Source organism: Allobosea sp. NPDC003192, from assembly GCF_050275675.1.
Lineage (GTDB): Bacteria > Pseudomonadota > Alphaproteobacteria > Rhizobiales > Beijerinckiaceae > Allobosea.
Genome location: NZ_JBNNPK010000001.1, coordinates 278,676 through 394,018 on the forward strand (window position 1 = coordinate 278,676; position 115,343 = coordinate 394,018).

The 115,343-nt window shown below is 66.3% G+C and carries 100 protein-coding genes (1 of these 100 only partly in view); 45 read left to right on the forward strand and 55 right to left on the reverse strand.

Features of this window, described 5'->3' with window-relative positions; all coding sequences use genetic code 11:
* Positions 1-193 precede the first annotated feature (193 nt).
* Entirely contained in the window at positions 194-3,661 is a 3,468-nt protein-coding gene (gene dnaE, locus ACQKLX_RS01325; protein WP_427358779.1) for a DNA polymerase III subunit alpha, read from the reverse strand.
* Positions 3,662-4,131: 470 nt separating this feature from the next.
* Here dnaE and ACQKLX_RS01330 point away from each other — a divergent pair, with 470 nt between their 5' ends.
* Positions 4,132-5,043 (forward strand): DMT family transporter, encoded by a 912-nt coding sequence (locus ACQKLX_RS01330; protein ID WP_427358781.1) that lies wholly within the window; start codon positions 4,132-4,134, stop codon positions 5,041-5,043.
* Between the two features lie 131 nt (positions 5,044-5,174).
* Here ACQKLX_RS01330 and ACQKLX_RS01335 read toward each other — a convergent pair whose 3' ends face one another.
* Together ACQKLX_RS01335 and ACQKLX_RS01340 are read right to left on the reverse strand one after the other, a co-directional pair.
* Positions 5,175-5,954 (reverse strand): hypothetical protein, encoded by a 780-nt coding sequence (locus ACQKLX_RS01335; RefSeq protein ID WP_427358783.1) that lies wholly within the window; start codon positions 5,952-5,954, stop codon positions 5,175-5,177.
* 1 nt (position 5,955) lies between these two features.
* Entirely contained in the window at positions 5,956-6,456 is a 501-nt protein-coding gene (locus tag ACQKLX_RS01340) for a PAAR domain-containing protein (protein WP_427358785.1), read from the reverse strand.
* Between the two features lie 190 nt (positions 6,457-6,646).
* Here ACQKLX_RS01340 and tssK point away from each other — a divergent pair, with 190 nt between their 5' ends.
* The 6 genes from tssK to ACQKLX_RS01370 are packed head-to-tail and all read left to right on the forward strand — an operon-like array spanning position 6,647 to position 16,645.
* On the forward strand, positions 6,647-7,984 hold the full coding sequence (gene tssK, locus ACQKLX_RS01345; RefSeq protein WP_427358787.1) for a type VI secretion system baseplate subunit TssK: 1,338 nt from the start codon (positions 6,647-6,649) through the stop codon (positions 7,982-7,984).
* Positions 7,981-9,501 (forward strand): type IVB secretion system protein IcmH/DotU, encoded by a 1,521-nt coding sequence (gene icmH, locus ACQKLX_RS01350; protein WP_427358789.1) that lies wholly within the window; start codon positions 7,981-7,983, stop codon positions 9,499-9,501. The genes tssK and icmH overlap by 4 nt, the downstream gene beginning before the upstream one ends.
* Before the next feature lie 31 nt (positions 9,502-9,532).
* The gene (tssM, locus tag ACQKLX_RS01355) at positions 9,533-13,195 is read left to right on the forward strand and encodes a type VI secretion system membrane subunit TssM (RefSeq protein ID WP_427358791.1); all 3,663 of its coding nucleotides are present in this window, start codon (positions 9,533-9,535) and stop codon (positions 13,193-13,195) included.
* 14 nt (positions 13,196-13,209) lie between these two features.
* The gene (gene tagF, locus ACQKLX_RS01360) at positions 13,210-13,902 is read left to right on the forward strand and encodes a type VI secretion system-associated protein TagF (protein ID WP_427358793.1); all 693 of its coding nucleotides are present in this window, start codon (positions 13,210-13,212) and stop codon (positions 13,900-13,902) included.
* Complete coding sequence (locus ACQKLX_RS01365) at positions 13,899-14,696, forward strand: PP2C family protein-serine/threonine phosphatase (RefSeq protein ID WP_427358795.1); 798 nt, start codon at positions 13,899-13,901, stop codon at positions 14,694-14,696. The genes tagF and ACQKLX_RS01365 overlap by 4 nt, the downstream gene beginning before the upstream one ends.
* Positions 14,693-16,645: a serine/threonine-protein kinase gene (locus ACQKLX_RS01370; RefSeq protein WP_427358797.1), complete on the forward strand. Its 1,953-nt coding sequence runs from the start codon at positions 14,693-14,695 to the stop codon at positions 16,643-16,645. Before ACQKLX_RS01365 ends, ACQKLX_RS01370 begins: the two co-directional genes overlap by 4 nt.
* 131 nt (positions 16,646-16,776) lie before the next feature.
* On the opposite strand, the gene ACQKLX_RS01375 is transcribed toward ACQKLX_RS01370, so the two are convergent.
* The 5 genes from ACQKLX_RS01375 to ACQKLX_RS01395 form a co-directional block, all read right to left on the reverse strand.
* Positions 16,777-17,055, reverse strand: a complete 279-nt coding sequence (locus ACQKLX_RS01375) for a hypothetical protein (protein ID WP_427358799.1) — start codon at positions 17,053-17,055, stop codon at positions 16,777-16,779.
* A 114-nt stretch (positions 17,056-17,169) separates the two neighbouring features.
* Positions 17,170-18,696 carry a transglycosylase SLT domain-containing protein gene (locus ACQKLX_RS01380; RefSeq protein ID WP_427358801.1) on the reverse strand — a complete coding sequence of 509 codons (1,527 nt, stop codon included), beginning with the start codon at positions 18,694-18,696 and terminating at the stop codon, positions 17,170-17,172.
* A gap of 121 nt (positions 18,697-18,817) precedes the next feature.
* A complete protein-coding gene (locus tag ACQKLX_RS01385; protein WP_427358803.1) occupies positions 18,818-20,377 on the reverse strand; it encodes a methyltransferase domain-containing protein in 1,560 nt (519 codons plus the stop codon).
* A gap of 50 nt (positions 20,378-20,427) precedes the next feature.
* A complete protein-coding gene (locus ACQKLX_RS01390; RefSeq protein ID WP_427358805.1) occupies positions 20,428-21,612 on the reverse strand; it encodes an OmpA family protein in 1,185 nt (394 codons plus the stop codon).
* A 74-nt stretch (positions 21,613-21,686) separates the two neighbouring features.
* Positions 21,687-23,201 (reverse strand): caspase family protein, encoded by a 1,515-nt coding sequence (locus ACQKLX_RS01395; protein ID WP_427358807.1) that lies wholly within the window; start codon positions 23,199-23,201, stop codon positions 21,687-21,689.
* Positions 23,202-23,343: 142 nt separating this feature from the next.
* On the opposite strand from ACQKLX_RS01395, the gene ACQKLX_RS01400 reads away from it, so the two are divergent.
* The 4 genes from ACQKLX_RS01400 (at position 23,344) to ACQKLX_RS01415 (ending at position 29,246) form a co-directional block, all read left to right on the forward strand.
* A complete protein-coding gene (locus ACQKLX_RS01400) occupies positions 23,344-24,600 on the forward strand; it encodes a DUF4399 domain-containing protein (protein WP_427358809.1) in 1,257 nt (418 codons plus the stop codon).
* Complete coding sequence (locus ACQKLX_RS01405) at positions 24,597-25,067, forward strand: DUF4399 domain-containing protein (protein ID WP_427358811.1); 471 nt, start codon at positions 24,597-24,599, stop codon at positions 25,065-25,067. The genes ACQKLX_RS01400 and ACQKLX_RS01405 overlap by 4 nt, the downstream gene beginning before the upstream one ends.
* A gap of 59 nt (positions 25,068-25,126) precedes the next feature.
* Entirely contained in the window at positions 25,127-26,884 is a 1,758-nt protein-coding gene (locus ACQKLX_RS01410) for an SUMF1/EgtB/PvdO family nonheme iron enzyme (protein WP_427358813.1), read from the forward strand.
* 190 nt (positions 26,885-27,074) lie between these two features.
* Positions 27,075-29,246 carry a caspase family protein gene (locus ACQKLX_RS01415; RefSeq protein WP_427358815.1) on the forward strand — a complete coding sequence of 724 codons (2,172 nt, stop codon included), beginning with the start codon at positions 27,075-27,077 and terminating at the stop codon, positions 29,244-29,246.
* A gap of 76 nt (positions 29,247-29,322) precedes the next feature.
* Here the strand turns inward: ACQKLX_RS01415 and ACQKLX_RS01420 are convergent, their stop codons facing one another.
* From ACQKLX_RS01420 to ACQKLX_RS01450, 7 genes are all read right to left on the reverse strand, one after another.
* Positions 29,323-29,661 carry an SUF system Fe-S cluster assembly protein gene (locus ACQKLX_RS01420; RefSeq protein ID WP_427359262.1) on the reverse strand — a complete coding sequence of 113 codons (339 nt, stop codon included), beginning with the start codon at positions 29,659-29,661 and terminating at the stop codon, positions 29,323-29,325.
* Positions 29,662-29,739: 78 nt separating this feature from the next.
* Positions 29,740-30,978, reverse strand: coding sequence for a cysteine desulfurase (locus ACQKLX_RS01425; protein ID WP_427358817.1), 1,239 nt, complete (start codon positions 30,976-30,978; stop codon positions 29,740-29,742).
* Position 30,979: 1 nt separating this feature from the next.
* Entirely contained in the window at positions 30,980-31,189 is a 210-nt protein-coding gene (locus ACQKLX_RS01430) for a tautomerase family protein (protein ID WP_427358819.1), read from the reverse strand.
* On the reverse strand, positions 31,189-32,538 hold the full coding sequence (gene sufD, locus ACQKLX_RS01435; protein ID WP_427358821.1) for a Fe-S cluster assembly protein SufD: 1,350 nt from the start codon (positions 32,536-32,538) through the stop codon (positions 31,189-31,191). Before sufD ends, ACQKLX_RS01430 begins: the two co-directional genes overlap by 1 nt.
* A complete protein-coding gene (gene sufC / locus ACQKLX_RS01440) occupies positions 32,538-33,290 on the reverse strand; it encodes a Fe-S cluster assembly ATPase SufC (protein ID WP_427358823.1) in 753 nt (250 codons plus the stop codon). The genes sufD and sufC overlap by 1 nt, the downstream gene beginning before the upstream one ends.
* Positions 33,291-33,403: 113 nt before the next feature.
* A complete protein-coding gene (gene sufB / locus ACQKLX_RS01445) occupies positions 33,404-34,876 on the reverse strand; it encodes a Fe-S cluster assembly protein SufB (protein WP_427358825.1) in 1,473 nt (490 codons plus the stop codon).
* A gap of 61 nt (positions 34,877-34,937) precedes the next feature.
* Positions 34,938-36,143, reverse strand: coding sequence for a cysteine desulfurase family protein (locus ACQKLX_RS01450; RefSeq protein ID WP_427358827.1), 1,206 nt, complete (start codon positions 36,141-36,143; stop codon positions 34,938-34,940).
* 292 nt (positions 36,144-36,435) lie between these two features.
* On the opposite strand from ACQKLX_RS01450, the gene ACQKLX_RS01455 reads away from it, so the two are divergent.
* A complete protein-coding gene (locus ACQKLX_RS01455) occupies positions 36,436-37,107 on the forward strand; it encodes an alpha/beta hydrolase (protein ID WP_137880940.1) in 672 nt (223 codons plus the stop codon).
* Positions 37,108-37,180: 73 nt separating this feature from the next.
* A complete protein-coding gene (tyrS, locus tag ACQKLX_RS01460) occupies positions 37,181-38,431 on the forward strand; it encodes a tyrosine--tRNA ligase (RefSeq protein WP_427358830.1) in 1,251 nt (416 codons plus the stop codon).
* Between the two features lie 66 nt (positions 38,432-38,497).
* On the opposite strand, the gene ACQKLX_RS01465 is transcribed toward tyrS, so the two are convergent.
* Entirely contained in the window at positions 38,498-41,977 is a 3,480-nt protein-coding gene (locus tag ACQKLX_RS01465; RefSeq protein WP_427358832.1) for a hypothetical protein, read from the reverse strand.
* Positions 41,978-42,197: 220 nt separating this feature from the next.
* On the opposite strand from ACQKLX_RS01465, the gene ACQKLX_RS01470 reads away from it, so the two are divergent.
* Entirely contained in the window at positions 42,198-42,662 is a 465-nt protein-coding gene (locus tag ACQKLX_RS01470) for a peroxiredoxin (protein ID WP_427358834.1), read from the forward strand.
* A gap of 235 nt (positions 42,663-42,897) precedes the next feature.
* The gene (locus tag ACQKLX_RS01475; protein ID WP_427358836.1) at positions 42,898-44,175 is read left to right on the forward strand and encodes a M23 family metallopeptidase; all 1,278 of its coding nucleotides are present in this window, start codon (positions 42,898-42,900) and stop codon (positions 44,173-44,175) included.
* A gap of 88 nt (positions 44,176-44,263) precedes the next feature.
* On the opposite strand, the gene ACQKLX_RS01480 is transcribed toward ACQKLX_RS01475, so the two are convergent.
* From ACQKLX_RS01480 to ACQKLX_RS01500, 5 genes are all read right to left on the reverse strand, one after another.
* On the reverse strand, positions 44,264-45,373 hold the full coding sequence (locus tag ACQKLX_RS01480; protein WP_427358838.1) for an SGNH/GDSL hydrolase family protein: 1,110 nt from the start codon (positions 45,371-45,373) through the stop codon (positions 44,264-44,266).
* Positions 45,370-46,498 (reverse strand): peptide chain release factor 2 gene (gene prfB / locus ACQKLX_RS01485; protein WP_427358840.1). Its coding sequence is split into 2 segments (ribosomal slippage): positions 45,370-46,428 and positions 46,430-46,498, totalling 1,128 coding nucleotides; the frame shifts between segments, so codons are not numbered across the junction. Before prfB ends, ACQKLX_RS01480 begins: the two co-directional genes overlap by 4 nt.
* Before the next feature lie 100 nt (positions 46,499-46,598).
* On the reverse strand, positions 46,599-46,826 hold the full coding sequence (locus ACQKLX_RS01490) for a hypothetical protein (RefSeq protein ID WP_427358842.1): 228 nt from the start codon (positions 46,824-46,826) through the stop codon (positions 46,599-46,601).
* A 23-nt stretch (positions 46,827-46,849) separates the two neighbouring features.
* Positions 46,850-49,297 (reverse strand): penicillin-binding protein 1A, encoded by a 2,448-nt coding sequence (locus ACQKLX_RS01495; protein WP_427358843.1) that lies wholly within the window; start codon positions 49,295-49,297, stop codon positions 46,850-46,852.
* Positions 49,298-49,452: 155 nt separating this feature from the next.
* On the reverse strand, positions 49,453-50,640 hold the full coding sequence (locus tag ACQKLX_RS01500) for an N-acetylmuramoyl-L-alanine amidase (RefSeq protein ID WP_427358845.1): 1,188 nt from the start codon (positions 50,638-50,640) through the stop codon (positions 49,453-49,455).
* 718 nt (positions 50,641-51,358) lie between these two features.
* Between ACQKLX_RS01500 and ACQKLX_RS01505 the strand changes: the two genes are divergently transcribed.
* Both ACQKLX_RS01505 and ACQKLX_RS01510 read left to right on the forward strand, forming a co-directional pair.
* The gene (locus tag ACQKLX_RS01505) at positions 51,359-54,115 is read left to right on the forward strand and encodes an Rne/Rng family ribonuclease (RefSeq protein WP_427358847.1); all 2,757 of its coding nucleotides are present in this window, start codon (positions 51,359-51,361) and stop codon (positions 54,113-54,115) included.
* Between the two features lie 54 nt (positions 54,116-54,169).
* Positions 54,170-54,535 (forward strand): hypothetical protein, encoded by a 366-nt coding sequence (locus tag ACQKLX_RS01510; RefSeq protein WP_427358849.1) that lies wholly within the window; start codon positions 54,170-54,172, stop codon positions 54,533-54,535.
* Between the two features lie 14 nt (positions 54,536-54,549).
* Here ACQKLX_RS01510 and ACQKLX_RS01515 read toward each other — a convergent pair whose 3' ends face one another.
* From ACQKLX_RS01515 to ACQKLX_RS01540, 6 genes are all read right to left on the reverse strand, one after another.
* Positions 54,550-54,837: a hypothetical protein gene (locus ACQKLX_RS01515; protein ID WP_427358851.1), complete on the reverse strand. Its 288-nt coding sequence runs from the start codon at positions 54,835-54,837 to the stop codon at positions 54,550-54,552.
* Positions 54,838-54,860: 23 nt separating this feature from the next.
* Positions 54,861-57,119 carry a mechanosensitive ion channel family protein gene (locus ACQKLX_RS01520; RefSeq protein WP_427358853.1) on the reverse strand — a complete coding sequence of 753 codons (2,259 nt, stop codon included), beginning with the start codon at positions 57,117-57,119 and terminating at the stop codon, positions 54,861-54,863.
* Positions 57,120-57,178: 59 nt separating this feature from the next.
* Positions 57,179-58,369 carry a pyridoxal phosphate-dependent aminotransferase gene (locus ACQKLX_RS01525; protein ID WP_427358855.1) on the reverse strand — a complete coding sequence of 397 codons (1,191 nt, stop codon included), beginning with the start codon at positions 58,367-58,369 and terminating at the stop codon, positions 57,179-57,181.
* Between the two features lie 64 nt (positions 58,370-58,433).
* Positions 58,434-59,000, reverse strand: a complete 567-nt coding sequence (locus tag ACQKLX_RS01530; protein ID WP_427358857.1) for an ImmA/IrrE family metallo-endopeptidase — start codon at positions 58,998-59,000, stop codon at positions 58,434-58,436.
* Between the two features lie 61 nt (positions 59,001-59,061).
* Positions 59,062-60,024 carry a Gfo/Idh/MocA family protein gene (locus tag ACQKLX_RS01535; protein WP_427358859.1) on the reverse strand — a complete coding sequence of 321 codons (963 nt, stop codon included), beginning with the start codon at positions 60,022-60,024 and terminating at the stop codon, positions 59,062-59,064.
* Positions 60,025-60,083: 59 nt separating this feature from the next.
* Complete coding sequence (locus ACQKLX_RS01540; RefSeq protein WP_427358861.1) at positions 60,084-61,295, reverse strand: GGDEF domain-containing protein; 1,212 nt, start codon at positions 61,293-61,295, stop codon at positions 60,084-60,086.
* Positions 61,296-61,470: 175 nt separating this feature from the next.
* On the opposite strand from ACQKLX_RS01540, the gene ACQKLX_RS01545 reads away from it, so the two are divergent.
* Complete coding sequence (locus ACQKLX_RS01545) at positions 61,471-62,391, forward strand: MerR family transcriptional regulator (protein WP_427358863.1); 921 nt, start codon at positions 61,471-61,473, stop codon at positions 62,389-62,391.
* Between the two features lie 5 nt (positions 62,392-62,396).
* Here the strand turns inward: ACQKLX_RS01545 and ACQKLX_RS01550 are convergent, their stop codons facing one another.
* Together ACQKLX_RS01550 and ACQKLX_RS01555 are read right to left on the reverse strand one after the other, a co-directional pair.
* Positions 62,397-62,864 (reverse strand): DUF2214 domain-containing protein, encoded by a 468-nt coding sequence (locus tag ACQKLX_RS01550; protein ID WP_427358865.1) that lies wholly within the window; start codon positions 62,862-62,864, stop codon positions 62,397-62,399.
* Between the two features lie 6 nt (positions 62,865-62,870).
* Entirely contained in the window at positions 62,871-63,260 is a 390-nt protein-coding gene (locus ACQKLX_RS01555; protein WP_427358867.1) for a DUF6152 family protein, read from the reverse strand.
* A 160-nt stretch (positions 63,261-63,420) separates the two neighbouring features.
* Here ACQKLX_RS01555 and ACQKLX_RS01560 point away from each other — a divergent pair, with 160 nt between their 5' ends.
* Positions 63,421-64,089 carry a TenA family protein gene (locus tag ACQKLX_RS01560; RefSeq protein ID WP_427358869.1) on the forward strand — a complete coding sequence of 223 codons (669 nt, stop codon included), beginning with the start codon at positions 63,421-63,423 and terminating at the stop codon, positions 64,087-64,089.
* A gap of 4 nt (positions 64,090-64,093) precedes the next feature.
* On the opposite strand, the gene ACQKLX_RS01565 is transcribed toward ACQKLX_RS01560, so the two are convergent.
* From ACQKLX_RS01565 to ACQKLX_RS01580, 4 genes are all read right to left on the reverse strand, one after another.
* Entirely contained in the window at positions 64,094-65,209 is a 1,116-nt protein-coding gene (locus ACQKLX_RS01565; RefSeq protein WP_427358871.1) for a helix-turn-helix transcriptional regulator, read from the reverse strand.
* 170 nt (positions 65,210-65,379) lie between these two features.
* Positions 65,380-66,300, reverse strand: coding sequence for a CobW family GTP-binding protein (locus tag ACQKLX_RS01570; RefSeq protein ID WP_427358873.1), 921 nt, complete (start codon positions 66,298-66,300; stop codon positions 65,380-65,382).
* A 5-nt stretch (positions 66,301-66,305) separates the two neighbouring features.
* On the reverse strand, positions 66,306-67,799 hold the full coding sequence (locus ACQKLX_RS01575; RefSeq protein ID WP_427358875.1) for an amidohydrolase family protein: 1,494 nt from the start codon (positions 67,797-67,799) through the stop codon (positions 66,306-66,308).
* A gap of 254 nt (positions 67,800-68,053) precedes the next feature.
* A complete protein-coding gene (locus tag ACQKLX_RS01580; protein ID WP_427358877.1) occupies positions 68,054-68,338 on the reverse strand; it encodes a hypothetical protein in 285 nt (94 codons plus the stop codon).
* A gap of 206 nt (positions 68,339-68,544) precedes the next feature.
* Here ACQKLX_RS01580 and ACQKLX_RS01585 point away from each other — a divergent pair, with 206 nt between their 5' ends.
* Positions 68,545-70,719: a response regulator gene (locus ACQKLX_RS01585; protein WP_427358879.1), complete on the forward strand. Its 2,175-nt coding sequence runs from the start codon at positions 68,545-68,547 to the stop codon at positions 70,717-70,719.
* Here the strand turns inward: ACQKLX_RS01585 and ACQKLX_RS01590 are convergent.
* Entirely contained in the window at positions 70,680-71,459 is a 780-nt protein-coding gene (locus ACQKLX_RS01590) for a response regulator transcription factor (RefSeq protein WP_427358881.1), read from the reverse strand. The two genes, ACQKLX_RS01585 and ACQKLX_RS01590, sit on opposite strands and share 40 nt — an antisense overlap.
* A 117-nt stretch (positions 71,460-71,576) precedes the next feature.
* On the opposite strand from ACQKLX_RS01590, the gene ACQKLX_RS01595 reads away from it, so the two are divergent.
* The 12 genes from ACQKLX_RS01595 to ACQKLX_RS01650 all read left to right on the forward strand — a co-directional run bounded on the left by ACQKLX_RS01595 (position 71,577) and on the right by ACQKLX_RS01650 (position 84,998).
* The gene (locus ACQKLX_RS01595; protein WP_427358883.1) at positions 71,577-72,638 is read left to right on the forward strand and encodes an ABC transporter substrate-binding protein; all 1,062 of its coding nucleotides are present in this window, start codon (positions 71,577-71,579) and stop codon (positions 72,636-72,638) included.
* Positions 72,635-73,549 (forward strand): ABC transporter permease, encoded by a 915-nt coding sequence (locus tag ACQKLX_RS01600; RefSeq protein ID WP_427358885.1) that lies wholly within the window; start codon positions 72,635-72,637, stop codon positions 73,547-73,549. The genes ACQKLX_RS01595 and ACQKLX_RS01600 overlap by 4 nt, the downstream gene beginning before the upstream one ends.
* A 17-nt stretch (positions 73,550-73,566) precedes the next feature.
* Positions 73,567-74,376: an ABC transporter permease gene (locus ACQKLX_RS01605; protein WP_427358887.1), complete on the forward strand. Its 810-nt coding sequence runs from the start codon at positions 73,567-73,569 to the stop codon at positions 74,374-74,376.
* A gap of 10 nt (positions 74,377-74,386) precedes the next feature.
* A complete protein-coding gene (locus ACQKLX_RS01610; protein WP_427358888.1) occupies positions 74,387-75,451 on the forward strand; it encodes an ABC transporter ATP-binding protein in 1,065 nt (354 codons plus the stop codon).
* Positions 75,452-75,552: 101 nt separating this feature from the next.
* Complete coding sequence (locus tag ACQKLX_RS01615; RefSeq protein ID WP_427358890.1) at positions 75,553-78,942, forward strand: molybdopterin-dependent oxidoreductase; 3,390 nt, start codon at positions 75,553-75,555, stop codon at positions 78,940-78,942.
* Positions 78,943-79,276: 334 nt separating this feature from the next.
* Positions 79,277-80,425: an ABC transporter substrate-binding protein gene (locus tag ACQKLX_RS01620; RefSeq protein ID WP_427358892.1), complete on the forward strand. Its 1,149-nt coding sequence runs from the start codon at positions 79,277-79,279 to the stop codon at positions 80,423-80,425.
* Positions 80,426-80,468: 43 nt separating this feature from the next.
* On the forward strand, positions 80,469-81,329 hold the full coding sequence (locus ACQKLX_RS01625) for a branched-chain amino acid ABC transporter permease (RefSeq protein ID WP_427358894.1): 861 nt from the start codon (positions 80,469-80,471) through the stop codon (positions 81,327-81,329).
* Positions 81,326-82,306, forward strand: coding sequence for a branched-chain amino acid ABC transporter permease (locus ACQKLX_RS01630; protein WP_427358895.1), 981 nt, complete (start codon positions 81,326-81,328; stop codon positions 82,304-82,306). The genes ACQKLX_RS01625 and ACQKLX_RS01630 overlap by 4 nt, the downstream gene beginning before the upstream one ends.
* Positions 82,306-83,028 (forward strand): ABC transporter ATP-binding protein, encoded by a 723-nt coding sequence (locus tag ACQKLX_RS01635; RefSeq protein WP_427358896.1) that lies wholly within the window; start codon positions 82,306-82,308, stop codon positions 83,026-83,028. The genes ACQKLX_RS01630 and ACQKLX_RS01635 overlap by 1 nt, the downstream gene beginning before the upstream one ends.
* A gap of 10 nt (positions 83,029-83,038) precedes the next feature.
* Positions 83,039-83,758 (forward strand): ABC transporter ATP-binding protein, encoded by a 720-nt coding sequence (locus ACQKLX_RS01640; RefSeq protein WP_427358898.1) that lies wholly within the window; start codon positions 83,039-83,041, stop codon positions 83,756-83,758.
* Between the two features lie 43 nt (positions 83,759-83,801).
* Positions 83,802-84,197: a carboxymuconolactone decarboxylase family protein gene (locus ACQKLX_RS01645; RefSeq protein ID WP_427358900.1), complete on the forward strand. Its 396-nt coding sequence runs from the start codon at positions 83,802-83,804 to the stop codon at positions 84,195-84,197.
* 9 nt (positions 84,198-84,206) lie between these two features.
* On the forward strand, positions 84,207-84,998 hold the full coding sequence (locus ACQKLX_RS01650; RefSeq protein WP_427358902.1) for an N-acyl homoserine lactonase family protein: 792 nt from the start codon (positions 84,207-84,209) through the stop codon (positions 84,996-84,998).
* Positions 84,999-85,004: 6 nt separating this feature from the next.
* On the opposite strand, the gene ACQKLX_RS01655 is transcribed toward ACQKLX_RS01650, so the two are convergent.
* From ACQKLX_RS01655 to ACQKLX_RS01665, 3 genes are all read right to left on the reverse strand, one after another.
* The gene (locus tag ACQKLX_RS01655) at positions 85,005-86,216 is read right to left on the reverse strand and encodes an alpha/beta fold hydrolase (protein ID WP_427358904.1); all 1,212 of its coding nucleotides are present in this window, start codon (positions 86,214-86,216) and stop codon (positions 85,005-85,007) included.
* Complete coding sequence (locus ACQKLX_RS01660; protein ID WP_427358906.1) at positions 86,213-87,130, reverse strand: NAD(P)-dependent oxidoreductase; 918 nt, start codon at positions 87,128-87,130, stop codon at positions 86,213-86,215. Before ACQKLX_RS01660 ends, ACQKLX_RS01655 begins: the two co-directional genes overlap by 4 nt.
* Positions 87,131-87,226: 96 nt before the next feature.
* Positions 87,227-87,913: a GntR family transcriptional regulator gene (locus ACQKLX_RS01665; RefSeq protein ID WP_427358907.1), complete on the reverse strand. Its 687-nt coding sequence runs from the start codon at positions 87,911-87,913 to the stop codon at positions 87,227-87,229.
* A gap of 85 nt (positions 87,914-87,998) precedes the next feature.
* Between ACQKLX_RS01665 and ACQKLX_RS01670 the strand changes: the two genes are divergently transcribed.
* The gene (locus ACQKLX_RS01670; protein WP_427358908.1) at positions 87,999-89,030 is read left to right on the forward strand and encodes a Bug family tripartite tricarboxylate transporter substrate binding protein; all 1,032 of its coding nucleotides are present in this window, start codon (positions 87,999-88,001) and stop codon (positions 89,028-89,030) included.
* A 635-nt stretch (positions 89,031-89,665) separates the two neighbouring features.
* On the opposite strand, the gene ACQKLX_RS01675 is transcribed toward ACQKLX_RS01670, so the two are convergent.
* The 14 genes from ACQKLX_RS01675 to ACQKLX_RS01740 all read right to left on the reverse strand — a co-directional run bounded on the left by ACQKLX_RS01675 (position 89,666) and on the right by ACQKLX_RS01740 (position 101,893).
* Complete coding sequence (locus tag ACQKLX_RS01675; RefSeq protein ID WP_427358910.1) at positions 89,666-90,919, reverse strand: MFS transporter; 1,254 nt, start codon at positions 90,917-90,919, stop codon at positions 89,666-89,668.
* Positions 90,916-92,310: an FAD-dependent oxidoreductase gene (locus tag ACQKLX_RS01680; RefSeq protein ID WP_427358911.1), complete on the reverse strand. Its 1,395-nt coding sequence runs from the start codon at positions 92,308-92,310 to the stop codon at positions 90,916-90,918. The genes ACQKLX_RS01675 and ACQKLX_RS01680 overlap by 4 nt, the downstream gene beginning before the upstream one ends.
* A gap of 58 nt (positions 92,311-92,368) precedes the next feature.
* A complete protein-coding gene (locus ACQKLX_RS01685) occupies positions 92,369-92,683 on the reverse strand; it encodes an ArsR/SmtB family transcription factor (RefSeq protein ID WP_427358913.1) in 315 nt (104 codons plus the stop codon).
* Between the two features lie 58 nt (positions 92,684-92,741).
* The gene (arsB, locus tag ACQKLX_RS01690) at positions 92,742-93,794 is read right to left on the reverse strand and encodes an ACR3 family arsenite efflux transporter (protein WP_427358914.1); all 1,053 of its coding nucleotides are present in this window, start codon (positions 93,792-93,794) and stop codon (positions 92,742-92,744) included.
* Positions 93,795-93,801: 7 nt separating this feature from the next.
* Positions 93,802-94,326, reverse strand: a complete 525-nt coding sequence (locus ACQKLX_RS01695) for an arsenate reductase ArsC (RefSeq protein WP_427358915.1) — start codon at positions 94,324-94,326, stop codon at positions 93,802-93,804.
* Positions 94,319-94,675: an ArsR/SmtB family transcription factor gene (locus tag ACQKLX_RS01700; RefSeq protein WP_427358917.1), complete on the reverse strand. Its 357-nt coding sequence runs from the start codon at positions 94,673-94,675 to the stop codon at positions 94,319-94,321. Before ACQKLX_RS01700 ends, ACQKLX_RS01695 begins: the two co-directional genes overlap by 8 nt.
* 228 nt (positions 94,676-94,903) lie before the next feature.
* Positions 94,904-95,890, reverse strand: a complete 987-nt coding sequence (locus ACQKLX_RS01705) for an aldo/keto reductase (protein ID WP_427358919.1) — start codon at positions 95,888-95,890, stop codon at positions 94,904-94,906.
* A 29-nt stretch (positions 95,891-95,919) separates the two neighbouring features.
* Entirely contained in the window at positions 95,920-97,449 is a 1,530-nt protein-coding gene (locus ACQKLX_RS01710; protein ID WP_427358921.1) for an acyl CoA:acetate/3-ketoacid CoA transferase, read from the reverse strand.
* Positions 97,449-97,916, reverse strand: a complete 468-nt coding sequence (locus tag ACQKLX_RS01715; protein ID WP_427358923.1) for a MaoC family dehydratase — start codon at positions 97,914-97,916, stop codon at positions 97,449-97,451. Before ACQKLX_RS01715 ends, ACQKLX_RS01710 begins: the two co-directional genes overlap by 1 nt.
* A gap of 55 nt (positions 97,917-97,971) precedes the next feature.
* A complete protein-coding gene (locus ACQKLX_RS01720) occupies positions 97,972-98,742 on the reverse strand; it encodes an amino acid ABC transporter ATP-binding protein (RefSeq protein ID WP_427358924.1) in 771 nt (256 codons plus the stop codon).
* Between the two features lie 50 nt (positions 98,743-98,792).
* The gene (locus ACQKLX_RS01725; RefSeq protein ID WP_427358926.1) at positions 98,793-99,638 is read right to left on the reverse strand and encodes a transporter substrate-binding domain-containing protein; all 846 of its coding nucleotides are present in this window, start codon (positions 99,636-99,638) and stop codon (positions 98,793-98,795) included.
* Between the two features lie 37 nt (positions 99,639-99,675).
* On the reverse strand, positions 99,676-100,326 hold the full coding sequence (locus ACQKLX_RS01730) for an amino acid ABC transporter permease (RefSeq protein ID WP_427358927.1): 651 nt from the start codon (positions 100,324-100,326) through the stop codon (positions 99,676-99,678).
* Between the two features lie 7 nt (positions 100,327-100,333).
* On the reverse strand, positions 100,334-101,002 hold the full coding sequence (locus ACQKLX_RS01735) for an amino acid ABC transporter permease (protein WP_427358929.1): 669 nt from the start codon (positions 101,000-101,002) through the stop codon (positions 100,334-100,336).
* 42 nt (positions 101,003-101,044) lie between these two features.
* Positions 101,045-101,893, reverse strand: a complete 849-nt coding sequence (locus ACQKLX_RS01740; RefSeq protein WP_427358930.1) for a shikimate dehydrogenase family protein — start codon at positions 101,891-101,893, stop codon at positions 101,045-101,047.
* Positions 101,894-102,010: 117 nt separating this feature from the next.
* Between ACQKLX_RS01740 and ACQKLX_RS01745 the strand changes: the two genes are divergently transcribed.
* Positions 102,011-102,784 carry an IclR family transcriptional regulator gene (locus tag ACQKLX_RS01745; RefSeq protein WP_427358932.1) on the forward strand — a complete coding sequence of 258 codons (774 nt, stop codon included), beginning with the start codon at positions 102,011-102,013 and terminating at the stop codon, positions 102,782-102,784.
* Position 102,785: 1 nt separating this feature from the next.
* The gene (locus ACQKLX_RS01750) at positions 102,786-103,559 is read left to right on the forward strand and encodes an IclR family transcriptional regulator (RefSeq protein ID WP_427358934.1); all 774 of its coding nucleotides are present in this window, start codon (positions 102,786-102,788) and stop codon (positions 103,557-103,559) included.
* A gap of 128 nt (positions 103,560-103,687) precedes the next feature.
* Here ACQKLX_RS01750 and hpaI read toward each other — a convergent pair whose 3' ends face one another.
* From hpaI to ACQKLX_RS01765, 3 genes are read right to left on the reverse strand one after another with little or no spacing between them, the layout of a single operon-like run.
* Positions 103,688-104,455: a 4-hydroxy-2-oxoheptanedioate aldolase gene (gene hpaI, locus ACQKLX_RS01755; protein ID WP_427358936.1), complete on the reverse strand. Its 768-nt coding sequence runs from the start codon at positions 104,453-104,455 to the stop codon at positions 103,688-103,690.
* Positions 104,456-104,464: 9 nt separating this feature from the next.
* Positions 104,465-105,247: a 2-oxo-hept-4-ene-1,7-dioate hydratase gene (hpaH, locus tag ACQKLX_RS01760; RefSeq protein WP_427358938.1), complete on the reverse strand. Its 783-nt coding sequence runs from the start codon at positions 105,245-105,247 to the stop codon at positions 104,465-104,467.
* Between the two features lie 31 nt (positions 105,248-105,278).
* Positions 105,279-106,172 carry a dioxygenase family protein gene (locus ACQKLX_RS01765; protein WP_427358940.1) on the reverse strand — a complete coding sequence of 298 codons (894 nt, stop codon included), beginning with the start codon at positions 106,170-106,172 and terminating at the stop codon, positions 105,279-105,281.
* A 287-nt stretch (positions 106,173-106,459) separates the two neighbouring features.
* Here ACQKLX_RS01765 and ACQKLX_RS01770 point away from each other — a divergent pair, with 287 nt between their 5' ends.
* From ACQKLX_RS01770 to ACQKLX_RS01810, 9 genes are all read left to right on the forward strand, one after another.
* Positions 106,460-107,176, forward strand: a complete 717-nt coding sequence (locus ACQKLX_RS01770; RefSeq protein WP_427359264.1) for a GntR family transcriptional regulator — start codon at positions 106,460-106,462, stop codon at positions 107,174-107,176.
* Positions 107,173-107,991 (forward strand): TIM barrel protein, encoded by an 819-nt coding sequence (locus tag ACQKLX_RS01775; RefSeq protein ID WP_427358942.1) that lies wholly within the window; start codon positions 107,173-107,175, stop codon positions 107,989-107,991. Before ACQKLX_RS01770 ends, ACQKLX_RS01775 begins: the two co-directional genes overlap by 4 nt.
* A gap of 75 nt (positions 107,992-108,066) precedes the next feature.
* Entirely contained in the window at positions 108,067-108,735 is a 669-nt protein-coding gene (locus tag ACQKLX_RS01780; RefSeq protein WP_427358944.1) for an amino acid ABC transporter permease, read from the forward strand.
* Between the two features lie 7 nt (positions 108,736-108,742).
* Complete coding sequence (locus ACQKLX_RS01785) at positions 108,743-109,384, forward strand: amino acid ABC transporter permease (RefSeq protein WP_427358946.1); 642 nt, start codon at positions 108,743-108,745, stop codon at positions 109,382-109,384.
* Between the two features lie 56 nt (positions 109,385-109,440).
* On the forward strand, positions 109,441-110,268 hold the full coding sequence (locus tag ACQKLX_RS01790) for a transporter substrate-binding domain-containing protein (RefSeq protein ID WP_427359265.1): 828 nt from the start codon (positions 109,441-109,443) through the stop codon (positions 110,266-110,268).
* Between the two features lie 71 nt (positions 110,269-110,339).
* On the forward strand, positions 110,340-111,071 hold the full coding sequence (locus tag ACQKLX_RS01795) for an amino acid ABC transporter ATP-binding protein (protein ID WP_427359267.1): 732 nt from the start codon (positions 110,340-110,342) through the stop codon (positions 111,069-111,071).
* 23 nt (positions 111,072-111,094) lie between these two features.
* On the forward strand, positions 111,095-111,544 hold the full coding sequence (aroQ, locus tag ACQKLX_RS01800; protein ID WP_091837231.1) for a type II 3-dehydroquinate dehydratase: 450 nt from the start codon (positions 111,095-111,097) through the stop codon (positions 111,542-111,544).
* Between the two features lie 11 nt (positions 111,545-111,555).
* The gene (locus ACQKLX_RS01805) at positions 111,556-112,611 is read left to right on the forward strand and encodes a Gfo/Idh/MocA family protein (RefSeq protein ID WP_427358948.1); all 1,056 of its coding nucleotides are present in this window, start codon (positions 111,556-111,558) and stop codon (positions 112,609-112,611) included.
* Positions 112,608-113,438: a shikimate dehydrogenase family protein gene (locus ACQKLX_RS01810; protein ID WP_427358950.1), complete on the forward strand. Its 831-nt coding sequence runs from the start codon at positions 112,608-112,610 to the stop codon at positions 113,436-113,438. Before ACQKLX_RS01805 ends, ACQKLX_RS01810 begins: the two co-directional genes overlap by 4 nt.
* Positions 113,439-113,704: 266 nt before the next feature.
* Here the strand turns inward: ACQKLX_RS01810 and ACQKLX_RS01815 are convergent, their stop codons facing one another.
* Positions 113,705-114,331 carry a tyrosine-type recombinase/integrase gene (locus ACQKLX_RS01815; protein ID WP_427358952.1) on the reverse strand — a complete coding sequence of 209 codons (627 nt, stop codon included), beginning with the start codon at positions 114,329-114,331 and terminating at the stop codon, positions 113,705-113,707.
* Between the two features lie 372 nt (positions 114,332-114,703).
* Between ACQKLX_RS01815 and ACQKLX_RS01820 the strand changes: the two genes are divergently transcribed.
* On the forward strand, positions 114,704-115,343 hold the 5' portion of the coding sequence (locus tag ACQKLX_RS01820; protein ID WP_427358953.1) for a DUF1028 domain-containing protein. 62 nt of this gene lie beyond the right edge of the window; 640 of the gene's 702 nt are visible here — the first part of the coding sequence; its start codon is at positions 114,704-114,706; its stop codon lies beyond the right edge, outside the window.

The following is a 115,343-nucleotide window of genomic DNA, read 5'->3' on the forward strand; positions in this document are numbered from 1 at the left end:
GTGCATCTGACGCCGCGGCCCCTTGCGGTGCAAGTTCGGGGAATTCTGTCCCCCCTCAACCCTCATCCTGAGGAGCCTCGAAGCGGCGTCTCGAAGGATGCTCCAGCCAGTTCCGGAGCCTCCTGGACCATCCTTCGAGACGCGAGCTGTGCTCGCTCCCCAGGATGAAGGCTGAGAAGAGGGGCGAGGCCGGTCAGCGCAGCTCGACCTCCATGACCCCGGGCGCTGTACGCAACGCATTGGCCAGCTGCTGGCTGACTGGATAACGCCCGGGCAGTTCGATCTCGACCAGCTGAGCGCCGTCGTCGAGAAGCATCATCAGCGAGATCTTGCCGTCGGCGCGCACGCCATCGCGCGGCTTGACACGCTCGGCGATCGAGTTGAGCGCCTTGTCGTCACGCAGGTGGATCAAGAGATCCTGCTTCTGCCGGCCGGCGAGATCGTCGAGCCGCTCGACATCCTCGATACGCGGGCGAACCTCCTCACCGTCGAGCACGGCCGAAAGCCTGACCACCAGCGCCGCGCCCGGCTCGAGCAGGTCGCGATAGCGCTGCAGCCCTTCCGAGAACAGGATCGCCTCGAACTGCCCGGTCGGATCGGAGAGCTGCACGATGCCCATCTTGTTGCCGGATTTGGTCCGCCGCTCCGACCTGTCGATGACAGAGGCCGCGACCTTGGCGATCGAAGTGCCTTTCGATCTGACGGCGCGGGCGAAGTCGGCATAACTTTGAACCTTCAACCGCTTCAGCACATGCTCGTAATCGTCGAGCGGGTGGCCGGACAAGAAGAAGCCGACTGCTTCGTGCTCGCGCTGCAAACGCTCGGCCGGGGCCCAGGGCTCGAAGGGCGGGATGCGGAAGGCTTCAGCGTTCCCGCCACTGCCGAGCATGTCGAGCTGCCCGGCCGCGGCCTCGTCGCGAATGCGGTTCGACAGCGCCAGCATGCCGTCGACGGCCGCCATCGCCTTGGCCCGTTCGGGCTCGATTTCATCGAGTGTGCCGGCCGAGATCAGCGCTTCGATCGTGCGACGGTTGACCAGGCGCGTATCGATCCGGCGGGCGAAATCGGCGAGGTCGCGAAATGGTCCTTCCTTGGCACGCGCCGCCACGATCGATTCCACCGCCGCCCGGCCGACGCCCTTGATCGCGCCGAGCGCATAGCGGATCGCCCCCTCGGCGACATCGAAATCGACGCCGGAGCGGTTGATCGAGGGCCGCTCGACCTTGATGCCGAGCCGTTCCGCGTCACGGCGGAACTCCGAGAGCTTGTCGGTGTTGCCGATGTCGAGTGTCATCGACGCCGCAAGGAACTCGACCGGGTAGTTGGCCTTGAGATAGGCGGTCTGGAAGGCGACAACGGCATAGGCCGCCGCATGGCTCTTGTTGAAGCCGTAGTCGGCGAACTTGGCCAAGAGGTCGAAGATCTCGGAGGCCAGGTCCTTCTTCAGCCCGGCCTCGATCGCGCCCTTCACGAAACGGTCGCGCTGGGCGTCCATCTCGGCCTTGATCTTCTTGCCCATGGCGCGGCGCAAGAGGTCGGCTTCGCCGAGCGAATAGCCGGACAGCGCCTGCGCCACCTGCATCACCTGTTCCTGGTAGACGATGATGCCGTGCGTCTCCGACAGGAACGGCTCCATGCCGGGATGCAGATAGGTCGGCTCCTCCAGCCCGAGCTTGCGACGGCAATAGGTCGGGATGTTGTCCATCGGGCCGGGGCGGTAGAGCGCCACCAGTGCGATCAGGTCCTCGATCCGGTCGGCCTTCATCTCGACCAGCGCCTTGCGCATGCCGACCGATTCCACCTGGAACACGCCGACCGTCTCGCCGCGCGCCAGCATCTCGTAGGTCTTCGGGTCGTCGAAGGGCAGCTGCGCCAGGTCGACCGTGATGCCGCGCTGGGCGATCAGCTGTACCGCGATGGTCAGCGTCGTCAGCGTCTTCAGGCCAAGGAAGTCGAACTTCACCAGCCCGGCCTGCTCGACCCATTTCATGTTGAACTGGGTGACGCGCATGCCGGTGCGCGGATCGACCGAGAGCGCGACGAGCTGTTCGAGCGGCCGGTCGCCGATCACCACACCCGCCGCGTGGGTCGAGGCGTGACGGTGCAGGCCTTCGAGCTTCTGGGCGATCTCGAGCAGCCGCCCGACCACTGGCTCCTCGGCCGCAGCCTCCTGCAGCTTCGGCTCGCCGGCAATCGCTTCCGGCAGCGTGATCGGCTTGGCCGGGTTCTGCGGCACCAGCTTGGTCAGCTTGTCGACCTGGCCGTAGGGCATCTCCAGAACGCGGCCGACGTCGCGCAGCACGCCGCGCGCCTGCAAGGTGCCGAAGGTGATGATCTGGGCGACGCGCTCCTCGCCATAGCGATGCTTGACGTACTCGATCACCTCTTCACGCCGGTACTGGCAGAAGTCGATGTCGAAGTCCGGCATCGAGACGCGATCCGGGTTGAGGAAGCGCTCGAACAGCAGGCCGAAGCGCAGCGGGTCGACGTCGGTGATCGTCAAGGCATAGGCGACGAGCGAGCCGGCGCCCGAGCCGCGGCCCGGCCCGACCGGGATGTCGTGATCCTTGGCCCATTTGATGAAGTCGGCAACGATGAGGAAATAGCCCGGAAATTTCATCCGGGTGATGATCGAGAGCTCGAAGGCGAGGCGCTTCTCATAATCCTCGACGGAGAAGCCCGCGGCCGGGCCATGCTTGGCCAACCGCGCCTCGAGACCCGCCTTCGCCTGGCTCTCCAGCTCGTCGGCCTCGTCGCGCCCCTCCTCGCCGAAGCGCGGCAGGATCGGCTTGCGCGTGCCGACGCGCCAGGAGCAGCGCCGGGCGATCTCGACGGTGGAGGCCAGCGCCTCTGGCAGGTCGGCGAAGCGCCGCTTCATTTCCGCACGGCTGGCGAAGAAATGCGCCGGTGACACCCGCCGGCGCTCGCCGTCCGAGAGCAAGCGCCCTGCCGCTACGGCGAGCAGCGCGTCATGCGCCTCGAAATCGGCCGGTTTGCCGAAGAAGGGCTCGTTGGTCGCGACGATCGGCAGGTCGTTGTCATAGGCGAGCCGGAGCAAACCGGCCTCGACCGCCGGCTCGTCCTCTCGCTCATGGCGCTGGATCTCGACATAGAGCCGGTCACCGAAGATCGTTTGCAGGCGCTTCAACCGCGCCTCGGCCTGCGCCGGCTGACCGGCACGCAAGGCCAGATCGAGCGGGCCGCCCGCACCACCCGTCAGCGCGATCACATCGCTATTGTAGGCAGAGAGGTGCTCGATGCTTGCGACGGGGCTGCCCGCGCCGGCGGCGAGGCAAGCTTCCGTCACCAGCTTCATCAGGTTGCCGTAGCCGGCTTCACTGGTCGCCAGCAGGACGAGATGCGGCGTCACGCTCTGGACCGGCTTGCGCCCGCCGGTGTCCTCATCGGCGAAATCGACTGAGAGCTGCACCCCGGCGATCGGCTGGACGCCGGAGCCGGCCAGCTTCTCGGAGAATTCGAGCGCGCCGAACAGGTTGTTGGTGTCGGTCAGCGCCATGGCCGGCTGGCCGTCGCCGGCGGCGAGCTTGGCGAGCGTGCCGACCTGGATCGCGCCTTCGAGCAGCGAATAGCTCGAATGGACATGCAGATGGACGAAGCCGACCTCGTCCTGAACCTGTGTATCGTCTTTGCGGTCGGTCATCGCACCCTCCGGCGCGCTCCCGGTCAGCTCGTGGGGCCGAGCGGAAGGACCTGCGCCGATTCTCGATTCCGGAGCATGCTCCAAGCCGGTTATTGCGCGCCACTCCTCCCCGGTCGAGCCGATCCATTTGCGAGGCTGTGGACACGTCCGCGCATGGCGGTCGGGTCCGGTCCCGGGGAGCCGCTCAGACGTGCGGCCCCGAAGCGAGAGCGGCCCAGACCCAGATCATTCCGACGAAGAGCGCCAGCGCGAGGAACTCCATGGCGCCGGCCATCAGCTTGCGAGCAACGAGCATGTCCGATCTCCAATGTTCTCTATATGTCCAATTTAATTCCCTCTTTGTTCACGTCAATATCGCTAGGTCAGCGGGCATCGGGAGATATGGCACGCAGTTAACGCGGATTTACCGAGGCTGCAAAAGCGTTAACGGCGACGCTGCCGGCGCGGCGGAATCAGCTAGGGTCGCCGGCATGACCGCCTCCCCCGATCAGACGCATCGCAAGCGACGAGACGAGACACTCGGCGTCCTGCTCATGGCAGCCGCGATGCTGATCATCCCGACCTCCGACGCCATCGCCAAATATCTCAGCGGGGCTCATTCGCCGGCCTTCCTCAGCTGGGTGCGCTATGTAGCGGCGCTCGGCTTCATTCTCCCGGTCACCTTGCTCTGGCGTGGACAGCAGCCCGCGGCCCCGCTCGCATCGCCACGCCGCTACTGGCTGTCGCAGATCCTGCGCACCGCGTTCCTCGTCACAGCGATGACGCTCTATTTCGTGGCGATCACGCGCATTCCGCTGGCCGATGCGCTCGGCGCCTATTTCATCGCCCCGATCGCAGCGACCCTGCTCGCCGCGATCGCGCTGCACGAGCGGCTCGATCGGCGGAAGCTGGTGGCTGTCGCCCTCGGTTTCGTCGGCGCCATCCTCGTCGTGCGCCCGGGTACGCAGACCAGTGCCGACACGCTGATCGCGCTGGCTTCGGGTATCTGCATGGCCTGCTATCTGGTGCTGACCCGCGCCACCGCCCAGGACAGATCGCCGGTAGCAACGCTGACGATCCAGCTCATCCTCGGCATCCTGATGCTGATGCCCTTCGCCGTGCTGCAATGGACGACGCCGACTCGCGAGGGGCTCCTGCTGATCCTGCTGATGGGTCTCGTCTCGACGCTCAGTAATCTGATGACGATCAGCGCCTTCCGGCTGGCGCCGGTCGCGAGGCTCTCGCCCCTGGTCTATCTCGAACTGATCGGCGCGACCGCGCTCGGCTTCGCCTTGTTCGGCGACCTGCCCTCGCTGGCAACCTGGGCCGGGATCGCGGTCATCGTCGCAGCCGGGCTGATCGTCGCGACGGCGAGGCCGGTGGCGCGGCGCAAGCCGTCCTGAGCCGCCCTAGAGCAGGATGCGAAAAAGCGGGAACCGGTTTTTCGCAAGAATCCTGCTCTAACTCTTTGATGAGAGACGGATTCAGATTTCAGATGGAATCGCAAAGCGGTTCCATCTGAAATCATCCGGCTCTAGTTCACCATCGCGTTCAACGCCGCGACGACGGCGCGCGGCTCGATCTCGGTCGGCATCTCGTCGAAGGCGGCGCGGTAATAGTCGAGCATGCTGAGCTGCTCGAAATTGTTCCAGGTATCCTCGTCGTTCATCGCCTCGCTGCGCTCCTCCAGATTGAGGATCATGCCATAGTCCTCGAGGCTCGTGCCGTAGACCAATGGTGGCGGCAGGGGCTCGGACCGCAGCTCATGTTCGGCCGCCGCTATCGCCGCCAGCGCACCCGGCACCCAGACGCGATGATAGGCGTTGGAGACGTCGCGTTCGGCTTCGCCCGCGCTGGTCAGCACCGCGCGGCAGGCGGCGGCGAAGGTATCGATCATGCCGTTGCGCTCGGCCACCCGGTCGGCCGCGTTGTAGTTGGCGTGGATCGGGTCGACATAGGCGAACTCGTTCTGCAGAAGCCGCGCCGGCTCGCCCTGCAGGAAGAGCCAGGGATAGGTGTTGTCGATCAGGATCTGCCCAGGCAGCAGATGCGCCGCCTGGTTTTCGCCCGAGGCGCTGAAGAACTGCTGCTCGGCACCTTTGCAGGTCACGCTCGGATTGGGCGTCAGCGGCAGGCCCGGCCGGTCCGGCATCCGGATCGCCGCCATGTAAACCAACACCTTGGCGACACGGGTATTGCGCGAGCGCCCGTGCCAGAGCGCCTTCTCGGTATCGGAGGAGAAGCGCTGGACCCGCAGCAGGCGAAAGCGCTCCTCGGCCGCAACGGCCCGGTCGGGTGAACGACGACGCCCCATCTCAGCCGCCGATGATGACCGTGAATTCACCCACGGCGATCTTGTTCGGCGGTCCCACCGCCTCGATGATCGTGTCACCTACGCGGCAAGCCGGGAGGTTGTTGATCAGCACGGTCTGTGAGCCGTCGATCACCACGCCAGGGCCGTGCGGCGGGATCGGCAGCGGTGTCGCGCAGATATGGATGTCGGCGCCACCAGCGGCGCCCGTGATCGTCGAGCCCATGGTGCTGGCGGCCGTCGCCTTCACGGTTTCTTCCGCAGCCTTGGCCGCCGGAGCGCCGGGCGTTCCAGCGGCCGCCAGCGTCGCCGCCTCCGCGACCTGGATCGCCGCGTCGGAGATCGCCTTGGCTGCCTGGATCGCCGCTGCGGCGCCGGCCGGGACACCGCGCCAGGCGAGTTTGCCTCCGATGAACACAGTAGGGCTTCCGGGACCCGGCTGCAGGACGCCGGGCAGAGGATGGACCACGGGATCGAAAATGCGTGCGGCGGGACCCTTAGGCATCGGACACCTTCATGGAGCGCTCGGCAGGGAGCTTGGCTCCGGCCGGCCGGGCAAGTCAACGAATCCGCTCGCCCCGGCAAAAACCACCTTGTGGCAGACAGAGGCGGTCTTGCCCTCCCCCATACGAATGGTGACGCTCGGGAACGAGCCGTATATTGTTCTGCCCAGGCCTTGAGATAGCGAGAACCGGATGTCGTGGTATAGTAAGGTCGTCTGGTCCGAAGGCTTGTTCCTGCGGCCGCATCACCTGCAGCAGAACGATCGCTATCTCGAGAATCTGCTGGAGAATCGCGTCCGGCACGTCACGCCTTATCCGTGGGGGTTCTCGGTGCTCGAGATCGACCGCGACCTGGCGCAGCAGAGCCGCATCGGGCTCCGGCGCGCCGTCGGCGTAATGCCGGACGGCACCCCTTTCGCCATGCCGGACAACTCGCCCTTGCCGCCGGCGATCGAGGTGCCGGAGAACGCCGCCGGCCAGATCGCCTGGCTGTCGTTGCCGCTCGCCGCGTCGAACACCCGCGAGGTCGAGGACAGCCTCAGCGGCTCGGCCAGCCGCTTCTACCCGTCGACCGAGATGCTGATCGATTCGACCGCCTCGCTGCGTGTCGACGAGGAGATCGACATCGCCCATCCGCGCTTCGGCCTGGAACTGCGCAAGACCGGCAAGCCGGGCTATGTCGGCCTCGCGCTCGGGCGCGTGCTCGAAGTGCGTGACCGCGCCATCCTGTTCGACGAGAAATTCGCCCCGCCCGTGCTGCTCTGCTCGGCCCATCCGGTCGTCGACGGCTGGATGGACCGCGTCATCGGCTGGATCGACAACAAGCTGGAGGAACTCGCCCGCTACGCCGCCGACCCGACCGCCGGCGGCGGCCTGCAGAGCGCCGACTATTTCATCCTGCAGATGCTGAACCGGCACATCCCGGTGCTGAAGCACATGCGCGGCTCACGCTTCGTCCATCCCGAGCGCCTGTTCATCACCTTGCTGGCCATCGCCGGCGAACTCGCCACTTTCACCACCGCCGAACGCCGCGCCCGCGACTACCCGGCCTATGATCATGACGACCTGGAGGGCTGCTTCACCCCGGTGGTGCGCGACATCCAGGACTTCCTCTCGGCCCAGCTCGGTCGCCGCGCCATCCGGCTCGAAATCGTCGAGCGGGCGCAGAATGCCTTCATGTCGACGATCCGCGACCGCGCTTTGATGCGCAATGCGACGCTCGTTCTGGAAGTGGCGGCGCGCCGCCCGCTGACCGAGATCCAGTCGCAGTTCCCGCATCTATTCAAGATCGGCCCCAACACCAAGATGAACGAGATCGTCCATGCCCATCTGCCGGGCATCAACCTCGTCCACCTGCCGACGCCGCCGCCCCAGATCCGGGCGCTGACCGACCACGTCTATTTCTACCTCGACCGCACCTCGCCGCTCTGGCCGGAATTCAGCTCGGCGAGCTCTATCGGCATGCATTTCTCCGGTGACTGGCCCGATCTCGAAATGGAGCTCTGGGCCGTGCTCGAGGGCAGGCGATGAGCAACGACGGTTCCGATCCGTTCGGCCGCTCCGACCGGACCTTCATCCGGCCGAACCCGGCCGGACGGCGCGTGCCGCCGCCCTCGCGCCCGGCCGATGCACCGGGCTATCCGCCGCAGGGGCAACCCTACCCGCCCCCGAACGCGCCCTATCCGCCTTCTCCGCCTGCCGGCTATCCGCCACAGAGCTCGCCCTATGCTCCCTCGGGCGCGCCGCAATATCCGCATGCGGCGCCCTCGCCCGGCGTGCCCGGCGGCGAGGAGTGGATGTCGCAGCCGCAGCCGCGGCAGAGCGCGCCGCCGCCTCCGCCACAAGGCTATGTGCCGCAGGCTTTGCCCAAGCGCGAGCAGATGCTCACGCCGAACACCAACCCGCTGCTCAAGGCGGCCGGCCCGCTATTGCTCCTGCTCGGGCGCCTGCGCGCCAATCTCAGCAGCGCGCCGGCGACGCAGATGATCGGCCAGGTCGGCGAGACGATCGAGGCCTTCGACCATGAGGTGCGCGCGGCCGGCTTCACCGCTGAGCAGACGCGCACCGCCAAGTATATCATCTGCGCCTTTGCCGATGATATCGTCCAGAACATCCCGGGCGAGGACCGGCATGTCTGGACGCAATACAGCATGCTCTCGCGCTTCTTTGGCGAGCGCATCGGCGGCGTGCGCTTCTTCGAGGAGCTGGAGCGCGCCAGGAAAGATCCATCGGTCAATTACGACCTGCTCGAGCTGATGCATGTCTGCCTGGCGCTCGGCTTCGAGGGCGTGCACCGCACCTCGGCCGGCGGCGCCGCGAACCTGCAGATGATCCAGCGCAATCTGTTCGAGACGCTGCGGCGGGTAAAGCAGCCCGATCCGGAATTGTCGCCGCGCTGGCAAGGCCAGGCTCTGACCGCGCGGCTCGCCGGCTTCAAGATTCCGGTCTGGTCGGTCGCGGCCGTCGCCTCGGTCGCCGTGCTCGGCCTCTATTTCATCTTCCGCGCCTTGCTCGGAGGCAATGCCGAAGCCTCGGCCAGCGCGCTGCTCTCGGTGCACCCCAAGGGCGATATCGAGATCATCCGCAAGGTCGCGGCCCGGCCGCCACCGCCTCTACCGCCCCCGGCACAGCCACCCAAGGTCTGCGGCACGGTGCAGCCGCCGATCACCTGCGAGGTGACGCCGAACCTGATCATCGTGCGCCTGATGGGCATCACTTTGTTCGATCCCGGCCAGGCGGTCGTGCGCAACGAGTTCCGCCCGCTGATCGAGCGCATCTCGACCGTGCTCAACGAGGAAGGCGGCACGATCAAGGTCGTCGGCCATTCGGACTCCGACCCGATCCGATCCGCCCGTTTCCCCAACAACCTCGAATTGTCGAAGGCGCGTGCCGTGGCGGTCGGCGACCTCCTCAAGGCCAGGCTGAAGCAGCCGACACGCATCAGCACCGACGGCAAGGGGTCCGACGTGCCGATCGACACCAACGCAACTTTAGCCGGCAAGGCGAAGAACCGACGCGTCGAGATTCTGATTCAGCGCAACGGCTAGGACAGGCGACGATGCAGGAGACGGGTAGACGATGAATCTCGCGACGTGGCTCAGGATCGCAGCCATTCTGGTCGGCGCATTGGCGCTGACGCTGTTGATCTGGTTCGGCGGCCCCTTCGTGGCGTTCGGCGAGGTACGCCCGTTCGAATCGTTCTGGGTCAGGCTGCCGATCGCGCTCGTCCTGATGCTCGGCGCGCTGGGCTGGATCGCCTGGATCGTGATCAAGCGGCGCAAGGCCGTCGCCGCGCTCTCCGAGGCAATGGCCAAGGAAGAAGCCCAGACCGGCGACGGCGCGGCGCTCTCGGCCGCCATGCGCGATGCGCTGGCGACGCTGCGGCGCACCCGCGGCAAGGATGGCGGCGACTATCTCTACGACCTGCCCTGGTACGTGATCATCGGCCCGCCTGGCGCCGGCAAGACCACGGCACTGATCAACTCCGGCCTCAAATTCCCCCTCGCCCGCGGCGGCCAGGTGCCGGCCGCGGTCGCCGGCGCCGGCGGCACCCGCTATTGCGACTGGTGGTTCGCCGAGGACGCGGTGCTGATCGACACCGCTGGCCGCTACACCACGCAGGACACCGATACCCGTGCCGAGCGGACGAGCTGGCTCTCCTTCCTCGATCTGCTCAAGGCGAACCGCCCGCGCCAGCCGATCAACGGCGTCATCGTCGCGATCAGCATCGAGGACCTGCTGACCTCCTCGCAGGAGGAGGTCATCGCCCATGCCGATGCGATCCGCGCCCGCCTGCTCGAGCTCAACGAGCGGCTCAAGGTCGATTTCCCGGTCTATGCGGTCTTCACCAAGGCCGACCTGATCGCCGGCTTCAACGAGTTCTTCGCCGCACTCTCCGAGCCGCAGCGGCGCATGGTCTGGGGCCACACCTTCCAGACCGTCGACAAGACCCGCAACATGATCGGCGACGTGCCGCCCGAGTTCGACGCGCTGATCGAGCGGCTGAACGAGCGCCTCTCCGACCGCCTGCAGGACGAGCACAACCCGACCTCACGCGCCAAGCTCTTCGGCCTGCCGAGCCAGATGGCCACGCTGAAGCCGGTGATCATCGACTTCCTCGGCCGCGTCTTCGAGCCGACGCGGTATCAGTCGAGCGCGACCCTGCGCGGCTTCTACTTCACCTCCGGCACCCAGGAGGGCACGCCGATCGACCAGCTGATCGGTGCACTCTCGCGCAACTTCGGTAGTGCCCACGCCGATTCCGGCTCCTATTCCGGCCGCGGCAAGAGCTTCTTCCTGACCGATCTGATCCAGAAGGTGATCATCGGCGAATCCGGCTGGGTCTCGACCGACCTGCGCGCCGCGCGCCGCTCGACACTGCTGCGCATTGCCGGCTTCAGCGCGGTCGCGCTGATCTCGCTGGCGCTCGGCGGCATGTGGTGGACGAGCTACGCCCGCAACAGCGACCTGATCAACCAGACCAATTACGGCCTCGCCGATTATCGCTCCAGCGCCGCTCCGGTGCTGCAGGAGACCACACTCTCCGACCGCAATTTCAGTCGCATCCTGCCGCTGCTGCACAAGCTGCGCCACATGCCGGCGGGCTATGCCGACAAGGACGAGCCGACGCCGGTCGCCGCCACCTTCGGCCTCAGCCAGCGCGAGCGCCTGCAATCGGCGACGCAGGAGAGCTATCATCAGGCGCTGGAGCGGCTTCTGCGCTCGCGCATCATCTTCCGGCTCGAGGAACAGCTCGAAGCCAACGTCAACAATCCCGGCTTCATCTACGAGGCGCTCAAGGTCTATCTGATGGTCGGCGGCCGTGCGCCGCTCGACCGCGACCTCGTACTCGCCTGGATGCGGCAGGACTGGGCCGAGAACCTCTTCCCCGGCGCCGCCAACGCCAAGGGCCGCGAGGCACTGGAGGAGCACCTCATCGCGCTGCTCGATCTCGACGACGGAGCTGAGCCAGTGGTCAAGCTCAACCAGCCGCTGATCGAGAGCAGCCAGCGCACCTTGCGCCGGCTGAGCATCGCCGAGCGCGCCTATGAACTGCTGCGTACGCAAGGACGCAACGCCAGCCGCGACTGGGTCGCGGCGGTCCGCGGCGGCTCGGATGCGCGGCTGGTCTTCGAAGGCGTCTCGGGCGAGGATCTCGACTCGATCCGGGTCCCGTATTTCTACACCTATGACGGCTTCCAGGCCGCCTTCGTCGACCGGCTCGGCGATATCGGCGAGCGCATCGAGAAGGAGCGCTGGGTCCTCGGCGACAATGCCGACCAGGCGGCGATCACCTCGCAATATGCCAGCCTGTTCCAGGACCTGCTCAAGCTCTATGCGCGCGACTTCACCGCTTCCTGGCAGAAAGCGCTGCGCCGGCTGAAGCTCAGGCCCCTCAACGCCGACAAGCCGAAATACATCGCGCTGTCGGCTATCGCCGCGCCGACTTCGCCCTTCAAGCAATTGCTCGAGTCGATCCGCGACGAGACGCAGCTGACAAAGGAGCGTGCGGCGAAACGGCCGGCGGCGGCGCAAGCCGCCGAGAAGATGGCTGGCCAGGTCGCGGACCATGCCGCCAAGACCCTTGAGCAGCGCGCCAATTATTCGCTCAGCCGCCTCGGCACCAGCCTGCCGCTGAGCGCACCCGGCGTCGACCGCGTGCTCTCCGGCGGTGGCGGCGGCGAGGCGCTCGGCGCCAATATCGAGGCGCAGTTCAAGGCCTTCCACGTCCTGGTCGAAGGCGATGGCGGCAAGCGGCCGGTCGACCAGGCCCTGCAGATCTTCGCCGAGATCAACCAGAACCTGGCAATGGCCGCGACCACGCCGGCTCAGGCCGCCGCCGCCAATGCGGCGCTGGTGCCGCTGATCGCCTCGCTGCGCGGCAACTCCTCGCGCTATCCGGCGCCGTTCGACGCGATGATCGTCGCCGCGGTCAACGATTTCGAGGGCGACGCCACCGGCGCGACCGTCTCGCTGCTGCGTCAGGCGCTGGCCAGCGAGGTCACCGGCCGATGCTCCAGCCTGCTCGCCAACCGCTACCCCTTCGCCAAGGGCAGCACGAGCGAGATCGGCCTCGCCGACTTCGCCCAGCTCTTCGCGCCAGGAACCGGCGCGATGGACAAGTTCATGAAGGAGCGGCTCGACCCCTATATCGACAAGTCCGGCCAGAACTGGAGCTGGCGTCAGGACAGCCGGGTCGCCCGCGCGCTCTCGCCGACGACGCTGCGCGAATTCCAGCGCGCCAGCGACATCCGCGAAGCGTTCTTCCCGACCGGCGGCAACCTGCCGAACTTCCAGATGGTGGTGGTGCCGACCACCCTCTCCTCCGACGCGTCCGGCGCCAAGCTCGAGATCAACGGCTTCACCGTGGCGAGCCAGCAGGGCGTCAACACACCGACCCCGGTGATGTGGCCGGGCGGCGGCCTCGCCAAGACCTCGATCACGCTGACGATCGGCGGCGGCGCAGCCAGCAACAATGCCGGCGGCATCTTCGGCGGCGGCTTCTTCTCCAACAGCCCGACGCCGGCGGCACCGACCGAGGTGAAGATGTTCGACCGCACCGGCGTCTGGTCCTTCTTCCGCCTGCTCGATGCCGGCTCGGTGCTGCGCCAGGGCGACAATGTCGTCTTCACCCTCGCCGCCGGCGGCCGCCAGGTCGGCTACCAGTTCGGCGTCGGCTCGCTGAAGAACCCGCTGGTCTTGCCGGCGTTGCGCGAAATCCGTTGTCCAGCGGGGATTTGAGCATGAGTTGTGGGTTGTTCGGGAAGCTTCCGGGCAAGCGGGACTTCATCGCGTTGAACGCGCCCACGACCTTCCTGTCGGTCTACGAGCGCTGGCTCCAGGGCGGACTCACCGCCAGCCGGCTCGAACTCGGCGCCGGTTGGCAGGACGCCTTCCTCAACGCGCCGATCTGGCGTTTCTGGTTCGGCAGCGCCTTTTGCGGCACGACGGTCGCCGGCGCCTTCATGCCCTCCGTCGACGGGATCGGCCGCTATTTTCCGCTGACGGTTTTCGCCCTCGCCGGCCCCGGCGCCGCAATCCCGCCGCCCGAGCTCGACCCGCAGGACGCCTGGTTCGCGCAGGCGGAGGACTTCCTGCTGCGCGCGCTCGAACCCGAGGCGAGCTACGAGGCCGTGGCGCACGCGCTCGGCGGACTCGCCATGCCCAATGACGACCTCAAGGCGCCACCGCCCGCCGACATGGTCCGGCTTTCCGACGGCACCATCGTCAGTGCGCTCGATTCCGCCACCTTCCCGGCCCGGCTCTCGGCGCTGCGCGTCGAGGACCATACCCGCGCCTATGCCCATGCCAGCTATCTCTGGACGATCGGCGGCGACGATTTCGAGCCGCTCGCTCTGGTCGGACAGGGCCTGCCCAGCCCCTATCTCTTCACCGGCCTCCTGACCGGCCGCTTCGACGCCTTCCTCGGCGCGGGATCCGCAGCATGAACGAGCACCGCGCCGGCTCCCCCTTTGAGACTGGCGCAGTCAGCCATGCCGGGCGCGTGCGCAGCCATAACGAGGATAATCTGGTCACCCGGCCTGAATTCGGGCTGTGGGCCGTCGCCGACGGCATGGGCGGCCACCAGAACGGCGCCATGGCGAGCGCGACCGTGGCGACGAGCCTCGCCGCCATCGGCGCGGCCGGCTCCGCAGCAGAACTGCTCGACCGGCTCGAGCGCGGCGTGGTCGAGGCCAATGCGGAACTGCGCCGCAAGATCCGCGAGAACGACGGCGCCACCATGGGTGCGACGCTGGCCGTGCTGCTCGCCCATGGCCGCCATTTCGCCTGTGTCTGGTGCGGCGACAGCCGCATCTATCTCGTCCGCCACGGCTATATCACCCAGGTCTCGCGCGACCACACCGAGGCGCAGGATATGATCGAGCGAGGCCTTTTGACCGTCGAGGAAGCACGGACCTGGCCGCGACGGCACGTCATCACCCGCGCCATCGGCGTGCACGATCGGCCCGAGCTCGAGATCGACCATGGCGAGCTCGAGAACGACGACGTCTTCGTGCTCTGCTCGGACGGGCTCACCGACCATGTCCGCGACGAGGAGATCCTGCGCGCAGCCATCTCCGGCAGCGCCCAGGCAGCCTGCGACGCCCTGCTGGCGCTGACGCTGGAACGCGGAGCAACCGACAATGTCACCGTGATCGTGGTGCGCTATCATCACGACGGCGGAAGCGAAAAGACGCGCTGGGTACCGAACATGCGCCAGCGCAGGAGCGATGCGCCATGAGCGATTCCGACCGCACCGTCTTCATGCCGCGCACGGGCCTGGCGCCCGGCGTGCGGCTGAACGGCATCTACGAGATCGAGCGCCTGATCGCGACCGGCGGCATGGGCGAGGTCTACCAAGGCCGGGCCATACAGACCGGCGACGCCGTCGCGATCAAGATCGTCCGCTCCGACATGGCCCAGGACGCCAATGTCATCACCCTTTTCCGCAACGAAGCGTCGGCGCTGCACAACCTCTACAACGAGGCGATCGTCCGCTACTACGTCTTCACCGTCGACCCGGCGACACAGGCGACCTATCTCGCCATGGAGTTCGTCGACGGTCAGTCGCTCTCCGACCGCCTGAAAGATGGCCCGTTGTCCCTGGAGGAGGTCGACCTGCTGCGCCGGCGGATCGCGTCGGGCCTGCAGGCCGCCCATATGCTCGGCATCACCCATCGCGACGTCTCACCGGACAACATCATCCTGCCGGGCGGCCAGGTCACCCGCGCCAAGATCATCGACTTCGGCATCGCCAAATCGAAGCTGGCCGAGAAGACGGTGATCGGCTCCGGCTTCGCCGGCAAATACAACTACGTTTCGCCCGAGCAGCTCGGCCTCTACGGCGCGGAGGTCACCGGCAAGTCGGACATCTACAGCCTCGGCCTCGTGCTCGCCGAAGCGCTCGGCGGCCGCCCGCTCGACATGGGCGGCACGCAGATGCAGATCCTCGAGAAGCGTCGGCGTGTTCCCGATCTCGCGTCGATCGACAAGCGCATCCGCCCGTTATTGGCGCGCATGCTCGCGCCCGATCCGAAGGACCGCCCGTCCGATATGGCCGAGGTGGCTGCCTGGCAGGCCAAGGGCAGCGCAAGCTCAAGCGGCAGCAGTGTTGGGCGTCGCTTTCCCTGGGCATTGGTCGCCGGGGTCGCCGTGCTGGCTCTCTTGGCCGGTGGTGGTTTCTTCGCCTGGCAAATGCTCGGCAGCGCAACGCCGGTCCAGCAGGCAACGAACAGCCCCCCACCCGCCTTGACCGACGATCGCCCGCTGCCTCCCTCGGGTACGGGATCGAGCAGCCCGCCGCCCGAGCTCACACCCGCAAGCCCGCCACCGGCCAATCCGGCGCCCTCACCGCAGCCTGCGAGCCAGAACGAGCCGCCGCCGTCCCTGCAGCCTCCTCCGACACCTGGTCCGACCTCACCGCCGCAGCCGCCCGTGTCTGCCCCGCCGGAGCTGAACCCGACTCCGACGCCGCCGACCAGCCCGACATCGACGACCGGGCCGAAGCCGACGCCGACAATGCCAGTACCGCCCCCCTCCTCCGCTCCGGAGCCCGAGCCGCGGACTGCCGCAGAGCGGACGGCTCGCTATGTCGCGGACTATGACGGCGGCGCCTGCTTCTTCCTGTGGCCGACGACGATCGCCGACAAGCGCACCACGGTCGAAGGCTTCGGCAGCACGGCCGAGCCCTTCGTCAGCTTCGACGCCGCCTTCAAGAAGGCCCAAGGTTACGAGGCACAGATCAGCCTGCGCACGGTGACCGCGGCGCAATGCCCGATGGTCGACTTCTTGCGCCAGCTCGGCCGCGGCATCGACCGCAGCCCGGTCATGCAGATCGGCGCCTTCACCATGCGCAGCGGCGACACGCTGTCAGGCTCGATCGAGAGCGATCCGGGCAAGAACCTCGACATTCTGCTGATCGGCGATGACGGGCTGGTCTACAACCTCGCCAACTACACCCGCCGCGAGGGCGGCAAGGCGAGCTTCAGCCTGAAGCTGGAATCGACCGCCGCTTCAGGCGCTCCGGTCAGGCCGCAGACCGTACTCGCCCTGGTGAGCCCGGCGCCATTGCCGACGCTGTCGGGCCCCAATCCGGCTCCCGCCGGCGATGTCTTTCCGGGCCTGCACCAGGACATCGCCCGCGCCGGCGGCAAGGTCGGCGTCGGGATCAAGTATTTCAGGATCGAGTGATTGCCGGACGCGTCATTCTCGATTCTCGGGCGGAGCGAAGCGCAGACCCGAGAATCTCGTGACGAGAAAGCTTCCCGAGGCCACCTCCGGCCAGAGATGCTCGGGTCGAGCCCGAGCATGACGCGCTTGCGTCAATCCTCGCGGTAGAGTTCACCCCACTCGTCCTGCCAGAGCCCGTCGGCGTCCAGAACGACGATCGGCGCCTTGATCTCGTTGGCGAGTCGGACCGCAGAGCGGAACCCCTCGACCGGATCGAGCTCGTCGCTGACGAAGTCATTGGTGAGATGCCCGGCGGCCAGATCCGCCGGGCAGGCGATGCTGGAGAACGTCTTGCCGTCGCGCTGGCCGAGGCTCAGCGTGATGGCATCGGGTTGCGGCTCATCGACCTGTTCGAACCGGTTCTTCGCCATCGTCGTCTCCTCGCCTCTGCGATGCGTTGATCATGGGCCAGCGCCGCCCTCGCGGCAAATCCGCTGCGCCCACGATCGCTTTGGCCTGGCCTGGCGGCTATTCGCCCCCAGCCCCTATTTCTGTGGCTGCCGCGCCGGAGCGGTCGCGGGTCCGCGTACGACCTTGTAGCGGTCGAGCCTGACCTTGATCATCTCGTCGAACTTCTTGTGTACCTCGGAGACCGAGAGTGTCTTGGTCTCGCCGCCGGCCTGGGCATAGAAGATCGGCCGGTTGGCTTCGGCCGGCTTCGGCAGCAGCGCGGCGGCGCTGGCGCCGGGCGTCTCCTCCATCGTCTCGATGAAGGTCTGCGCCGCATCCGGCCCGAGGAAGTGGATCAGGTAGATCTCGCCGCCGGTGAGATGGCGCCCCATCGCCTTCTCCAGCCTGAGCGTGTCGCGCTTCAGCATCTCCCCGGCGAGCAGCGCCGAGAGATAGGGCTCGCGGCGAAGATCAAGGATGCGCTGGCGCTCATTGGCATCGGCGATGACGAACTGCCGGCCGTTGCGGGTGATAAGTGCGGCCTCGGCGACCAGCCCATGCTTGCGACCGAACTCGAAGATCACGCCGAACCAGGTCTGCTCGATGAACTGGTAGAGTCCGGTCGCCGAGGATGTCTTCGCCTTCACCTCCGTCGCGAACGAGGATTCCTTGTCGGCGACCGCCATCAGCAGGGTCGGGTCAGCACCGACGACACGCCCTGCCCTGACGATCATCTCGACCAGATGCCGGCGGATCTTGATCGGCCCGAAGGTCAGGATCTGGTTGGGATCGCCGCTATAGTTGATCGGCGCCTGCGGCAGCTGGCTTCGCGGCGCCGCCAGCGGCGCGCCCGGTTTGCCCGGCAGCGTCGGCGGCACCAGGATGATGTTGGAGGGCGGCATCACCGGGATCGGCATGGCCGGTTGGTTCGGCGTCTCGGCCGCAATCTGTTCCTTAATCGCCGCGAGCGATGGATCGGCGTTCAGCGCGAACTGCGTTGCCTGCCTGGCAGCCTCGAGATCGCCCTCGACCGAGGACAGGATCAGCGACGGCCGGGTCGGCGCTTTCAACGAGGGCGCCTCGACGCTTTCCATCGGCTCAAAACCGCCGGTCACCTCGGTGGACCCAGGCCGCAAGGTGGCGAATGCGATACCACCGGCGATTGCCAACACGAGCGCCCCGCCGCCGATCAGCGAAACGAACCGAAGCCGCGAGCCACTGTCGGCAGCGGCGAACGGCACACCCGCTGCCACATTGGTGACGCTGGCGCCGCCGGTCGCCGCCTTTTGCGCCGCCAGAAGCCAGTCCGGCGCCTTGCCGTCCTTGCCGGCAACCTCCTGCAGTTCGGCGATCATCCGGCGCGCCTGCTGGGCCGGCACCTCCGCCTCGCGCTCAAGCGTCGTGGCGGCGCTGCGGGGACCCTGCTCGGTCAACGCCTTCAGCGCAAAGAACCAGAGCTGCAGCGATATGCGCCGGCTCTCCAGCGGCGTGCCCTTGCAGGGAGAGACCAGGAAATTGCAGTGCGGGCAGGCATAGGCGCGCAGCTTCACCCGCGGCGCGAAGGCCGAGGTCTTGCCGCAGGCGGAGCAGGCCATGGTGATGCCGCCCTGCCGCGCCTGCATGATGGTTTCAAGGCAGGCATCCTCCTGGAATGCTGCCTGAAACTGCTTGAAGCGCTGCCCCATCCTTCGCTACCGTTGCTGCCGCGCCCCGGAATACGCAGCCGATACGGGACCGACAAGCTCAGTTTGCCAGCAAGGCCAGCCGCGCGACATCCTGCAAATGCATGTCGACTTCGGCCGCCGTCGCCTGCTTCGGCAGCGCCGGGCCGCCGTGCCCCGACGCATGCGCCTCGCCGAGGAAGGCATTGATCTCGTCGAGCAGCATCGCCGGCGTCCGCGTTCCGTCGAGCAGGCTGACGAATTTGCGCACCACCACCCCGTCGAGCGAAACCGCGCGATGGCGTAGATCGGTGACCTCGTGGCTGGTCAGCGCCTGACGCCGGGCCAGTGGGCTCGCGACCGGCCGCGCACTGATGCGCGTCGCCAGCCGGTGCGGCTCCAAGCTGACCTCGATGAGGCCGGCCCGGTAGATCGCGGTCAGCGCCGCGTTCAGGCGTTCGATCTCGCGCTCGCGTTCGGCGCCGTCTTCCGCCTCATCCAGCGCCAGGGCGACCAGTTCCTCATGGCGCAGATTGCCAGGCCAAGCCTTGCCAAGCGCGCGCAGCGCAGTCTTGGCCGCTGGCAGGTCGATCGCGATCCGGACGCCATCCGCGAACAGGAAACTCGCCGCCCCCGGCCGCTTCTCGTCCGTCTTGTCCTCCTCCTGGACATTGGCAGCGAGGTGATAGGGCGCGAAGCTGAAACCGGAGAGGCCGCGATGCAGCGCGATATCGCTGCGGCACAGCAAGGTCTGGCGGAAGCAGCGGCCGATCAAGAGGTCGAGCGCCTGCTCCTGCCGCAGCGGCTCCGAGGGCGGGATCGTGTTCAGCACCTGCTGCGCCGGCCCGCGCGCACCGCCGAAATTGTTCGGAAACGAGGTCTCGGCCAGGAATTGCAACCCATGAGGCTCCGCTGCCGCCAGCACCTCGTGCAAGGCGAAGGCCCGTGCGCCGGGGTTGAGATCGTCATGGTAGAGGACGTTGTCCGGGATATCCTCGATCTGCTTCGCCCGCTCGCGCAGCGCCGCGCCATGGAAAGTCTCGGCATCGGTCGCCTCGGCAAAGCGCTTGATCGCCGCCCGTGCCGCCCTGACCTTCTCGATGGGATCATCGATGTCACGCGTCTCGAACAGCATGACGTCGCGGGCGATGTCGCGCAGCCGGCAGCCCGGCAAGGCGTTGTAGCTGACATAGGCGATGCCCTGCGGTGACAGCAATTCGCCGAAGAGCGCCATGATCCGCTCGCGCACCGGCTGCGGCACCCAGGAATAGACGCCGTGGACGAGGATGTAGTCGAACTGGCCGAGCTCCGTCGTCGCCGCCATGATGTCGAGATGGTGGAAGCTGAGATTGCTCAGCGCGAGCTCCGCCGCCTCCGCGTTGGCGTGCGCGATCGCCCGTCCGCTCAGATCGATGCCGACGAGCTCCGCCTGCGGATATTGCAGCGCCATCGGGATCAGGTTGCCACCGCTGCCGCAACCGAGCTCCAGCACCCGCATCGTTGCGGTCGGCGCCGGGTTCATGCCGTGGATATGCGCAATCGTCGCCAGATGCGCCGGATGGGTCTGCGAGAAGGCGTGCCCGGGATAGGCGACCGCATCATATGGATTCGCCGCCAGGTCTTTCACGGCCATGTCGTTCATCGAGGAAGTCCGTTCACCGTACTGAAATCGTTGTGAATTTTTCGGTACGATCAGCAACTGATCACCTTGAACTCGACCCGGCGGTCGAGCGCGTCGCTGGCGTCGTCCTTGCCGGTGCCGATCAGGTTCTCGTTGTAACCGCGCCCGGTCGCGAGCATGCGGCCCCGGCTGTCGGGCGCACCCGCCTGGAGCAGATCCATCACATACTGCGCCCGCAGCACGGAAAGCCGCTCGTTGACCTGCGGCTGGCCGGTGCGCGAGGTGTGGCCGACGATCTCTAGACAGGCGCCCTTCTGCTTGGCGCGGGTCGCGATCTGGCTCAGCCACATCGGATAGGGCTCGGTGATCTGCGGATTGGCGATGAACTGGGTCGAACCGGGCTGGAACAGCAGCTTGACCATCAATTGCTTGCCGGAAAGGCCGCTGTCGACGAGGTCCCCGAAGGCCTCGACCGCATCGTCCTTGCGCCCGAGCTTGCTGGTCGCGAGATAGGCGCCGATCCGGACGCGATGCTGGTCGCCGCCGGGCAGCGCCCGTGCGGTCCGGTAGAAGGCGAGCGCCTCGCGATAATGCCGCGCCTCGTATTCGAGGATGCCGTCATTGATCAACGCCGCGATATTGAGACGCTCGGCATAGAGCGGATCGATGGGGTCGCCGAGCTTCGTGCCCTGGCAGGTCTTGATATAGGCCTCGGTCGCAGGGTCCTTCGACCACATCGGCGAGTCCCGATAATAGGTCGTCGGCGTGACGTCGACGCCTTCGGGCTTGGCCCGGGCGACACCTTTGGAGACGATGCGCTTGGCCTTGAGGTCGGCCAGCGCCAGGCAGATCCGATAGGCGTCGCGCGAGCCGTTCGCCTCACCGGCATTGTTGACCGCGGTGAAGGTGCCGATCAGCACGACCGGGTCGCGCGCCAGCGCCTCGGTCGAGAATGGCTGGACCTGGAAGCGCGGATAGGATTTGCCGACCAGTTCGATCAGGCTCTGCTGCATCGAGCGCGTCGAGGTCGATTGCGCGCCGGATATGCCGTCGATCAGCGGGTCGATCACCAGCTCGACGCGCGCCCCATCGAGCTGTGCCTTCGAGAATAGGTCGTTGGCCGCGCGCTGCAGCGCCTCGGGAAACGGGACGGGAGTCGGAGCCGGTGCGGGGACCGGTGGCGCCTGAGCCAGGGCTGCGGCTGGTGACGCCAACAGCGCCAGCAGCGCAAAATGAAGGAGCAGAGAACGACGCATCGAAGCCCCCAATTGCATCCTGTCCGAAGTGGTGTCCGGCTCTCGCTAGCGGCAGGACCTGGTCCGGTGCACCGTCAGCGGCAGTTCTTCGGAACGTTGCCGTCGCCGAGCTGGGCCCGCATCAGCGCATCGGTGCAGTCGGCCGCGCTGCCGCCCGGCCGGCGCCGGCTGTTGCGCGGCTCGGGCTGAGCTTCGACGCCGCCGGTCAGGATGCCAGTCGACTTGCGGTCGAGCACGACGCGCGGCTGCTGGATCTCGCGCGGCTCATGGCGCTGCGGGCGTGTGCCGGGGGCGGTCGGCAGCAGCGGCTTCTGCGGGACCGGCAATTCGGTCACGCCGCCGGAGTTCATCCGGGTCGCCACGGCCTTCTCGCGGTCCTGACGCTCCTGCGACAGCTTCGCCTTCTCCGCTTCGAGTGCGGCGAGCTCCTGCTCCTTCTTGGCGAGCTCCTTGGCGAGGCGTTCGCGCTCGTTCGGATCGGCCGTCTTCGGCGTCGGGGCCTCGCCCGGCTTGGGCACGGCGCGCTCGGCATCCGTGGTCTTGCCGGCATCGCGGCCGGCAAGGTCCGTCGCCGCCTTGGCGCGGTCCTTCTCGGCCTGCTGGACACGGTCGAGCAGCGCCTTCTCCTTCGCCGCGAATTCCTGCTCGAGCTTCTCGCGTTCGCCAGGCTCAAGGCCGCGGCGCTCGATCAGGTCCAGCCGGGTCTTGGCGTCGACGGCGAAGAAGCTGGTCGGGAAGCGCTGGATGAAGGCCTTGATCTCGGCGGCGTTGTCGCTGCCGCGCAGGCGCTTCCAGATGTCGGCGTCAGTCTCCTCGCGGTTGAGGTAGAAATCGCCGAGCAGGGAAAGCGAAAGCTCCGGCGTCTGCTTACCGCCGGTCGAGTCGTAGACCGCCTTCTGGACGCGGCGGAACATGGTCGCGATCTCGAGACCGGGCTGCTGGATCTCCTGGACCAGCGCCGCCGTGAACGGGCTATTGCGGCCGGCGCCATCGGCAGCGACGTCGTTCGCCTGTGTCGCATAGGCGGTGACCATGCCCTGTGCCTTCACGATCGGCGCGAGGCCGGCGCCGACGGTCATGCTGCGCGTCGTCGTCTTCTTCGAGAGCTGGGCAAGGAAGGGATTGTTGCGGCAGGCATCGAGCACCATGATCTTGACGCCCTTGGCAAAGCCCAGTGCGGTCGTGACCTCGCTCAGCTTGACCGTCTCGTACTGGACCGAGACCTCGTCATCGATCTTGGCCTCGACCGGGACGAGGAAGTTCTCGCCGTTGAACTGGAAACCGTGGCCGGCATAGTAGAACATCACCGCGTCGGCCTCCTGGGCAAGGCGCGCAAAGCGCGACACGGCGGCATCCATGCCGCGCTTGTCCAGATCGATGCCATCGACCACCTCGAAACCGACCTTGCGCAACGCCTCGGCGGTGTCGCGCGCATCATTGGGCGTGTTGGGCAGGACGGGCGCGTTCTTGTAGGCGGAGTTGCCGATTACCAGGGCGACGCGACGCTCCTGCGTCTGCGCCAGCGCCGGCAGGGCGACGAGCTGGGCAAGAAGAGCGATCAGTGCGCAAAATCTGACGGCTACGATCATGGCACCATTCCCTGCGTCACCTTAAAGAAAGCGACCGTGAAAATCCAGATTTATCCGCCTGACATGACAGGCGGTTTGCTTGCTCCCCTCCCGGCCCGCTGCTAACTTTACGGTGGTCATGCGCCGCTAGGAAGAGGGGCCGATGCGGGGGCTTCGACGTTATCTCATTGTCGGGGTTACAGCCGTTTTCGCGGCGTCCATCTCCGCGAGCGTCGCGCAGGAGCGCGCGCGGGCGCGCAGCCTCGCCCCCTCCGGCGCGAAGCTCTCCTTCATCGACCTGCAGAACAATGCCCGCATCGCCAGCAAGACGACGATCCGCTTTGCCATATCGGGCATGGAGGTCGTGCCGGCCGGGACAGCGCGCCGCAACGCCGGCCACCACCACCTGCTGATCGACACCGAGCTGCCGGCTCTCGGCCAGCCGATCCCTGCCGACTTCAACCACCTGCATTTCGGTGGTGGCCAGACAGAGGCGGAGATCCTGCTCTCGCCCGGCCGCCATACGCTGCAGCTCCTCTTTGCCGATCACGACCATGTCCCGCACGATCCGCCGGTGATGTCGGAAAAGATCACCGTCGAGGTCCTGGCCGCACCGGAAGAGAAGCCGCGCACGGCCGCGGCGCCGAACGCCAAGGTCTTCTTCCTCGGCCTGCAGGACGGCGCCGTGATCCCGCCGCGCTCTGTCGTTCGTTTCGGCCAGGAGAACATCGCGATCGCACCCGCCGGCACCAGGCAGGACAATGCCGGCCACCACCATCTCCTGGTCGACACCGAACTGCCCCCGCTCGACCGCGAGATCCCGAGCGATTTCAATCATCTGCACTTCGGCCGAGGTCAGACCGAGACCGAACTCACCCTGCCGCCAGGCGAGCACACGCTCCAGCTCCTCTTCGCCGACCACGAGCATGTCCCGCACGACCCGCCGGTGATGTCGCAGAAGATCAGGGTGCGGGTGCAAGAAGCTTCGGTGGCGAGCCCCCCTACCGCCGCCGCTCCGACCGCTCGCACGGCCTCAGGCCGGACGCCGGCGCCCAACGACGCCGCGGTCTATTTCATCTATCCACGCGACGGCACGCGGATCTTCGCGACCTCGACCATCCGCTTCGGCCTGCGCAATATGGGTGTGGCGCCAGCCGGCGTCGTCAGGCCCAACACCGGCCACCACCATCTCCTGATCGACGTGCCGACCCCGCCGCTCGACGCGGCGATCCCGGCCGACCTCAACCATATCCACCTCGGCAACGGCCAGACCGAGCGCAAGATCACCCTGCCGCCGGGCGAGCATACGCTGCAGCTCATCCTCGGTGACGACCAGCACATCCCGCACGACCCGCCGATCATGTCCGAGCGCATCACGGTCTTTGTCGGCGCTCCCGCCAAGCGGAGGCCGCGCCGATGACCGCCGGCACTCGCCTTCCCGCCCCTCGCCATCGCGCCAAGATCACGACGCTGCTCCTGCTGCTCGCAGCGCTGGCGCCGACAGCCGTTCCGGTCTCGGCGCAGACGATCCAGCGTCAGCCGGCGCCGCGCAACGCCATCGTCTATTTCCACTATCCGCTCGACGGCCTGCGCGTGCCCGAGCGCTTCACCGTGCGGATCGGCCTGAAGGAAATGGGCGTCGCCCCGGCCGGCGTCGACAAGCCCGGCACCGGCCATCACCACCTGCTGATCGATACCGATCCCGGCCCGCCGGACCAGCCGATCCCATCGGACTACAACAATATCCATCTCGGCAACGGCCAGACCGAGGTGGTCGTCACGCTGCCGAAAGGGACCCACACTCTGCAGCTCCTGCTGGGCGATCACACGCACACCCCGCACCGGCCGCCGGTTATGTCTCAGAAGATCACAGTCTACGTCAGATGAGGGATCGATGCGGGCCGGCCGCATCGCCACGTCGAAGGCCGCAGCGAAGGATGAACGTCATGTCCTGGTATCGTTGCCTCGCTATCGCCGTCTTGGCCGTCCTCGCGCCGCTCAACCCGGCCCTCGCACAGCAGCAGGGCAGCGACGGCCAGCAGCCGCGCATCGCCCTGGTCGTCGGCAACGCCGCCTATCGCGCGGCTCCCCTGTCGAACGCCGCAGCCGACGCACGCGCCGTCGCGGATACGCTGCGCCAGGGCGAATTCGACCTCGTCAGCATCGAGAACGCCGACCGGCCCGCCTTCGAGCAAGCACTCGCGACCTTTCGCGGCAAGCTCACGCGCGGCGCCCAGGTCGTCGTGTTCTATGCCGGGCATGCGGTGCAGTCGCGCGGCCGCAACTTCCTCGTCCCGGTCGACGCCGCGCCGCGCGGCCCGGTCGAGCTCGCACGCGAGACCATTGATCTCGACCAGCTCATCGACGCGCTGATCGTCAGCCGGCCGGCCAGCGCATTGCTCGTGCTCGACGCAGGCCGCGACAATCCCTGGCAGGCGGGGCTCGGCGCCGGCAAGGGCCTCGCCCCGATCGAGCCGATCGAAGCGATCGCGGTCATGGCACCGGTTCCCCCGGGCAAGACCGCGGCCGAAACACCCGGCCGTACCAATCCGGCGATCGACGAATGGCTGAAGGCGATCCGCACGCCGGGCATCGATATGACCACGGCCCTGAACCGCACCCGCGAGGCCGTGAGCCGGGCGACCCGGCGCTCGCAGCAACTCTGGGTTTCATCACCGCCTCCGGCAGGGCTCGTCGTAACGCCGACCGGCCGGCCGGTCGCGACCGCCCTCAACACCAGTCGTGGCATCATCAGCGCGCCACCGCCCCCCGGCCCGCAATCCGACCAACTCGGTCCCTATGAGCTCTCCTTCTGGGAGACGATCAAGGACAGCAAGAATCCGGACGAGTACCGCGCCTATCTCGAGGCCTATCCGAGAGGTCGCTTCGCCGGGCTCGCCCGCACGCGCGAACAGACCTTGCGCAGCGCCATGCAGCCGGGTGCGGCGCAGGCTCCCGCCCCGACCCCGGCAGCCACGACCGGCTCGTCCGCCAGAACCCTGCGCGATTGCGACGATTGCCCTGAACTCACCCTGATCCCGGCGGGCAGCTTCGAGATGGGCTCGAACGAGATGTTCGAATTCGAGAAGCCCGTCCATAGCGTCGCAATCGCCAGGCCGTTCTATCTGGGCACCGACGAGGTCACCTTCGCGCAATGGGACGCCTGCGTCGCGGAAGGCGGCTGCAGCCATCGCCCGGGCGACCGCAATCTCGGTCGCGGCAAGCGCCCGGTCACCGACATCCACTGGAACGACGCCAACGCCTATGCCGTCTGGCTCTCCTACAAGACTGGGCGCAAGTACCGACTGCCGACCGAAGCCGAATGGGAATACGCTGCCCGCGGCGGCACGGCGACGGCCTATCCCTGGGGCAATTCGGTGGACAAGGAGATGGCCAACTGCATCGGCTGCAATGCGCAGCCACGTCGGCAGGCGGGCGAGGTCGGGCAGTTCCCGCCGAACCGTTTCGGCCTGCGCGATATGGCCGGCAATGCTGCCGAATGGGTCGCCGACTGCTGGAGCGAGAACTACCGCTCGGCACCGCGCGACGGCAGCGCCTACGCGCCCGCCGGCTGCCGCGAACGCGTGCTGCGCGGCGGTTCCTTCAACAACGATCCGCGCTATCTGCGTTCGGCTGCGCGCTTCAAATACGAAAGCGATGTGCGCTTCTATACCAATGGCTTCCGCGTCGCCCGAGAGCTTTGACCAAACGTCATCGATCGCGACGAGCCTGTCTTCCGAGGGTGGCAATTTGCACACAGCTTCGGTTCAAAGGCCGCCAGGCGGCAATTTCTTGTTCTCTTCATGGCAGCACCGCCGCTAGTCTCGACTTGGCTGACGGCAAGCGACGAATCGGCAGCGGCTCGGCCTCAGGCCGCGCTGCGAAGGAGGCGCCATGCGGACTGGCCTGCGGCTACCTATCTGCGTCCTACTGGCGCTCGCCGCCATTGCGGGCGCCCTCGCCCTGACAATCTCACCAGCCTTGGCACAGCAGCGCCGCTTCGCCTTCGTCATGGGCAACGGCGCCTACCAGAACATCGCCAAGCTGCCGAATGCGCTCAACGACGCCAATGCAACGCGCACCATGCTGCAGGAGGCCGGCTTCGACGTCACCGCCGCGACCGATCTCTCGCTCGCCGGTCTGCGCAGCGCGCTCGATGTCTTCGTCGAGAAGGTAAAGCAGAGCGGCACGGGCGCGACCGCCCTCGTCTACTATGCCGGCCATGCCGTGCAGCTCGACGGAGCCAACTACATCCTGCCGACCGATGTCCGCGTGGAAACCTCGGCGAATATCCCGAACCAGTCGCTCTCGCTCACCGAGATCCTGCGCAAGCTCGACGCCGCCGGCGCCAGGTCGAAGATCGCCATCCTCGACGCCTGCCGCAACAACCCCTTCGCCGCGCGCGAACTGTCCCGCGGTCTGGCGCTGCAGATGGTCGATGGCGCGAACGAAGGCATTCGCAGCGAAGCCGGCCTCGCCCGCGTCGATTCCAGCAGCGGCACCTTCGTCGCCTTCGCGACCTCGCCGGGCTCGACCGCGGCCGACGGCACCGGCCCGAACAGCCCGTTCACCACCGCTTTCCTGCGCGAGGCGCGCGAGCCCGGCCTGCCGATCGAGCAGGTCTTCCGCCGCATTCGCCTCGCCGTCTATGACAGCACCAGCGGCATCCAGATTCCCTGGGACACCTCCTCGCTGATCACCGATGTCAGCTTCTTTCCGCGTCCGGCCGGCGCCGCGCCGGCACAGCCGGCAGGTGCGCCTGCGGTTGCCGGCGCCGTCCCGCTCGCGGCGCGACCGACCGCGGCGACGCTGCGCGCCATGTCGCCGGCCGACGCCTATCGCACCGCCATCGCCTGGGACCGCCGCGATATCTATCGCAGCGCACTCGATATCAATCCGGACGACCAGAACGCCTTGAGAGCACATCGCATCCTGGCGCAGAGAACCGAGGAAACCGCCTGGGCCGAGACCGTGCTCGCCGGCGACGCCGAATCCTTCAAGCTCTTCGCCCGCCTCTACCCCGGCTCGATGCATCTGAACGAAGCGCTGCGCCTGGCCGCGAGCGCGCCGAGCCGCGCCCGCGTCCAGGTCGCCCAGACCTGCCCGGTCTGCCCGGCCATCCAGCCACGCGTCCGCCGGGCCGACTATAGCCCGCGCTCGCCGTCTCCCGGCCGGCCCGGTGCACCGCGTCAGCCGCAAGCTGTGCCGCCTCCACCCCCGGTCTACATGCCGCCTTTGCCGGCCATCCTGCCCGACCGGCCGCACTGGACCGGCTTCTATGTCGGCGGCTCACTCGGCGGCGGCCAGCAGAGCGGGCGCACGACCGTTGGCGGCCCCTATGGCAGTCCGACGGCGACACCGACCACCACGACCACCACCACGACCACCACGACCACTGAGACGACGGTCATCAGCCCGACACCCGGCACTACGGTCACGACGACGACGAGCACCAGCGCCGTCACGACGATCGGCCTGCCGACGCTAGCTCCCTGGGCGATCAATCCCTCGGCGGTCCCGCGCAGCCTGACGCCCGATGGAGCCGGCGCGGTCGGCGGCGCCCAGATCGGTTTCAACTACCAGATCGGCGCCTTCGTCATCGGTGCAGAGACCGATCTCTCCGCCACGCGCCTCGGAGGCAGCAAGAGCACCTCCGCCAACCCCGGCACGCAGTTCACCACCCGCTCCAGCAACGAGCTCTCTATGCTCGGTACGGTGCGGATGCGCGCCGGCGTGGTGCTCGGCAACTTCCTGATCTACGGCACCGGCGGCTACGCCTATGGGCTCGTCGAACAAAAGGGCTCGATCCTGCCCGGCAACCTGCAGACCACCTCGGCGGCCAGCGGCTCGCGCTCCGGCGTCTTCAACGGCTGGGCGCTCGGCGGCGGCGTCGAATATGCCATCGCGCCCGGCATGACGGTCCGGCTCGACTACACCCATTACGAGCTCGGTCAGAAGCGGATGACGCTGCAGGACTTCACCGGACTGGCGCCCGGCCAATACGCCACCATGCGGACCCGCACCGCCGGGGACATCGTCAAGGCCGGCTTCAACTTCGGCTTCTGACCAGGCAGCCCGCCTCATGGAAAAGGCCGCGGCTCATGCCGCGGCCTTTTTTTCGTTTTTGACGATTCGGTCGATCTCACCACATGTCGAGCGCGACCCGGGCCTCGTCCGACATGCGCGATTGGTCCCAGGGCGGATCGAAGGTCATATTGACGGTCACGCCCGCGACGCCCGGCACCGCGCTGACCGCGTTCTCGACCCAGCCCGGCATCTCACCGGCGACCGGGCAGCCCGGCGCGGTCAGCGTCATGTCGATCGTCACCTGCCGGTCGTCGGCGATGTCGACGCGGTAGATCAGGCCGAGCTCGTAGATGTCGGCCGGGATTTCGGGATCGTAGACCGTCTTCAAGGCAGCGACGATGTCGTCGGTCAGCCGGTCGATCTCCTCCGGCGGCAAGCCGCCGCTTGCGCCCATGGTCGGCGCGTTCGGCTTGAGGTCTTCGGCAACGGTGTCGGTCATCGCATAACTTCCGTTCGGCGCGAGGCAGGGGCGTCAGGAGAACAGCTCTTCCGCCTTGCGCAGGGCTTCCACCAATGTATCGACTTCCTCCAGCGTATTGTAGAGGCCGAAGGACGCACGGCAGGTCGAGGTCACGCCATAGCGGGCGAGAAGCGGCATGGCGCAATGCGTGCCGGCCCGGACCGCGACGCCCGCCCGGTCGATCACCGTCGCGACGTCATGGGCATGGGCGCCGGCGAGCTCGAAGGCGATGATCGCGCCCTTCTCCTTCGCCTTGCCGAAGATGCGGATCGAGTTCATCTGCCCAAGCCGCTCCATGGCATAGGCGTTGAGCCTGGCTTCGTGCGCGGCGATGTTCTCGCGCCCCAGCTCCATCATGTAGTCGAGCGCGGCGCCGAGGCCCACCGCCTCGACGATCGCCGGCGTGCCGGCCTCGAAGCGATGCGGCGGGTCATTGTAGATGATCGCATCCTCGCTGACGGTCGCGATCATCTCACCGCCGCCTTCATAGGGCGGCAGCTTCTGCAGCCATTCGCGCTTGCCCCAGAGGATACCGGAGCCGGTCGGGCCATAGGTCTTGTGGCCGGTGAAGGCGTAGAAGTCGCAGCCCAGTGCCTGGACGTCGACCGGCAGGTGCACCGCGCCTTGCGAGCCGTCGACGACCAGCGGGATGCGATAGGCCTGGCAGATCTTCGCGACCTCGGCGATCGGAACGATCGTACCGATCGCGTTCGACATATGCGTCAGCGACACCACCTTGGTGCGCGGCGTGATCAGCCTCTCGAACTCGTCGATAAGGAAATTGCCGTCCTTGTCGACCGGCGCCCATTTGATCACGGCGCCGTGCCGCTCGCGCCAATAATGCCAGGGCACGATGTTGGAGTGGTGCTCCAGGATCGAAAGGATGATCTCGTCGCCGTCCTGGATCTGGAGATACTGCCCGAGCGAGGAGGCGACCGTGTTCAACGCCCCGGTCGAGGAGCGGGTGAACAGCACCTCCTCGATATGGGCGGCGTTGAGGAAGCGCCGGGCGCTTTCGCGAGCCGCCTCATAGGCTTCGGTCGAAGCGTTGGCGAGGTAATGCAGGCCGCGATGGACATTGGCGTAGTCCTCGCGCATCAGCCGCGTCATCGCCTCGATCACGGCCTCGGGCTTCTGCGCCGAGGCGGCATTGTCGAGATAGACCAGCGGCTTGCCGTAAACTTGGCGCGAGAGGATCGCGAAGTCCTTGCGGATCGTCTCGACGTCGTAGGGCTTCGCGATCGCGTTCATCTCAGGCCTTTCCGACGGGCTCGGCGGGACGGTCGGCAACGAGCGTGCCGGCATGCCCCCAATCCTCGCGCTCGATCTCCTGGATCACGATATGGGTGTTCTGCGGGTTCTTGCCGAGCACGCGGGCGAGTGTCTGCGTGAACTCCTTGACGATCTCGGCCTTCTGCGCGCGCGTCGCGCCCTTGGTGATCTGCAGGTTGACGTAAGGCATCAGGCAGCTCCGGGCTTGGGTGCACCATCGCGCTGGCCGAGCCAGCAATCGATCTCGCGCCCGACGATCTCGTGCACGCCCTCGTCGCTGACGAAGTCGGAAACCTCGCCGACGAAGGCCGCGAGCACCAGCGCTTCGGCCTGTGGCCGCGGCAGGCCGCGCGCCATCAGATAGAAGAGCTGCTCGGCGTCGATCTGCGCCACTGTCGCGCCATGGCCGCAGACCACGTCGTCGGCGAAGATCTCAAGCTCCGGCTTGTTGAACATGGTCGCGCCATCGTTCAGCAGCAGCGCATGGCTCTTCATGCTGCCGTCGACCTTCTGCGAATGCTGGCGGACGATGACCTTGCCCTGGAAGACGCCGGTGCCCTCGCCCTCGATGATGCTCTTGAACAGCTCGCGGCTCTCGCCATGCGCTGCGGCATGGTCCATCACCAGCGTGACGTCGGAATGCTCCTGCTTGCGCAAGAGGTTGATGCCGCGCAGCGCTGCGCGGCTGTGCTCGCCGCCATAGCGCAGGAAGCTCTGCTGGCGCAGCACGCCGCAATTCACCGCCACGGCGACGGAATCGAAGACGGCGTGACCGCCGAGCTCGACCAGCAGCGACTGCACCTGCACCGTCTCGGCACGCTGGCGCGAGACCATGCGCACATGCTCGACTTCGGCGCCATCGCCGATGACGAAGGAGGTGGCGTGGTTGATCTGAACAGGCGCCGCGCCAACGCTTTCCTGCAATTCGACGACGGTGACCTTCGCGCCAGCGCCAACCTTGACCAGCGAGCGCGAGACGATCGAGGCTTCGCTTGCGCCCGTGCCAAGAGCCAGCAGCACGATCGGCTGATCGAGTTCGGTACCGTCGGCGATCTCGATCACGACACCGTCCTGGGCGAAGGCGGCGTTGAGCATCAGCGCGCTGTCGTCGCGGGCCACCTCGGGCGGAACGAAGGCCGCAGCGATCTCATCCGGGGTCGAGGTGAGCGCTTCGGCCAAGCTCCGGGCGGTGATGCCGGCGGGCAGGCCCTGCAGATCGGAATCGGCGGCACTGAACACGCCGTCGATGGTGACGAAGCGGCGGCCGGCGATGGTCTGCAGTGCCAGCCGGTCAGCGATCGCCTGCGGCCGGGTCGGGCGGCGCACCAGCGGCATCGCCTCGCGCACCAGATTGCGCAGGTCGGTGTAGCGCCAGGATTCGAGCCGGCGATGCGGCAGGCCTTTTGCCTCGAAGCCGGCGAAGGCGTCCTCGCGCACCTTGCGCATCGCGCCGGCGCCCGGCAGCTCGGCCTTGATATTGGCGAACTGCTCGGCGAGCTGCTGCTCTGCCGCGGTCTTGAGCGGGGTGATGATCGCCATCACGCGGCCTCGCCATAGGAAGCATAGCCGCTCTTCTCGAGCTCGAGCGCCAGCTCCTTGCCGCCGGTCCGCACGATCCTGCCCTTCGACATCACATGCACGGTGTCGGGCACGATATGGTCGAGCAGGCGCTGATAGTGGGTGATGACCAGGAAGCCGCGGTTCTGGGCGCGGAGCGCATTGACGCCGTCCGCGACGATGCGCAGTGCGTCGATGTCGAGGCCGGAATCCGTCTCGTCGAGAATGCACATGGACGGCGACAGCAGCGCCATCTGCAGGATTTCCATGCGCTTCTTCTCGCCGCCGGAGAAGCCGACATTGAGCGGCCGGCGCAGCATCTCGCGGTCGATGCCGAGCTTGTCGGCGGCGCTGTTGACCTGGCGGATGAAGTCGGGGGTCAGCAGCTCGGCCTCGCCGCGCGCCTTGCGCTGCGCGTTCATCGCCGCCTTGAGGAAGGTCATGGTGGCGACGCCGGGGATCTCCAGCGGATACTGGAAGGCGAGGAAGATGCCGGCGGCGGCGCGGGCATCGGCCTCCATCTCCAGCAGGTTCTCGCCATTGAGCAGGATCTCGCCGTCGAGGAGCTCATAGTCCTCCTTGCCGGCGATGACATAGGACAGCGTCGACTTGCCTGAGCCGTTCGGCCCCATGATCGCGGCGACCTCGCCGGCATTCACGGTGAGGTTGAGGCCGTTGAGGATCTGCTTGTCCTCGTCGGCGATCTTGACGACCAGATTGCGAATTTCGAGCATCGTTCAGTTCCGATTTCCTGCCGCGTCAGGCCCGGCCTTGTGCCGAGCGTCCACGACGTGAGCGCTTCAAAGAAAAGGCGTGGTTGGTCGGGACAGGCCCGACCATGACGGGCTCAGCCGACCGAGCCTTCCAGCGAAATGGTGATCAGCTTCTGCGCCTCGACGGCGAACTCCATCGGGAGCTGCTGCAGCACCTCCTTGACGAAGCCGTTGACGATCAGCGCCACCGCTTCCTCCTCGGAGAGGCCGCGCTGCTGGCAGTAGAACATCTGGTCCTCGCCGATCTTCGACGTGGTCGCCTCATGCTCGAAGATCGCGGTCGCGGTCTTGGCCTCGATATAGGGGATGGTGTGGGCGCCGCACTGGTCGCCGATCAGCAGCGAGTCGCAATTGGTGAAATTGCGCGCACCCGTCGCCTTGCGGTGGGCCGAGACCATGCCGCGATAGGTCGAGTCGGATTTGCCGGCCGCGATGCCCTTGGCGATGATCTTCGAGGTCGTGTTCTTGCCGAGGTGCAGCATCTTGGTGCCGCTATCGACCTGCTGCGCCCCGTTCGACACCGCGATCGAATAGAACTCGCCGCGCGAGCCGTCGCCGCGCAGGATGCAGGACGGGTACTTCCAGGTGATCGCCGAGCCGGTCTCGACCTGCGTCCACGAGATCTTCGAGTTTTTGCCGCGGCAGTCGCCGCGCTTGGTCACGAAGTTGTAGATGCCGCCCTTGCCCTCGGCGTCGCCGGGGAACCAGTTCTGCACGGTCGAGTACTTGATCTCGGCATCGTCGAGCGCGATCAGCTCGACCACCGCCGCATGCAGCTGGTTCTCGTCGCGCTTGGGCGCCGTGCAGCCTTCGAGATAGCTCACATAGGAGCCCTCGTCGGCGATGATCAGCGTGCGCTCGAACTGGCCGGTGTTCTGCTCGTTGATGCGGAAATAGGTCGACAGCTCCATCGGGCAGCGCACGCCCTTGGGGATGTAGACGAAGGAGCCGTCGGTGAAGACCGCGCTGTTCAGCGTGGCAAAGTAGTTGTCGGTCACCGGCACGACGCTGGCGAGGTACTTCTTCACCAGCTCGGGATGCTCGCGGATCGCCTCGGAGATCGAGCAGAAGATCACGCCGGCCTTGGCGAGTTCGTCCTTGAAAGTGGTAACGACCGAGACCGAGTCGAACACGGCGTCGACGGCGACCCGGTTCTCCGGCGCGACGCCGGCCAGGATCTCCTGCTCGCGCAGCGGGATGCCGAGCTTCTTGTAGGTCTCCAGGATCGCCGGATCGACCTCGTCGAGCGACTTCGGGTCGGCGCCCTTCTTCGGCGCGGCGTAATAGTAGATGTCCTGGTAGTTGATCGGCGGATAGTTGACGCGCGACCAGGTCGGCTCGGTCATGGTCTTCCAGCGCCGGAAGGCGTCGAGGCGCCATTCCAGCATCCATTCCGGCTCGTTCTTGCGGGCCGAGATGTAGCGGACGGTGTCCTCGGTCAGGCCCTTGGCCGGCTTGTCGACCTCAAGCTCGGTGACGAAGCCGTATTTGTACTCGGTCACGTCGATCGACTTGACCTGATCAATGGTCTCCTGGACCGCTGCCATGTCTACTCTCCAGTCGCGGGTTCAAGAGCCCGCCGGTTCGGTCTTGGTTTTGCGCAAGGCCTCAGGCGGCTGCCTGAACCTTCCGGTTCGGGTTCGCGGCCAGTGCTTTGGCATAGGCCGCGATGAATTGGTCGATGTCCGCCTCGCAGGTGGTCCATCCGAGCGAGGCGCGCAAGGCCCCTTCGCTCATGACAGGGTCGACACCCATGGCTGTCAGCACATGCGAGCGCCTGACCTTGCCGGAGGAACAGGCCGAGCCTGATGACAAGGCCACCCCGGCGAGGTCGAGCATGATCAGCGCCGTCTCGGCCTTGATGCCCGGCGTCGCGAAGGCGGAGGTGTTTGGCAGGCGCGGCGCCTTGCTGCCGAAGATCGCCGTATCCGGCGCGAGCGCCATGAGCCGGGCCTCCAGCTTGTCGCGCAGCGCAGCGAGGCGGACGGCCTCAGCACCGAGCGCCTTGCCCGCCTCCTCGGCGGCGACGCCGAAGCCGACGATGCCCGGCAGGTTCTCGGTGCCGGCGCGCCAGCCGCGTTCCTGGCCGCCGCCGCGCAAGGGCTTGTCGGAGAGCTCGAGCGCGCCGGTCCGGAAGACGATCGCGCCGACGCCCTTGGGCCCGCCGATCTTGTGGGCGGACAGCGTCAGAGCATCGACGCCCAAGGCGTTGATATCGATCGCGATCTTGCCAGCGGCCTGGACGGCGTCGGAATGCACCAGCGCACTGTAGCGCCTGGCGATGGTGACGATCTCGGCGATCGGCTGCAGCACGCCAGTCTCGTTGTTGGCGAGATGGACAGAGACCAGCGCGCGCTCATCCGGCCGCTCGGCCGCGAAGCGCGACAGCCGCTCGTCGAGCCAGCCGAGATCGACGATGCCCGCGCCATCGACCGGGATCGCCTCGGCCTGACCGGCCGGGAAGCGATGGCCGTCGCGCACGCAAGGGTGCTCGCTGGCGCTATGCAGCAGCAGCGTCACCGGCGCCCGCACGCAATGGCGCGCGCCGCTGCAATCGCTGAGGCCGGGCGACAGGATCGTCGCATTGGCCTCGGTGCCGCCGCTGGTGAAGACGATATTGCTCGCCTTGGCGCCGACGAGTGCCGCGACCTGCTCGCGCGCCTGTTCGACGGCGCCGCGGGCCGCCCGGCCCTCGTTATGGACGGAAGACGGATTGCCCGGCATCTGCAGAGCTCGCAGCATCGCCTCCGCCACGGCCGGGCGTACCGGCGTCGTAGCGTTGTGGTCGAGGTAGCTGCGGGTCGTCGCGAACACCTGCGCTTATGCTCCGTTCCGGAGGGCCTGCCCGAAGACGCGGCACGAAATGCTTGAAATCGCACCCCTGCGCCGTGCTATAGCCGCCCGTCCGAGCCGCGTTGGATCGGAACCGCAAGCGGCCTTCGCCTGCATGTTCCAGTTCTGTTCACGGCTGTTAGAACCATTCTAAGCGCTTGATGTAGGGCGCGAGCGGCGGGGCCGTCAAGGGTGGAACGGGTACGCGGCGGCCACATGGCCGCTTTCGGACCCGATCCACCGGCGGTTTCGCCCAGCAAGAGGCGAAATCAGAATGCCTGAGGTGATTTTCAACGGACCGGCCGGCCGGATCGAGGGCCGTTACCAGCCCGCCAAGAAGCGCGGTGCGCCGCTGGCGATCATCCTGCATCCGCACCCGCAATTCGGCGGGACGATGAACAACCAGATCGTCTACAACCTGTTCTACACCTTCGTGAACCGCGGCTTCTCGGCGCTGCGCTTCAATTTCCGCGGCGTCGGCCGTAGCCAGGGCCAGTTCGACCACGGCGCTGGCGAGCTCTCGGACGCCGCCGCCGCGCTCGACTGGATGCAGGCGCTGAATCCCGAGGCGAAGAGCTGCTGGATCTCCGGCGTCTCCTTCGGTGCCTGGATCGGCATGCAGCTCCTGATGCGCCGTCCGGAGATCGAGGGCTTCCTCTCGATCGCGGCGATGGCGAACCGCTACGATTTCTCCTTCCTCGCCCCATGCCCGTCCTCCGGCCTCTTCGTGCACGGCTCGGAAGACCGCGTCGCCCCGGTCAAGGAGGTGATGGCGGTGATCGAGAAGGTGAAGACCCAGAAAGGCATCCAGATCGAGCACGCCGTGGTCGAGGGCGCCAACCACTTCTTCGACGGCCGCGTCGACCAGCTGATGGAGCAGGTCGGCGTCTATCTCGACCGCAAGGTCGGCCCCGAGATCATCAAGAGCGAGCAGGAAAAGGCCTGAGCGCCCGCTTCGCCAAGGCTGCAATGATGGCGCTCTCCCCGGAGGGCGCCGTGCGCCAGAACCGAGAACCGTCATGACCGCCTTCAAGTCCGATTTCCTGCGCGTGCTCGACGAGCGCGGCCTGATCCACCAGATCTCCAATCCGGAGGAGCTGGACAAGCTCTGTCTGCAGGGACCGCAGACCGCTTATGTCGGCTATGACGCGACCGCGACCAGCCTGCATATCGGCAACCTGATCTCGGTCACGATGCTGTACTGGTTCCAGGAGACCGGGCACCGGCCGATCACGCTGATGGGCGGCGGCACCTCGATGGTCGGCGACCCCTCCTTCCGCGACGACCAGCGCAAGCTGCTCTCGATCGAGGAGATCAACGCCAATATCGAGAGCATCAAGAAGGTCTATTCGCGCATCCTGCGCTATGGCGACGGCCCGACCGACGCGCTGATGGTGAACAACGCCGACTGGCTGCTCAAGCTCAACTATGTCGAGTTCCTGCGCGATGTCGGCCGGCATTTCTCGGTCAACCGCATGCTCTCCTTCGACTCGGTGAAGCTGCGGCTCGATCGCGAGCAGTCGCTCTCCTTCCTCGAGTTCAACTACATGATCATGCAGGGCTACGACTTCGTCGAGCTCAGCCGCCGCTATGACTGCCGCCTGCAGATGGGCGGCTCCGACCAGTGGGGCAACATCATCAACGGCGTCGACCTCTCGCACCGCATGGAGGGCAAGCAGCTCTTCGCGCTGACGACGCCGCTGCTGACGACCGCCTCGGGCGCCAAGATGGGCAAGACCGCCAGCGGCGCCGTCTGGCTCAATGGCGACCTCTTCAGCCCCTATGAGTTCTGGCAGTATTTCCGCAACACCGAGGACGCCGATGTCGGCCGCTTCCTCAAGGTGTTCACCCGCCTGTCGCTGGCGGAGATCGCCAAGCTCGCCGCGCTCGGCGGCTCGGAGATCAACGAGGCCAAGAAGGTGCTGGCGACAGAGGCGACGGCCCTGCTGCATGGCCGCGAGGCAGCCGAGGCGGCGGCAGAGACCGCCCGCAAGACCTTCGAGGAGGGCGGGGCCGCCCAGGACCTGCCGAGCATCGAGGTACCGGCTGCCGAGCTGAATGGCGGCCTCGGCGTGCTCAGCGCCTTCGTCAGCGCGGGTCTCGTGCCCTCGACCGGCGAAGCCCGGCGCCAGATCAAGGCCGGCGGCCTGCGCGTCAACGATGCCCAGGTGAGTGACGAACGCGCGACGCTGACACCGGCCGACCTCGTCGACGGCGCGGTGAAGCTCTCCTTCGGCAAGAAGAAGCACGTGCTGCTGCGGCCGGTCTGACGGCCGCCCTCACCAAGCGGAGCTGATCCGAGCGCTCGGTTCGCATTGCGAGCCGAGCGCTTTTTTCTAGCGCTCGGCCGTGCCGGGCGCGGGCACATTGGCGCCCGGCCGCCCCTGCTGCAGCGGGCCGCCGCCGAGCGGATCGACGAAACGGCGCAGGATGCCGGGCGCGATCGCCGAGAGCGGGTTCACCGTCATGGTCGGCTGGCTGGCCGAGCCGGAGACGCGGAAATTCACCGCGAACAGGCCGCCATATTGCCCGCCGCCGAGGATCATGCCGACCACCGGCACCTGGGCGAAGGCGTTGTTGAAGGCATAGCCCGGCACGAAGGTGCCGCCGATATCGACGCGGTCGCGGCCATAGTCGACATTGCCCTGGATGGTGAAACCGACCTGCTGGCCCCAGAGCACGGCGTCGCTGATGTCGATCCGGCTGGCGCTGCGCGCGAACTCGGCGCGCAGCTTGGTGAAGGCGACGTCGCTCGCATCGATGCGCGGAGCAGGTGCCCCGGTGCTGTCGAGCGCGCCCGGCGACTGCGAGCCCGGCGGGCCGACGACGCGGCGCAAGGCCGGCTCGTCGCGGACCGTGAAGTTGCGCATCAGCAACTCGCCCGGCTGGCGGCCTTCGCCGGCACCGAGCTGCAGCGTGAGGTCGCCGCCATAGGCGCGGCGATAGAGGTCGAGGAAGCGCAAGGTAGCGCCGCCATTGTCCGACTGCACGACGATCGAACCGGGCCCCTCGCCCTGCTTGACCTGCTTGATCGACAGGTCGGCCCGCCCGATCCGACCCTGATAGGCGATCGAGCGGACGGCGCCGTTCCGGCGCGAGAGCTTGAGCTGCGAGTTGCCGAGCGCCTCGTTGTTGAAGCCGGTCAGGATCGGCACGTCGAGGTCGAGATCGAAATCGGGGCTCGACGCGGCGGACTGACCGCCGCGCGCTACGCTCCGAATGGGCGTGGCCGGCGCGTCGAACAGATCGCGGACGAAAGGCCTCGCATCGAGCACCGCGCCGCGCACCGAAAGCTTGGTCAGGCTGCCGTCGCGGCTGATCTCGACCTTGGTCAGGTTGTCGCCGGGCGACAGGCGTAGTTGCGAAAAGCTCGCGCTCTCGAAGCTGTTCTGCTTGGTCAGCGAGATGCGCCCCTTGGCCAGCAGCGGCGCGCTCTCGATCGTCAGATCTTCCAGATCCGGCCCGTCATCGTCGCTGACATAGGTGAAGACGGCCCTGCCTGCCCGGCCTGCCGGCTTGCTCACGCCGGGAACTCCGGTATCGATCGCAGCCTTGGTCAAATCGATCTCGACGCGCGGCAGCGCCTCCGGGGTCTTGCCGAGCGCCTTCACGACCTTGACCTGCATCGGCCCGCTGATGCCGGTCTCAGGGCCGAAGCCGCGCCGCTTGAGCGCGGCATTGTCGAGATTGAGCGAAACGGTGGCCTCGCCCTGGCCCTTCGCGTTCTGCTTGAGGTCGATCGGCGCCTTGTCGCCACCGATCCTGCCCTCACCCTTGATCGAGAGCTGGCCACGGTCGTAGTTCAGCGCCAGGTTGGCGCCCTCCAGCTTTTCACCGCCGAGCAGGTTGTCGGAGGCGATGTTCGACATCGCGCCGCTGCTGCGGATCACGACGTCGTTGAAGGTCAGATCGTTGATCAGCGGCAAGGAAAGCTGATTGGTCAGCTCGACCGCGCCGCGCAGCGCGCCCGGCTCGATCTTGAGTGGCGAGAACTCGCGCAGCGACGGGAAATTGAGGAGCGCGACCAGCGAATCGGCCGAGCCCGTCGATTTGAAGCCGATCCGCGCCTGCGGCCGATCGGCCCAGGTATCGGACATGGCGAAGGTGCCTTCGCCGAGCTGGAGCTTGCGGCCCTCGCCGAGCTCGGCCGTGGCCTGGGAAATGGCGAGGTCGACGGTGCGGCCCGTTGTCGAGCCGACCACACGCGCATCGGTGAGGAGAGGCAGGCCGGGATTGGGCAGGAAATTGACCTGCGAGGCCTTCAGGCGCACGGCCACGGCGTCGTCGTCCATGCCTTTGCCGTCCGCCAGCCGCGCATTCGCCTCTGGAGACATCGTCACCTTGACGTCGATCTCCTCGACCCGCCCACCCTTCACCATCTCGACGAGAGCTGCATGCAGTCCCGGCGAAGTCACCGCCGGCCAGACCGCAAGCGCCGCCCGCATGTCGGTATCGACAGCCCTGATCTGGAACTGGTGCGAATTCTTGTCGTCGCGCCGGCGCGCCGTGCCGGAGCCCTCGGCACTGATCAGCGGCCCCTTGAACGAGAGCTGGCCCATCCTGACCTCGCCGGCGCTTGGGTCGACCTCGAGCTGCGTGCGCAGGGTCGAAAGCACGACAGCGGCGTCCTTGCCGATGCCGGCGACTTGCCCGGAGCCGTCGAGCGCCAGCCGCCAGAGCCCGTTCTCGTTGCGCGCCTCGCCGCTTCCCGCGAGCTTCGTCTCGCCGGCTAGAAGCTGGGCGGTCGTGACCTTGATCGTCTTGAGACCGTCCTCGCTGGTGAAGTCGAGCTTGGCGCCCTGGACTTCGACCGGGTCGAGCCCGGCATTGTGGACCTTGATCACCCCCGGGGCGACGGCCAGCCCCGCCGCGAGCTTGCGCTCGCCGCTGCCGCTCTGGGTCAGTGAGATCTTGCCGCTCAACGCCAGGCCGTCGAGCGCGACCATGGCATTGCCGAAGGCGAGCGCCACCGCCTCGGCCGGCTCGAAACGCTGGATGTCGATCGTGGCGCTGCGCGTGCCGTCAGGCGCGCTCGCCAGGTCGATCGCCAGCTCCTTCCAGCGCGGGCCGATGCGCCCCTTCATCGACAGCCGCGCCTGTCCGCCGCCGAAGCGCTCCAGCTTGATGTCGACGTCCTCCAGGCCCGAGCGCTGCCGCCCGGCCGGGTCGATCAGCGTCACCCGCGCCCCACCGATGCCGGCGACTTCGAGCGAACCGAGCAGGCCGTCATTCGAGACCAGGGTACCGACCGCGTTCATGGCTCCGGCGAAGGCGTCCCAGTCCACGGGGTCGCCCGCTATCGGCGTCTTCGATGTCTGCTCCGGCTGGGCGTCCTGCTCCAGCAGCAGCGAGCCGTCCTGCCTGACGCCGAGGCGGATATTGACGCCGCGCAGATCGAGCGAGACCAGGCGGAAATCGCCGCGCAGCAGCGCCATCGCATCATAGCCCAGCACCGCTTCCGGCGCGCGGAACGAGGCCCCGCCCGCATGCCGGAACGAGACCTCGCGGACCCGCAGGCGCGAACGGCCATCGGCACGGTTGAGCTCGGCATGCTCGGCCTCGACCTTCCAGTTCGGTCCGAGCCGTTCCTCGATCGCGGCCGAAATCCGGCCCTCCAGCCCGGAGAGCGGGATGAAGCCGCTGACCAGCAAGGCGGCTGCCACGAAACCGAGCATGACGAGCGCGACGCAGACCGTGACGGCGATGGTGACGATGCCGCGCCAGGCGCGTTTGGCGACGGCGACCACCTCCTGGCACTCCGCCGCAGGCGCAGCACCGGATACGGGGGCCGCCTCGATCTTGCTGTCGTTGGTCAACGAATCGCTTCTTGTCTTGCTGTTCGAATCGTGCGGATCGATGCGATGGCTGGTGCAAGGGCCGCCGCGCCATTCGCATGATGCGCCTGATCCCGGGAGCGGTACAGCAACGGTAAGCTAGCTGATTCGTTCCCGGCAGGTCCGGTTTATGGTCTGAGCCGGCTTATCGCAGGCGGCTTGCCCGGCCCTTGCATGTGATCGCGACCAAAGGAAGGCGAAGATGGCGTTGAACGAAGGCATTCCCGCTCCAGACTTCACCCTGCCCACCGATGGCGGCGGCTCGCTCACGCTCTCCGGCCTGCGCGGGCGCAAGGTCGTGCTCTACGCTTACCCGCAGGACGACACGACGAGCTGCACCAACGAGGCACTCTCCTTCGACGCGCTGCACGACGATTTCGCCGCCGCCGGCACGACCGTCATCGGCATCTCGCCGGATTCGGTGAAGCGCCACGACAAGTTCAAGCAGAAATACGCCCTGAAGCTGACGCTGGTTTCCGACGAGGAACGAAAGGCGATCGAGGCCTATGGGCTCTGGGTCGAGAAGCAGATGTATGGCCGCCACTATATGGGTGTCGAGCGCAGCACCTTCCTGATCGACGCTGCCGGCAAGATCGTCCGCGTCTGGGCCAAGGTCCGGGTCAAGGGTCACGCCGAGGCCGTGCTCGCCGCGGCCCGCGAGCTCTGAGGCGACCGCCTGTCCCTGAGCCTTCGTTCCGGGGAGCGGCCTTCGTGTCCCCGGAACGAAGATCGGATTTCCCGAAACGGCCTTGGGAAATCCCAACCCGAATGCGGCGAAACCGACCGCGATTTGCGATTGATTAACCCTAACGAGGTCTAATCACCCTATCGCAGCGTCACTTTCGGTTTTGCGTATGACCTCCTCGGATTCTCGCGTTCAGGCCACCGGCCAAGAGCTTGCCGTGACCGGCCTTCTCTCCCGCCGCAGCTTCACCGTCAGCCGCTCGACTGCCATGCTGGGCCTGAGCCTGCTGGCGCTGACCACCGCCTGGAGCGGCGCGACGAGCTGGTACATCCTGCGCAAGGACGACCTCGCCGCGCGACTGATCAGTCGCGAGACCTCGCGCCAGTACGCCTATGAGGACCGGATCGCCGCGCTACGCGCCGATGTCGACCGACTCGCCAGCCGCGCCTTGCTCGATCAGGACGGCGTCGAGGCCCGCGTCGGCGAAATCGCCATGCGCCAAGCCGAGCTCGAATCGCGGCAATCCCTGGTCAATGCGGTCGCCGAGAGCCTGCAGACGGCCGGGATCGGCGTCTCCCAGGCTGCCAAGAATCCGCTGCGCCAGCGCATGATCAAGCCCGAGGAGCCGATCCGTGCCTCCGGCGTCACCAGCTTCGCACCGTTCGCTACCGGCAAGCCGACCCCGGCGCCCGAAACCCTGCCGCTGCGCGGCGCCGGCGACCGTTCGGCGCCCTGGCAATCTGGCGAGGCCGAGGAGCCGGTGCCCCCGGCCAAGCGCGTCGCCGAGGCCCTGACCCAGCTCGACCAGTCGATCGAGCGCAGCTCGGCCACGCAGCTCGCGGCCTTGCGCGAGATCGACAAGACACTGGGCGATACCCAGAAGACGCTGCGCAGCGCGCTCGCCGAAACCCGCCTCGACACTGACAAGCTCGCCGTCGCGACCACGGTTCCGAAGGGTGTCGGTGGCCCTCTGGTCCCGGTCAACATCGACGCCTCTGCCGGCCCCTTCGAGGCGACCCTGAGCTCGCTGCAGCCGCGTATCGCGACCGTCTTCCGCCTGCGCGGTCTCGTCGAGCAGTTGCCGATCCGTCGGCCGCTCGCCGGAGAGCTCGAGCTGAGCTCCAATTATGGCTACCGCGCCGATCCCTTTACCCGCGGCGCCGCCCTGCACACCGGCATGGACCTACGCGCCGAGCACGGCTCGCCGGTGCGCGCCACCGGCCCGGGCAAGGTCGTGACAGCCGAGTATTCCGGCGGCTACGGCAATATGGTCGAGATCGAGCATGCCAGCGGCATCAGCACCCGCTACGCTCACATGTCGGCGATCCTGGTCAGCGAGGGCCAGGTCGTCACCGCCGGCACGCTGGTCGGCCGTGTCGGCTCGACCGGCCGTTCGACCGGTCCGCATCTGCACTACGAGACCCGCATCGACGGCGACCCCGCCGATCCCAATCGCTTCCTGCGCGCCGGGGACAAGCTCGCCGGGCAACTCTGAAGCCGCCTCGGCGGCAAGGCAAAACAAACTTCGCAGCCCGTTGTAGCATCTGGCTACAGCGGGCTGTTCCAATTCAATAAATGCGCCTTCAGTTCAGAGCGTCAGCGAGTGCCGCGCCGGCCACCTGGTGACCGTACTCGTTCCAATGCGCGTCGGCCTGGAATTCGAAACGCTTGCCGGCCTTGGCCCAATCGGAGGCGAAGACCGGATGCAGGTCGAGGAAGGCGATGCCGTGCCTGGCCGCCATCTCAGCCGCAATCCGGTTGAGCTTCAGTGCCGGGCTGTCGCTGCGACCGGCATAGATCGCCGCGCGGTCGCCATCCATGACCAGCTGGAGCTTCGCCCCGATCGAATCGGCGCGCGCCTTCAGGCGGCCGAACAGATAGTCCGTGGCGATACGGAGGTCGGCCTCCTGCGCGAACACGCTCGCCACGTCGATATTGGCGGCATAGCCGCCCTCGCCCGCCGCCTTGGCCGGCCCGAAGATCGCATCGACCAGCGTCTGCGGCCTGACCTGCCAGCGATAGAGCAGGAAGCGCGCCGTCGCGCTCTGGCGCAGGAGCTCGAACCAGCCGGCGCGCCAGGGCGCGGGCGCAACCTCGCCGACGACCTTGCCGCCCTCGATCTTCAGCTTGAGGAAGCTCGACGTGTAGCGCCCCGGCCGGAAAACAAAGCTTTCGTCGAAGTCGTTGTGGACCAGGTTGACCACAATCAGGTCGGGGCGGCGCTGGACGACCTCGCGCTCGACCATCTGCAGGTACTGGCTGAGCGGTGCGCCGGCGACGCCGAAGCGCTGGACCTCGACCGGGCCCTTGGCGGAAAGCCTGGCACCGACAACCTCGGCGAAGGTCTTGTCGAACGGCACCTGCAGCGCCTCGACGAAGCTGTCGCCGACGAAAGCGACGCGGCTCGTCCCCGGCTTGCGCTCGATCGGATAATCCGGGAGCGGCGAGTTCCAGCCCTGCGCGTTGATCCGGTACGGCGCCGCGATCTCGTCGCGCACCCGCCAGACGCCGCTCTGTCCCGGCTCGTAGCGCACGACTTCGTTGACGTAGGCGTTGCGCGGCACGTCGCTCGCCGGCAACACGAAGCGGAACAGCACCAGCTCGCAGAACAACAGGAAGACGACGACACTGCCGAGGGAAACCGCGAGATTGATCAGGATCTCGCGGCCGCGGGAGCGCTTGGACTCACTCAATCGATGTCCTCGACTTCGACGCTCGTGCCGTAGACGCGCTGCGCCAGCGACGCTTCCATGAACGGGTCGAGATCGCCATCAAGTACATCGGACGGCGCGGTCGAGGCGACGCCGGTGCGCAGGTCCTTCACCAGCTGATAGGGCTGCAGCACATAGGAGCGGATCTGGTGCCCCCAGCCGATATCGGTCTTGGAGGCCTGCTCGGCGTTGGCCTTCTCCTCGCGCTTCTTCAGCTCGACCTCGTAGAGACGGGCGCGCAGCATCTCCCAGGCCTTGGCCCGGTTCTTGTGCTGCGAGCGCTCCTGCTGGCAAGCGGCCACGATCCCGGTCGGGATATGGGTGATGCGCACCGCCGAATCGGTGGTGTTGATGTGCTGGCCACCGGCGCCTTGCGCCCGATAGGTATCGATCCGGCAGTCGGATTCCTTGACGTCGATGACGATGCGGTCGTCGACGACCGGATAGACCCAGACCGAGGCAAACGAGGTCTGGCGGCGGGCATTGGAGTCGAACGGCGAGATGCGGACCAGCCGGTGCACGCCGGATTCGGTCTTCAGCCAGCCATAGGCGTTGTGGCCCTTGAACTGCAGCGTCGCCGACTTGATGCCGGCCTGGTCGCCGTCCTGGTATTCCAGCGTCTCGACCTTGAACTTCCGCCGCTCGCCCCAGCGCCGATACATGCGCAGCAGCATCTCGGCCCAGTCCTGGCTCTCGGTGCCGCCGGCGCCGGGATGGATCTCGACATAGGTGTCGAGCATGTCGGCCTCGCCGGAGAGCAGCGATTCGACCTGAAGCCGGCCGGCCTCGGCCTCGACCGTCTTGATCGCGGCCTCGCCCTCGGCGACGGTCGCCTCATCCTCTTCCATCTCGCCGAGCTCGATCAGCGTGAGCGCGTCCTCGACATCGCGTTCGAGCTTGGTGATGCCCGCGATCTGCGTCTCGAGCTGGGTGCGCTCACGCATCAGCTTCTGCGCGTTCTCGGCGTCGTTCCAGAAGTCGGGACCTTCGGAAAGCGCGTTCAGCTCCGCCAGGCGTCGTTGTGCGACATCCCAGTCAAAGATGCCTCCTCAGCAGTCCGATCGACTGCTTGGCGTTGTCGAGTTGCGTCTGGATTTCTGGGCGCATGATCGTCGTCTTCTAAGTCCGTCGCTTGAGGCTGACTGGCTGGAGGCTGACATAGGCAGCAAGCGCAGCCGTGTAAATGGTGCTCGGCGCCGTCCATCACTCAGAAAGCGCAGGCGAGGCATTCGCGCCCGTGGCGGTATTCCGCCTTCCAGTAATGCGGATCGTCGACGACGTCATAGGCGAGGCCGGCGACGAGCGCATAGCGCTTACGGAACGGCCGGGCGAGCAGAACGAAGAGGTCGCAATGCGGCGGCCAGTCGCCTCTCTCGAGAATCCGGTTGCCACGCGCCAGCTCGGCCTCGAGGATCGCCTGAAGCGGCGCGGCCATGACGACCGCGCCCTTCACTCTCGTCAATAGAGCCCGCCGGTGCCGGAGCCGACCGAGCGGCCGCCCGCCGGCGCCACGCTCATCGCGCCACCGCTGCCGTCGGAGGCGCCGATCACCGAATAGCTGTCCGGCGGCGCCGTGCCCGGCTTGAAGGCTTCGAGGATGCCGCCCTCGCCGCCGGCACGCATGCCGGTGCGCGGATCGACGCGGATCAGCTTGATGCCGGGCGGCACGCGGAACGGCGTCGCCGGCTTGTCCTTCAGCGCAACCTGCATGAAGTCACGGAAGATCGGCGCGGCGTACTGGCCGGCGGTCGCGGAGTTGCCGAGCGATTTCGGCTTGTCGAAGCCCATATAGACGCCGACGGCGAGATCGGGCGAGAAGCCTACGAACCAAACGTCCTTGGCGTCGTTGGTCGTGCCCGTCTTGCCGGCGAGCGGCTTGCCGACCGACTTGACCACGGTGGCGGTGCCGGCGTTGACGACGCCTTCGAGCATCGAGACCATCTGGTAGGCGGTCAGCGGATCGAGGACCTGCTCGCGGTTGTCGATCAGGCGTGGCTCGCGCTGGTTGCTCCACTTCTCGGCCTCGCAGCCTTCGCAGGTCCGCTGGTCGTGCTTGAAGATCGTTGCGCCCCAGCGGTCCTGGATGCGATCGATCAGCGTCGGCCGGATGCGCTTGCCGCCATTGGCGAGCATCGAATAGGCCGCGGTCATGCGCATGACCGTGGTCTCGCCGGCGCCGAGCGACATCGAGAGAACCGGCAGCATGTCGTCATAGATGCCGAAGCGGCGGGCATATTCCGCGATCAGCGGCATGCCGACGTCCTTGGCGAGGCGGACCGTCATCAGGTTCTTCGAGAACTGGATGCCGTAGCGCAGCGTGCGCGGCCCGGTGAACTTGCCGTCGTAGTTGCTCGGCGTCCACATGCCGAGGCCGCCGCCCTGGTCGACCTCGATCGGTGCGTCGAGCACGATGCTGGACGGGGTGTAGCCGTTGTCGAGCGCCGTCGCGTAGACGAACGGCTTGAACGACGAGCCGGGCTGGCGCAGCGCCTGTGTCGCCCGGTTGAACTCGGACTGGTCATGCGAGAAGCCGCCGACCATGGCGAGCACGCGGCCGGAGAACGGGTCCATCACGGTGATCGCGCCATTGACCTCGGGCATCTGGCGCAGGCGGACCTGGCCCGGCTTGCCGTCGATCGGCTCGACATAGACGACGTCACCCGGCGAGACCGCCTGCGAGACGCGGGTACGCCGCGTCCAGCGGATGCCGTCGGGTCCGAGCGTCGCCGTCTCGCGCTCCGGCCGCAGCAGGCCGGACGCCTCGCGGATCGGCTGCAGGCCGACACGGGCGCTGTCGCCGGCGACATCGAGCACGACGGCGAGGCGCCAGGGCTTGACGTCGCCGAGCACCGGCAGCTCGGCGATGGCGAGCCCCCATTCGCGGCTCGCCGCATCGATCTTCTGGATCGCGCCGCGCCAGCCGCGCGCCTCGTCGAAGCGCACGAGGCCGTCGACCAGCGCCTTGCGCGCCATCAGCTGCATCTTGGGATCAACGGTGGCGCGAACCGAGAGGCCGCCCTCGAGCAGCTTCTTCTCGCCATAACGGTCCTGCAGCTCACGCCGGATCTCTTCGGCGAAATAGCCGGCGGCGATCTGGTTCGGCGAGACCGTGCGCGGATTGACGCCCAGCGGCTGCTTCTTCGCCGCGTCGGCATCGGGCCGCTTGAGGAAGCCGTTCTCGGCCATGCGGTCGAGCACGTAGTTGCGACGCTCGATCGCGCGCTCGCGATTGCGGAACGGATGCAGATCGGTCGGCGCCTTCGGCAACGCCGCGAGATAGGCCGCCTCCTGCGCATTGAGCTCATGCACCGACTTGCCGAAATAGTTCAGCGCCGCCGCGGCGACGCCGTAGCTGCCCTGGCCAGGCGCCGGCGCGCCGAGATAGATCTCGTTGAGATAGAGTTCGAGGATCTTGTCCTTCGAATAGGTCGACTCGATGCGCAGCGCGATCAGCGCCTCACGAATCTTGCGCTCGATGCTCTGCTCGGAACCGACGAGGAAGTTCTTCGCGACCTGCTGGGTGATGGTCGAGGCACCCTGCGGTCGGCGGCCGGAGCCGCGATTGCGGAAGTTCGAGATCGCGGCGCGGGCGAGGCCCTCGGGATCGACGCCGAAATGCTTGTAGAAATTCTTGTCCTCGGCCGAGAGGAAGGCGTCGATGATCAGCTTCGGCACCGCCTGGATCGGCAGGTAGAGCCGTCGTTCACGCGCGAACTCGGCGATCAGGCTGCCGTCGCCGGCATGGACGCGGCTCATCACCGGCGGCTCGTAGTTCCGCAGCTGCGCCGAATCGGGCAGGTCCTTGGAGTAGTGCCAGATCACCCCGGCCGCACCCGCGACGCCGATCACGAACAGGATCGTGCCGGCGGCGAACGCCCATCCGAAAAGGCGCAGTATGAACCGCATCGAGAACTTTGACCTCGGCTAGCGGCAGCGTCGTCGCCCTCCCCCTCTGGCGTCACGACCTGCCCGGCTGATCTTCAACTCGTCTCTATATCACGGCAGACATGGCGGAACCGTGGCTTTGCGACCACAAATCGCCATGTTCGACCATTGTGTCCTCAAGGCCTGCTTTGCGCAGCCTTGCCGGGCATCTGTAAGCGCTCGAAATACTGATCGACGGCCTGCTGTACGGCTGCCGCGGCTTGGTTGCGCCAACCCTCGGAATTCAGGAGCTCGGCATCCTTCGGGCTCGACATGTAGCCGAGCTCGATCAGCACCGACGGCACGTCGGGGGCGGTCAATACGCGAAAACCCGCCGAACGCAACGGCACCTTGTGCATTTTGACCGACCCACCGAGCCTATCGACCAGGTTTCGCGCGAAGATCGTCGAGAAGCTGCGGGTCTCGCGCTTGGCGAGATCCATCAGGATACCGGCGACATCCTGCACATCCTCGCTCGAATCGAGACCTGCAACGGCATCGGCCTGATTCTCCTTGGCCGCCAGCCGCGCCGCCTCAGCGTCGCTGGCGCGCTCCGAGCCGGTATAGATGGTCGCCCCACGAACATCCTGCGCCTGCGCCAGCGAATCGGCGTGGATCGAGATGAAGAGATTGGCTTCGACACCGCGCGCAATGCGGACGCGGTCGTTCAGCGAGATGAAGGTGTCGTCCGAGCGGGTCATGATCACCCGGTAGCGTCCCTGCGCCTCGAGCTGCTCCTTCAGCTTCAGCCCGAAGGCGAGCACCACCGCCTTTTCGGCGATCGCCGCAACCTGCGTACCCGGGTCGATGCCGCCATGGCCGGGATCGATCACCACGATCCGGCGCGAATCGCCCTCGGCCTTACGCTCGACCGGGATGCTCGGCAGCTGCGTCTTCGCTGCCGCCTCGCGGGCGAGAGCGGCGAATTCCTCGCGACTCGTCCGCTTCAATTCGACGATGAGCTCGCCGAAACCGCCGCGTACCGGCGTCACCGACACATTCGCGACCACGGCCGGTTGGGCGAGATCGAGGATGATCCGGGCCCGGTCGGTCATGAACAGGCCGTAGCGAAAGCCGGAGACGAAACCTGCGGACTTGCGACCCTGCTTCCCGTCGATCTGGAAGTTGACCGACGGCAGGTCGACGATGACGCGGTCGGGGCCGGCCATGACCGAGGCGGCCACCGTCACCGGCCGGGACAACGCCATGGTCAACCGGACGGTATCACCCTGGACCTCGAGCCGCGCATCGGTGGCGACCGGAACATCGTTGCCGACGCGGCCGGGCGAATTCGCGGTCGCGAGCGAGAGAGACGACAGGAGCAATGCCGCACATGCGAAAACCCGCAGCGCCGGCATGGCAATGCGGTGCGAGACGCCCTTTGCAGAGAGGCGAAGCCGGTGAAGCAGGAGGAAGCTCCTCGATTCGCTGGTCCGACGCTTAACAAGGCTTAACCATAGCGTCGTCAGTCGTTGACAACCCGTTACCATGGCCGGCCGACAGCGGAAACCGCGCCTCGCCGATCACCCACCGTTAACGCGCTTGCAAAAATGCATCGCCTGTCTGTAATGGAGATGGTTGCATCGCGAAGGCTACCGCAGCGCACAAGCCGGGCCATAAGCCCGCAGGCGCCCTGCGAAACGGCCGAACGACCGGGTCTGTCACATGACCCGCGCCGGCGCGGGGGCAACCAACAACGGAATCGTCCGCGGACGGGCCTGCGCCAGGCAGCAATCGGCGCCGGTACTCTTGTCCGCGAGCGTGTCAAACGCGGTGCGCTTTCCGGCGCGCCGCAGGTCAAAGGTAAGATGTCGGGGCAAACGACGCCGCTTTCTCTTTCGGTGTTTCGTCGAAACCTCTCAGGTGGTGACGGGCTGTCCGCCCGCTCCGCCGCCCGCTCCCGTCGTCCTTCTCTGGCCGAACTCCTCTCCCTGCAACAGGCCGGCTCCAGCCGGCTGACGCGCGGCGCCCCTGCCCGCGGCCGCGGACTCACGTCCGCAGCCTGGCGGATTGCCAAGGCCGCCGCGCCAATGGAATTGTCCCATGGCCAACAAGATGCTTATCGATGCCACCCACCCGGAAGAGACCCGGGTCGTGGTGTCCCGCGGCTCGCGTATCGAAGAGTTTGATTTCGAATCGGCGAGCCGCAAGCCGCTCCGCGGCAATATCTATCTGGCGAAGGTGACGCGGGTGGAGCCGTCGCTCCAGGCCGCCTTCGTCGAATATGGCGGCAACCGCCACGGCTTCCTCGCCTTCTCCGAAATTCATCCCGACTACTATCAGATCCCGGTCGCCGACAGGCAGGCTCTGCTCGCCGAGGAAGCCCGCGCCGAGCGCGAGGAAGAGCGCGACGAGGAGAAGCGTGAGCGCCGCGGCCGTCGCGGCCGCCGCGATCGCGACAACCGGCCCAAGCGCGCCGCGGAGAGCGGCGAGACCGTCAGCGCCGAGGTCGAGGCCGGCGCCGCCCAGTCCGAGGACCTGGTCGAGACCAACGGCAAGGAAGCCGCGATGGTCAACGAAGGCGCGCCTGCCTTCGGCGAAAGCTTCGCGCCCGAGATCGCCGAATCCGCCAATCAGGACGCGGTCGAGAACTCCGCGCCGCTGACCTTCGAGACGACCGAAGCAACCGCCTCCGAGGATCGCGAGGACGCGGCCGAGGCGCGTCGCCCCCCGCAGGACGACGAGAACGGTGACGAGGAGAACGGCGGCGAGGAGGCTCAGGAGGAGCCGGAGCAGCTCGGCGGCGGCGACGCCCTCGACGACATGCCCGAGCGCCCGCGCAATCTGCGCCGCCAGTACAAGATCCAGGAGGTGATCAAGCGCCGCCAGATCATCCTGGTCCAGGTCGTCAAGGAAGAGCGCGGCAACAAGGGCGCCGCGCTCACCACCTATCTCTCGCTCGCCGGCCGCTATTCGGTGCTGATGCCGAACACCGGCAAGGGCGGCGGCATCTCGCGCAAGATCACCAATGCCGAGGACCGCAAGCGCCTCAAGGAGATCGCCCAGGAGCTGGAGGTGCCGGAGGGGATGGGCATCATCCTGCGCACCGCCGGTGCCTCGCGCACCAAGCCGGAGATCAGGCGCGACTACGAATACCTGATGCGCATGTGGGAAAGCGTGCGCGAATTGACGCTCGGCTCGGTCGCCCCGGCGCTGGTCTATGAGGAGGGCAACCTCGTCAAGCGCTCGATCCGCGACCTCTACAACAAGGACATCGACGAGGTTCACGTCGCCGGCGAAAGCGCCTATCGCGAGGCGAAGGACTTCATGCGCATGCTCATGCCGAGCCATGCCAAGAGCGTGAAGCCCTATCGCGAGCAGACCCCGCTCTTCGCCGCCTTCGGCGTCGAGAGCCAGCTCGACGCAATGTTCTCGAACACGGTGACGCTGAAATCGGGCGGCTACATCGTCATCAACCAGACCGAGGCGCTGGTCGCGATCGACATCAACTCAGGGCGTTCGACCCGCGAGCACAACATCGAGGACACTGCCCTCAAGACCAATCTCGAAGCGGCCGAGGAAATCTCGCGCCAGCTGCGCCTGCGCGACCTTGCCGGCCTCATCGTGATCGATTTCATCGACATGGAGGAGAACCGCAACAACCGCGCCGTCGAGAAGAAGCTGAAGGAATGCCTGAAGAACGACCGGGCCCGCATCCAGGTCGGTCGCATCTCCGCCTTCGGCCTGCTGGAGATGTCGCGCCAACGCATCCGCACCGGCGTGCTCGAGAGCTCCTCGGTGCCCTGCCCGCATTGCGCCGGCGCCGGCCTCGTCCGCTCGACGCCTTCGATCGCGCTGCAGATCCTGCGCGCCCTCGAAGAGGCTCTGATCAAGAGCGCCTCGCATAATCTCGAAGTCCGGACCCGGCCCGAGGTCGCGCTCTACGTGCTCAACCAGAAGCGCGCCCATCTGCGCGACCTGGAGGAGCGCTTCAACATCGCGATCACCGTCTCGGCCGACGCAGCCCTGCTCGGCACCCGCTATTTCGAGGTCGAGCGCGGCGAGTTCGTCGGCAACGAGAACCGGGTCATCCCGGTCTCCAGCATGCGCGCCGAGGCGATCATCGACGAGCCCGAGGACGAGGATATCGTCGAGGTCGAGGCCGAGGTGGAGAGTGAGGAGGCCGATGGCGAGACCGAAGCTGCTCCGCGTGCGGCAGCTGAGGGCGAAGGCCAGGAGGGTCGCGATGGTCGTCGCCGTCGCCGCCGGCGCCGTCGGCGGCGCGGTGGCGAGCGTGACGGCCAGGGCCAGCTTGAAGGTGCGACCGGCGAGGCCGGAGACCAGGACGACGGCGAGGATGGCGACGACGCCAGCGTCGGCGAGTCCGACGATGCGGCGCCGGTCGCAGCCGCCGCTCCCGTCGAGGAAACCGTCGCTCCCGTGAGCGAGGTCGCCGGCGAGCCGGAGGCCGATGCCAAGCCGAAGCGCGCCCGCCGCAGCCGCAGCAAGAAGGCCGAGGCCGAGGCCGAAGCCGAGGCAGCGCCTGCCGAGGCCGCCAAGGCCGCCGACACGGACACAGAAGTCGTCGCCGAGCCGGTCGAGAAGCCCAAGCGCAGCCGTTCGCGCAAGAAGGTCGTGCCGATCACCGAGGATGGCGTCGCCGCCGCCCCGGCCGAGATCGCGCCTGCTCCCGAGCCGGCAGCGCCCGAAGCCGCGGTCGCTCCGGCCCCGGAGCCGGTCGCCGAAGAGGTGCCTGCTCCACGCGTGGTCGAGGAGCCGGTCGCGGTCGTGCTGACGCCGCCGGATCCGGACCGGCCCAAGCGCGGCGGCTGGTGGAACAAGCTGGCCGGACGCAAGTAGGATCGAGGCCGCCGCGAGTAATCGCGGCGGCCTTTTTCACGAACGGGAGAGAGGATGCGGCCACCGCGAAGCCGTGAGCGCCTGCTGTTGAGGGTGATCGCCTGCGCCGGCCTGATCGGGTTGGCCTGGCTCGCCCAACAGGCGATCGGCTGGCTCGGTGTCGGCCTGCTCGGCCTGTTCACCCTCTTCGTCGCGGTGCGCTATGAGTTGGAGGGCAATTTGCCGGTCGGCCCGCAGATGACGCCTGACCTCTATGCCAGCCAATTCGGCAAGCACGGCCCCGAGCATGCGGCCGAACGCGCCGGCCAGCGCCATGAATGGGCGGGCCAACTCTCCGCCGCCCGCCTCGCCGCCGGCCTGGGCGCGCTGCTGGCGCTGATCGGTTTCGGCTTCTTCTTCATGCTGGACTTCGGGCAGTAGCGACGAGCGTCGCTCTATCGCAGCGAATCCGGCCCGCAGCGGTGCCAGCTCATCTGGGCGCCGGCCTGGCCGCGGCGCCCGAAGCAATAACCCGCCTTCTGCAAAGTGCCGCCGAGGCGATCGCGTACCTCGCAGACTTGCTGGGTGTGGGGGTCGTCACCCGACCACCCGCGGCACATGCTGTTGAGCTGCCGATGAATCGCGATCAGCTCGTCTCCACGCGGCGCCTGCGCCAATGCCGCGCCGCTGAGCGAGCCTGCGAGCAGGATCAGGGCGCCGAGCCAGGCAGATCTCCTTCGCATGGTCCTGCGCATCGCGGATTTCCTCACTCCGCCGCCGGCACGAGCGGTGTCGGCGCCGGCACGGCCGCGATCGCCGCAGCGGCGCTCTTGCCGCCACCTTCCTTCACCGTGACCGCATTGGAGGCGAATGGCACCTCGGCATCGATCAGCCCGCGATAGACCCGCTTCAGCGCCTCGCGTTGCAGCATCGAGGCGTGGTTCGGCTTGGCGGTGAACTTCAGCCGGATCACGATGGCCGCATCGGTGATGTCGGCGACGCCCTGCATCTTGAGCTGGGCGATGAAATGCGGCCCATGTTCCGGATCTTCCAGCAGCGCCGCCCCGATCTTCTTGATCGTCTTGCGCGCCTTCTCGATATCGGCGGAGTGGTCGAGGCGAACGTTGAACTTCACGGTCGCCCAGTCTCGGCTGGCATTGGTCAGCGACTGCACCTGGCCGAACGGGACGGTGTGGACCTGCCCGCTCTGGTGGCGCAGCTGCATCGAGCGCAGCGAGATCTTCTCGACCGTGCCCTTGAGCCGGCCGGTGTCGACATATTCGCCGACGCGGAAGGCATCCTCGAGCATGAAGAAGAAGCCGGAGACGATGTCGCGCACCAGCGCCTGCGAGCCGAAGGAGAAGGCGAGGCCGAGGATACCGAAGCCGGCGAGCAGCGGCCCGATATCGACCCCCAGCCGCGAAAGCAGCACCAGCACGGTCAATCCGATGGCCGCAGCAAGTACGACGCCGCGCAGCACCGGCAGCACGGTCGCCAGCCGCGAAGGCACATGGTCATGCGGGACAGCGTCCTCGTCGCCTGGCAGGCTTATGGTCGGCTTCGGCGTATAGGCATCGAAGAAGCTGCGTAGGAAGACGACTGTCACCCAGCCGCCGAAGGCGAGCAGCGCGACGCCGCCGGCCTGGCGCATCAGCATGGCGAACTGGTCGGAGCTGACGCCGAACAGGAAGCCGGCCCAGAGCCGCGCCAGCAAGTAGAAGCCGCCGGCCCAGATCGCGCCGCCAGCCGCGGCCCGCAGCGCATGACCGACCGCGAGCGAGAGCGGCGCAGTCTGCCCCATCGCGGCCGCATGTGCCTGCCGGCAGGCCATCAGGCTGGTGATGCCGACTGCGAGGATCGGCGCCAGCACGATAATGAACTGCGTCAGCGCCGCGGCTTCCGCCCAGCGCGCGCCGCCCTCCATCATCGCCGCAGCATTGCCGACCATCCAGATCACGACGGCGAGCACGGCATAGAGCCAACCGGTTGAAACCGCGATCGCCCGCCGGGCCGGGCCGGGCTCATGAGCCGAATAGAGGATGAGCGCCGCAAGATCATGCCGCGCATCGATGAACCACCAGGTCTTGAACAGGGTCGAGGCGATGCCGGCCAGTGCGAACAGCCCGGTGACCGCTGCGGGGCCGGCCGCGTGCTGGGCTGACACCGTCACGATCAGCAGGATCGGCAAGGCGACGCCGTAGCAGGCGAGGAACTTGAAAGCCCGTTCGGCCCGCGGCAGTGGCATGATCCGGCGCTCTGGCGCTCCGGGGGCAAGCAGGAAACGCCCGAGGATCAGATGCCCTGCACCGATCGCGATGCCGTTGGCGGCAGTGCGCAGCACCATATGCGCAAGATCGGTCTCCGGCAGCCACATCGTACGAACCGCATGCAGCACGCTAAGGCAAAGCCCGAGCGTCATCAGATCCTGTAGGCCGCCCCAAGAGGACGCGATCAAGCGCGGCGTGAACTCTGGCCCTTCCGGCCGCAGCCTGCGCGCGAACCAGCCAGCCGTCGCCAGCCGGAAGAGCCCGGCGATGGCAAACGCGAGCACGAGGCCAATGCTGAGCCGCCAACCGGCGGGAATCCCGCTCACGCCATTGCGGTTCTGCGCCCAGGCAAGGCGCCAGGCCTCCGGTAATTGGGCCAGACGGGGCACCGCGCCGAGCCCGTGCGATACCCCGTCGACGAAATGGTCCCAGAACGCCTCCGCCGGGGTTTCGTCCTCGGGCTGGGCCGGAGCCTTGCTCGCAGGTGCGACGGCGCCGGCACCGGCCGGCGCGGATGCCGCTGCAGCGGATTTAGGCTCGTCCTTGCCGGCGATCCTGATCTCGACCTTGCGTCCGCCGGCCGAGAGTGCATCGACGAGCTTGCGCACCGTCTCGGGCGTCTCGTCGCCACGCAGCGTCAGAACCGGCGCAGCGTCCGTCTTGGCCTGCTGCGCCGCGCCCGGACCCGCGGCAACGCCAGTCAGCAGCGCCGCTGCACACAACGCCATGGCGTTCAGCCAGTTCCGCATCGCGACCATGTCCTGCCCCCAAGCCGGATCAGATTGAGTCCACCGCCTCGCCTTGGCAAGCGCCCGCTTCAGCGCGCCTCCAGCCAGCGCCCCAGGCGCGCCACCGCCTCCTCGCATTCGGCCAGCGAACCGGCGAAGGAGAGCCGGACCGTCCGCGCCCCGCGGCCCTCATCGAAATCGAGCCCGGGCGTGATCGCAACGCCCGCATTCTCAAGAGCATCGCGGCAGAAAGCCATGGAATCGTTCGAATATCGGCCGATGTCGAGATAGATGTAGAAAGCCCCGTCCACAGGCAGGAAATCGCCGAGCCCGATCTCGGGCAGCGCCTTCAGCAGATAGGCGCGGTTTGCCGCATAGCCGGCCTTGATCGCCTCGCATTCCTCGATCGCATCGAAGGCCGCCTCGCCGGCGACCTGGCTCAGCATCGGCACCGAGATCGAGAAATTCTGCTGCAGCCGCTCGATCACCCGCACCAGGCGTTCCGGCACGACCAGCCAGCCGACGCGCCAGCCGGTCATGCAGTAGTACTTGGAGAAGGAGTTGACGATGATCGCATCGGGATCGGCGGCGAGCGCCGTCGTCGCCGGCCGCTCATAGGTCAGGCCGTGATAGATCTCGTCAGAGATGTACCAGAGGCCAAGCCGCCGGCACTCGGCTGCCACCGCCGCAATCGCCTCCGGCGCCATCACCACGCCGGTCGGATTGGCCGGGCTCATCGTCAGCACGCCGGCGAGCGGCTTCTCGGCATGCGCCTTGGCGATCAGCTCCGGCGTCAGTGCATAGCGCGTCTCGGGTCCGACCGGAATCGCGACCGGCTCGAGCCCCAGCGCGGTCAGGATATTGCGATAGGCCGGGTAGCCCGGTGCGGTGATCGCGATCCGCGCGCCCGGCTCGAAGCAGGCCAGGAAGGACAGGATGAAACCGCCTGAGGAACCGGTCGTCACCACCACCCGCTCGGCCGGAACCTCGACACCATAGGTTTCAAGATAATGCCGGGCGATCCGGGCCCGGAGCGAGCCGATGCCGAGCGCCTGGGTATAGCCGATGCGGCCATCCTCCAGCGCCCTTGCCGCCGCGGCGCGGATACTCGCTGGCGTCGCCGCCGAAGGCTGGCCGACCTCCATATGCACGACCGAGCCGCCGCGCCGCTCGATCGCCTCGGCCGCGTTCATCACGTCCATGACGATGAAGGGCGAGACGCCCTGCGCCCGCTGGGCGGGCTTCGGCGTCGGCGGCAGGCCGGGAACGGCGATGGTCATGGCAGCCTCGATGATCGTCACGTTGCCCGAGCCATGCCCTGTGGGCGCGCCGACCGCAAGCGGCTCAAATGTCGAGCGCCGCCTGCCGTAAAGGCAAAGCCCGGGCGCTCTCGCCGGAACGAAGCTCGCTATGGCGCACGATCGCGGCGCTCATGCTGACGCGGTAGCGCTCGCTCAGCGCTGTCGCGTCGAGCTGGCGTACCGCCGGCGTATCCGGGATCAGGAAGGCCGCCGCATAGCGCCGCGCCTGGTATTCCATCGAACGGAGCTTCGCCGAGACCCGCTCGGCCCGGCTGCCCGCCGGGGCGCGGTCGAGAGAGCCCTGATGCCCGAGCAGGGCATGGCCGACCTCGTGCGCCACCGTCATCAGCGCCCTGCCCTCGCCGCGATTGGCAGCCTGGAACACGCTTTCCGGGATCAGCAGGCGCTTGGCCTGCGAATCCCACTGCGCCTCGGCCTCGCCGAGCGAGCCGTCGGCCACGCGCTCATAGGCGAATTCCGGATAACGCGCCTTGAGTTTGACCAGCAGCGTCATGGCATCGATCGCCTGCTCGTCGCGAAAGCCGAGCCCGCGCCGGTGCGCAAGGGCACGGGCGTCGATCTGCGCGTCGGTGAGGAAGGCATGGCGCATCGGCAGGCCTCCTGGGCCCGCCGATCATAGCCCTCCCGCCATGTCGCCTCAATGAAGGCGTCTAGCTCTGGAGGATCGCCTCGACGATCTCCTGAACATTCAGCGCCTCTTCGAGCGTCGCCAGCTGATGCGCCTCGCCGCGCGCCAGCTTAGCCACACCTTCGAGTTGGCGCTTCAGCGCGACCGGCCGCGCTTCGAGTTGGGTCAGTGCATCGGGCGCCCGCTGCCAGGAGCCGTCCGGCTGGCGCTGCTCGGCCAGCGACCAGTCGCAGAGCCGGACCGCGCCGCCCTCGCCTTCCAGCATCCAGATATTGTGATCGTCCTTCTGCGTCGTGCCGACGCTGCCGATCAGTGTCACCGGGACATCGCCCGCCATCAATTGTGCCTCGATCCGGCGCTCCGACTTGCCGGCCTCCGGGAAGGAGGCGCCCGCTTGCAGGCCATGCAGCCTGCCGCCGAGCCGGCGGCTCAGGAACAGGAAATGCGAGACGACCTCGCGGGTGAAGCCGCCCTGCTCGCGCCGATCGAGCCAGCCCGCCGCATCAGCCTGCCAGGAACGCGGCCAGGTGGCGAAGGCGACCTCGATCGTGATCCGCCGGTTGCCGCCGGCGCTCCCGGCCCAGTCCTGCAATTGCGAGACGGCCGGCGAGGAAGCGAAGGGGAAGTTGACGGCCCCGCGCCCGCCCGCCTCGGCGACGAAGGCGCGTGAATCCGCGACGTCGATCGCCAGCGGCTTCTCGCAGAACACGCTTTTCCCAGCCACAAGTGCGGCGCGGGCATGGCCGAGATGGGAGGCCGGCGGCGAGGCGATGTAGACGCAATCACTCGCCGCGATCACGGACGCCGCATCGAGCTGCTGCGCGACGTGCGGCAGCTCGCCGGCGATCCGCGCCATCGCCTCACCGGACGGGTCCCAGATCCCGGCGGCGCGCACGAGATCAGGCGATTGCGCCAGGATCGCGCGCAGCATGCGCTCGCCCATGATGCCGGCGCCGATCAGGCCGATGGAAACGGGTTGAGGCATGGGATTCTCTCATGGCGACAGGGAATGCCCGCCGCATAGCAGTTTGGCAGCGGAGGCGGCTAGCCCGCCAGGCGCTCGCTGACCGCGCCGAGCTCGACCCGATTCCGGCCGGAGGCCTTGCCCGAATAGAGCGCCGCATCGGCGCGCCGGTAGAGATCGGCAGCCGTCTCCTGGCCGTCGAAAGCGGCCGCCCCCATGCTGACGGTGATGAATTGCGCCGTTGGCGAGGCCGCGTGCTCGATCCGGAGCTCAGCGATCGCCTGCGCGACCCGTTGCAGCCGCTCCTGTGCCTTTTCCGGCCTGGTGTCGTAGAGCAGCAGGCCGAACTCCTCGCCGCCGAGCCGGCCGACCATGTCCATCGGCGGACGCAGCTTGCTGTCGATGGCGCGGGCGATCAGGGCCAGGGCGATGTCGCCGGCCTGATGGCCGTAGCGGTCGTTGTAGCGCTTGAAATGATCGACATCGAGCACGGCGAACACGACAGGCGCTCGGTCGCGCCGCGCCTGCAGCAGCGCGATGGCGACATGCTCCTCGAAGCCGCGCCGGTTGGCGATCCCGGTGAGCGCATCCGACATCGCCCGGTTGTGCAGCATGCGCCGCAGCAGGAACTGGTCGCGCTCGGCCCGCTCGCGCAGCCAGGCGCCGACGGCGCTGACCAGCACGGCGAAGAAGGTCAGCACTGAGAGCCGCATATGCTCGGCGAACTGGGCCGGTTCGAGCATGGCGAAGCCAAGGATGGTGGAGAACACCCCAATGAACAGGGCGACGCCGAGGCTCTGCAGGAAGGTCAGGCCGACCGGCAGGAAGACAGCAGCGATAATAACGAGCTGGGCGATATCGGCTTGCGGCAGGCCGCGCAGCTTGAAGACATTGGCGATATAGGCGCTGGTGATGCCGATCAGCCCCAGCGCCAGGATCGATAGCCGATGATAGGCGCGCGGCAGCCGCCGCGCCGCCAGCACCACGAACAGGGCAAGGATCACTCCGAGCGCAGACAGCCGCAGCGCGACCGCAACGACAATGTCGGGTTCGCCGGCGAGCAGCGCCGCCATGCCGTGCAGACGCGTGAGGTCGAATCCGATGAAAGTCAGCCAGATGCCGAGCGCAGTGACGACGCAGACCAGCGTGCTGTTGCGCTGGGCTGAGCGCATGTGCAGCCGGTATTCGCGCTCCAGTGTCAGGGCGAAACGAAGCCCGTCCAGGCGACGCGGCCTGGCGGCGCCGTCCTGCGCGTCGTGGTCGGCTGTCTGATCGTGGCGTGGGGCGTGCACGCGCAGGACAATGGGCGCGACTGGCTAACGCCGCTTTGACGCATTGCCAGAGACCCACGGTTTTCAGCGGACTGGGTTTAGCCCGCCTTGCCGCGATCGATCGCATTCGAGCGATTACAGCGCAGCCGTCGAGACCGCTTGACCCTCCACCGGATGGAGACGCTACGAAGCCGCCATGACCACGACCGACCAGCGCTACACCATCGGCGAGCTCGCCCGCCTCTGCGGCGTGCCCGTGCGCCGCATCCGCTTCTATTCCGACAAGGGGCTGCTGCCGCCGACGACCCGGACCATGGCGAACTACCGCGTCTATTCGAACGCCGATGCGGCTCGCCTCGACCTGATCCAGGCGCTACGCGCCATGGGCGTCAGTCTTGCCGCGATCGGCGGCATCCTCGCCCGCAAGGGCTCGCTCGCCGAATTGCTGGCGCTCCGCCTCTCCGCGCTCGAAACGGAGATCGCTGGCAAGCGCCGCATCGCCGCGACCTTGCGCGCCGCCTTGCGCCACCCCGAACCCACCGCCGACGAACTCAGGAGACTATGGACCATGACCAGCCTCTCCAATGCCGACATGCGCAGCCTGACCGCGCGCTTCTACGACGAGGTCACGGGCGACCGGATGAACCCCGGCTGGCGCCAGAAGGCGCTCGAAGCCGGCACGCCCGAATTGCCTGACGATCCGACGCCGGAGCAGATCGACGCCTTCGCCGAGCTCCGGGCGATGCTCACGGACGAATCCATCATCGCCCGCGCCAAGGCCGACGCCGAGCTGATGTGGACGCCGGAGTTCGACCCTGCCGCCTATCACGCCGCCGCCGAGCACATCTTCGCTGAAGTTCGCAAGGCGATCGCCACCGGCGAAGCGCCGGACTCGGAGACCGGTCGCGCCATCGCCCGCAACTGGCTGGATGCCTCGGCCAAGGCGATGCAGCGCGAGCCAGATGACGCCTTCCGCGCCTGGCATCTCGACCAGTACCGCCGGCACCACGACCGCTCGCTGCGCTACCAGCAGTTGCTCGCAACCCTGCGCGGCGACGACGCGCCCGGCCGTGAATGGTGGTGGATTAACGAGGCGATGACGGCGCTCGTTGTCTGAGCCCGTCAGAGGAAGCCGATCCAGCGTCCGGCGACCAGCACGCAGAGCCAGAGCGAGGCGGAGAGCGCGGCGAGCAGGCGAACGCGCAGGCTGATCTCGCCGCCCGCCAATGCCGGCTTCAAGCCACGATGCTGGAGTGCGATATTGCCGAGCGCCAACGCGAGCAGGCAGAGCTTGATCAGGAAGGCGGTGTTCCCGAGATATTCGCCGGGCTTCACCGTGAACAGCCAGAAGCCCGTCGCCAATGCAAGCGCCAACCCGCAGGCGGCCGTGCGGATCAGCACCGGGCCGATCAGCGGCAGCGCCGAGCTGCGCAATACGCCGGCGAGCCGGAGATCGAGCGGCAGGATCGCCCCGAGCAAGAGGCCGATGCCGAGGATGTGCGCGGCATTGACGAAGAGATAGGCCGTGCCGGAGCGCTGCAGCAGCACCGCACCCGGCCAGCCGGCGAGCCAATCGATCAGCACGGCCACGGGCGTTCAGTTGGTTTTGATCCGCTCCGGATACATGTCGTAGTTCTTGCCGCCGATGGTGATGCGCACCGCCTTCATCTGCTTCTTGCTGGCATCCTGATGGCGGTTGCCGAGCACGGTGATGGCGTCGCCGACCTTGGCGGTGTCGCCGGTGAAATTGGCCCGCGCCGTCTGGTTGGGATTGCCGAGATCGATCTGCCAGACCACGCCATCGGTCGCAGTGACCTGCAGCGTCGGATGCGGCGGCGCCATCGAGATCGCGCGGATCGTGCCCTTGAGCACGCTCTGCTCGTCGACCGCCCAGCCCCAGCCATGATGCGCCAAGGCCGGCAGAGCGAGGACGGAAACGGCCGCGCCGCAGAGCAGGGCCCGCCGGCCGATCGCGAAACTGGTCATCGTCGAACCTCCTGGTTGCGCGAAGGAGCGGAGGCTAACCCAGCCTATGCGCCCTGTCGCCGCCAAGGTGGATCAAGCCTGCGTCATCTGCGGCGCGCCACGCAGCGATGGTTTGCGCTATGACTGCCGCGCGAATCCAATCCGGAAGGACGGTCGGGCCGTGGATATCTTCGACAGGTTGAAGGCCGCCGCCGCGGCGGATTGGGCGTCTTATGTCGCGCACGATTTCGTCCAGCGGATGGGCGACGGCTCGCTGCCCGAGCCGGCCTTTCGCACCTATCTCGTGCAGGACTATCTCTTCCTGATCCAATTCGCACGCGCCTATGCCCTGGCGACCTATAAGAGCCGCAACCTCGCCGACATGCGCGCCGCCAAGGCGGGCCTGTCGGCGATCCTCGATCTCGAAATGGACCTGCATGTCCGGCTTTGCGGCCGCTGGGGCCTCTCGCCGGAGCAGCTCGAAGCCGCGCCCGAGCATCAGGCGACGGTCGCCTATACCCGTTTCGTGCTCGATTGCGGCGTCTCCGGTGACCTGCTCGACCTGCATGTCGCGCTCAGCCCCTGCATCGTCGGCTATGCCGAGATCGGCGCACGCCTTGCCAAGGAGATCGGTCCCGCACTCGACAGTCATCCCTATCGCGACTGGATCGCCGAATATGCGGGCGAGCCCTATCAGCAGGTCGCCCGCGACGCCCGCCGCCATCTCGACGCCCTTGCCGCTCGCGCCATGACGGAAGCGCGTTTCGGCGAGCTCGCTGCCCTGTTCGGCCAGGCCTCGAAGCTCGAGGCCGACTTCTGGCAGATGGGCCTCGACGCGCCGCAGGCCTGATGCGTCAGACCAGTCCCAGCACGAGGCCGACCAGCTCCGGCTGGCTGGCGGTCTGCGTCTTGGCGAAGATGTGGTGCAGATGCGTCTGCGCCGTCGAATAGCCGACGCCGACAGCTCGCGCCGCCACCTGCAGTCCCTTGCCGTCCAGCACGGCGGCGAGCAGCCGTGTCTCCGCCCGCGTCAATTGGTAGACCCTGGCGGCGCGTTCGGCGGCCTGTGGCCTGGCAGCAGGAGCCGGCACGCGGATGATCACCATGCATCCCAGGTTCTCGGCGAGCGGCAGCCCCTCGCCACTTCCCGGGCGGAACGGCACGATCGTCGCGCAGAGTGGCCGCTCCTCGCCTCGCGCGATGCCGACATCGATGATCGGCGCGAGCGCGCCCTTCCCCAATGCGAGCTGAACCGCCTCCTGCAAGGTCGGCCGTCCGGTATCGCGCCGCGCCACCAGGCCATGCAGCGTCAGGCGGAGCACGCCCTCGGCGAAGAGCTGTTCGGCCGGAGCGCTGGCATAGGCGATCTTGCCGGCCTCGTTCAGCAGGATGACTGCGGCCCCGAGCCGATCCGCCAGCACCGACAGGAGCGCGTCGCGATGCTCGGAAAAGCCGAGCTGCGCGGTCGTCCTGAGCGCGCGCATCAGATGCGGAGCAAGCCGTTCCAGCAGGGCGCGTCCCGCATCCGGGACGTCGCCATGCCCGTCGGGCCGCACCAGCGTCAGCGGCGTGTAGGAGGTCGCGCCGCGCTGCAGCACCAGCGTCACCGGCGCCCCCAGGTCCTGCGGCCGGGCCCAGCCATGATAGAACTCGCTCTTCCTGAAATCCTCGGGGGCGATCACCTCGCTATTGCTGACGACGAAGCCTGGCCGCATCCGCTCGGCGATGCCGAAGAGCGGGTTCATCGGCAGGTAATGGTCGAAGGTCTTCTCGACATGGTCGGGGTCGAAGCCGAAATAGGCGAGAGGCCGGCCGCTGCGATCGACGAAATTCTCGACCGTCAGCCCGCCGGCGACGCAGCCGGTCGCGGCGGCGAGACGCCGCAGCAGCGTGCCCCAGGCTGCACTGTCGAGCGCTGCTTCGCAGGTCAACTCCAGCAGCTCGGCTAAACCGGCATCGGAGACTTTCAATCGCTCCTGATCTCCAATCCCCCGGGTCCAAGGCTATAAATCTCGGGAAACCCTTGCAAGTCTCGCGCGAATTGACAGCTCAGGAGGGCGCTTCGCCTGCCGACGTGCCGGCCCGCCTCACTGGATGGTCAGCCGAACCACCGAACCAGGAATGTCCGTGAGATCCCGGATTATCTGGATCTGGATCGGATCATCACCTCATCGATCTCCGCCGACGTGATCCTGCCGATCTCTGCGATGAAAACGATCCGCGTGCCCTCCTGCGCCAGCTCGCCCCGGTCGAGCGGCGCCAGCGTGGCTCTCCCGCCCGCGAGCTGGAAGAGATACCGGCAATCGGGCTTCTCGATCGTTTCGAGAAATCCCTTGGCGCGGACCAGCCGCGGCGCGAGCCGGCCGACGACCTGCTGAAACCCGGCGAGCGAGATCGGCTCTTGGGAAGTCCAGTTGAAGCTCTCGAAGCGGTCGATGCTCGGGCGCTTTGGGGGTGTCGTCCGCTCGCGGGGCGTCCCGACTTCCGGAAAGACGAGATCGAGAGGCACATCGCCGCCGGGCGCCTCGACGAGGGCGGCCCGGCGGTTGATCCGCGACAGGGACCGGCAGCGCTCGTCGAGAGACGGCCTGTCGATGAGGTCCCCCTTGCTGACTGCGAGCAGGTCGGCCGTCCGCAACTGGCTCAGGAACAGTGGATCGCCGAGCCCCGCCTCCGGCGCAGCCGCATCGACGACGCAGAGCACCGTCTCCAGTGGGGCTTCCCGCCAGATCACCGGGTCCATCAGGTTGCGGATGATGTCATTGGGGTCGGCGACCCCGCTGGTCTCGATCACGATGGCTTCGGGCCGCGGAGTTCGCCGCAGTAGATTGGCGAGCGTCCGCAGCAGGTCGCCTTCCAGCGAGCAGCAGATGCAGCCATTGGCGAGGCTGACGACGCCATCCTCCGCGCCGGCGATGAGTTCCGCATCGATGTTGATCGCGCCGAAATCATTGACGACGGCGGCGATGCGTCGCCCGTCGGCCTGCTGCAGGATGCGATTGACCAGCGTCGTCTTGCCGGCTCCGAGAAAGCCCGTCACCAGCAGGATCGGAACCGGCATGGCCTTTACGCTGCCGCACTGAGCGGGCGGCGCACCGGCTGGCCTGGCCGGGCCGCGACGTCCATGACGCCATCGGCGATGACCGGCTTGCCGCTGACGACGAGGTGCCGGACGCCTTCGGCTGGACGATTCATCGCCGAGAACTCGGCCCGGTCGGTGAGCGTGTCGAGGTCGAACACCACGACGTCGGCGTCGGCTCCGGCCTTCAGCCGGCCCTTGTCACGCATGGCGGGCGTGCTCGCGGCCAGGATCTCGGCGGGGATCAGGGTGCACTTTGCGATCCCCTCCTGCAGGCTGACCGCCTGCCGCTCGCGCACCCAGTGCCGCAGGAAGCGCGTGAAGGTGCCCGACGAGCGCGGATGCGAGGTCGCTTCATCCGGCAGCGGCCAGGCATCGCCGGTATAGGTCGATCCGTCCGGCATCGACCAAGGCATGGCGTCCGATGCGATCGCGCCACCGGGATACAGGACCGAAAAATCCAGCATGTCGCGATGGCGGGCATTGTTCTCGGTGTCGAGCACATGCCACAGCACGAGTTGCGACGGGTCTTCCGATTGTGCGGAGAGCAGGTCCTCGCGGTCCTGGATCCGGCGTCCGCTCGTGACGAGCTGGATCTGCTCGTAGCGCGTGTCGTTGCGGCGCTCGAATTCGGGGTCGCTGAAGAAGGCGGCCGCGATCACCGTCGAGCCGGTGCCGTAGGGATAGGCTTCCACGGTGATCGGCAGGCCCTGCGCCTGTGCCTTCCGGATCAATCGCTCGCACCGCACGACATCGGTCTTGCTGGAGCTGTTGAAGTGGCAGATGTGCATGTGTGCGCCGGTGGCGCCGGCATAGCCGATCAGGCGGATATAGGCCTCCGCCGCACTCTTCGGGTCCGTGTTCGCCATATAGGCGATATGGGTGAAGGTCGGCACGCCACGCTCGGCAGCAAGCTGGCAGAGCGCAGTCAGCTCCTGCACACCGGCTCCGGGCGCATAGGCATTGAGGATGCCGATGCCGATGCCGCCTTCGTCGAGCCCGGCCGCGATGCGATCGAGGATGTTCTGCTGCTCGGAGGGCGAGGAGATATTGTCCATCCAGCGCGGATCGCGCATCGCGCGTCCAAACGCTTCCAGCGACGATTCCTCGTTGATCCCGATCATCGCGCCGATCCGGGCGAAGGCCCAGTTCGTCGCGGCGCCGTAATTCAGGATGCGGCCCTGCTCCGCCTGGCGGCGATACCAGGAGGCGACCGGCAGCACACCGGCCTCGAGATCCAGCGTCGTCGTGACGCCGTCGAAGGCCTGCATGCGGTCGGCCGGGATCGACTGGCCATGGGCATGAAGATCGATGAAGCCGGGCGCGACGACCAGCCCGCGCGCATCGATCACCCGCTCGGCGCTGCCGAGGCCGGAACCGATCGCGACGATCTTTCCGTCCGCAACCGCGACATCGGCGATGCCGTCATGGCCGCTTTCCGGATCGACGATACGGCCACCCGCGATCAACAGTCCGCTCATCTGCTCTTGCCCCTCACGCTTCAGTCGGCCCGCGATCAGTGACCGCGAAGCACCCGATGTTGGCCGATCGGGAATTGCCGAGACAAGCGCGTTGCCAGTGAGCCGCTCCGGCGGATGACGCATGCCGGATCGGCGCGAGGCCTGCCCCTCGCTCCCAGCTCACACAAGAACGGCCGGAACACGCGGGCGTCAGGTTGAATACCTTGAACAGCTCGGGGGCCTTGCTCAGCTCAGTGTCAATCTCATTGGCGCGGTCAAATTCCTTGCTTAGGGAATAGCCGTCTCAAGTAGGTTCTCGAGGAGGTCGAACACGGTGCTATCGCAATTTCCGCGGTGGTGTACTGCCGCAGTTGCGTCTCCGTGATCCTGCTCCAGATAGAGTAAGCGTTCGTCATGCCATCCTTCGCCTTAGCCGAAGTGGGCGAGCACTTTGTCCGCAGATTGACGATGCGCTTGTCGGCAATCTGGTTGCCGCAGCCGCGCCGGTCGATAATGCCGGCATTCATCTGTTGCATCGCCGAACGGAGATCATCGAGCACGTCCGCTTTGTCGGCTGCACGCTCTGGACGAACTATCACGCTTCTCGCCCGCCCTGAAACACGTCTGGGGCAGTCGGCCGGCAATGCGCTATGCTGCCCGGACATGTCATCCCGAGCGCCGAGACGCCTCCATGCCCCTTCCCCTTCTGTGGCATTGGTCCAAGAGCTCAGGGCGGATTGCATGGTCGCCCCCCGGACAGACCGACTTGGCGCCGCCGGCCGCTCGGCACGGCCGCTACGGGAATCCGACGATTACGGTGGATGACGGCGCCACCTGCACCCTCGGCGAGGCGATCGACGGGCTGCTGCCGGAGACAGCCGGCCTGGCCGGCACGATCGTAGCCTGGCCGCAGCACCCCGAGCTGCTGGGGTCGAGCATCGTCGGCTTCAGAACCGGCGACATCGCGAGCGGCGCCCTGCTGCCCGCAGAGGCCGCCGCCGAGGCCCAACCGGCGCTGGCGAACACTCTCATCGAGGGGATCGAAGCGCTGCCGGAAGCCTTCGTGCTCTATGACGAGCAGGACAGGATGGTCATCTGCAACGAACAGTACCGACGGCTCTATCCAGCCGTCGCGGACATGATGACGCCCGGCGTTCGCTTCCCCGACATCGTCCACGAAAGCCTGAAACGCGGCGTCTTCCAGATCGAGGAAGACCGCACGACCTGGGCGCAGCGCCGAATCTCCTTCCATCAGGCCGGGATCGGCTTCTTCGAGCAGCATCTTGCCGATGGGCGCTGGATCCAGGTGAGCGAGCGCCGCACTGCCTCCGGCGGCACGACGAGCATCCGCGCCGACATCACCGTGCTCAAGGAGCGCGAGCGCGACTTGCGAGCCGCCCGGGCACAGGCCGAGGCCGAGATGGCGGCCAGGACCGAATTCATCGCCAAGGTCGGTCACGAGCTGCGCAACCCGCTGAACGTCGTCTTCGGCATCGCCCAGCTGCTCGCCGGCGAGCCTCTATCGAAACGCCACAAGACGATGATCGAGAGCCTGTTCGGAGCAGCCCGCGCCACCCGCGACGTGCTCAACGACATCCTCGACGTGGCCAGGGTCAAGTCGGGGCGCATCGACATTCGTTGGGAGAGCGTCGAATGCCGCCCGATGATGCTGGAGATGATCAACATCGCCCGCGCGATGGCGGACCAGAAGGGGCTCGCCATCCGGTCGCGGATCGGGACGGACCTTCCGGACCATATCCTGACGGACCCCAGGCGCTTGCGGCAAATCCTGTTCAACCTGCTCGGCAATGCGGTCAAATACACCGCCTCCGGCACGATCTCGATCGCCTGCTCGGTTCATCGGGAGACCGAGGCGATGCTGCGGATCGCCATCAGCGACTCCGGCTCCGGCATTCCCCCTGAGTTCAAGGCGCAGATGTTCTCGCCCTATGCCCGACAGCGGGGGCATGTGGCCGCGGGTATCGAAGGGCTCGGGCTCGGCCTGACGATCAGTGAGGAGCTGGCACAGGCGATCGGCGCGCGCATCGGGCTGGAACCGGGTCCGCAGCGCGGCACGCGCGCCTGGATCGATATCCCGCTCAGATCCGACGCGGACCTGCACTTGCCGTCGGGGGCGGCGCCGACACGGCCAGTCATCAATTCAGGGCCGACGCTCGACATCCTCGTGGTCGATGATGAACAGGCCAATCTCGTCGTCGCCGATGCATTGCTGAGGCGCCTGGGTCACCGCGTCGCGACGGCCCGCGACGGTCGTGAAGCGCTCCGTTGCCTGCGAGACGGCAGCTTTCATGCTGTCCTTCTCGACATCTCGATGCCGGGCATGTCCGGAATCGAGGTCGCCCGACGGATCGCCGAGGAGGCCCTGGGGGAACCTGCGCTCGCCGTGATCGCCATGACCGGCAATGTGATGCCGCAAGATATCAAGACCTATCTGGCCGCCGGCTTCACCGGTTTCGTCGAGAAGCCGGTCGACCTGGAGGAACTGGGCGAAACCCTCGCCGCCGCGCGCAAGGACCTGACCGGCGCCGGCGTGCTGCTACCGGAAGACCGCATCCGTTTCCCACGGGCAGAGGCAGTCCGCGCCTTCGACCGGACGCCACTTGATCGCATGGTGGCTGATATCGGTCGCGAGAGCGTCGCCTCGATCGTAGCCGCCGGCATCGCGGCGTTCAAACAAACCTCCGCAGCCATCGACGCGGGCGCGGATGGGAGCCTCGGAGGACTGCTGCACAAGGTGCATGCCATCGCCGGCCTGCTCGGACTCGACGAATTGTCGGCCCGCACCTCGCGGCGCAACGAGCACGACGCTCATCTCATGGGTCAGCAACAGCTCGCGGCGTTGCGGGCCTGTCTCGACAAGGCCATGGCCCAGATGGAGCTCTACGCGCTGGACCTTGAGCTCACCGCTCCTTCGGGCTGACGGCGCGGCGAGGCCAGCTTGTAGCCACTGCCATGGACTGTTTTGAGCAGGGAGGCGTCCAGGCCGAGCTTTGCCATCCTGCGGCGCAGACGTGAGATCCGGACGTCGATCGCCCGCTCCGACTCGGGCGGCTCGCCATCGGCCACGGCGTCGATGATCTGGGCGCGGGTCACGACGCGGTCGAGGTTCCGGGCCAGAAACTTGAGCAGCGCGAACTCCGACGCTCCAAGGTCCAGACCATCGCCGGAGGGCGAGAGAAGCACCTGACCCGCCAGATCAAGCTCGCCGCCTGCGCAAGGCAGACGCGCTCCACTGCTGCGGGCCGGCCGCCCGCTCCGGCGCAGGATGTTGTTCAGCCGCAGCACGAGCTCGCGTGGCTCGAACGGCTTGGTGACGAAATCGTCAGCCCCGATTTCGAGGGCCGCCAGCCGGTCCTCGCGGCCGCTGCGCCCAGTCGAGACGATGATCGGGACCGTGGAACGGGCGCGCAACATGCGGGTCAGCACGATCCCGTCCTCGTCGGGCAACGTCAGGTCGACGATGATCGCGTCCCAAGCCTCCCTCTCGAGCTTGCGCAGGCCGGCATTGGCCGAGGCAACGCGCTCGATCGCATAGCCGGCCGTCCTGAAATAGGCGGCGAGCAGGATCGCGAAGGTATCGTCGTCCTCGATGAGGAGCAGCTTCTTGATGACGGAGCTCCCTGGTCGGGCGTGTCCTCGATGACTCAATTCCTGAAACATTGTTGAAACATTTGCAACACATCCCGGAAGCGTTCCCGGCTTAACCTGCTTTCTGGGCCCGCACACGGCCCGGACGATCGCCGTCAAGAGCCGATCGGCACATCAAGGGGAATGACCGTGACAGATCTGACTGCTTCGCAGCGCCGGCTGAACCGGCGGCAACTTCTCGCCGGAGGCACGGCGCTGGGCGCCGCCTCGCTTCTTCCAGACTCGGGGCGGGCGCAAAGCGGTGAGCTCGTCGTCTCGAACTGGGGCGGCGACTGGAACGACCGCATCGTCAAGGGGTTCGAGACTCCTGCGTTCGGTGCCTCGCAGGTTCGGATCATCCACGACCTCGCTCCGGTGCCGGAGCGCAAGGCGAAACTTCTCGCCGAGCGCCGCCTGCCGCGCGGTAGTGTCGATGTGACCTGGCTCAGTGACGCCGATGCCTATGAGATGAACGCGCAGGGCGCGCTGGAGACGCTCGACACGTCCCGCATCCCGAGCAGCAAGACCATCGTCGAGAAACTCAGGCTGCCCTATCTGGTGCCCTGCATCTATGGCGGCGTGGTCATCCTCTATAATCCCGCCAAGATCCCGGAGCCGCCGACCAGCTTCGCCGATCTGTGGAATCCGAAATACGCCGGCCGCGTCGGCATCATGGACCAGCTCCACTTCAACTACATCTACGCCGCCTCGCTCACCCATGGCGGCACGATGAGCGATGTCGGCAAGGCGTTCCCGGCGCTGCTCGACCTGAAGAAGGCCGTGCAGCCGCGCCTGTATCCATCGCATCAGGCGCTTGCTGCCGCCTTCCAGTCCGAGGAGATCTGGATCTCGGCCAATTACAGCGCCCGCGCCGTGCAGTGGGAGGCGGAAAAGCTGCCGATCCGCTGGTCCTATCCGAAGGAAGGCGCGATCTTCATCTCCTTCGGCGCGGGTATCGCGAAGAAGGCGCGCAATCCCGAGGCGGCCTATGCCTATCTGGAAGCGATGCTTCAGCCCAAGCCCATGGGCGCGATCTCGCAGGCAACCTCGTATTCGGTCGTCACCACCAATGCCGAACTGCCGGCCGAAGACCGCAGGCGGCTCGAGTTCACGCCCGAGCAGATCGCGAAGCTCAACTTCGTCGACTACCCCTATGCGGCGAAGAGCGACCCGAAATGGGTCGAATGGTGGAACAAGGAATTCAAGGCTTGACCGCCCTCTCCGCAGTCGACGGCACTGTCGAGGCCCGCGGACCGGGTCGGGCGCACCGCACGACCCGGCGCTCGGATGCGCGCTTGCTGCTGGCGCCGAGCCTGGCGCTGGTGCTCGCCGGTCTTGTGCTCCCACTGTTCCTGATGGCTCGCTACAGCCTGGCCCATTTCGAGCCGACGGCGACCGAATTCACCGGCTGGACGCTTGAGAATTTCGTCAAGTTCTTCGGCGATCCCTTCTATCTCCGGATTTTGGCCCGGACGCTGACGGTCGCGCTGAGCTGTACGGCGATCTGCCTGCTGCTCGGCGTGCCCGCGGCCTACATCATCAGCCGCATCTCCCATCGCGGTCTGAAGACCGCACTGATCCTGGCGACGGTGATCCCGCTGCTGATGGGCAACGCCGTGCGTGCCGCAGGCTGGATGGTGCTGCTCGCCGACAAGGGGCTGGTGAACTCGGCGCTGATCTTCAGCGGCGTGATCAGCGAGCCGGTCCGCATCCTCTACACGGGCACGGCTGTCGTGATCGGGCTGATCGCCGTGCTCCTGCCCTTCATGATCATCTCGCTGCAGAGCGTCTTCGAGGGGATCGGCGAGGTCTACGAGGAGGCGGCGCTGACCATGGGCGCGCGGCCCTGGACGACCTTCTTCCGGGTGACGCTGCCGCTGGCGATGCCGGGCATCTTCTCCGGCTGCCTGCTGTGCTTCGTCCTCGCGGTCAACGCCTATGCTACGCCGGTACTGATCGGCGGCCCCTCCTTCCAGATGATGGCGCCCAAGGTCTACGAGCAGGCGATCAAGATCAACAACTGGCCCTTCGCCGCCAGCCTCGCCTTCGTCCTGATGGGCGTGACCTTCGCGCTGACCGTGCTCTCCAGCATCACGCTGCAAAAGCGCTACGGAGCGGTCTGACCATGCGAGCTTCCAGCATGACACCGACACGCTCGTTCAGACCGATGATGATCGGCAGCTGCGTCCTGGCCTTCGTCATGGTCTTGGCGCCGCTCGCCGCGATCGTCTGGGTCAGCTTCTTCGCCAACAAGATCATCAGCTTCCCGCCGACCGGCTATACGCTCGACTGGTACAAGGCCGCCTGGGAGATGCCGCGCTTCCGCGACGGTTTCCTGACCAGCCTGCAACTCGCGATCGTCGCCACCGGGATCAGCCTGCTGGTCGGCGTGCCGGCCTCCGTCGTCCTCGCCCGCGGCCGCTTTCCCGGCCGCGAGGCGATCCAGTCGCTGCTGATGGCGCCGCTGATCGTCCCTGGCATCGTCGCAGGCGCCGCCTTCTACATGTTTCTGATCGAGATCGAGGTGAACACCGGCATCCAGGTCGCGATGACCTTCACCGGCCTCGCCGTCGCGCACAGTCTGATCGCCCTGCCCTGGACGGTACGACTGGTCACTGCCTCGCTGCTCGGCGTCGACCCGCAACTGCGCGAGGCGGCGCTGACCATGGGCGCGCGTCCGCTCACCGCCTTCTTTCGTGTGACCTGGCCGGTGATCCGTCCGGGCGTCGTCGCCGGCGCGCTGTTCTCCTTCGTCGTATCCTTCGTCGATCTGGAGAAATCGCTCTTCCTCGTCGGCCCGGGCACGACCACGCTGCCGATCGTCATCGTCAACTACCTCGAGTGGAGCGTCGATCCGACGATTGCCGCGGTCGCGACCGTCCAGATCGCGCTGATCGCCGCCGGGCTGATCGTCACCGACCGCTATTTCAAGCTCGCACGCGCCTTCTGAAAGGCTCCCGATGTCACAGATTTCTCTCAAGGACGTCACCAAACGCTATGGCACACTGACGACGGTCGACCGGGTGTCGCTGGATATCGGCCAGGGCGAGTTCGTCGCCTTTCTCGGCCCGTCCGGCTGCGGCAAGACGACGACGCTGCGCATGATCGCGGGGCTGACATTGGCGAGCGAAGGCAGCATCTGCTTCGGCGCGCGCGAGGTCACTGATCTGCCACCCTATCTGCGCAATGCCGGACTGGTGTTCCAGGGCTACGCGCTTTTCCCGCACATGACCGTGGCTGAGAACGTCGCCTTCGGACTGGAGATGCGCAAGGTCGGTGGCGCCGACGCGCAGCGCCGCGTCATCGAGGCGCTCGCGCTCGTCAAGCTCGACCATCTGGCCGAGCGCCTGCCCAAGCAGCTCTCCGGCGGCCAGCAGCAACGCGTCGCCCTCGCCAGGGCCATCGTCTACGAGCCGGACGTGCTGCTGCTCGACGAACCCTTGTCGGCGCTCGATGCCAAGCTCCGCCACGAGGTCAGGGCCGATCTCAGGCGCTTGCAGTCCAAGCTCGGCCTGACGACGATCTTCGTGACCCATGACCAGGACGAGGCGCTCAGCGTCGCCGACCGGATCGTGGTGATGTCGGCCGGCAAGGTCGAGCAGGTCGGCACGCCGCGCGAGATCTACCAGCGCCCGGCCAGCCGCTTCGTCGCCGAGTTCATCGGCCTGACCAACATCTTTGCCGGCGCCGTCGAACCCGGCGGACGCTTCAGGGCCGCCGGGGGCGAGAGCTTCGTCGTTCCGGCAGGGCCGCGGTGGGACGGGGTATCGGCCTTTGCCGTCCGGCCGGAGCAGATCATGCTCAGCCGTGCCGGAACGCAGGATGGCGCCGATGCCATCCGCCTGCCCGTGACCGTCGAGGACATCGTCTACAGGGGCGCCCTGACGGAATTGGTCGTCAGGACGGCATCCGGCATGCCGCTGATCGTGCACCGCCAGAACGGCGAACTGACGCAGAACGAGGAACCCAGGCCAGGCGATGCCGTCATCGCCTCCTGGCCGAGCGGCGCGACGATGCTGTTCTGACGACAGCAAGGCGCGGAAGCATCTCATCGGAAACGAACGGCCGGCCCCGTGGTCCGGCGAGGGACTGCGCATGCGCTGATCCCGAGGGAGGCGTGCGGATCATGGTCGAAAGACATCCGGGCTATTGCACGCTCTGCCGCTCGCGCTGCGGCTCGATCACCCTGGTCGAAAACGGGCGGATGATCGGCGTCGAGCCACGCCCGGGCCATCCGACCGGCGGCGCCCTCTGCGCCAAGGGCCGTGCCGCACCCGAAATGGTGCACAGCCCGAAGCGCCTGACACGGCCCCTGCGACGCATCGGCCCGAAGGATGGCGGGCCGCCGCGCTGGCGGGAAATCAGCTGGGACGAGGCGCTCGACGAGATTGCCGAAAAGCTGCTCGCCATCCGCGCGGAATCGGGGGCGGAAAGCGTGGCCTTCGCGCAGACCACCTTCAGCGGCACGCCGATCGTCGACAGCTATGACTGGGTCGAGCGCTTCATCCGCTGCTTCGGCAGCCCGAACCTGATCTATGCCGTCGAGGTCTGCGGCTGGCACAAGGACTACGCCCACGCCCTGACCTTCGGTCGCGGCCTCGGCGTACCCGACTACGACAATGCCGAGCTGATCCTGCTCTGGGGACACAATCCGGCGCGGACCTGGCTGGCCCAGGCCAGCCGCGTCGCCGAGGCGCGGCGGCGCGGCGCCAAGGTCGTGGTGGTCGACCCGAAGCCAGAAGGCTCCGGCCAGCAGGCGGACCTGTGGCTGCGCATAAGGCCTGGTGCCGACGCGGCTCTGGCGATGGGCGCGATCCACCATCTGATCGAGACGCGCGGCTACGACGACGCCTTCGTCCGCAACTGGACCAATGCGCCTCTCCTCGTCGACGAAGCTACCGGCGCCTTCGTCAAGGCTACCGAGATCATCGACGGCGCGCCTTCGGACAGTTTCCTCGTCCTGCGTTCCGATGGCGGCGTCGCGCCCTACGACATCGGCCAGGCCTTGCCGGATGCAGCCTCGGTCCAGCTCCACGGCCGCCTGAACCTGCGGGCCAGGAGCGGCCGAAGCCTGACGGTGGCGACGGCCTTCACCTTGCTGTCCGAGCGGGCACGGGACTATCCGCTGGCGAAGGTGGCAGAGCTGACCTGGATCGATCGGGACAAAATCGCCGCATTCTACGACCTCCTGCTGCGAGCGCCGCGCCTCGCTTATTACAGCTGGACGGGCGTCGGACAGCACACCAACGCCACGATGACCGAGCGGGCGATCGCAACCCTGTCGGCCCTGGTCGGTTCCTGTGATCGCGAAGGCGGCAACATCTGGACGGTGCCGCCACCTGCCAATGCGATCAACGATATCTCCCTGCTGTCGCCGGGACAGAGGGAGAAGGCGCTGGGTCTCGCCGAGCTGCCGCTCGGCCCGCCGGCCCATGGCTGGATCACGGCCCGCGACTTCGCCCGTGCCGTGCTGGAGCAGCAGCCTTATCGCGTCCGCGCGCTGATGAGCTTCGGCACCAATTTCGCCGTCTCGCAGATCGATACCAATCGCAATCTCGCGGCGCTGCGCGCCCTCGAATTTCATGTCCATGCCGACATGTTCATGAATCCGACGGCGGAGTGCGCCGATATCGTCCTGCCGGTCAGCATGCCCTGGGAGCGCGATGCGCTGCGCATCGGCTTCGAGATCACGCAGGAAGCGGTCGAGACCGTCGAGTTCCGGCGCAAGATGCTGCCGACGCTCGGCGAGTGCCGTGCCGACTACGACATCGTCATGGCGCTCGCCACCCGCATGGGGCTGGGCGACAGCCTCTTCGGCGGCGACATCGTCGCCGGCTGGAACCACCAGCTCGCGCCGCTCGGCATCTGCGTGGACGATCTCCGCGATCGGCCCGACGGCATGCGGTTCGCCCAGCCATTTTCCTATCGGAAGTTCGCCACGGCCACGGAAGACGGCACGATACGCGGCTTCCAGACACCGACCCGGCGCGTCGAGCTCTATTCCGCCCGCCTGCACGAGCACGGCTATGATCCGCTGCCCGGTTTCGTCGAGCCCGGTGACGGGCCGGCCTCACCCGGGGCCTTGCCGCTGGTGCTGACGACGGCCAAGAGCGGCGTCTTCGTCCATACCTCGCATCGCCATATCGCCTCGCTACGCCGCAAGGCGCCCGATCCTTCGCTGGAGATCGGCCCTGCCCTGGCTGCTGCACGCGGGCTCGCCGCCGGAGACTGGGCGCGACTGCGCACGAGAACCGGCACCGCCCGGCTGCGCGTGCGCATCAATGCCGCTCTGGACGAGCGCACGGTCGTCGCCGAGTTCGGCTGGTGGGAGGCCTGCGAGCCGCTCGGGCGCAGCGGCGGAGCAGTCGACGGCCGCGACACCAGCAACGTCAACGCCATCCTCTCCGACGAGCAGCGCGATCCGGTCAGCGGCTCGGTGCCGTTGCGTGCAGTGACCTGCGACATCGAAGCTCTACCCGAAGCCAACCGGGGGAACTGGTCGGGAAGGCGGAATTTCCGCGTAATCGCGACGCAGCCGATCGCTCTTGCCACCGTCGCCTTGTCGCTGCGTCCCAGCGACGGCACGGACCTGCCGGATTTCTTGCCTGGACAGCACGTCATCCTGCGTTTGCCGCACGGGATGGCTGCCCGGGCCTATTCGCTGACCGGTCCGTCGAGCACACCGGGAAAGCTTTCGGTTGCTGTGCGCTGGGATGAATCGACGCCGCGCCCCGCTGCGGCGGTCTCGTTGTCGCGCGAGGTCCAGAACCTGCGCATTGGCGACGAGGTCCTGCTGGAAGCACCGGCAGGCAGCTTCACGATCCCCGTCCGGAGCGAACGGCCGGTCATTCTGCTCGCCAACGGCATCGGCATCACGCCCTTTGCCGGCTATCTTGAGACCATCGCCCGGACACGGCCACAGCCGGCGCATCCTATCCATCTGCTGCATGGCTGCCGCAATGGCACCGAACATCCGTTCTCGGCTCGTCTGAACGAGCTCGCCGGCGCGATCCCGTCGCTGCAGCGGATCACGGCCTATTCGCAGCCGAGCGCGACAGACCGACAGACCGGCCGATTCGATCAGGTAGGCCGCCTCGATCTCTCCGTAATAGCCGGTGTGCTGTCGCAGCGGCCGCTCGCCTATCTCTGCGGCTCGCCGGGCTTTACTGCCTCGATGACGGAGGAACTCGTCCGCCTCGGCATAGCCCGCTTCGACATCTTCGCCGAAGCCTTTGCCGCTGCAGCCGAGATTCCCAAAGAGTTGCAGCCGCGCAGGATCACCCTTGCCGGCACGCAGCAGGCCTTCGAATGGACGCCGGCAGCCGGATCGATCCTCGACGCCGGCCTCGCCGAAGGCCTGTCGCTGCCGAGCGGCTGCCGCGTCGGGCAATGCGAAAGCTGCGTGGTGCGGGTCGTCGACGGGAACTTCGCCCATCTCGCCCCGTTCGATGGCGAACCCGATCAGTGCCTGACCTGCCAGGCAGTTCCCTTGTCCGATCTCGTCATCTCAGCCTGAGACGGCGGGCCGCGGCCGATTGGCTGTCGCTGTCTGTGCGGCGCACTGCGCCAGCCAAACCGCTGGAGCCCCTGGTTCATTCTCTCCCGGCGGCGATATCTCGTCCGGATGGATATGCGACATGCGCCTGACTTAATTGTCAGACAATCTGTCAATGATATTGACAGTCAGACTGCTGGCAGGCAGGTTGCACCGCGCAGCTGCCCCACGGGCTCCTGTGCAAGCGCAGCGAATGCGCGACCGGACTTCAGGGAGGTGGGTGGTGAACCGGACAAGCGGCACAAGCAGCCTGACACGGCGGCGGCTTCTCAAACTTTCAACCGCCAGCGTAGCGATGCCTTTCGTGCTGCGCGATGCGGCGGCCCAGGGCAAGGCGATCAATGTCGGCGTGATCATGCCGCTTTCGGGCGCGAACGCGCAGTTCGGCATCAATTCCCGCAACGGCATCGAGCTCGTCGCCGACGAGATCAACGCGGCCGGCGGCATCAAGTCGCTCGGCGGGGCGCGGATCAATCTCGTCGTCGCCGATTCGACCTCTACCCCGACCACCGCCGCCAATGTGGCCCAGCGACTGCTCACGCAGAACGACGTCGTCGCGATCCTGGGCGCCTTTGCCTCCTCGCTCACCATCGCGATCTCGGAGGTGACGGAGCGCCGGGGCGTGCCGCTCCTGACCATGTCCTTCTCCGACCAGATCACCGGCCGGGGTTTCGAGAACATCTTCCAGGTCGTCGCCAAGGCGTCCGCGCTCGGCAAGGCTCAGTTCGACGGCACGGTCGCGATTGCAGCGGCTGCCGGGCAGAAGCTCGAGAAGATCGCGATCATGTACGAAGACACTGCCTACGGCACCTCGCAGGCTGCCGGCCTGCGCGGCGGCGCCAAGGGGGCCGGCGTGCAGATCGTGATGGACGAAGCCTATCCGCTCGGCATCACCGACGTCACGCCGCTGATCAACAAGCTCCGGGCCTCCGGCGCGCAGGCCGTCTTCCCGGTTTCCTATCTCAACGACTCCCTGCAGATCATTCGCGCGATGCGCCAGCAGAAGATCGCCATCCCGGCGATCGGCGGAGCCGCCGGCTACGTCATCCCCGATTTCGAGAAGGGACTCGGCGAGTTCTCGGAGGGCGTGCTCTCGATCGCTCCGGCCAATTACGACCTCGCGCCGGAACTGACCGAGCGCTTCCGCAAGCGCTACGGCTATTTCATGGTCCACGAGGCGCTGGAGCACGCGGTCTGCATGGATGTGCTGGCCCAGGCGCTGGAGCAGGCGAAGTCGACCAAGCCCGACGATTTGCGCAAGGCCCTGCACGGCGCCCGCTTCGAGGGCGGCTGGACCAAGGCGATGACGGGCGGCGCCGTCCAGTTCGACAAGACCGGGCTCAACACCCTCTCGGTGCCGGTGATGGTGCAATGGCGCAACAAGGAGCTGGTGACCGTCTGGCCCTCTGACGTCGCCAAGTCGAAGGCGACCTGGGCGAGCTGAAGCTTGCCCGATCGACCCCAAGGCGCAGCGGAGAACGACTGACATGGCGGTGGTGCAGGCCATCCTCGATGGGCTGATGATCGGCGGCGTCTATGCCGTGATCTCGATCGGCCTGACGCTGGTCTTCGGCGTAATGGGCATCGTGAATTTCGCGCAGGCGGAATTCCTGATGCTCGGCATGTTCGTGGCCTATTTCGCCTGGGCCTGGCTCGGCCTCGACCCCTTGCTGGCCGCGCCGCTCGCTTTCGTCGTCGTCTTCGCGCTGGGCGCGGCGCTGCAGCGCCTGCTGATCCGGCGCGTGATGAAGGCGCCGGAAGTGGCGCAGATCTTCCTCACCGTCGGACTCCTGATCGTGCTCGAGAACGCGGCGCTCCTGATGTTCGGCTCCGGCTTCCGCTCGGTCTCGACGCCCTATCAGTCCTCCGCCCTGCAGCTCGGCCCGCTCTTCGTCAGCGTCCCCTACCTCTTCGCCTTCGCGATGTCGGTCGCTTCGGGGCTGGCGCTTTTCCTGTTCATGAAGTCGAGCTGGTTCGGCCGCGCAATGCGAGCGACAGCGCAGGACCCGATGGCGGCGAAGCTGATGGGCATCAATGCCGACCGCATGCACATGCTCGCCTTCGCGCTGGGCGTCGGCCTCACAGCCTTCGGCGGCGCGGTGATCCTGCCTTATCTCACCGCCTCGCCGACCGTCGGCGCGCAGTTCGTCGTGCTGATGTTCACGGTGGTGGTGCTGGGCGGTCTGGGTTCGGTCGCCGGTGCGGTGGTCGGCGGGCTCGCGGTCGGCATCATCCAGTCGCTCTCGGCCCTCGCCTTCCCGATCCAGCTCCAAAACCTCGTGCTCTTCGTCGTCTTCATCGCGGTGCTCGCGCTCCGGCCGAAGGGCCTGCTGGGAGCGGCGCGATGAACGCATACTCGACCCGTCTGGTCGCCCTGCTCGCGTTGCTCGTGATTGCCGTGGCCCTGCCCTTCGCCTTCGATCCGCGCGGTTACGCCATCCGCATCCTGTGCCTGGCCCTGCTCTTTGCGGCGATGGCGCAGGCCTGGAACATCGTCGCCGGCCTCGCCAACCAGGTCTCGCTCGGCCACGCCGCTTTCTTCGGAATCGGCGCCTATACCTCGACGCTGCTGCTGATCCATTTCGGGCTCTCGCCCTGGTTCGGCATGATCGCCGGCGCGGTGCTCGGCGGGCTCGCCGCCCTGCTGATCAGCCTGCCGACCATGCGACTGCGCGGTCACTACTTCGCGCTGGCGACGCTGGCCTTCGGCGAGGTGATGCGCGTCATCGCCAACAGCTGGGGCGGGCTGACAGGAGGGCCTGTGGGCATCTCCGTGCCCTTCGCGCCGCCCGATCTTGCCATGCTGCAGTTCAAGGAGACGCGCCCCTATTACTGGCTGATGCTGGCCGCGCTCGTGCTCGTCACCGCGATCTTCCTCACGATCAAGCGCAGCCGCCTCGGCTATCGCCTGCGCGCGATTAAGGAGAATGCCGATGCGGCCGAGGTGATCGGCGTCGACACCACCCGCACCAAGATCGTCGCCGCAGTGATCTCCGGCATGATCACCGCCTGCCTCGGCACGCTCTATGCGCAGTTCCAGTTCTTCTTCGACCCCGACACGGTGTTCGGTGTCGCCTCGGTCTCGGTCCGCATGGCGATGATCGCGATCGTCGGCGGCATCGGCACGGCCGCGGGCCCGATCCTCGGCGCCTTCTTCGTCATCCCGCTCGAGGAGTTCGCCAACCAGATCTTCTCGGCGCAGGCCGCCGGCCTATCCCAGCTCGTCTTCGGCCTGCTGCTGATCGCGGTGATCCTGATCGAACCACGGGGATTCATGGCGATCGGCCCGAGGCTGAAGCGCCTCTTCGGCAAGGGAGAAAGCTGATGGCTGAGACCCTGCTCGACATATCCGGCATCTCCAAGCGATTCGGCGGCCTGCAGGCGCTGTCCAATGTCTCGCTCTCGATCGCCAGCGGCGAAATCGTCGGCCTGATCGGCCCGAACGGGGCCGGCAAGACCACTCTGTTCTCGACCCTGGTCGGCCTGCACAGGCCGGACAGCGGCACGATCAGGCTGGATGGACACGACCTCGTCGGCCTGAAGCCGCACCGCATCGCCGCCGCCGGAATGGTCAAGACCTTCCAGAACGTCGCGCTCTTCCTCGATTCCTCGGTGCTCGACAACGTCCTGACGGGCGGTCTGATGCGGCACTCGGTCGAAGGTGCGCGCGATCTCGCCCGCCGCTGTCTCGAACGCGTCGGAATCAGCGCGATCGCCGGCAAGCTTGCGCGCGATCTCTCTTTCCCCGAACGCGCCCGCGTCGAGGTCGCACGGGCGCTCTGCACCGAGCCGCGCGTCCTTCTGCTCGACGAGGCGATGGCGGCGCTCAACCATGTCGAGATGGACGAGTTCATGGCGCTACTGCGCCAATTGCGCGCCGAGGGCCTGACCCTGATCGTGGTCGAGCATCACATGCGGGCGATCATGTCGCTCTGCGAGCGGCTCGTCGTCCTGAATTTCGGGCAGATGATCGCGACCGGAACCCCAGCCGAGATCTCGCGCGATCCTGCGGTCGTGCAGGCCTATCTCGGCCGCTCCGCGGCTTGAGGGACAGCGCATGACCACACCCGTCCCGCTCCTCGCCATCGACAGCCTCGATGCCGGCTATGACGGCGTCGACGTCCTGCACGGCGTCTCGCTCGCCATGGATGCCGGCGAGTTCGTCTGCGTCATCGGCGCCAACACGGCCGGCAAGAGTACGCTGCTGCGCACCATCTCCGGTCTTGTCGCCTCGCGCGGCAGCATCCGTTTCGAAGGGCGGGAGCTGGTTGGCCGGGCGCCGCATCAGATCCCCGGCCTCGGCATCGCGCATGTGCCGGAAGGCCGGCACGTCTTCCCCGAGATGAGCGTCGACGAGAACGTCATGCTCGGCGCCTATGCAGTACGCAACGCCGCCGACCTGGCGCAGCGGCGCGAGCGGGTGCTCGACATGTTTCCGCGCCTGCGCGAACGGCTGTCTCAGGCGGCCGGGACCCTCTCCGGAGGCGAGCAGCAGATGGTCGCGATCGGGCGGGCGCTGATGCTGTCACCGCGCCTGCTATTGCTCGACGAGCCGAGTCACGGACTTGCACCCAAGGTCGTCGACGAGTTGCACGACACCTTCCTGACGGTCAGCAGGACCGGCACGGCGATCCTGCTCGTCGAGCAGAACACCACACTAGCACTCTCGGTCGCGAGCCGCGGCTATGTCCTCGAATCCGGCCGCGTCGTGCTCTCTGGCACGAGCACGGAGCTCTCAGGCAACGACGCAGTCCGCAGCGCCTATCTCGGACTCTGACGACCACCATCCCCCCGCCCCATGTCACGAAAGAGGCTGACCGATGTCCCATAGCGAACAGTTCGAAAAAGGCCTGAAGGTGCGCCGCAAGGTGCTCGGTACCGAGTACGTCGACGGCAGCCTCGCCAAGGCCGATGACTTCATGATGGCCTTCCAGAACATCACCACCGAGTGGTGCTGGGGCTATGCCTGGACCCGGCCCGGCCTCGACCACAAGACCCGCTCGATGCTGAATCTCGCCATGCTGACGGCACTCAGCAAGCCGGTGGAGCTCAAGCTCCACGTCAAGGGCGCGCTGGCCAACGGCGTGACCGTCGACGAGATCAAGGAAATCCTGCTGCACGCCACGGTCTATAGCGGCATCCCGGCCGGGCTCGACGCCTTCAAGGCGGCCCACGAGGTGCTGAAGGCCGAAGGCGCGATTCCGTCGGAGAAGTGAGGAACGGCGATGCGCCACTGGGAAGTCTACGCGCTGCGCTATGCCGTGCATGAACGGGCGGCGTCTGAGAACTTCCTGCGCCCGCCGGATCCGCACGACGCACCCATGCCGATGGACTATTTCGTCTGGGTGCTGCGGTCCGGTGGCGAAACCATCGTCGTCGACACCGGATTCACTCCGGAAGGTGGCGCCAAACGTGGACGGACACTGATCCGCCCTGTCGAAACGGCGCTGGCTCAGCTCGGCGTCGCGCCGGAAGCTGTCGCCGATGTCGTGATCACCCATCTCCACTACGATCACGCCGGCAATCTCGACCTGTTCCCGCAAGCCCGCTTCCATCTCCAGGATGCGGAGATGAGCTTCGCTACCGGGCGGCACATGTGCCAAGCCTGCATCCGCTACCCGTTCGAAGTCGAGGACGTCGTGCGGATGGTGCGCGCGGTCTATGCCGAGCGCGTCGTCTTCCACGACGGCGACACGGAGATTGCCGAGGGCGTGAGCCTGCACAAGGTCGGCGGTCACAGCGCCGGCCTCCAGATGGTCAGTGTCGAAACTGCACGCGGCCCGGTCGTGCTCGCCAGCGACGCGGCGCATTTCCACGCCAATATCGAGCGCCAGAATCCGTTCCCGATCTACTTCGATCTCGGTGCCCTGGCGCAGGGCTGGCGCCTCGCGCGACGGCTGGCCGGCTCAGACAATCGCGTGATTCCCGGCCATGACCCGCTGGTGCGGACAAGCTATCCGGCTTTTGAAGGCTCGGACGGCGAGACCGTCGCCCTTCACCTGCCGCCGCTTGGGTGACCTCCGTCAGCGGCCGACATGCTCCAGTGCCGCCATGAGATGCGGCCTGAACAGGTCCGGATGCTCGCACATCGGGAAATGGCCGAGCCCGTCCATGAGGCGCAGCATCGCGCCGGGAATGAGAGCCGCCAGCTTCCCGCCGTCCTCGGGCGTGGCGGAATAGTCATAGCTGCCGCAGAGCAACGCGACTGGCGTGCGCGACGCATCGATCCGCGGTGCGACCGCGGCGCCGTCGAACTCGTCACTATAGAAGGCGAGATCGCCAGAGTAGATCTGCGGCGCGCCTTGCGAATAGATCCAGGCCGCGCGGCGACGCTGGTCGAGTGGACTCGTCGGGCTCATCAGCCCGCGCACGAAGGCCGGGTTGTGCAAGCCCGCATGGACCGCGACATGGTGCTGGAAGGGGTTGCGCCGGCCTTTCGAACGGAACGGCGGCTCGATCGCAACCACACCGGCAACGAGGTCGGGCCGCTCGGCAGCCAGCAGCAGCGCCATAGCGGCGCCCATCGACCCACCCGCGACGATCACCTTCTCGCCGACTGTCTGCTCGATGATCGCGCTGCACCAGCTGAGATAGCGCTCGCCCGTCAGTCGGTAAGGCTCGCCCTGCCAGTCTGAGGGCGGGAGCGACCGGCCATGGAACGGCATGTCCGGCGCAAACATGCGATATCTCGCCGCGAGCCCGATATCGGCGAGCTGCCCGAGGAACTGGCGTCCGTCGGCGCCGGCCGTATGCAGGAAGAGCAGCGGGCGACCCAGCCCGGCCTCCTCGACGAAGACGTTGCAGCTCCCCTCCTCCAGGCGAACCGGGCAATAGCGGCCGGCGATCTGGCGAACGTCACGTTCAATGCTCGCGGCCGACGCGACCGGGGATGCGCAGACGATCTCGAACAGACGCTCCAGTATCGCACGCGCCTGCGCGATCCGCTCCGGCACTCCCTCGATGACGAAAGCCTCGTTTGCGATGGCCAGCGCGGTGAAGGCCTGGAAACGCGGTGGCGGCGGCGTCTCGAGGACGCGTCCCCAATCGGCGGCGGCCGCCCGCATGACGATGTCACCCGGCGCGTCGGGATCGAAGGCCGCGACACCATCCTCCAGCCGCAGCCTGATCTCCGGACCCGCTCCCCGCAGATGCAGCCCCGTCCTCGTCAGGCCCGCGCCGAGCCGACGCAGTTCCGCGTCGCCCAGCGCTGCGGCAAGCCTCTCCTCGAGTTTCATGCCGCCGACGATCGATTGGCGTCGATGTCGGCGAGGAAGCGGTAGATTTCGGTGTGATCCGCATCGGCCTTGAGCGCGCCCTTCGCCTTCTCCCAGATATCGGCGACAGTGGCGATCTGCGGAATGCCCAGGCCGAGATGTCCGGCGAGATCGGCAGCGATGCGCAGATCCTTCGCCATCAGCGCCAGCGAGAAGCCCGAATTGAAGGCCTCGCTGATCACGAAGGGCTTCATCTTCACTTCGGTGGAATTATTGCGGCCGGTCGAGGCGTTGAGCACGTCGACGATGACCTCCGGCGCAAGGCCAAAACTGCGGCCGACCAGCAGGGCCTCGCAAGCCGCGATCAGGCCGGCAGCCGAGACGTAGTTGTTCAGCGCCTTCATCGCGTGGCCGGAGCCTACCGGTCCCGTGGCGAAGATCGATTTGCCCATCGCAGCTAGGATCGGCCGCGCCCGCTCTACCTCGGCCTGCGCCCCGCCGGCCATGATCGACAACGTTCCGTCGACAGCGCGCTTGACGCCGCCGGACACCGGCGCGTCGATCAGAGGCAAGCCAAGCGGCGCCAGCTCGGCAGCAAGGCTCGTCGTATCGGTCGGCGCCGACGAGCTCATATCGATGACGAGCGTTCCGGCTGGCAATGCCCCGCCGATGCCCTCGGAGCCGAGCAGGACCTCGCGCACCACGCGGCCATTCGGCAGCATCGTGATGATCGCGGCGGCCCCGGCGGCGGCCTCGACCGCGGCCGGGAATGCCTTGCCGCCAGCGGCAGCGAGCGCAGAACGTGCCGCTGGCGCCGGATCGGCGCCATGAACCACGAAGCCGGCCTCGATCAGCTGCTTCGCCATCGGCATTCCCATTTGGCCGAGGCCGATCATCGCGATCGTGGCAGGCGGAACAATCGGGGCTGTAACCATGGCGCTATCCTCCGATCCGCCCGGCAGAGCTACCGAGCGGCGATCAGAGACCTATCGCTATTATCAGACAATCTGTCAATCTGAGAGAGCACGGGCTCAGGCCGGCGTCGTCTCCTGATGTGCCAGCACGGCAAGAGCCACCCTCGCAGCCATGGCGATGTGTTGCTTGCAAGCCGCCTCGGCACGGTCTGGATCGCGGGCGACGATGGCGTCGAAAATCGCCCGGATTTCGGCGATGCTGTCGGCGAGCCGGCCGCCCTGCGTCATCGACGTTACCCGCAGCAGGGTGATGCGATTATGCAGCGTCGTCAGCGACTGCGTTACGAAGACATTGCCCGCGCCCTGCATCAGCACGGCATAGAAGCGCGTCTTCGCGGCAACGAGTGCCGCGCGATCGCTCCCCTGGGCGGCGGTCGCAAAGCTGTCGACGGCACGTCCGAGCTCGGCGATGGCGGCGTCACTGCCATGTTCTGCGAAGTTCCTGCCCGCAAAACCTTCGAGCAGCGCCCGCAGCTCATAGAGCTGGCGCGCCTCGTCATGGCTGATCGAGCTCACCTCCGGGCCACGGTGCGGAACCGTGACGACGAGCCCCTCCGCCTCAAGCTGTCTCAACGCTTCTCGGACGGATGTCCGCCCGACGCCGATCTGCTCGCAGAGCTCGCGCTCGACCAGGCGTTGCCCCGGCTTGAAATGCCCGGCAGCGATGGCGCTGCGAATCCTGTCCTCGACCAGGAGGCGGAGCGTCGCGGCCTGACGGGGAATCTGGAGATCGATCGTGCTCATTCACCACTCTTCGCGCCCGTCTGATCAGCAGTCAATCGGCACATGGGCACGGCCATCAATGACAGATTGTCTGATAGCAGGCAATATGATAACGACCCGCATAGCCATGAGCAGAGCCCATCTGCCGATCCTGGGAGGAAACATGCTTCGCCTTGCCAAACCGCTGCTCGCCCTGGGCTTGACCCTCGCCTCCTTCAGCAGCACGGCCCAAACCTATCCCACGCGGCCGATCACCATGATCGTCCCCTTTGCTCCGGGCGGCACGACCGACGTTCTCGCGCGCATCGTCGCCGAGGCGATGGGCCAGCAGCTCGGGCAGAACGTCATCGTTGAGAATGTCGGCGGCGCAGGCGGCAGGACGGGAACCGAGCGCGTCATCCGCGTCACGCCGGATGGATATACGATCCTGTTCGCCAATATGGGGCCGATGGCAGCAAGCAAGGCGTTGTTCAAGGACCAGCGCTACGATCCGCGCACCGACCTCGCGCCGATCGGCATCGTTTCGGATGTGCCCATGATCATCGCGGCAAGCAAGAAGAGCGGGGTCACGGATCTCAAAACCTTCCTCGGGCGGATGAAGGAGCAAGGCGACGCAGTCACATTTGGAACCGCTGGCTACGGCGCAACCTCAGATTTGGCGCCGAACCTGCTGCTGCACCTGACCAAGTTCAAGGCGACCATCGTCCCCTATCAGGGCGCTGGCCCGGCGATCCGCGATCTCACCGGCGGCTTCGTCGACGGCGTGATCGACCAGACTGCCACGCTCCTGCCGCTCGACCAGGGCGGTGCGGTCAAGGCGCTGGCCGTGTCCGGAGGCGCGCGCATCCCTCAGGCTCCAACCCTCCCCACCTTCGCAGAGGCCGGCCTGCCCGACTTCACCATGACGGTGTGGAACGCCATCGCCGCACCCCAGGCGACGCCGCCGGCGATCCTCGAGCGGCTCGTCGCCGCACTCGACGCCAGCCTCGACGGGCCGGTCGTGCAGAAGCGTTTCGAGGAGCTGGCAGTGCCGGTGCCGCCGAAAAGCGCCCGGGGCCCCAAGCCGTTGGCCGCGCTGGTATCGGTCGAAGTCGAACGCTGGGCCACCGTCTTCAAGGAAGCACAGGCCAAGCCCTGATCACTTCCGACGGGTGCGGCTTGTTCGCATTCTTCGGATTGTGTTGCCGGAGGGGCTTTTGACGCGCAATGCCAATACGCCTCGCCGAGATCGGCCAGACGGACAGGAAACGACGAGCCGCCCCGTTCAAGGTGCAGGCGATGGATCCTCTTACCGATAGAAGTTGTCGCCACTCCGCTCAAACAGGAGCAAGTGGCGACAACCGATCGTCGACCGGCAGAATCCATCAATGCAGAATAATCTGTAGATGGCCGCTATATACGCCCGTCAGCCGAATTCGCCGGCAGTCGTGTCGAATGAGGCATAGTGTTACCGCAACAAGAAACCTAAGTGGTTGATATGATTGAATCCTCTCTATTGGATTCTGGCCCTCTACTTCCGCAATCTGAGGCAAAGTACTTCCGCAGAACGGGGCTAAACACCGGCCTCTCGGCAAGGAAAAAGCCCGGCCTTCGAAAAGGTCGGGCCAACTTCCTAGAAAGCTGACGCAGTCAGAATGCGATCGGGATCTCTGATCGCAAATAGAATGTCGCAGCAGATTGACGTGGGTCGAACGCCGGCGGGATTCCTATCTCTGATAGTTGCCGCCTTAGCTTCAGCAGGCCAGACGTTGAGAGGTCTCCCGGAAGCGGACATTAGGTTGGGCTTCGATAGCGGTCCGTTCCTGACCGTGATACACCGCGCGCAAGCAGAAGCAGCGCCAACGCTGCGGTACCGGAAAGAGCAACCAGGACCCCCGTGCTAGCTGCCAGCCCCGCGCGCTCCATCATCATTGCGAATGCGAGCGGAGCGGCGGCGCGGATAGCCAGCCCCGGCGCGGACAGTTTGCCGAGCATTGCGCCGTAGCCGACTGGGCCAAAGAGCTGGAGCGGGACCGTTCCGCGCACGATCGAGCTCAAGCCCATGCTCACGCCATATGCGATAGCAAAAGGCCCGGCGAGCGCAGCCGTCCCGCCACCGAACACCAGCAGCGCGAACCCGAGCGGCATGAGAGCGCCGGAGACCCATGCCGTGGTCACCGGCGGCACATTGGTGCCGAACAGCATCTCGATGAGCCGCCCGGTCACCTGCGAGGGGCCGACCATGGCTCCGAATGTGACCGCCAGCGCCGCGCTGAAGCCGAAGCCTTGCAGCAGCGTCAGCATGTGAACCGACATGGCCGAGACGACGAAGCCCTGCAGCGAGAACGCGAGCGCCAGCAAGACAAACGCGCGTTGGCGGGCGGAGCCGGCGAGGTAGCCATCAGCGCTTGGCGCGTCGCCCGGATGGATCGGCTTGATCGCTCGAGCCGCCCGGCCGGGCGGCAACAGGAGGAGGTGCAGGGGCAGCGCCAGGACCACGTATCCGAGCGCATAGATCTGATAGATCGCGCGCCAATCGGCCTGCTCCAACAGGACGGTGGTGAGTGGCCAGAACAATGTCGAGGCGAAGCCGCCGATCAATGTCAGCTTGCTGATCGCCCTTCGGGCATTCGCGCCATGGGCTTGTGTGAGAGCTGTAAAGGCGGCGTCGTAGAGAACCAACGTCGATACGACCTCAAGGGCAATCATCGCCGCGTAATAGCTGACCAGCCCCTCCGCCTTGGACAGGGCGAAGAGCGACAGGCCCGCCAGCACGCAGCCGATGCTCATCATCGAGCGCGTGCCGTATTTGTCGATCAGGCGCCCAGCAAAGGGAGCGGCGAAGCCTCCGGCGAGCAGTCCAAGAGCAAAGCCGCCATAAGTCCATTCGGCAGCCCAGCCCAGGCTCCTGGTAATGCCTGGCGCGAGGACGGCGAACGCATAATACAGCGCGCCGTAGCCGGCGACCTGCGTAGCGCCAAGGGCAAGGATGAGCCCGATCCCCCCTTGGGAGACCGGGCTCGTGTCCGGATGGCCGGCAATCGTCATCGTGCTTGAACTGTCTCGTTCACCCTCGAAGGGCTACCACAGCCACAGCCCGCCTTGCCCTGCGTTTTGGCCGCGGCGTCTTCGACGCAGCAGGCATCGGAAGCCTCAGGAGTGGGACCGCCGCAGCACCCAATCGCGCTTTCGGGAGCGGTCGTGCACACGCCAGTTTCAGGCAGGACGAGCTCGACATGATCGGCAGCCGTCATGTCGCCAGCGATGGCCGCCACCACCGATCGAGCCTGCTCATAGCCGGTCAGCATGAGGAATGTCGGCGCGCGGCCATAGCTCTTGATGCCGATCGTGTAGAAGCCTGGCTCGGGATGGGAGAGCTCTCGGTGGCCATGCGGGGGCACCGAGCCGCAGGAATGCAAGTTGGGATCGATCATCGGCCCAAGAGCCTTGGTGCTCTCCAGCCATGGATCAAGCTCGACGCGCAGTTCGCGCGTCAATGTCAAATCCGGACGCTGGCCAGTGCAGACGACGATCTGATCGACGGAGGAAACCGAGCGAAGCCCGTCAGGCGTCTCGCCGTCGAGCGCGAGCTGCCCATCCGCCTCCCGCACAGCGGTCGCCGCGAAACCGGGGACGAGCTTGATGCCGCCCGCTTCGACAAGCTGTCGCAGCCTTTGTCCCAGATCCCCGCGCGCCGCGAGCTGGTCATTGGCGGCGCCATAGACGCGAGACAGGTTGTTGCTGCGCGTCAGCCAGATCGCCGCGGTCGTGGGTTCGGCGGTCGCGAGCTCAGCGAGATCGAGCAGCACGTTCGCTGCCGAATGGCCGGCGCCGACAACAACCGTCGTGCACCCGGCATAGCGTGCCCGGTCGCGGCCGAGCACGTCGGGGATGCTGTAGGCGATCCGGTCGGCAAAGGCGTCCTCGCCTTCCGCAGTGACGCCGCCTGCGCCGAGCGGGTTAGGCGATGTCCACGTGCCCGAAGCATCGATCACCGCCCGAGCAAGCTCGCGACGGACGCGCCCATCGCTGTCGACAATGGTGAGCAGGAAAGGGTGCAGTTCGCGGTCCCGGCTGACGACCTTGTCGATGCCGCGACGGCCGATGCCTCTCACGCGAGCTCCATACTCGATGACCGGGGCCAGTTCGGGCGTTCGGGAGAGCGGAGCAAGATATTCGCGGACGAGGTCTTCCCCAGTCGGATGGAGCGCTGCGTCCGGCGCCTGCCATCCAGCCTTTTCCAGAAGCAAGCGGGCTGCGGGATCGATATTGTACGCCCAGGGCGAGAACAGACGAACATGCCCCCAGTCGCGGATGCTCGCGCCCGCCTCGGCGCCGGCTTCGTAGACTTTAACGGCGAGGCCACGGCCGACCAGGTTAGCGGCGGCGGCAAGGCCGACTGGACCGCCGCCGATAACCGCAATCGGAAGCTCCATCATCACTGGCTCTCCTATCATTCTAGAAGGATCGAATTAGTGGGCAAAATAAAAAGGCTGCTCAGGCGGCCTGATTGGATCTCGAGCAGGCTTCATCGGCGCAGCATTCATCTGCAAGGAAGCCCAACAGGGCAGCCATGGCAGGATACTCGGCCCGGCAAATCAGGGTCGTGGCTTGCCGTTCTTGCGTGACCAAGCCGTTCTGCACGAGGCGCTGAAGGTGATGCGAGAGGGTCGATGCGGGAATGCCCAAACGCTCCTGCACCTGATTGACCGGCAAGCCGCTATGGCCGGCGCGGACGAGGACCCGATAGAGCTCAAGGCGCGTCGGATTGCCAAGCGCCTCAAGCTGTTTTGCTGCTTCTTCGACTTTCATGGAAATAAACTGCGCTTTTGCCGGGAGGCCGTCAAGCGCTATTTCGACAATCGCCGAATTACTCGGCCGCCTGCACTTTTCGGACGCCGCGTCCGCGCTCGTACCAGCCCTTCGAGCCGTTCACGATCCAAACCACGGTCAGCATGACGGGAACCTCGATCAGGACGCCGACGACTGTGGCGAGCGCTGCACCGGAGTTGAATCCGAACAGGCTGATCGCGGCTGCTACGGCGAGCTCAAAGAAGTTCGAGGCGCCGATCAGAGCGGACGGGCCGGCAACACAGTGCTGCTCCCCGGCAATCCGGTTCAGCAGATAGGCCAGCCCGGCATTGAAATAGACCTGGATCAGGATCGGTACCGCTAGGAGCGCGATGATCATCGGCTGCGCCAGAATCTGCTCGCCCTGGAAGCCGAAGAGCAGTACGAGCGTCGCGAGCAACGCCACCAGCGATACCTGGCCGAGCCGGCCGAGAAGGCGTTCCAGCGCTGCTTGGCCGCCGCTAGCCAGGATACGGCTGCGGACGAGCTGCGCGACGATCACCGGAATGACGATGTAGAGGACGACCGACAGGACCAGCGTTCCCCATGGCACGGTGATCGCCGACAAACCGAGCAGCAGACCGACGATCGGGGCGAAGGCCACGACCATGATCGCATCGTTCAGCGCGACCTGGCTCAGCGTGAAATGTGGCTCGCCCTTGGTCAGATTTGACCAGACGAAGACCATGGCCGTGCAAGGCGCGGCGGCGAGGATAATCAGACCGGCGATGTAGCTGTTGATCTGGTCGGCCGGCAGCCATGGGCGGAACAGCCAGGCGATGAAGATCCAGCCCAGCGCAGCCATTGAGAACGGCTTCACCGCCCAGTTGATGAAGAGCGTGACGCCGATGCCCCGCCAATGCCTGCCGACTTGTCCGAGCGCCGCGAAGTCGATTCTTAGCAGCATCGGGATGACCATCAGCCAGATCAGCACCGCCACCGGCAGGTTGACCTTGGCAATCTCGGCCGCGCCGATCGCCTGGAAGACGCCGGGCATGACATGGCCGAGCGCGATGCCGACAACGATGCACAGTGCGACCCAGACGGTGAGATAGCGTTCAAAGGTGGACATGAGCGCCTCAGCCCGGCTTCGCGCGCTGGGTCGCGCCTTCGAGCGCGCCGATCTGCCGAACTCGCTGCGACAGGGCCATCTGGTCAAGGCTGGCGACTGGCAGCGAGAGCAGGACGTTGATGCGATTGCGCAGGTAGCGCAGCGCGGTCACGAAGGCGCGCTCGCGCTCGATCTCGCTTCCCTCAACGTTCGAAGGGTCTTCGATCCCCCAATGCGCGGTGATCGGCTGGCCTGGCCAGTAAGGGCAGACTTCGCCGGCCGCCTGGTCGCAGACGGTGACGACCATGTCCATGACGGGCGCACCGGGCGCGGCGAACACATCCCAGGTCTTCGACGACAGGCCTGCGGTCGGAATGCCCTCCGCCTCAAGCACTTTAAGAGCCATCGGCTTTGGACCAGGGCCACCTTCGCTGCCAGCGGAGAAGGCATGAAAACGCCCTTCGCCAAGATGGTTCAGGAGTGCCTCGGCCATGATCGAGCGGGCCGAATTATGGGTACACAGAAACAGCACATTGTGGACGCGATCAGGCATCGGTCGTGACCTTCGGTGGGCAGCAGGGGGTGAGCTCGGCGAGCAGAGGGGCGCAGATCTCCGGACGACCGCCACAGCAATCCTTGAGGAGGAAGGCGACGACAGAACGCAGCTCATCGAGATCCGCCCGGTAGACGATCGAGCGGCTGAAGCGCTCGGAGCGCACGAGCCCGGCGCGGCTGAGGATGGCCAGATGCGAGGACATCGTGTTGTGCGGAACGTCCAGCCGCCGCGCGACTTCGCCGGCGGGCAAACCGTCGGGCTCGGCTGTTACCAGCAGACGAAACACGTCGAGACGGGTGCTCTGCGCCAACGCAGCGAGTGCGAGAATGACCTGTCCATTTTTCATATGTCGAGACTTATCGACATATTAAGGTCGACGCAAGTCGCTGGCCGCTGAACCCTCCCATTAGCTGCGGCGAGCTGCCGACCCCGTAGAGATTGAAATGAAGCAGCGCGCCAACTCCGGACGTTGGGTCAGTGCCCGCAAGCGGACATTCGCAGGCTGAATTTGGGGTAGATCGTTGCCAAAGTTCGACGTGTCCATGCCAGTAGAATCGTTAGGCAATCGTCCGTCTTAAGCGAAGCCTGCCACCTCGTGGGCCACGTAGAGCTCTTCTACCGCCTGAATATCAGCGTCCGATAGGCGCAGCGACAGCGCCGCCAATGCATCATCGAGCTGCACCATTTTCGTGACTCCGACGAGCGGAGAGGTGACGCCCTCCTTCTGAAGCAGCCAGGCGAGGGCCACCTGAGCGCGCGGGACGCCGCGCTGCTCGGCAATGTCCCCGACCCGCTCGACCACGGCGCGATCGGCGCTCTTGGCCTTCTCGTAGAAGCCCCTGCCGACCTCGTCCGTCGCAGCGCGCGCCGTTGCGGGCTCGTCCTGCCAGGGGCGCGTCAGACGGCCTCGAGCCAAGGGCGACCAGGGCACGACGCCGATGCCCTCGGAACGGCAAAGTGGCAGCATCTCCCGCTCCTCCTCTCGGTAGAGGAGATTGAGATGGTTCTGCATCGAGACGAACGGCGCCCAGCCATGCTGGTGCTGGAGGCCGAGCGCCTTCATGAACTGCCAGGCATGCATGGACGACGCACCGAGATAGCGAGCCTTGCCGGCTCGTACCACGTCGCTGAGCGCCTCCAGTGTCTCCTCGATCGGTGTCTCGTAGTCCCAGCGGTGGATTTGGTAGAGATCGACATAGTCGGTGCCGAGGCGCTTCAGGCTGGCATCGATCTCCGCGAAGATCGTCTTGCGCGACAGGCCCTGTCCGTTGGCATCGGGGCGCATGCGGCCATAGACCTTGGTGGCGATGACGACGGACTCACGCGATGTGAAGTCGCGGATGGCGCGGCCGAGCACCTCCTCGCTCGCGCCATCGGAATAGACATTCGCCGTGTCGAAGAAGTTGATGCCGGCTTCCAGCGCCTTGCGGATGAAGGGCCGCCCGTCCTCCTCATTCATCACCCAGCTATGGTTGCCGCGGTTCGGGTCGCCATAGCTCATGCAACCCAGGGCGATGCGTGAGACCTTCAGGCCTGTGCGGCCGAGATTGCGGTATTCCATGATGTCCTCGGAACGGATCAAAGACCGGTTCAGTCGGTGAAGATCGCACTGTCCATGAGCTTCGGATCGCGCGGGATGAGCGGCGCGAAGTCCATCCGCTCAAGGATGTCGCGGCGGATATCAACGCCGGGCGCGATCTCGCTCAGGACTAGGCCCTCCTGCGCGAGATGGAACACGGCCCGCTCCGTGACGAAGACCGCCTTATGGCCGCGTTTTAGCGCCTGCCTGCCGGAATAGGTGATCTGCTCGACCTTGCCGACAAGCTTTCGCACATGGCCGTGCTGCGCGATCGTCAGCTTGCCGCCGGCGACCTCCAGCTTGCTACCCTTGGTGTCGAAGGTGCCGCAGAACACGACTTTCTTGGCGTTCTGGGCAATATCCATGAAGCCGCCAGGACCGACGGTCAGGCCACCGAGCTTTGAGACATTGACGTCGCCCGCCTCGTCCAGCTCGCCGAAACCGAGAAAGGCGGTGTCGAGTCCACCTCCGGCGTAAAAGTCGAACTGCGAGGGCCCGTCGATCATGGCCGAGGCGCTGCGCGCGAAGCCAAAAAGCAGCCCGACGAGCAAAGAGCCGCCATAGGTGCCGTGCTCGATCGTTTGATAGTAGCGCTCGACCTCGCCGCGCTCGGCCACCATCTTGGCGACCCCCTCCCCTATGCCGACGCCGAAATTGATGACGTCGCCATCGGTCAGCTCCCGATAGGCGCGCCGCGCGATCAGCGAGCGAATGTTGAGCGGTTCCGGCGGGTCGAGGGGCGTGGGACCGCGGCGCTCGCCGGAGATCAGCGGATCGTAGGGCAGATCGTAGCTCATGCGCTGATCGGGGTCGACCACGACGGCATCGACGATGGCGCCGGGAACCCGGACGGATCGCGCCGGCAGCGAGTTGACGTCCACCGCCGTGCGGACCTGCGCGATGACGATGCCGCCCGAATTATGCGCCGCGAGGGCGGCGGCATAGACGTCGACATTCGCGGCCTCCTGATCGAGGCTGACATTGCCGTCGGCGTCGCCGAAGGAGCCGCGGATGATCGCGACATTGATCGGGAACGACTTGTACCAGAGCAGTTCCTGGCCACCGAGATTGACGACCTCGACCAGGTCCTCCTTGGCGGAGGCGTTCATCTTGCCGCCCTGGTGCCGCGGGTCGACGAAGGTGCCGAGGCCGACATGGGTGAACAGGCCGGGCCGCTGCCCGCCGATCTCGCGATAAAGCTGCATCACGCAGCCGCTCGGCAGCACATAGGCCTCGATCTTCTCGTCGCGCGCCATCTCCTGCATCTTTGGCGACCAGACCCAGTGGCCGCCGATGACGCGCTTGACCAGGCCCTCATGCGCGAAGTGGTTCATCCCCTCGCTCTTCTTGTCGCCGATCCCGAGCGCATGCAGCACGGTGAGGTTGCGCGGATATCCGGTCGAGAGGAAGCGGCGCGACACGGCCCGGAAGGTATGCGTTGCCTCCATCAGCCCGCCACCGCCACCGACGAGCGCAACGGTGTCGCCGTCCTTGATCAGTCCGACGGCCTGATCGGCGCTCATGAACTTGTCGCGAGCCATCACCGGGTCTCCGCCAAGGCGGCTTCCGGCTTGCGTGGCACCATCAGCCGGTGCTCGCCCTCCTGGACCACCTCGTCATGCTGGTTGAGGAGCTCGATGGCGATGATCAGGATGCCCATGTCGGCGCGGCTTTTCGGGATACGCATATCCGCGATGCGGAACTTCACCTGAAGCGTGTCGCCGATCCGGATCGGCTTTTTGAAGTTCCAGCTCCAGCCCAATGCGATGCCGTCGTGGAAGAAGCCTGACTGCACTTTCATGCCGTCGGTGAGCGACAAGCCCATCAGCCCATGGGCGATGCGACCGCCGAAGACCGTCGACTGGGCGTAGATCTCGTCCATGTGGATCGGGGAGAAATCGCCGGCGACGCCCGCATAGGCGAGGACATGACCCTCGGTGATGGTGACGCGTGGCGTAAGGCGTTCGTCGCCGATCTGGATCTCGTCGTAGAACTTGCCCGGAAGCATGATTCATTCCTTTGGAAAACAATGTCGGGGCAGACGCCGCCAGGCCGCCTGCGCGTCAGTGCAGGAGCTGCCCAAGGAAGGCCTGGGTGCGGGGGTTTTGCGGGTTCGCGAAGAACGGCTCCGGCTTGCCGCTCTCGATGATCTCGCCGCGGTCCATGAAGATCACGCGGTCAGCCACCATGCGGGCGAAGCCCATCTCGTGGGTCACGCAGAGCATGGTCATGCCGTCCTCGGCGAGGCCGACCATGGTGTCGAGCACCTCCTTGACCATCTCGGAGTCGAGCGCCGAGGTCGGCTCGTCGAACAGCATGATCTTCGGCGTCATGCAAAGTGCCCGTGCGATCGCGACCCGCTGCTGCTGGCCGCCGGAGAGCTGGGCTGGGTGTTTCTGCGCCTGGTCGGCGATCCGCACCCGCGCGAGGAAGCGCATCGCCAGCTCCTGCGCCTCTTGCCGCGATGTGCCGCGCACCTTCATCGGCGCCAGCATGCAGTTCTCCATCACTGTCAGATGGGGAAAGAGGTTGAACTGCTGGAACACCATGCCGACTTCGGCGCGCACGGCATCGATGTTCTTTTGCCCCGCGCCGAGATCGTAACCGTCGACGACGAGGCGTCCCTCCTGATAGCGCTCGAGGCTGTTGATGCAGCGGATCAGCGTCGACTTGCCCGAGCCGGACGGCCCGCAGATGACGATCCGCTCCCCGCGCGCAACCGTGAGCCCGATGTCCTTCAGGACCTGGAATGTGCCGAACCACTTCTGGAGAGCGTCGATCTCGACAATCAGAGCTTTGGCGGACAAGGGCGCGCGATTTTGCTGGTCAGACATGGATGTTCTCGTTCGGGAAAGGCAGGCGGCTCGCGCCGCCCGCGCGCAGCTCACTGCACCATCGAAACCGGGAGCGCGGCCTCGCCCTCGCCGGTCGTCGGCATCTGGCCGAGTTCGCCGCCGATCCACTTCTTGTAGAGTGCCGGCAGCTCGCCACTCGCCAGCTTACGGGCCACGAAATCGCTGAGATAATTCGCCCATTCGCGCGAAGCCGGCCGCACGGCGAAGGCGTTGTAGGCGCGCGCCACGACGAACTTCTGCTCGAACTTGCCCGGCCCAGCGACCTGAGCAAGGTTCGGGACCTGCGTTGCCGCGCCGCCGATCATGTCGACCTGTCCCGCAATCAGCGCCTGCACGGTCGCGGCGTCGTCGTCGAAGCGCTGGATCGTCGCTCCGGCCGGCGCCGCCTTGGTGATGGCGATATCCTGCGGCGTCCCGCGCGGAACGCCGACGCGCACGCCCTTCAGGTCGTTCCAGCCTTTGATGTCGACGCCGACCTTGCCGATATAGATCGTGTCGTTGGTGGTATAGGGTCGCGAGAACAGCACCACCTTCTGGCGATCGGCGAAGATGCCCATCACCGCCGCCAGTGCGTCGACCTGACCGGTCAGCAGCGCCGCGACGCGATTGCTTGATGTGACCGGGGTGACCTCGGCCTTAACGCCGAGATCCTTGGCCAGCATCTCGCCGAGCTCGATGTCGAAGCCGGTCAGCTTGCCGGAAGCGTCGCTGAAGCCCCAGGGCACCTGGGAGACCTGCGAGCCGATCTTGAGCACGCCTCCCTTCTTGATCGACTCGACGGTCTGGGCGGCAGCGGCACCGGCCAGAGCCGAAGCCGCGGCGAGGAGCATGGCCGATGCCAGCGCGGTGCGGCGGAACGATTGAACCCATGTCATTGATGTTTCCTCCGGTTGAGTATTGTCTGCGGGGTCGTCAGGTCTTCACGGCGAAGCGCTTCTCGAGGCGCATGCTCAGGCGTGAAAGCGGGAAGCAGAGGACGAAGTAGACGACCGCGGCGCAGCCATAGGCGAGCAGCGGCTTGTAGGTCGCACTGGCGATGATCTGGGCGGAGCGGGACAGTTCGACGAAGCCGATGATCGCGGCAAGCGAAGTGCCTTTGATGAGCTGCACCATGAAGCCGACGGTCGGCGCGACCGAGATCCGCATCGCCTGCGGCAGCACCACGTCGCGCATGCGGGAGGCGTAACCCAGGCCCAACGCATGGGCGGCTTCGGTCTGCCCGCGCGGCACCGCCTGGATGCTGCCGCGCCAGATCTCGCCCAGAAAGGCGCTGGCATGCAGCGTGAAGCCGATCGCGACCGCCACCCAGGGGTTCACCTTGTAGCCGAGCACCGGCAATCCGTAGAACACTAGGAAGAGCTGCAGCAGCAGCGGCGTTCCCTGGAAGAAATCGATGTAGAAGCCGGCGCAGCGCCGCAGCCAGGCGCGTTCCGAAGTACGCATCAGGGCGATAGCAAGCCCGACCACACCGCCACCGGCGAAAGCGATCAAGGAGAGGAGGATCGTCGCCTGCACGCCTGAGAGGATGGCGAGCGCTTCCGGCAGACCGAATTGCCTGATCATGCCGTCCTCACTTCACCGGATACGAGAAATAGAGGCGGTCGATCAGCTTGAACAACGTCGCGAAACCGAACGACATCGTCAGATAGAGGATCGTCGCGACGATGTAGATCTCGAAGCTGCGGAAGGTCAGCGTGTCGATCGACTGGGCGATCGAGGTCAATTCTTCCGCCGAGATCGACGAGACGATGCTGGTCGTCAGCAGCGTCAGCACGAACTGGCCCGACAGCGCCGGAAAGATGATCCGCAAGGCCGGCTTCAGGACGATGTAGCGGAAGATCTGTAATGGCTTGAGGCCGAGGGCGGCCCCGGCCTCGTACTGGCCGCGCGCGATCGCGTCGATGCCGCCACGGATGACTTCCGCCGCGAAGGCCCCGCAATTGAGGCTCAACGCCAGGATCGCGGCGCTCCAGGGCTGGAAGCTGATGCCGAGCGCCGGCAGGCCGAAAAAGATGAAGAAGACCTGCACCAGGAACGGCGTGTTCCGGATGATCTCGATATAGGTGCCGGCCGCGATCCGGGCTGCAGCAAAGCGGCTCTGCTTGGCGAGCGCGGTCAGGATGCCGATCACGAGCCCTGCCGAGATCGAGACAGCCGAGAGCAGGATCGTCAGCCAGCAACCGCGCAGCAACTGCTCCCAATAGGGAAGCAGGACCGAGAAATCGAACTGATAGGTCAAGGTTTCCTCCAGGCGCCCCGGTCTTCCGCCGGGGTCGTTGGTTCAGGGAATGCGGAAAAACTCCCGATAGAGCGGGATCTGCTCGCTCAGCATGGGAAGCCCCGGATGCGTGCCGAACCCGCGCGCGGCCGCTTCGCGCAGCAGCCGCGTCTCAGCCGGCTTCATGATGATGTCGGCGATGGTGGCTCCGGGGCGGAGCCCATCCAGCGCGAAGGGCAGTGGATCGCCGTCCCGCAAGCCCAACGGGGTCGCATTCACAACCATGTCGCTTGCCGGATCGGGGCCAGCCGCGGCCCGGGCAAGACCCGGCCAGCGCGTGTCGAGGCGCGCAGCAAGCGCTTCCGCTCGCGACGGATCGATATCGACGATCGCCAAGCCGGCTGCTCCGGCCTGCAGGACCGCGGCAGCAATCGAGACTCCCGCCCCTCCGGCGCCAATGAGGCTGAAGCGCTTGCCCGCGACGGGGCGATCGGCGCCAAGAAGGCCGCGTACGAAACCCTCGCCGTCGAAATTGTCCCCCGACCAGGATCCGTCGGCCTCGCGCCGCATCGCATTGACGGATCCGATCAGCCTTGCGGCATCGCCGAGGTGATCCGCATGGCGGCAGAGAGCAAGCTTGTGCGGCACCGTGACAAGGAAGCCGTCGAGGTTGCCGATCCGCTTCATCCCGTCGACGGCGGCATCGAGGTCACCCGGCGACACCTCCACCGGGACCAGCACCGCATCCACGCCGTGCTCGGCAAAAAGCCGGTTCATCATCGCCGGCGCCATCACCTGCGCGACCGGCGCACCCAGCACGGCAAAGAGGCGCGTCCGACCGGAGATGCCCAGCCCGGACGTGGCGCCACGGCACCTATCTGCGTCGTCAGCGGCTCGAAGCGTCGTTTCCACCCGATCCATCTCGCCCTAAAACTGGAATTGATTCCATAAAGATCATAATTCCATTCCGGTCAAGGCGAGTGACACAACGTTCCAATCTGAATAAGATCCAATTGGAATGGAGGGGTCATGGATCGAGCGATCGCGATCATCGAACTGTTGTCCCGCCACGCTGGGGGCCTGCCGCTGATGACGATCGCCGACACGCTGGCGATCCCGCGCAGCGCGACCCACCGGCTGCTCGCCGACCTCAAGGATGAAGGCTATATCCGCCAGGAATTCGATGGCGGGGCCTATCGGCTGACGGCAAAGATCGTGGCGCTGGGTTTCAGCTATCTGGCCGCGGCGGGAATGACCGCCAAGATCCAACCGCTTCTCGACCGGCTCGCGGACGGGACCGGCGAATTAGTGACGCTGGCGGTGATCCACGAGCAGAAGCTGATCCGCGTTGCGAAGGCGCAAGGAGCCCGTCGCGGCCTGCTCTACAATCCGGATGAAGGCGCCGAGGTCTATCTCGCGGCAACCTCGAACGGTCATGCCTGGCTCTCGTGCTTGGAAGAAGACGAGGTGCTGCAACTGGTGGCCAGACAGGGTCTGAAGCGTGAAGGGTACGGCCCCAACGCGCCACGGACCATGCGCGAGTTGCTCGGTTTCGTCGAAACGGCGCGTGAACTCGGCTATGCCAAGATCTTCGAGACCTACGAATCCGGAACTTCGGCTATTGCGATTGCAATCTTCGGGACGCGCTCAAACCGTCCCATCGGCACGATCAGCGTCGCAGGTCCAGTCATTCGCATGACCAGTGAAGCGATGGACCGCATACTGCCGTCGCTCCGCGAGACCGCGGAGGCGATAGCGAAGACCAGCGAAGCACTCCCAATATTCTCTGAGACGGCGCACTGACATGTCCAGCCGTATCCGTGCCTTGGGTATGCTCGAAACACTGGCGCAGTATCCAGATGGCTTAGCGCTGCGCGAACTCGCCGGTCTGTTGATGATCCCCCATGCTGCGGCCGAGCGGACGGTGCAGGGGCTGGTCGAGAGCGGCTTCGTGTTCCGCACGCCGGACGGCCAGGTGCGTCTCAGCGTCAAGCTTGCAGCGCTGGGTCTCGCCTATCTCGGAACCAGCGGAATTACCGATCTCGTCCAGCCGATTCTCGACGATCTCGCCAAGCGAACCGGGGAGTTGGTGAGGCTCGCGGTCGTTGAAAGCGACCATCTGACCTGGGTCGCCAAATCCCAGAGTGCACAAAGCGGCCTGTTCTACGTGCCCCATACCGAAACCGAGGTTTACCTCTCCGCTACCGCTAATGGGCAAGCTTGGTTGGCAAGTCTCGGCGACGAGCAGGTCCGGGCTGTGGTGAAGAAGCAAGGCCTTCACCGGCCGGGTTTGGGCCCCAATGCTCCAACAACGATCGAGCAACTGCTCGATCAGATCGAGCAGACGCGCAAGCTCGGATACGCATGCGTCACCGAGGCCTATGAGATCGGCACCTCTGCTATGGCCACTGCTATTCGCAAGCGCGGGGTTGGCCCGCCGGTCGGAACCATCAGCATCGCAGGTCCGACGATACGCATGAGCCGGGAACGGATGTCTGAAATAGCTCCCTGGCTACAGGCGAGTGCGAATGAACTGGGAGCGGCGGCGGCTTCATCGCCCTTGTTCAGCTTGAACTAGCTCTGCCGTCCGAGCGCTCACTCCCAATGAGGAACGGCTCGAGGGCCACCTGGGCGATGAGATGCTCAACGAGACGGTCTTATCCTTGTTTCGTGCCTGCGGTGTGACTGTACGCGGGCGGTTTGCAGCTATTCGGTTTTGAATTGGCGCGCTATGGCCTCGGTGCCTCTTGCCAGGATGCCGACGTCGATCGCGACGGCGGTGAAGAGGGTACCGATCTCGATGCAGCGCCGGGCGAAGGCCGTGTCCGGCGTCAGGATGCCCGCAGGCTTCCCAATCGTCTGAATCCGGCGGATCGCATCCTCGACGGCGGCGATGACCTCCGGATGTCCGGGCTCGCCGACATGGCCTAGGCTCGCGGCAAGGTCCGCCGGCCCGATGAACACCCCGTCGACACCCTCGACCGAGGCGATCTCCTCAAGCCGATCGAGCGCTTCACCGGTCTCGACCTGGACGAGCAGGCAGAGCTCCTCCGCGGCTTTCCTGGCATAGCCGGCGACCCGGCCGAAGCGCGTCGCGCGCGTCAGGCCGGAGACGCCGCGAACCCCTTCGGGCGCGTAGCGAATCGCGGCGATGGCGGCGCGCGCCTCCTCCGCATTCTGCACATAGGGGATCAGCAACGTCTGCGCGCCGAGATCGAGAAAGCGCTTGATCAGGACGGTGTCGTTGCTGGCGGGCCTGACCACTGCCGAGACGTCATAGGGCGCGACGGCCTGGAGTTGGCCTAGGACCGTTAGCGGATCGCCGGGGGAGTGCTCTGTGTCGAAGAGCAGCCAGTCATAGCCCGAGCCGGCCACGGCTTCCGCGGCATAGCTGCCCGGCAGACTGCACCACAGGCCGATTTGCTGGCGGCCTTCGCGAAGGGCGCGCTTGAAGCGGTTTTCCGGCAGGTTCACCGCAGCGCCTCAGATGAATGACACGCCGATGGCGCCGAGCGGGCCGTAATCGGCATGGATGACGTCGCCTTTCTTGATGTCGACGGGCCGGGTGAAGGAGCCGCCGAGCACGATCTGGCCTTTCTTCAAGCCCGCCCCGACGTCGTGCAGCTTGTTGACCAGCCAGGCGATGCCCGCTGCGGGATGTCCCATGATGGCTGCCGAGACGCCCGATTCCTCGATGATGCCGTTCTGCGACAGCGTCGCGCCGATCCAGCGCACGTCGACATCGAAGGGCCGGATCGTGCGGCCGCCGAGAACGATGGCGCCGAAGGCGGCGTTGTCGGCGATCGTGTCGACGATGGCCCGCGGAACCTCGGTGCGGTAGTCGATGATTTCCAGCGCCGGAACGACGAATTCCGTCGCGCGCATCACATCGTGGACCCGGCAGGCCGGGCCGGAGAGGTCTTCGCCCATGATGAAGGCGAGTTCGACCTCGAGCCGGGGCTTGATGAAGCTGTCGGCCTTGATCCGGGCGCCGTCATTGTAGAGCGCGTCGTCGAGGATGCGGCCATAGTCCGGCTCGGTGATCTTCGAAGCCATCTGCATGGCGCGCGAGGTCAGGCCGATCTTGTGCCCGGCCAGCCGGGCGCCATTGGCGATCCGGGCCTCGGCCCAGAGATCCTGAACGCGATAGGCGTCGGCGATCTCCATATTAGGAAAGGTCTTTGAAAGCTGTGGGCACGGCACCCGCTCGCGCTCGGCCTTCAGGATGGCTTCGGCGGCCTTGCGGTGGTCTTCTTCGGTCAACACGACGCGCTTCCTTCCGACTTCGATGGCGGACTTACTTGATCGGTGGCCGGGGCAGCACGGCCTCGCCCGGCTCCATGACGTAGGTGTAGTCGAGCGAATACCAGGGAGCGCTGACGCGGGGCTCGACAGGGTGGGGCTCGTCATGGCGGACGAAGTCGCCGAGCAGCGCCTTGGTCACGCCGAACTGGACGTCCGACCCGATGTGGGAATCGTTGGAGTCGTAGACCTGCGAGATCAGGACCTTGAAGCCCGGCTTGAAGATCAGCGCATGCAGATGGGCCGGCCGCATGGGATGGCGATCCTGTGCCTTCAGCAGGCGGCCGACCACGCCATCCGTCGGAATGGGATAGCCGACCATCATCACCGAGCTGAACCAGAAGCGGCCATCGGCGTCGGTGGTGAATTTGCCGCGCAGGTTCATCTCGGCCTGCTCGGGATCCTGGTTTTCGTAGAGCCCCACAGGCGAGGCGTGCCAGACATCGACCTCGGCGCCCGCGATCGGCCGGCCGGCGCCATCGACGACCCGAGCGCTGACGAACAATGGGTCCCCGGCGGTGTCCGATCTAACGATCGTGCCACCATTTGCCACCCGCGGAGAATTCAGCCGCCAGAACGGACCCAACAGGGACTGCGATGTCTCCGTGTTGCCGCCATCGCCATTGTTGAGCAGGCAGACGAGAGAGGAAACGCCGAGCGAGCCGGACATCAGGACAAATTCGTTGTGGGTGTCGGATGCGAGCGCGCCGATCTCGTTCAGCATGGCCGTCGCGTCACGGAATTCGGCCTCGGTGAGGCGGACGTCGCGGATGAAGCCGTGCAGATGCGTCACCAGCGAAACCATGATCTCGCGCATCCGCGGATTCTGCGTTCGCTTCATGACCTCAAGGACGGCCGGCGTAACGTCCTGCTGTCGCTCGATAAGCATGCCTCATCTCCCCTGGCACTTTTCTGCAGGCGGCTGCGGCTTATCAGAAATAATCGATGATCTGTCAATCCTTGGCGCCCAAAGAGACGGCACTCCACCTCAGAAATCTTATCATCATATTGAAATATCATACTTTTATGCAGATTTACGGACAAGCCAGAGGCAGAGTTGACTTAAGATAATCGTTTATTTAAGAGCTGCGGAGTGACATGGCGTGCGAGGTTCCCGCAGTGACTGCTGACGGTGCTCCCAAGAGAACAGTGTCGGAGGCTCGCGCTGCGGCCGCGCTGAACGCCGGAGCGGATGGCGCGGGGGCTTGGCAGAGTGCGCTTGTCGACGACGGCAAGAACACCATCGCAAGCCAGCTGGTCGAGCGTCTGCGCGAAGCGATCGTTTCGGGCCAGCTAGAGGCCGGCGCCAAGATCAATCTCGACAGGGCTCGCGAGATTTTCGCGGTATCCCTGAGTCCGCTGCGGGAGGCTCTCGCCCGGCTCATTCCGGACGGTCTGGTCATCTTCGAAGACAATCGCGGCTATCGCGTCGCGCCGGTGTCGGTGGCGGATCTTCGCGAGATCACGAGGCTGCGCGAAGAGTTCGAGACGCTGGCCTTGCGTCAGGCGACGTCGGTTGCGCCTCCCGAGTGGGAAGGCGACGTGATGAGGGCCCTCCATAGGCTGAACACCGCCGAACGAAATCCGGCGGATCCGGCGACACTCGAGCGCTGGGAGGCGCTACATCGGGAGTTCCATCTCACATTGCTCGCTGGCTGCCAGATGCCGCTCCTGCTGGGCTTCTGCCGAACCCTTCTCAACCTCAACGACCGTTATCGCCGCAGCTTTCTCGTTCGCACATCCGGCGATCGTAACGTCAGCATGGAGCACAGCGAGATCGCGCAAGGCGCGGTGGCGCGCGACGCCGATTTCGCCTGCGAGCGCCTACGGGAGCACATCCATCGCACCGGGAGCAATCTGGCCGCGCATCTCTCGGACAGGATAGCGCCGTGAGCCGGACATCGCCGCCCCTGGGTATCGCGCATTTCTCCTGCATCGAGATGCGTCCGGCCGATTTCGTCGATTTGGCTGGGCAGGTCGGATATGCGTCTGTCGGCCTGCGGCTCCATCCAGCCTTCCCGGGAGCGCCATTCTACACGCTGGCGCCAGGCAGTGCGGAGATGCATCAAACCAAGGCCGCCCTTCGGCAGGCCGGGATCGGCGTCTATGACATCGAGTTCGTCGTGGTCGACGGTGCATTCTCGCCGACGGATCTCTCGGCCGTCTTGGACTCTGCGGCGGAGCTCGGTGCGCGCCGATTAAGCGTTTGCGGTGATGACCCGGACGATGGTCGCTTCGTCGCAAACCTCTCGGCCTTGGCTGAATTGGCGGCCGCTGCCGGCATTGCAGTCGATCTGGAAATCATGCCGTGGCGGCAGATTGGAACGCTCGACGCCGCAGTCAGGGCTGTCGCCGCGACAAGAATGACGAATGTCGGCGTGCTCGTCGACGCGCTGCATTTGGCGCGCTCGGGCAGCAGTCTGAGAGATTTGTCCGGCCTGCCGCCGAGCATGATCCGCAGCGTTCAGCTTTGCGATGCGCACGCCGGGCGCCCCCAGGACACTGCGGCGCTGATTGCCGAGGCACGTGGCGGACGGTTGCTCCCCGGGCTCGGAGCTTTGCCGCTCGGCGACCTCCTCAGCGTCATTCCGCAGGACGCCGTGATCTCGGTCGAAGTCCCGAAGGGCGCTGAAACCGACGAAGCTCATCTGCGGGCGCTCTTCGACGCCACAACCAGGATACTCCGCACGAGAATGTCCGCGACGTAACCCGCCCGCCCTGCGCGGCGCTCACTGAAATCACCGGACCGATCCTTCAGAAGATTGGCCGTCCCGGGAGAGGTTATGAACTACACGTTCGATTTCACGCCTGTGATCGAAGGCATGCCAGCCTTGCTCATGGCGTGCCTGGGGACTTTCGGCCTCGCTTTGGGTGGGATGGCGCTCGCCATCGTCATCGGCGTCGGTGGCGTGATCCTGCGCGACTCGAAGATCGCTCCAGTGCGCTGGTTGGTAAAGGGTTTCGTCGAGCTGATCCGCAACACGCCCTTCCTGGTCCAGATCTACTTCATCTATTTCGCGCTGCCGCTGATCGGCGTGAAGCTCGACCCGACGCCGACCGCGATCATCGCGCTCGGCATCAATGGCGGCGCCTATGCCATCGAGATCATTCGCGGCGGTGTGCAGTCGATCAGCAAGGGTCAGATCGAGGCGGGCCTCGCACTCGGCCTGCACAAGGCCCAGGTCTTCCGGTTGATCGTGCTGAAGCCGGCCTTGCGCGCAATTTTTCCCTCGCTCACCAGTCAGTTCGTTCTGCTGACGCTGACGACCAGTATCGCCTCGGCGATCTCGGCCTATGAACTGACCTCGGTGGCGCAGCGGATCGAGTCCGACAGTTTCCGCTCCTTCGAGGTCTACGGCACGATCACGCTGTTCTACCTAGTGATCTCCTGGGTGATGATGCGCTTCTTCGCGCTGATCTCGACCCGCTACTTCAGCTATCCGGTGAAGTGAGGGCGCGATGGGAGCTAACGAATTCCTCTTCCTGCTCACCGGTCTGAAATGGACCGTGCTGCTTTCCATCGTCGGCTTCATCGGCGGGGGCGTATTCGGGCTCGCCATCGCGCTGATGCGGGTCTCGGGACGGCCGCTGCTCGAGCGGATCACGGCCGGCTATATCGCGCTGTTCCAGGGCACGCCGCTGCTGATGCAACTCTTCGTGGTCTATTACGGACTGGCCCTGGTCGGCCTCAAGTTCGACGCCTGGGTCGCCGTCGCGATCGGCTTCACGCTGCATGCCAGCGCCTATCTCGGCGAGATCTGGCGCGGCTCGATCGAGGCCGTGCCGAAGGGGCAGACCGAAGCGGCCAAGGCCCTGAGTCTGCACTATGCCTCGCGGATGCGGGACGTGATCCTGCCGCAGGCGATCCGCATCTCGCTACCGGCGACGATCGGCTTCCTGGTCCAGCTGATCAAGGGCACCTCGCTCGCCGCCATCGTCGGCTTCACTGAGCTGACCCGGGCCGGCAACATCGTCTCCAACCAGATCTTCCAGCCGCTCCTCGTCTTCGGGATCGTCGGCGCCCTCTACTTCCTGCTGTGCTGGCCGCTCTCGCTCTACGGCTCGCATCTGGAGCGCCGCATGGCCATTGCCGCGCGCTGAGCAGCCCTCCTTCACCGCCTGCCCGTCAACAACGACAAAGGGAGAGAAACATGTCGATCTTCAAGCCTACCCGCCGCAGCCTGCTCATGACTGGAGCGGTCGGTCTCGCAATGCCGGCCGTACTTACTCGCGCGGCCTTCGCCGTCACGACGGACGAGCTCAAGAAGCGTGGCAAGGTGATCGTCGGCATCCAGGGCGACAATCCGCCCTTCGGCTTCGTGAATTCCAGCGGCAAGCAGGAAGGTCTCGACGCTGCGATGGGCGAGCTCCTCGCCAAGGAGCTCGGTGTCCAGGTCGAGTTCTCGCCGCTCGCCGTCGCAAACCGGATTCCGGCGCTGACCGCGGGGCGCGTCGATGTGCTGTTCGCGACCATGGCGATGCTGCCCGAGCGCGCCAAGGCCGTTCAGTACAGCAAGCCCTACGCGGCAAACTACATCACGCTGGTCGCGGCGAAGAGCACCGTCGTCAAGACCAATGCCGATATGGGCAAGCTGGTGATCGGCGTGCCCCGGTCCAGCACGCAGGATACGCAGATCACCAAGAATGCGCCCGAGGGCACGACGATCCGCCGCTATGACGACGATGCGGCGACCATGCAGGCGTTGCTGTCGGGGCAGGTGCAGGCTGTGGGCGGCAACATGTTCTATGTCCAGCGGCTCAACGCGCAGAAGCCCGACACCTTCGAGGACAAGCTCGAATTCCAGCGCCTTTACAACGGCGCCTGCACCCGTCTCGGCGAAAAGGAAATCAACGCGGCGCTCAACAGCTTCATCGACAAGATCAAGGCCAATGGCGAGCTCGCCAAGGCCTATGCCACCTGGATGAAGGTGCCGCTGCCTGAATTCCCGGCCAGCGTCGAAGGCGTGCCCTTCGTCGTGAGCTGAACGAACAACCGATCGGAACCGGGGCCATGAACCAGCCGAATGCCGAAGCGCCCTTGGGCGGGGCGGATGCCATGATCGCAATGACCCATGTCGAGAAATGGTATGGCGACTTCAAGGCCCTGACCGACATCAACCTCTCTGTCCGCAAGGGCGAACGCATCGTCCTGTGCGGACCGTCAGGGTCCGGCAAATCGACGCTGATCCGCTGCATCAACCATCTGGAAAGCTACCAGAAGGGTGAGATCCGGGTCGGCGGAACACGGCTCGGAGACGACGCGAAGACCATCGATGCCGTTCGCCGCGAGGTCGGCATGGTCTTCCAGCACTTCAACCTGTTCCCGCACATGACCGTGCTGGAGAACTGCATGCTGGCGCCGATGCGCTCGCTCGGCGCCAGCAAGGCGGAGGCTAAGACAACCGCTCGTCAGCTGCTCGGGCGCGTCAAGATCCTCGAACAGGCGGAGAAGTACCCGGCCCAGCTCTCCGGCGGCCAGCAACAACGCGTCGCGATCGCACGGGCACTTTGCATGAAGCCAAAAGTCATGCTGTTCGACGAGCCGACCTCGGCGCTCGACCCCGAGATGGTCAAGGAGGTGCTCGACACCATGATCGCTCTCGCCGACGAGGGCATGACCATGATCTGCGTCACCCATGAGATGGGCTTTGCCCGGCAGGTGGCGAACCGAGTCATCTTCATGGCCTCGGGCGCCATCGTCGAGGAAGCGCCGCCGGAGGAGTTCTTCCGGAATCCGCGTCACGAACGGACCCGGCAGTTCCTCGGCGAAATCCTCCACAAGCACTGACAACCCCAATAAACGGATCGCAGATGTCACGCCTCGTCTATGTCCTGAACGGACCCAACCTCAACCTGCTCGGCAAGCGCCAGCCGCACATCTATGGCCATGAGACGCTGGCCGATGTCGAGCGCGACTGCCGCAAGCTTGCCGAAGAGCTGAAGCTCGAGCTGCGCTTTCACCAGTCCAATCGCGAATACGAGATCATCGACTGGATTCACGAGGCCCGAGAGACCGCCGGCGGCATCGTCATCAACCCGGCCGCCTTCACCCATACCTCGGTCGCGATCCTCGACGCGTTGAACACGTTCGAGGCGCCCGTCATCGAGTGCCACATCTCGAATGTGCACAAGCGCGAGGCCTTCCGGCACCATTCCTATGTCTCGCTGCGCGCCGACGGCGTCATCGCCGGCTTCGGCACGCAGGGCTACCAGCTCGCTTTGCGGCGCGTCGCCAGGCTCATCGACGAGAAGGCCGCGTGAGGATCGATCCGATGACTCCCGTGAAGATCGCGGTGATGGGAGCCGGGCTGATCGGCAAGCGTCACGCCGAGCACGTCGCCGGCGAAGCCGGCACCACTCTCGGCGCCATCGTGGACCCTTCCGAGATCGGCAGGACATTGGCCGAGCGGCTGGGCGCGCGCTGGTATCGCAGCTTTGGCGATATGATCGCCGAGAATCGGCCGGAAGGCGTGATCATCGCGACACCCAACCAGCTCCACGTCGCGAACGGACTGGAGGCGATCGATGCCGGCATCCCAGCCATCGTCGAAAAGCCGATCGCCGACGATTTGGCCGAAGGCGCGCGGCTGGTGGAGGCTGCGGAGCGGGCTTCGGTTCCGCTCCTGGTCGGCCATCACCGTCGCTACAATCCCATGATCGCCAAGGCCAAGGAGATCATCGACAGCGGCAGGCTCGGCCGCGTCCTGTCCCTGCACGGACATTTCTGGCTGATGAAGCCGGATGACTACTTCGATGTCGAATGGCGGCGGGAGGAAGGCGCGGGTCCTGTGCTCCTCAACCTGATCCATGACGTCGATCTGTTCCGTTACCTGTGCGGTGAGGTCGTCTCCGTACAGGCGCAAAGCTCGAACGCCGTCCGGGGACATGCTGTCGAGGAGACGGCCGTCATCCTGCTCCGCTTCGCGAGCGGAGCCTTGGGCACGGTGAACGTGTCGGATTCGATCGTGGCGCCGTGGAGCTGGGAGCTCACGACCGGGGAGAACCCCGTCTATCCGCAGCAGGACCAAGGCTGCTACCAGATCGGCGGCACCCATGGAGCCTTGACGGTGCCACAGCTCGAGGTGTGGTCGAACCGCGACAAGCGCAGCTGGTGGGAGCCATTGCAGCGCGAGCGGGTGCCGTTCGCCCACGAGGATCCGCTCAAGGTCCAGATCCGACATTTCTGCGACGTCATTCGCAATGGCGCCGCACCGATCGCCTCCGGGCGCGAAGGCCTCGCGACGCTCGCCGTCATAGACGCCGTCAAGCGCTCCGCAAATTCAGGCGATACGATTTTTCTGTCCGATCCAGTTGCGAGCGCAGAATGATTACCGGCACCACGCGCTTGATTGGCCATCTCGGCTATCCGACCGAGAGCTTCAAGGCTCCGCTGATCTACAATCCCTATTTCGAGCGCGAGGGCATCGATGCGATCGTTGTCCCAATGGGCAGCCGCAGCGAGGACTATCCCAGTTTCCTCAAGCTGTTCTTCCGGCTCTCCAATGCGCATGGCGCGCTCGTCACCATGCCGCACAAGGTCGTGACGACCGGCCTCGTCGACGAACTGATGCCGACGGCTGCGATCGCCGGAGCCTGCAATGCCGTGCGCCGGGAGGCCGACGGCCGGCTGACCGGGGACATGTTCGACGGTGAGGGCTTCGTGCGCGGTGTGCTGCGCAAGGGCCGCAGGATCGATGGCGCGCGGGCACTGGTCGTCGGCGCTGGAGGCGTGGGCTCGGCCATCGCCGCCTCGCTCGCCAAGGCCGGCGTTGCCGAGCTCGGCCTGTTCGATATGAACGCCGGAGCGGCCGAAGCGCTTGGCGGACGGCTCGCGCGCTACTATTCCGCACTCGAGGTTTCGACGGGCTCGAACGATCCGACCGGTTTCGACATTGTCGTCAATGCGACGCCGCTGGGCATGAAGCCGGATGATCCCCTGCCGCTCGAGGTCGAGGGGCTCGCCCCCACCGCATTCGTCGGCGAGGTGGTCATGGCCCGAACCATAACGCCTTTCCTGGCGGAGGCTCAGCGGCGCGGCTGCGAAGTGCAGGTCGGCACCGACATGCTGTTCGAGCAGATTCCTGCCTATCTGGAGTTCTTCGGGCTGCCTTCGACCACCGCCGAGGATTTGCGCCGCATTGCGAGTTTCAATTGATGGCGATGTCGCTCGCCGTCGAGTTCCGGCGAGCAAGCGTTGAACGAAGCGGACGTCCAAACCTGAGAAAACCGGCTGAAGATATCGACGATGGTCAAAGTTCGCCGCTTCGGCCAGTAGTTGGCCGATCAGCGCCATGACCGGACATTGGCACACCGCCCGGAAGCGGACATCGGGAGAGCTCGACTGCATTTACCAGATCCGCCCCCATTTTTGCCGTCGGCTTAATGACGAACGGGCACGGCGGATGCCCGCCGTGCCTAGCGTTAGAGGTCCGTTTGCTCCGAAAGGAGAAGCGCATCGTCGACCTCGATGCCGAGATAGCGCACGGTGCTCTCCAGCTTGGTATGGCCCAGGAGCAGCAGACAGGCGCGCAGATTTCCGGTGCGCTTATAGATCAGCGCGACCTTTGTTCGGCGGAGACTGTGAGTTCCATAGAGCGCTGGATCCAACCCGATCAAAGCAACCCAGGCGTCAAGGAGGCGGCCGTACTGGCGCGTTGAAATGTGATCACCAGGCCGGCTGCGGCTGGGGAAGAGCCAGCCCTCTTCACGAGGGCCTCTCTTTCTGAGCCACGCGGTAAGCGCCTCGCGAGCGGAATCGGTGAGTTCAAACGGCACCGGCCGCCCGATCTTCTGTTGAACGACGGCGGTCCGGAGGCGAACGGTGCCGCCGAGCACGACATCGCCGACGCGAAGGCGCACGAGATCGCATCCGCGTAGCTTGCTGTCGATCGCAAGATTGAACATCGCAAGATCACGAGTTCGCCCCTCATGCTGAAGCCGGGTCCGTATCGCCCAGATATGCTTTGGCTTCAGAGGTGGTTTCGGCCCGATGATGCGCCCGAGGTTCCACGCTTGATGAGGCACTTGGTTCTGCGCTTGGATATCCATGGCAGATCCCCTCTTGGGATGCCGCATCCGAGGTTATTCTATCAAATATAGCGGGGCTTATCGCTCCCTCGCGCCACAACCAGACATTGGGAATGTGCCACAGAGCAGAAGTTGCCGGCCACTCACGAAAGCGGATGGTGAGCTCTGCCTGTGGAGCACAGCTGGTCCTTCGACACTGCAATGTCCTGGCCGCACGCCTACGGCCAGTCGCAGATCATGTTTCGCCTTGCGGCTCGATGTTAGTGCGGTAGCAGCGACGCCAACGCCCGTGCTCTAGACGTCTTGCTCAAGTCGATGCCCAGGCCATCCTCGCTACAGCGCGATCGAGAGCTTCGTCGACGAAGCTCGCCTCCAGCGCACCGGCCGGGCTGCATGAACATCGATCTCACCCACAGGGGCACGATGCTCAGCGTCCTGGCGCGCGATCCGGGCGACGGCACGCTCGGCATCGCGCTGGCGTCGAGCTCGATCGCGATCGGTTCGCGCTGCCCGCATCTGGAAACCGGGCGGGCGGCCATTGCGAGCCAGGGCTTCACCAATCTCAAGGTCGGGCCGCTGGCGCTCGACCTCGTCCGCTGCGGGCTGACGGCGGCCGAGGTGCTGGAGGCTTTGCGCCAGCACGATCGCTGGCTCGACTACCGGCAGATCGGCATCCTGACCGCCGACGGGCAGATCGGCGCGCATACGGGTAGCCAGGCGACCGGCTGGGCCGGGCACCGCATCGGCGAGAATCTGCTTTGCCTCGGCAACGGGCTCGCGCCCGGCGAGGCGGCGCTCGACGCCCTGGCCGAGGGCTTTGCCAATGGGCCGCCCGGAACGCCGATGGCCGATCGCATGCTGACCGGGCTGGAGAGCGCCGCCCGCCTGCTCGACGGCAGCTTCCCGATCAACTCCACCTCGCTCCTGGTGCGCTCGCCCGGCGCGGAGAGCCAGATCGACCTGCGCGTCGACCTGCCGAGCCGCCCGGTCGAGGACGGGGGCGACGCGCTGGCCGATCTGCGCCGCCTCTATG

Coding starts and splice junctions, on each gene's coding strand:
- dnaE (WP_427358779.1), bottom strand. CDS start 3,661: ATGACCGACCGCAAAGACGATACACAGGTTCAGGACGAGGTCGGCTTC.
- ACQKLX_RS01330 (WP_427358781.1), top strand. CDS start 4,132: ATGACCGCCTCCCCCGATCAGACGCATCGCAAGCGACGAGACGAGACA.
- ACQKLX_RS01335 (WP_427358783.1), bottom strand. CDS start 5,954: ATGGGGCGTCGTCGTTCACCCGACCGGGCCGTTGCGGCCGAGGAGCGC.
- ACQKLX_RS01340 (WP_427358785.1), bottom strand. CDS start 6,456: ATGCCTAAGGGTCCCGCCGCACGCATTTTCGATCCCGTGGTCCATCCT.
- tssK (WP_427358787.1), top strand. CDS start 6,647: ATGTCGTGGTATAGTAAGGTCGTCTGGTCCGAAGGCTTGTTCCTGCGG.
- icmH (WP_427358789.1), top strand. CDS start 7,981: ATGAGCAACGACGGTTCCGATCCGTTCGGCCGCTCCGACCGGACCTTC.
- tssM (WP_427358791.1), top strand. CDS start 9,533: ATGAATCTCGCGACGTGGCTCAGGATCGCAGCCATTCTGGTCGGCGCA.
- ACQKLX_RS01365 (WP_427358795.1), top strand. CDS start 13,899: ATGAACGAGCACCGCGCCGGCTCCCCCTTTGAGACTGGCGCAGTCAGC.
- ACQKLX_RS01370 (WP_427358797.1), top strand. CDS start 14,693: ATGAGCGATTCCGACCGCACCGTCTTCATGCCGCGCACGGGCCTGGCG.
- ACQKLX_RS01375 (WP_427358799.1), bottom strand. CDS start 17,055: ATGGCGAAGAACCGGTTCGAACAGGTCGATGAGCCGCAACCCGATGCC.
- ACQKLX_RS01380 (WP_427358801.1), bottom strand. CDS start 18,696: ATGCAGGCGCGGCAGGGCGGCATCACCATGGCCTGCTCCGCCTGCGGC.
- ACQKLX_RS01385 (WP_427358803.1), bottom strand. CDS start 20,377: ATGAACGACATGGCCGTGAAAGACCTGGCGGCGAATCCATATGATGCG.
- ACQKLX_RS01390 (WP_427358805.1), bottom strand. CDS start 21,612: ATGCGTCGTTCTCTGCTCCTTCATTTTGCGCTGCTGGCGCTGTTGGCG.
- ACQKLX_RS01395 (WP_427358807.1), bottom strand. CDS start 23,201: ATGATCGTAGCCGTCAGATTTTGCGCACTGATCGCTCTTCTTGCCCAG.
- ACQKLX_RS01400 (WP_427358809.1), top strand. CDS start 23,344: ATGCGGGGGCTTCGACGTTATCTCATTGTCGGGGTTACAGCCGTTTTC.
- ACQKLX_RS01405 (WP_427358811.1), top strand. CDS start 24,597: ATGACCGCCGGCACTCGCCTTCCCGCCCCTCGCCATCGCGCCAAGATC.
- ACQKLX_RS01410 (WP_427358813.1), top strand. CDS start 25,127: ATGTCCTGGTATCGTTGCCTCGCTATCGCCGTCTTGGCCGTCCTCGCG.
- ACQKLX_RS01415 (WP_427358815.1), top strand. CDS start 27,075: ATGCGGACTGGCCTGCGGCTACCTATCTGCGTCCTACTGGCGCTCGCC.
- ACQKLX_RS01420 (WP_427359262.1), bottom strand. CDS start 29,661: ATGGGCGCAAGCGGCGGCTTGCCGCCGGAGGAGATCGACCGGCTGACC.
- ACQKLX_RS01425 (WP_427358817.1), bottom strand. CDS start 30,978: ATGAACGCGATCGCGAAGCCCTACGACGTCGAGACGATCCGCAAGGAC.
- ACQKLX_RS01430 (WP_427358819.1), bottom strand. CDS start 31,189: ATGCCTTACGTCAACCTGCAGATCACCAAGGGCGCGACGCGCGCGCAG.
- sufD (WP_427358821.1), bottom strand. CDS start 32,538: ATGGCGATCATCACCCCGCTCAAGACCGCGGCAGAGCAGCAGCTCGCC.
- sufC (WP_427358823.1), bottom strand. CDS start 33,290: ATGCTCGAAATTCGCAATCTGGTCGTCAAGATCGCCGACGAGGACAAG.
- sufB (WP_427358825.1), bottom strand. CDS start 34,876: ATGGCAGCGGTCCAGGAGACCATTGATCAGGTCAAGTCGATCGACGTG.
- ACQKLX_RS01455 (WP_137880940.1), top strand. CDS start 36,436: ATGCCTGAGGTGATTTTCAACGGACCGGCCGGCCGGATCGAGGGCCGT.
- tyrS (WP_427358830.1), top strand. CDS start 37,181: ATGACCGCCTTCAAGTCCGATTTCCTGCGCGTGCTCGACGAGCGCGGC.
- ACQKLX_RS01470 (WP_427358834.1), top strand. CDS start 42,198: ATGGCGTTGAACGAAGGCATTCCCGCTCCAGACTTCACCCTGCCCACC.
- ACQKLX_RS01490 (WP_427358842.1), bottom strand. CDS start 46,826: ATGGCCGCGCCGCTTCAGGCGATCCTCGAGGCCGAGCTGGCGCGTGGC.
- ACQKLX_RS01495 (WP_427358843.1), bottom strand. CDS start 49,297: ATGCGGTTCATACTGCGCCTTTTCGGATGGGCGTTCGCCGCCGGCACG.
- ACQKLX_RS01505 (WP_427358847.1), top strand. CDS start 51,359: ATGGCCAACAAGATGCTTATCGATGCCACCCACCCGGAAGAGACCCGG.
- ACQKLX_RS01510 (WP_427358849.1), top strand. CDS start 54,170: ATGCGGCCACCGCGAAGCCGTGAGCGCCTGCTGTTGAGGGTGATCGCC.
- ACQKLX_RS01515 (WP_427358851.1), bottom strand. CDS start 54,837: ATGCGAAGGAGATCTGCCTGGCTCGGCGCCCTGATCCTGCTCGCAGGC.
- ACQKLX_RS01520 (WP_427358853.1), bottom strand. CDS start 57,119: ATGGTCGCGATGCGGAACTGGCTGAACGCCATGGCGTTGTGTGCAGCG.
- ACQKLX_RS01525 (WP_427358855.1), bottom strand. CDS start 58,369: ATGACCATCGCCGTTCCCGGCCTGCCGCCGACGCCGAAGCCCGCCCAG.
- ACQKLX_RS01530 (WP_427358857.1), bottom strand. CDS start 59,000: ATGCGCCATGCCTTCCTCACCGACGCGCAGATCGACGCCCGTGCCCTT.
- ACQKLX_RS01535 (WP_427358859.1), bottom strand. CDS start 60,024: ATGCCTCAACCCGTTTCCATCGGCCTGATCGGCGCCGGCATCATGGGC.
- ACQKLX_RS01545 (WP_427358863.1), top strand. CDS start 61,471: ATGACCACGACCGACCAGCGCTACACCATCGGCGAGCTCGCCCGCCTC.
- ACQKLX_RS01555 (WP_427358867.1), bottom strand. CDS start 63,260: ATGACCAGTTTCGCGATCGGCCGGCGGGCCCTGCTCTGCGGCGCGGCC.
- ACQKLX_RS01570 (WP_427358873.1), bottom strand. CDS start 66,300: ATGCCGGTTCCGATCCTGCTGGTGACGGGCTTTCTCGGAGCCGGCAAG.
- ACQKLX_RS01575 (WP_427358875.1), bottom strand. CDS start 67,799: ATGAGCGGACTGTTGATCGCGGGTGGCCGTATCGTCGATCCGGAAAGC.
- ACQKLX_RS01590 (WP_427358881.1), bottom strand. CDS start 71,459: ATGTTTCAGGAATTGAGTCATCGAGGACACGCCCGACCAGGGAGCTCC.
- ACQKLX_RS01605 (WP_427358887.1), top strand. CDS start 73,567: ATGACACCGACACGCTCGTTCAGACCGATGATGATCGGCAGCTGCGTC.
- ACQKLX_RS01610 (WP_427358888.1), top strand. CDS start 74,387: ATGTCACAGATTTCTCTCAAGGACGTCACCAAACGCTATGGCACACTG.
- ACQKLX_RS01615 (WP_427358890.1), top strand. CDS start 75,553: ATGGTCGAAAGACATCCGGGCTATTGCACGCTCTGCCGCTCGCGCTGC.
- ACQKLX_RS01620 (WP_427358892.1), top strand. CDS start 79,277: ATGCCTTTCGTGCTGCGCGATGCGGCGGCCCAGGGCAAGGCGATCAAT.
- ACQKLX_RS01625 (WP_427358894.1), top strand. CDS start 80,469: ATGGCGGTGGTGCAGGCCATCCTCGATGGGCTGATGATCGGCGGCGTC.
- ACQKLX_RS01630 (WP_427358895.1), top strand. CDS start 81,326: ATGAACGCATACTCGACCCGTCTGGTCGCCCTGCTCGCGTTGCTCGTG.
- ACQKLX_RS01635 (WP_427358896.1), top strand. CDS start 82,306: ATGGCTGAGACCCTGCTCGACATATCCGGCATCTCCAAGCGATTCGGC.
- ACQKLX_RS01640 (WP_427358898.1), top strand. CDS start 83,039: ATGACCACACCCGTCCCGCTCCTCGCCATCGACAGCCTCGATGCCGGC.
- ACQKLX_RS01645 (WP_427358900.1), top strand. CDS start 83,802: ATGTCCCATAGCGAACAGTTCGAAAAAGGCCTGAAGGTGCGCCGCAAG.
- ACQKLX_RS01650 (WP_427358902.1), top strand. CDS start 84,207: ATGCGCCACTGGGAAGTCTACGCGCTGCGCTATGCCGTGCATGAACGG.
- ACQKLX_RS01655 (WP_427358904.1), bottom strand. CDS start 86,216: ATGAAACTCGAGGAGAGGCTTGCCGCAGCGCTGGGCGACGCGGAACTG.
- ACQKLX_RS01660 (WP_427358906.1), bottom strand. CDS start 87,130: ATGGTTACAGCCCCGATTGTTCCGCCTGCCACGATCGCGATGATCGGC.
- ACQKLX_RS01665 (WP_427358907.1), bottom strand. CDS start 87,913: ATGAGCACGATCGATCTCCAGATTCCCCGTCAGGCCGCGACGCTCCGC.
- ACQKLX_RS01670 (WP_427358908.1), top strand. CDS start 87,999: ATGATAACGACCCGCATAGCCATGAGCAGAGCCCATCTGCCGATCCTG.
- ACQKLX_RS01675 (WP_427358910.1), bottom strand. CDS start 90,919: ATGACGATTGCCGGCCATCCGGACACGAGCCCGGTCTCCCAAGGGGGG.
- ACQKLX_RS01680 (WP_427358911.1), bottom strand. CDS start 92,310: ATGATGGAGCTTCCGATTGCGGTTATCGGCGGCGGTCCAGTCGGCCTT.
- ACQKLX_RS01685 (WP_427358913.1), bottom strand. CDS start 92,683: ATGAAAGTCGAAGAAGCAGCAAAACAGCTTGAGGCGCTTGGCAATCCG.
- arsB (WP_427358914.1), bottom strand. CDS start 93,794: ATGTCCACCTTTGAACGCTATCTCACCGTCTGGGTCGCACTGTGCATC.
- ACQKLX_RS01695 (WP_427358915.1), bottom strand. CDS start 94,326: ATGCCTGATCGCGTCCACAATGTGCTGTTTCTGTGTACCCATAATTCG.
- ACQKLX_RS01700 (WP_427358917.1), bottom strand. CDS start 94,675: ATGAAAAATGGACAGGTCATTCTCGCACTCGCTGCGTTGGCGCAGAGC.
- ACQKLX_RS01705 (WP_427358919.1), bottom strand. CDS start 95,890: ATGGAATACCGCAATCTCGGCCGCACAGGCCTGAAGGTCTCACGCATC.
- ACQKLX_RS01710 (WP_427358921.1), bottom strand. CDS start 97,449: ATGGCTCGCGACAAGTTCATGAGCGCCGATCAGGCCGTCGGACTGATC.
- ACQKLX_RS01715 (WP_427358923.1), bottom strand. CDS start 97,916: ATGCTTCCGGGCAAGTTCTACGACGAGATCCAGATCGGCGACGAACGC.
- ACQKLX_RS01720 (WP_427358924.1), bottom strand. CDS start 98,742: ATGTCTGACCAGCAAAATCGCGCGCCCTTGTCCGCCAAAGCTCTGATT.
- ACQKLX_RS01725 (WP_427358926.1), bottom strand. CDS start 99,638: ATGACATGGGTTCAATCGTTCCGCCGCACCGCGCTGGCATCGGCCATG.
- ACQKLX_RS01730 (WP_427358927.1), bottom strand. CDS start 100,326: ATGATCAGGCAATTCGGTCTGCCGGAAGCGCTCGCCATCCTCTCAGGC.
- ACQKLX_RS01745 (WP_427358932.1), top strand. CDS start 102,011: ATGGATCGAGCGATCGCGATCATCGAACTGTTGTCCCGCCACGCTGGG.
- ACQKLX_RS01750 (WP_427358934.1), top strand. CDS start 102,786: ATGTCCAGCCGTATCCGTGCCTTGGGTATGCTCGAAACACTGGCGCAG.
- ACQKLX_RS01765 (WP_427358940.1), bottom strand. CDS start 106,172: ATGCTTATCGAGCGACAGCAGGACGTTACGCCGGCCGTCCTTGAGGTC.
- ACQKLX_RS01780 (WP_427358944.1), top strand. CDS start 108,067: ATGAACTACACGTTCGATTTCACGCCTGTGATCGAAGGCATGCCAGCC.
- ACQKLX_RS01785 (WP_427358946.1), top strand. CDS start 108,743: ATGGGAGCTAACGAATTCCTCTTCCTGCTCACCGGTCTGAAATGGACC.
- ACQKLX_RS01795 (WP_427359267.1), top strand. CDS start 110,340: ATGATCGCAATGACCCATGTCGAGAAATGGTATGGCGACTTCAAGGCC.
- aroQ (WP_091837231.1), top strand. CDS start 111,095: ATGTCACGCCTCGTCTATGTCCTGAACGGACCCAACCTCAACCTGCTC.
- ACQKLX_RS01805 (WP_427358948.1), top strand. CDS start 111,556: ATGACTCCCGTGAAGATCGCGGTGATGGGAGCCGGGCTGATCGGCAAG.
- ACQKLX_RS01810 (WP_427358950.1), top strand. CDS start 112,608: ATGATTACCGGCACCACGCGCTTGATTGGCCATCTCGGCTATCCGACC.
- ACQKLX_RS01815 (WP_427358952.1), bottom strand. CDS start 114,331: ATGGATATCCAAGCGCAGAACCAAGTGCCTCATCAAGCGTGGAACCTC.